General features: G+C 43.5%; 134 protein-coding genes (2 of these 134 cut by a window edge). 23 read left to right on the top strand and 111 right to left on the bottom strand.

The window, feature by feature from the left end:
- A protein-coding gene (locus tag R7070_RS05235; protein WP_005377191.1) for an AraC family transcriptional regulator crosses the window boundary here: on the bottom strand, window positions 1-267 show its 5' end (the start). The gene continues 594 nt to the left of window position 1, outside the view; only the first 267 of its 861 coding nucleotides appear in the window; the start codon lies at window positions 265-267; the stop codon falls past the left edge of the window.
- Between the two features lie 609 nt (window positions 268-876).
- A complete protein-coding gene (locus R7070_RS05230; RefSeq protein WP_154204533.1) occupies window positions 877-1290 on the bottom strand; it encodes a YscW family type III secretion system pilotin in 414 nt (137 codons plus the stop codon).
- A 388-nt stretch (window positions 1291-1678) separates the two neighbouring features.
- Between R7070_RS05230 and exsC the strand changes: the two genes are divergently transcribed.
- Both exsC and exsE2 read left to right on the top strand, forming a co-directional pair.
- Entirely contained in the window at window positions 1679-2125 is a 447-nt protein-coding gene (gene exsC / locus R7070_RS05225; RefSeq protein WP_005377174.1) for a type III secretion system regulatory chaperone ExsC, read from the top strand.
- Between the two features lie 8 nt (window positions 2126-2133).
- A complete protein-coding gene (gene exsE2 / locus R7070_RS05220; protein WP_005377171.1) occupies window positions 2134-2439 on the top strand; it encodes a T3SS regulon translocated regulator ExsE2 in 306 nt (101 codons plus the stop codon).
- A 126-nt stretch (window positions 2440-2565) separates the two neighbouring features.
- On the opposite strand, the gene R7070_RS05215 is transcribed toward exsE2, so the two are convergent.
- Window positions 2566-4086, bottom strand: coding sequence for an aldehyde dehydrogenase family protein (locus R7070_RS05215; RefSeq protein WP_005377169.1), 1521 nt, complete (start codon window positions 4084-4086; stop codon window positions 2566-2568).
- 239 nt (window positions 4087-4325) lie between these two features.
- Here R7070_RS05215 and R7070_RS05210 point away from each other — a divergent pair, with 239 nt between their 5' ends.
- A complete protein-coding gene (locus tag R7070_RS05210; RefSeq protein WP_256900149.1) occupies window positions 4326-6092 on the top strand; it encodes a sigma-54-dependent Fis family transcriptional regulator in 1767 nt (588 codons plus the stop codon).
- 61 nt (window positions 6093-6153) lie between these two features.
- Here R7070_RS05210 and R7070_RS05205 read toward each other — a convergent pair whose 3' ends face one another.
- Complete coding sequence (locus R7070_RS05205) at window positions 6154-6291, bottom strand: hypothetical protein (RefSeq protein WP_005377165.1); 138 nt, start codon at window positions 6289-6291, stop codon at window positions 6154-6156.
- A gap of 578 nt (window positions 6292-6869) precedes the next feature.
- On the opposite strand from R7070_RS05205, the gene R7070_RS05200 reads away from it, so the two are divergent.
- Window positions 6870-7073 carry a hypothetical protein gene (locus R7070_RS05200; protein ID WP_005377162.1) on the top strand — a complete coding sequence of 68 codons (204 nt, stop codon included), beginning with the start codon at window positions 6870-6872 and terminating at the stop codon, window positions 7071-7073.
- 93 nt (window positions 7074-7166) lie between these two features.
- On the opposite strand, the gene gnd is transcribed toward R7070_RS05200, so the two are convergent.
- The 3 genes from gnd to zwf are packed head-to-tail and all read right to left on the bottom strand — an operon-like array spanning window position 7167 to window position 10869.
- Window positions 7167-8615 (bottom strand): decarboxylating NADP(+)-dependent phosphogluconate dehydrogenase, encoded by a 1449-nt coding sequence (gene gnd / locus R7070_RS05195; protein WP_005377160.1) that lies wholly within the window; start codon window positions 8613-8615, stop codon window positions 7167-7169.
- 38 nt (window positions 8616-8653) lie between these two features.
- Window positions 8654-9370: a 6-phosphogluconolactonase gene (pgl, locus tag R7070_RS05190; RefSeq protein WP_017634562.1), complete on the bottom strand. Its 717-nt coding sequence runs from the start codon at window positions 9368-9370 to the stop codon at window positions 8654-8656.
- Window positions 9367-10869: a glucose-6-phosphate dehydrogenase gene (zwf, locus tag R7070_RS05185; RefSeq protein WP_017634563.1), complete on the bottom strand. Its 1503-nt coding sequence runs from the start codon at window positions 10867-10869 to the stop codon at window positions 9367-9369. Before zwf ends, pgl begins: the two co-directional genes overlap by 4 nt.
- A gap of 537 nt (window positions 10870-11406) precedes the next feature.
- On the opposite strand from zwf, the gene R7070_RS05180 reads away from it, so the two are divergent.
- Together R7070_RS05180 and R7070_RS05175 are read left to right on the top strand one after the other, a co-directional pair.
- Window positions 11407-12372 carry a helix-turn-helix domain-containing protein gene (locus R7070_RS05180; RefSeq protein WP_033906176.1) on the top strand — a complete coding sequence of 322 codons (966 nt, stop codon included), beginning with the start codon at window positions 11407-11409 and terminating at the stop codon, window positions 12370-12372.
- A gap of 99 nt (window positions 12373-12471) precedes the next feature.
- Complete coding sequence (locus tag R7070_RS05175) at window positions 12472-14607, top strand: TonB-dependent siderophore receptor (RefSeq protein WP_170890281.1); 2136 nt, start codon at window positions 12472-12474, stop codon at window positions 14605-14607.
- A gap of 91 nt (window positions 14608-14698) precedes the next feature.
- Here R7070_RS05175 and R7070_RS05170 read toward each other — a convergent pair whose 3' ends face one another.
- On the bottom strand, window positions 14699-15385 hold the full coding sequence (locus R7070_RS05170; RefSeq protein WP_167415241.1) for a response regulator: 687 nt from the start codon (window positions 15383-15385) through the stop codon (window positions 14699-14701).
- A complete protein-coding gene (locus tag R7070_RS05165) occupies window positions 15382-17001 on the bottom strand; it encodes a sensor histidine kinase (protein ID WP_170890282.1) in 1620 nt (539 codons plus the stop codon). Before R7070_RS05165 ends, R7070_RS05170 begins: the two co-directional genes overlap by 4 nt.
- 476 nt (window positions 17002-17477) lie before the next feature.
- Here R7070_RS05165 and R7070_RS05160 point away from each other — a divergent pair, with 476 nt between their 5' ends.
- From R7070_RS05160 to R7070_RS05140, 5 genes are all read left to right on the top strand, one after another.
- On the top strand, window positions 17478-17705 hold the full coding sequence (locus R7070_RS05160; protein ID WP_005377125.1) for a hypothetical protein: 228 nt from the start codon (window positions 17478-17480) through the stop codon (window positions 17703-17705).
- A gap of 130 nt (window positions 17706-17835) precedes the next feature.
- Window positions 17836-19251 (top strand): TolC family protein, encoded by a 1416-nt coding sequence (locus R7070_RS05155; RefSeq protein ID WP_104975368.1) that lies wholly within the window; start codon window positions 17836-17838, stop codon window positions 19249-19251.
- A 3-nt stretch (window positions 19252-19254) separates the two neighbouring features.
- Window positions 19255-20235: an HlyD family secretion protein gene (locus tag R7070_RS05150; RefSeq protein WP_054575051.1), complete on the top strand. Its 981-nt coding sequence runs from the start codon at window positions 19255-19257 to the stop codon at window positions 20233-20235.
- 22 nt (window positions 20236-20257) lie between these two features.
- Window positions 20258-21424 carry an ABC transporter permease gene (locus R7070_RS05145; protein ID WP_017821358.1) on the top strand — a complete coding sequence of 389 codons (1167 nt, stop codon included), beginning with the start codon at window positions 20258-20260 and terminating at the stop codon, window positions 21422-21424.
- Entirely contained in the window at window positions 21421-22572 is a 1152-nt protein-coding gene (locus R7070_RS05140; protein WP_017634568.1) for an ABC transporter permease, read from the top strand. Before R7070_RS05145 ends, R7070_RS05140 begins: the two co-directional genes overlap by 4 nt.
- 286 nt (window positions 22573-22858) lie before the next feature.
- Here the strand turns inward: R7070_RS05140 and R7070_RS05135 are convergent, their stop codons facing one another.
- From R7070_RS05135 to aspT, 6 genes are all read right to left on the bottom strand, one after another.
- Window positions 22859-23767 (bottom strand): LysR family transcriptional regulator, encoded by a 909-nt coding sequence (locus tag R7070_RS05135; RefSeq protein ID WP_017634569.1) that lies wholly within the window; start codon window positions 23765-23767, stop codon window positions 22859-22861.
- A 142-nt stretch (window positions 23768-23909) separates the two neighbouring features.
- Window positions 23910-24338, bottom strand: coding sequence for a hypothetical protein (locus R7070_RS05130; protein ID WP_025768103.1), 429 nt, complete (start codon window positions 24336-24338; stop codon window positions 23910-23912).
- A 17-nt stretch (window positions 24339-24355) separates the two neighbouring features.
- Complete coding sequence (locus R7070_RS05125) at window positions 24356-25525, bottom strand: patatin-like phospholipase family protein (RefSeq protein WP_017634571.1); 1170 nt, start codon at window positions 25523-25525, stop codon at window positions 24356-24358.
- Window positions 25526-25735: 210 nt separating this feature from the next.
- A complete protein-coding gene (gene pdxY, locus R7070_RS05120) occupies window positions 25736-26593 on the bottom strand; it encodes a pyridoxal kinase PdxY (protein ID WP_033906186.1) in 858 nt (285 codons plus the stop codon).
- Between the two features lie 125 nt (window positions 26594-26718).
- Complete coding sequence (locus tag R7070_RS05115) at window positions 26719-28314, bottom strand: bifunctional aspartate transaminase/aspartate 4-decarboxylase (protein ID WP_203345990.1); 1596 nt, start codon at window positions 28312-28314, stop codon at window positions 26719-26721.
- 95 nt (window positions 28315-28409) lie between these two features.
- Window positions 28410-30125, bottom strand: coding sequence for an aspartate-alanine antiporter (gene aspT / locus R7070_RS05110; protein WP_005377107.1), 1716 nt, complete (start codon window positions 30123-30125; stop codon window positions 28410-28412).
- Between the two features lie 426 nt (window positions 30126-30551).
- Between aspT and R7070_RS05105 the strand changes: the two genes are divergently transcribed.
- The 6 genes from R7070_RS05105 to R7070_RS05080 all read left to right on the top strand — a co-directional run bounded on the left by R7070_RS05105 (window position 30552) and on the right by R7070_RS05080 (window position 38767).
- A complete protein-coding gene (locus R7070_RS05105; RefSeq protein WP_005377106.1) occupies window positions 30552-30764 on the top strand; it encodes a DUF1656 domain-containing protein in 213 nt (70 codons plus the stop codon).
- A gap of 10 nt (window positions 30765-30774) precedes the next feature.
- Window positions 30775-31638, top strand: coding sequence for an HlyD family secretion protein (locus tag R7070_RS05100; protein WP_005377105.1), 864 nt, complete (start codon window positions 30775-30777; stop codon window positions 31636-31638).
- A gap of 13 nt (window positions 31639-31651) precedes the next feature.
- Window positions 31652-33007, top strand: coding sequence for an FUSC family protein (locus tag R7070_RS05095; RefSeq protein ID WP_256900147.1), 1356 nt, complete (start codon window positions 31652-31654; stop codon window positions 33005-33007).
- A 301-nt stretch (window positions 33008-33308) separates the two neighbouring features.
- Window positions 33309-34964: a hypothetical protein gene (locus R7070_RS05090; protein WP_005377103.1), complete on the top strand. Its 1656-nt coding sequence runs from the start codon at window positions 33309-33311 to the stop codon at window positions 34962-34964.
- Window positions 34965-35174: 210 nt separating this feature from the next.
- Window positions 35175-37214 carry a carboxylesterase family protein gene (locus R7070_RS05085; protein ID WP_318141158.1) on the top strand — a complete coding sequence of 680 codons (2040 nt, stop codon included), beginning with the start codon at window positions 35175-35177 and terminating at the stop codon, window positions 37212-37214.
- A 101-nt stretch (window positions 37215-37315) separates the two neighbouring features.
- Window positions 37316-38767, top strand: coding sequence for a phospholipase D family protein (locus R7070_RS05080; RefSeq protein WP_318141157.1), 1452 nt, complete (start codon window positions 37316-37318; stop codon window positions 38765-38767).
- Between the two features lie 57 nt (window positions 38768-38824).
- Here R7070_RS05080 and R7070_RS05075 read toward each other — a convergent pair whose 3' ends face one another.
- The 31 genes from R7070_RS05075 to R7070_RS04900 form a co-directional block, all read right to left on the bottom strand.
- On the bottom strand, window positions 38825-40537 hold the full coding sequence (locus R7070_RS05075; RefSeq protein WP_318141156.1) for an autotransporter assembly complex family protein: 1713 nt from the start codon (window positions 40535-40537) through the stop codon (window positions 38825-38827).
- Between the two features lie 287 nt (window positions 40538-40824).
- Window positions 40825-41289, bottom strand: a complete 465-nt coding sequence (locus tag R7070_RS05070) for a DUF2846 domain-containing protein (protein WP_258474765.1) — start codon at window positions 41287-41289, stop codon at window positions 40825-40827.
- Between the two features lie 169 nt (window positions 41290-41458).
- Complete coding sequence (locus tag R7070_RS05065) at window positions 41459-42085, bottom strand: LysE family translocator (RefSeq protein WP_005377098.1); 627 nt, start codon at window positions 42083-42085, stop codon at window positions 41459-41461.
- A gap of 327 nt (window positions 42086-42412) precedes the next feature.
- Window positions 42413-43039, bottom strand: coding sequence for a LysE family translocator (locus R7070_RS05060; RefSeq protein ID WP_085569984.1), 627 nt, complete (start codon window positions 43037-43039; stop codon window positions 42413-42415).
- Between the two features lie 129 nt (window positions 43040-43168).
- Window positions 43169-43522 carry a DUF1428 domain-containing protein gene (locus R7070_RS05055; RefSeq protein WP_017821465.1) on the bottom strand — a complete coding sequence of 118 codons (354 nt, stop codon included), beginning with the start codon at window positions 43520-43522 and terminating at the stop codon, window positions 43169-43171.
- Window positions 43523-43619: 97 nt separating this feature from the next.
- Window positions 43620-44225, bottom strand: a complete 606-nt coding sequence (locus R7070_RS05050) for a hypothetical protein (protein WP_085569983.1) — start codon at window positions 44223-44225, stop codon at window positions 43620-43622.
- Between the two features lie 81 nt (window positions 44226-44306).
- Complete coding sequence (locus tag R7070_RS05045) at window positions 44307-44603, bottom strand: antibiotic biosynthesis monooxygenase family protein (protein WP_025768092.1); 297 nt, start codon at window positions 44601-44603, stop codon at window positions 44307-44309.
- Window positions 44604-44746: 143 nt separating this feature from the next.
- Complete coding sequence (locus R7070_RS05040; protein ID WP_042523844.1) at window positions 44747-45034, bottom strand: putative quinol monooxygenase; 288 nt, start codon at window positions 45032-45034, stop codon at window positions 44747-44749.
- A gap of 142 nt (window positions 45035-45176) precedes the next feature.
- A complete protein-coding gene (locus tag R7070_RS05035; protein ID WP_054579575.1) occupies window positions 45177-45818 on the bottom strand; it encodes an alanine--tRNA ligase-related protein in 642 nt (213 codons plus the stop codon).
- Between the two features lie 142 nt (window positions 45819-45960).
- A complete protein-coding gene (locus R7070_RS05030; RefSeq protein WP_054579576.1) occupies window positions 45961-46506 on the bottom strand; it encodes a GNAT family N-acetyltransferase in 546 nt (181 codons plus the stop codon).
- Between the two features lie 256 nt (window positions 46507-46762).
- Window positions 46763-47323: a sugar O-acetyltransferase gene (locus R7070_RS05025; protein ID WP_005377080.1), complete on the bottom strand. Its 561-nt coding sequence runs from the start codon at window positions 47321-47323 to the stop codon at window positions 46763-46765.
- A gap of 131 nt (window positions 47324-47454) precedes the next feature.
- The gene (locus R7070_RS05020) at window positions 47455-47868 is read right to left on the bottom strand and encodes an RDD family protein (protein WP_031778951.1); all 414 of its coding nucleotides are present in this window, start codon (window positions 47866-47868) and stop codon (window positions 47455-47457) included.
- Window positions 47869-48009: 141 nt separating this feature from the next.
- On the bottom strand, window positions 48010-48618 hold the full coding sequence (locus R7070_RS05015) for a pyridoxamine 5'-phosphate oxidase family protein (RefSeq protein ID WP_005389306.1): 609 nt from the start codon (window positions 48616-48618) through the stop codon (window positions 48010-48012).
- Window positions 48619-48761: 143 nt separating this feature from the next.
- A complete protein-coding gene (locus R7070_RS05010) occupies window positions 48762-49163 on the bottom strand; it encodes a DUF2007 domain-containing protein (RefSeq protein WP_085569980.1) in 402 nt (133 codons plus the stop codon).
- Window positions 49164-49267: 104 nt separating this feature from the next.
- The gene (locus tag R7070_RS05005) at window positions 49268-49789 is read right to left on the bottom strand and encodes a GNAT family N-acetyltransferase (protein ID WP_054575061.1); all 522 of its coding nucleotides are present in this window, start codon (window positions 49787-49789) and stop codon (window positions 49268-49270) included.
- A 140-nt stretch (window positions 49790-49929) separates the two neighbouring features.
- A complete protein-coding gene (locus R7070_RS05000) occupies window positions 49930-50994 on the bottom strand; it encodes a hypothetical protein (protein ID WP_054575062.1) in 1065 nt (354 codons plus the stop codon).
- A 686-nt stretch (window positions 50995-51680) separates the two neighbouring features.
- Window positions 51681-52652: a phosphotransferase gene (locus R7070_RS04995; RefSeq protein ID WP_047102731.1), complete on the bottom strand. Its 972-nt coding sequence runs from the start codon at window positions 52650-52652 to the stop codon at window positions 51681-51683.
- Window positions 52653-54148: 1496 nt separating this feature from the next.
- Complete coding sequence (locus R7070_RS04985) at window positions 54149-54790, bottom strand: hypothetical protein (protein WP_256900141.1); 642 nt, start codon at window positions 54788-54790, stop codon at window positions 54149-54151.
- A gap of 1245 nt (window positions 54791-56035) precedes the next feature.
- A complete protein-coding gene (locus R7070_RS04980; RefSeq protein WP_033008070.1) occupies window positions 56036-56548 on the bottom strand; it encodes a hypothetical protein in 513 nt (170 codons plus the stop codon).
- Window positions 56549-57243: 695 nt separating this feature from the next.
- Window positions 57244-57651 (bottom strand): hypothetical protein, encoded by a 408-nt coding sequence (locus R7070_RS04970; protein WP_031781085.1) that lies wholly within the window; start codon window positions 57649-57651, stop codon window positions 57244-57246.
- A 634-nt stretch (window positions 57652-58285) separates the two neighbouring features.
- Window positions 58286-59245 carry a phosphotransferase gene (locus R7070_RS04965; RefSeq protein WP_042524270.1) on the bottom strand — a complete coding sequence of 320 codons (960 nt, stop codon included), beginning with the start codon at window positions 59243-59245 and terminating at the stop codon, window positions 58286-58288.
- A gap of 697 nt (window positions 59246-59942) precedes the next feature.
- On the bottom strand, window positions 59943-60350 hold the full coding sequence (locus tag R7070_RS04950; protein WP_001900222.1) for a hypothetical protein: 408 nt from the start codon (window positions 60348-60350) through the stop codon (window positions 59943-59945).
- A gap of 157 nt (window positions 60351-60507) precedes the next feature.
- Window positions 60508-60720, bottom strand: a complete 213-nt coding sequence (locus R7070_RS04945; RefSeq protein WP_045628752.1) for a hypothetical protein — start codon at window positions 60718-60720, stop codon at window positions 60508-60510.
- A 230-nt stretch (window positions 60721-60950) separates the two neighbouring features.
- Window positions 60951-61283, bottom strand: coding sequence for a hypothetical protein (locus tag R7070_RS04940; protein WP_256900139.1), 333 nt, complete (start codon window positions 61281-61283; stop codon window positions 60951-60953).
- Window positions 61284-61524: 241 nt separating this feature from the next.
- Window positions 61525-61809: a MazG nucleotide pyrophosphohydrolase domain-containing protein gene (locus tag R7070_RS04935; protein WP_017449629.1), complete on the bottom strand. Its 285-nt coding sequence runs from the start codon at window positions 61807-61809 to the stop codon at window positions 61525-61527.
- A 157-nt stretch (window positions 61810-61966) separates the two neighbouring features.
- Window positions 61967-62629: a hypothetical protein gene (locus R7070_RS04930; protein WP_256900137.1), complete on the bottom strand. Its 663-nt coding sequence runs from the start codon at window positions 62627-62629 to the stop codon at window positions 61967-61969.
- Between the two features lie 3 nt (window positions 62630-62632).
- Window positions 62633-63097, bottom strand: coding sequence for a hypothetical protein (locus R7070_RS04925; RefSeq protein WP_256900136.1), 465 nt, complete (start codon window positions 63095-63097; stop codon window positions 62633-62635).
- 187 nt (window positions 63098-63284) lie between these two features.
- Window positions 63285-63686, bottom strand: coding sequence for a DUF2007 domain-containing protein (locus R7070_RS04920; RefSeq protein ID WP_213965708.1), 402 nt, complete (start codon window positions 63684-63686; stop codon window positions 63285-63287).
- Window positions 63687-63805: 119 nt separating this feature from the next.
- Window positions 63806-64282 carry a DUF2059 domain-containing protein gene (locus R7070_RS04915; RefSeq protein WP_054579701.1) on the bottom strand — a complete coding sequence of 159 codons (477 nt, stop codon included), beginning with the start codon at window positions 64280-64282 and terminating at the stop codon, window positions 63806-63808.
- A 135-nt stretch (window positions 64283-64417) separates the two neighbouring features.
- The gene (locus R7070_RS04910; protein ID WP_021822375.1) at window positions 64418-64873 is read right to left on the bottom strand and encodes a GNAT family N-acetyltransferase; all 456 of its coding nucleotides are present in this window, start codon (window positions 64871-64873) and stop codon (window positions 64418-64420) included.
- Between the two features lie 620 nt (window positions 64874-65493).
- Window positions 65494-65982: a DUF523 domain-containing protein gene (locus R7070_RS04900; RefSeq protein WP_256900135.1), complete on the bottom strand. Its 489-nt coding sequence runs from the start codon at window positions 65980-65982 to the stop codon at window positions 65494-65496.
- Between the two features lie 201 nt (window positions 65983-66183).
- Between R7070_RS04900 and R7070_RS04895 the strand changes: the two genes are divergently transcribed.
- Complete coding sequence (locus tag R7070_RS04895; RefSeq protein WP_318141155.1) at window positions 66184-67338, top strand: hypothetical protein; 1155 nt, start codon at window positions 66184-66186, stop codon at window positions 67336-67338.
- 139 nt (window positions 67339-67477) lie between these two features.
- Here R7070_RS04895 and R7070_RS04890 read toward each other — a convergent pair whose 3' ends face one another.
- The 18 genes from R7070_RS04890 to R7070_RS04805 form a co-directional block, all read right to left on the bottom strand.
- Complete coding sequence (locus R7070_RS04890) at window positions 67478-67945, bottom strand: helix-turn-helix domain-containing protein (protein WP_256900133.1); 468 nt, start codon at window positions 67943-67945, stop codon at window positions 67478-67480.
- A gap of 238 nt (window positions 67946-68183) precedes the next feature.
- Entirely contained in the window at window positions 68184-68609 is a 426-nt protein-coding gene (locus tag R7070_RS04885) for a hypothetical protein (RefSeq protein WP_074190742.1), read from the bottom strand.
- A 140-nt stretch (window positions 68610-68749) separates the two neighbouring features.
- A complete protein-coding gene (locus tag R7070_RS04880; RefSeq protein ID WP_025768999.1) occupies window positions 68750-69103 on the bottom strand; it encodes a VOC family protein in 354 nt (117 codons plus the stop codon).
- Between the two features lie 135 nt (window positions 69104-69238).
- Window positions 69239-69652, bottom strand: coding sequence for a hypothetical protein (locus tag R7070_RS04875; protein ID WP_008081713.1), 414 nt, complete (start codon window positions 69650-69652; stop codon window positions 69239-69241).
- A gap of 142 nt (window positions 69653-69794) precedes the next feature.
- Window positions 69795-70304: a DUF4303 domain-containing protein gene (locus tag R7070_RS04870; protein ID WP_017634602.1), complete on the bottom strand. Its 510-nt coding sequence runs from the start codon at window positions 70302-70304 to the stop codon at window positions 69795-69797.
- A gap of 141 nt (window positions 70305-70445) precedes the next feature.
- Window positions 70446-70811 (bottom strand): hypothetical protein, encoded by a 366-nt coding sequence (locus tag R7070_RS04865; RefSeq protein WP_029790596.1) that lies wholly within the window; start codon window positions 70809-70811, stop codon window positions 70446-70448.
- Window positions 70812-70986: 175 nt separating this feature from the next.
- The gene (gene yqfB / locus R7070_RS04860; RefSeq protein WP_318141154.1) at window positions 70987-71301 is read right to left on the bottom strand and encodes a N(4)-acetylcytidine aminohydrolase; all 315 of its coding nucleotides are present in this window, start codon (window positions 71299-71301) and stop codon (window positions 70987-70989) included.
- 136 nt (window positions 71302-71437) lie between these two features.
- On the bottom strand, window positions 71438-71944 hold the full coding sequence (locus R7070_RS04855) for an AAA family ATPase (RefSeq protein ID WP_318141153.1): 507 nt from the start codon (window positions 71942-71944) through the stop codon (window positions 71438-71440).
- A gap of 149 nt (window positions 71945-72093) precedes the next feature.
- Window positions 72094-72438, bottom strand: coding sequence for an antibiotic biosynthesis monooxygenase (locus R7070_RS04850; protein WP_318141152.1), 345 nt, complete (start codon window positions 72436-72438; stop codon window positions 72094-72096).
- 232 nt (window positions 72439-72670) lie between these two features.
- Window positions 72671-73189, bottom strand: coding sequence for a GNAT family N-acetyltransferase (locus R7070_RS04845; protein WP_054574715.1), 519 nt, complete (start codon window positions 73187-73189; stop codon window positions 72671-72673).
- A gap of 631 nt (window positions 73190-73820) precedes the next feature.
- Complete coding sequence (locus tag R7070_RS04840; RefSeq protein WP_258478078.1) at window positions 73821-74480, bottom strand: hypothetical protein; 660 nt, start codon at window positions 74478-74480, stop codon at window positions 73821-73823.
- 159 nt (window positions 74481-74639) lie between these two features.
- Entirely contained in the window at window positions 74640-75080 is a 441-nt protein-coding gene (locus R7070_RS04835) for a hypothetical protein (RefSeq protein ID WP_318141151.1), read from the bottom strand.
- Between the two features lie 159 nt (window positions 75081-75239).
- Window positions 75240-75656, bottom strand: coding sequence for a lysozyme inhibitor LprI family protein (locus R7070_RS04830; protein ID WP_017821968.1), 417 nt, complete (start codon window positions 75654-75656; stop codon window positions 75240-75242).
- A 136-nt stretch (window positions 75657-75792) separates the two neighbouring features.
- Window positions 75793-76218 (bottom strand): N-acetyltransferase, encoded by a 426-nt coding sequence (locus R7070_RS04825; RefSeq protein WP_031776680.1) that lies wholly within the window; start codon window positions 76216-76218, stop codon window positions 75793-75795.
- 177 nt (window positions 76219-76395) lie between these two features.
- On the bottom strand, window positions 76396-77034 hold the full coding sequence (locus R7070_RS04820; RefSeq protein WP_042524094.1) for a class I SAM-dependent methyltransferase: 639 nt from the start codon (window positions 77032-77034) through the stop codon (window positions 76396-76398).
- 127 nt (window positions 77035-77161) lie between these two features.
- Complete coding sequence (locus R7070_RS04815) at window positions 77162-77572, bottom strand: cytidine deaminase (protein WP_031781297.1); 411 nt, start codon at window positions 77570-77572, stop codon at window positions 77162-77164.
- A gap of 155 nt (window positions 77573-77727) precedes the next feature.
- The gene (locus tag R7070_RS04810) at window positions 77728-78060 is read right to left on the bottom strand and encodes an energy transducer TonB (protein ID WP_318141150.1); all 333 of its coding nucleotides are present in this window, start codon (window positions 78058-78060) and stop codon (window positions 77728-77730) included.
- Window positions 78061-78205: 145 nt separating this feature from the next.
- Window positions 78206-78490 (bottom strand): MazG nucleotide pyrophosphohydrolase domain-containing protein, encoded by a 285-nt coding sequence (locus R7070_RS04805; RefSeq protein WP_025794344.1) that lies wholly within the window; start codon window positions 78488-78490, stop codon window positions 78206-78208.
- A gap of 837 nt (window positions 78491-79327) precedes the next feature.
- Between R7070_RS04805 and R7070_RS04800 the strand changes: the two genes are divergently transcribed.
- Entirely contained in the window at window positions 79328-79489 is a 162-nt protein-coding gene (locus R7070_RS04800; protein ID WP_318141149.1) for a hypothetical protein, read from the top strand.
- Window positions 79490-79717: 228 nt separating this feature from the next.
- On the opposite strand, the gene R7070_RS04790 is transcribed toward R7070_RS04800, so the two are convergent.
- From R7070_RS04790 to R7070_RS04775, 4 genes are all read right to left on the bottom strand, one after another.
- Window positions 79718-80017 carry a hypothetical protein gene (locus tag R7070_RS04790; RefSeq protein WP_158163333.1) on the bottom strand — a complete coding sequence of 100 codons (300 nt, stop codon included), beginning with the start codon at window positions 80015-80017 and terminating at the stop codon, window positions 79718-79720.
- Window positions 80018-80155: 138 nt separating this feature from the next.
- Entirely contained in the window at window positions 80156-80611 is a 456-nt protein-coding gene (locus R7070_RS04785) for an NUDIX domain-containing protein (protein WP_021485023.1), read from the bottom strand.
- A gap of 169 nt (window positions 80612-80780) precedes the next feature.
- Window positions 80781-81200 (bottom strand): hypothetical protein, encoded by a 420-nt coding sequence (locus tag R7070_RS04780; protein WP_318141148.1) that lies wholly within the window; start codon window positions 81198-81200, stop codon window positions 80781-80783.
- Between the two features lie 144 nt (window positions 81201-81344).
- Window positions 81345-81623 (bottom strand): hypothetical protein, encoded by a 279-nt coding sequence (locus R7070_RS04775; protein ID WP_020840791.1) that lies wholly within the window; start codon window positions 81621-81623, stop codon window positions 81345-81347.
- 297 nt (window positions 81624-81920) lie between these two features.
- On the opposite strand from R7070_RS04775, the gene R7070_RS04770 reads away from it, so the two are divergent.
- The gene (locus R7070_RS04770; RefSeq protein ID WP_318141147.1) at window positions 81921-82892 is read left to right on the top strand and encodes an integron integrase; all 972 of its coding nucleotides are present in this window, start codon (window positions 81921-81923) and stop codon (window positions 82890-82892) included.
- 357 nt (window positions 82893-83249) lie between these two features.
- On the opposite strand, the gene R7070_RS04765 is transcribed toward R7070_RS04770, so the two are convergent.
- The 30 genes from R7070_RS04765 to R7070_RS04620 form a co-directional block, all read right to left on the bottom strand.
- Window positions 83250-83927 (bottom strand): hypothetical protein, encoded by a 678-nt coding sequence (locus tag R7070_RS04765; RefSeq protein ID WP_318141146.1) that lies wholly within the window; start codon window positions 83925-83927, stop codon window positions 83250-83252.
- Window positions 83928-84022: 95 nt separating this feature from the next.
- The gene (locus R7070_RS04760) at window positions 84023-86722 is read right to left on the bottom strand and encodes a host specificity factor TipJ family phage tail protein (protein WP_318141145.1); all 2700 of its coding nucleotides are present in this window, start codon (window positions 86720-86722) and stop codon (window positions 84023-84025) included.
- A complete protein-coding gene (locus tag R7070_RS04755) occupies window positions 86697-87119 on the bottom strand; it encodes a hypothetical protein (protein ID WP_318141144.1) in 423 nt (140 codons plus the stop codon). The genes R7070_RS04760 and R7070_RS04755 overlap by 26 nt, the downstream gene beginning before the upstream one ends.
- A gap of 17 nt (window positions 87120-87136) precedes the next feature.
- A complete protein-coding gene (locus R7070_RS04750) occupies window positions 87137-87625 on the bottom strand; it encodes a DUF1833 family protein (protein WP_318141143.1) in 489 nt (162 codons plus the stop codon).
- Window positions 87626-87763: 138 nt separating this feature from the next.
- Window positions 87764-88123, bottom strand: a complete 360-nt coding sequence (locus R7070_RS04745; protein WP_318141142.1) for a hypothetical protein — start codon at window positions 88121-88123, stop codon at window positions 87764-87766.
- The gene (locus R7070_RS04740; RefSeq protein WP_318141141.1) at window positions 88102-90816 is read right to left on the bottom strand and encodes a hypothetical protein; all 2715 of its coding nucleotides are present in this window, start codon (window positions 90814-90816) and stop codon (window positions 88102-88104) included. The genes R7070_RS04745 and R7070_RS04740 overlap by 22 nt, the downstream gene beginning before the upstream one ends.
- Window positions 90816-91289: a hypothetical protein gene (locus tag R7070_RS04735; protein ID WP_318141140.1), complete on the bottom strand. Its 474-nt coding sequence runs from the start codon at window positions 91287-91289 to the stop codon at window positions 90816-90818. Before R7070_RS04735 ends, R7070_RS04740 begins: the two co-directional genes overlap by 1 nt.
- Window positions 91279-93465 carry a hypothetical protein gene (locus R7070_RS04730; RefSeq protein ID WP_318141139.1) on the bottom strand — a complete coding sequence of 729 codons (2187 nt, stop codon included), beginning with the start codon at window positions 93463-93465 and terminating at the stop codon, window positions 91279-91281. The genes R7070_RS04735 and R7070_RS04730 overlap by 11 nt, the downstream gene beginning before the upstream one ends.
- Window positions 93465-93608: a hypothetical protein gene (locus tag R7070_RS04725; protein ID WP_318141138.1), complete on the bottom strand. Its 144-nt coding sequence runs from the start codon at window positions 93606-93608 to the stop codon at window positions 93465-93467. The genes R7070_RS04730 and R7070_RS04725 overlap by 1 nt, the downstream gene beginning before the upstream one ends.
- Window positions 93609-93715: 107 nt before the next feature.
- On the bottom strand, window positions 93716-94066 hold the full coding sequence (locus R7070_RS04720; RefSeq protein ID WP_318141137.1) for a hypothetical protein: 351 nt from the start codon (window positions 94064-94066) through the stop codon (window positions 93716-93718).
- Window positions 94067-94082: 16 nt separating this feature from the next.
- On the bottom strand, window positions 94083-94529 hold the full coding sequence (locus tag R7070_RS04715; protein WP_318141136.1) for a hypothetical protein: 447 nt from the start codon (window positions 94527-94529) through the stop codon (window positions 94083-94085).
- Between the two features lie 15 nt (window positions 94530-94544).
- The gene (locus tag R7070_RS04710; RefSeq protein WP_065274622.1) at window positions 94545-94931 is read right to left on the bottom strand and encodes a hypothetical protein; all 387 of its coding nucleotides are present in this window, start codon (window positions 94929-94931) and stop codon (window positions 94545-94547) included.
- On the bottom strand, window positions 94928-95365 hold the full coding sequence (locus R7070_RS04705) for an HK97-gp10 family putative phage morphogenesis protein (protein ID WP_318141135.1): 438 nt from the start codon (window positions 95363-95365) through the stop codon (window positions 94928-94930). Before R7070_RS04705 ends, R7070_RS04710 begins: the two co-directional genes overlap by 4 nt.
- 18 nt (window positions 95366-95383) lie before the next feature.
- Window positions 95384-95734, bottom strand: coding sequence for a phage head closure protein (locus tag R7070_RS04700; RefSeq protein WP_318141134.1), 351 nt, complete (start codon window positions 95732-95734; stop codon window positions 95384-95386).
- A gap of 6 nt (window positions 95735-95740) precedes the next feature.
- On the bottom strand, window positions 95741-96073 hold the full coding sequence (locus R7070_RS04695; RefSeq protein WP_318141133.1) for a head-tail connector protein: 333 nt from the start codon (window positions 96071-96073) through the stop codon (window positions 95741-95743).
- Window positions 96066-96278, bottom strand: coding sequence for a hypothetical protein (locus R7070_RS04690; protein WP_318141132.1), 213 nt, complete (start codon window positions 96276-96278; stop codon window positions 96066-96068). Before R7070_RS04690 ends, R7070_RS04695 begins: the two co-directional genes overlap by 8 nt.
- 61 nt (window positions 96279-96339) lie before the next feature.
- Window positions 96340-97536, bottom strand: a complete 1197-nt coding sequence (locus tag R7070_RS04685; protein WP_318141131.1) for a phage major capsid protein — start codon at window positions 97534-97536, stop codon at window positions 96340-96342.
- A gap of 32 nt (window positions 97537-97568) precedes the next feature.
- Entirely contained in the window at window positions 97569-98183 is a 615-nt protein-coding gene (locus R7070_RS04680; RefSeq protein ID WP_276444895.1) for an HK97 family phage prohead protease, read from the bottom strand.
- Window positions 98176-99375, bottom strand: a complete 1200-nt coding sequence (locus tag R7070_RS04675) for a phage portal protein (protein WP_318141130.1) — start codon at window positions 99373-99375, stop codon at window positions 98176-98178. The genes R7070_RS04680 and R7070_RS04675 overlap by 8 nt, the downstream gene beginning before the upstream one ends.
- Window positions 99368-99529: a hypothetical protein gene (locus R7070_RS04670; protein WP_213896984.1), complete on the bottom strand. Its 162-nt coding sequence runs from the start codon at window positions 99527-99529 to the stop codon at window positions 99368-99370. The genes R7070_RS04675 and R7070_RS04670 overlap by 8 nt, the downstream gene beginning before the upstream one ends.
- Complete coding sequence (locus tag R7070_RS04665) at window positions 99526-101259, bottom strand: terminase large subunit (protein ID WP_318141129.1); 1734 nt, start codon at window positions 101257-101259, stop codon at window positions 99526-99528. The genes R7070_RS04670 and R7070_RS04665 overlap by 4 nt, the downstream gene beginning before the upstream one ends.
- Window positions 101260-101261: 2 nt before the next feature.
- Window positions 101262-101714: a phage terminase small subunit P27 family gene (locus R7070_RS04660; protein ID WP_276401669.1), complete on the bottom strand. Its 453-nt coding sequence runs from the start codon at window positions 101712-101714 to the stop codon at window positions 101262-101264.
- A 358-nt stretch (window positions 101715-102072) separates the two neighbouring features.
- Entirely contained in the window at window positions 102073-102432 is a 360-nt protein-coding gene (locus tag R7070_RS04655) for an HNH endonuclease signature motif containing protein (RefSeq protein ID WP_318141128.1), read from the bottom strand.
- A gap of 340 nt (window positions 102433-102772) precedes the next feature.
- Window positions 102773-103015, bottom strand: coding sequence for a hypothetical protein (locus R7070_RS04650; RefSeq protein ID WP_318141127.1), 243 nt, complete (start codon window positions 103013-103015; stop codon window positions 102773-102775).
- A 111-nt stretch (window positions 103016-103126) separates the two neighbouring features.
- Window positions 103127-103390: a hypothetical protein gene (locus R7070_RS04645; RefSeq protein WP_318141126.1), complete on the bottom strand. Its 264-nt coding sequence runs from the start codon at window positions 103388-103390 to the stop codon at window positions 103127-103129.
- Window positions 103391-103430: 40 nt separating this feature from the next.
- On the bottom strand, window positions 103431-103838 hold the full coding sequence (locus R7070_RS04640) for a D-Ala-D-Ala carboxypeptidase family metallohydrolase (RefSeq protein WP_411912987.1): 408 nt from the start codon (window positions 103836-103838) through the stop codon (window positions 103431-103433).
- Complete coding sequence (locus R7070_RS04635) at window positions 103771-104061, bottom strand: hypothetical protein (protein ID WP_318141124.1); 291 nt, start codon at window positions 104059-104061, stop codon at window positions 103771-103773. The genes R7070_RS04640 and R7070_RS04635 overlap by 68 nt, the downstream gene beginning before the upstream one ends.
- Before the next feature lie 70 nt (window positions 104062-104131).
- Complete coding sequence (locus tag R7070_RS04630; RefSeq protein ID WP_318141123.1) at window positions 104132-104821, bottom strand: hypothetical protein; 690 nt, start codon at window positions 104819-104821, stop codon at window positions 104132-104134.
- A 123-nt stretch (window positions 104822-104944) separates the two neighbouring features.
- On the bottom strand, window positions 104945-105403 hold the full coding sequence (locus R7070_RS04625; RefSeq protein WP_086584844.1) for a helix-turn-helix domain-containing protein: 459 nt from the start codon (window positions 105401-105403) through the stop codon (window positions 104945-104947).
- Window positions 105404-105415: 12 nt separating this feature from the next.
- A complete protein-coding gene (locus tag R7070_RS04620) occupies window positions 105416-105766 on the bottom strand; it encodes a DUF4258 domain-containing protein (protein ID WP_318141122.1) in 351 nt (116 codons plus the stop codon).
- 288 nt (window positions 105767-106054) lie between these two features.
- On the opposite strand from R7070_RS04620, the gene R7070_RS04615 reads away from it, so the two are divergent.
- Window positions 106055-106429, top strand: coding sequence for a hypothetical protein (locus R7070_RS04615; RefSeq protein WP_318141121.1), 375 nt, complete (start codon window positions 106055-106057; stop codon window positions 106427-106429).
- A gap of 71 nt (window positions 106430-106500) precedes the next feature.
- Here R7070_RS04615 and R7070_RS04610 read toward each other — a convergent pair whose 3' ends face one another.
- The 13 genes from R7070_RS04610 to R7070_RS04550 all read right to left on the bottom strand — a co-directional run bounded on the left by R7070_RS04610 (window position 106501) and on the right by R7070_RS04550 (window position 113548).
- Window positions 106501-106878, bottom strand: a complete 378-nt coding sequence (locus R7070_RS04610) for a hypothetical protein (protein ID WP_318141120.1) — start codon at window positions 106876-106878, stop codon at window positions 106501-106503.
- A gap of 739 nt (window positions 106879-107617) precedes the next feature.
- The gene (locus R7070_RS04605) at window positions 107618-108589 is read right to left on the bottom strand and encodes a DUF968 domain-containing protein (RefSeq protein ID WP_318141119.1); all 972 of its coding nucleotides are present in this window, start codon (window positions 108587-108589) and stop codon (window positions 107618-107620) included.
- Between the two features lie 10 nt (window positions 108590-108599).
- Window positions 108600-108905 carry a DUF4406 domain-containing protein gene (locus tag R7070_RS04600; protein WP_014232321.1) on the bottom strand — a complete coding sequence of 102 codons (306 nt, stop codon included), beginning with the start codon at window positions 108903-108905 and terminating at the stop codon, window positions 108600-108602.
- A gap of 10 nt (window positions 108906-108915) precedes the next feature.
- The gene (locus R7070_RS04595) at window positions 108916-109362 is read right to left on the bottom strand and encodes a hypothetical protein (RefSeq protein WP_276444921.1); all 447 of its coding nucleotides are present in this window, start codon (window positions 109360-109362) and stop codon (window positions 108916-108918) included.
- The gene (locus tag R7070_RS04590; RefSeq protein WP_318141118.1) at window positions 109362-109607 is read right to left on the bottom strand and encodes a hypothetical protein; all 246 of its coding nucleotides are present in this window, start codon (window positions 109605-109607) and stop codon (window positions 109362-109364) included. The genes R7070_RS04595 and R7070_RS04590 overlap by 1 nt, the downstream gene beginning before the upstream one ends.
- Window positions 109604-110305 carry a phage antirepressor KilAC domain-containing protein gene (locus tag R7070_RS04585; RefSeq protein ID WP_318141117.1) on the bottom strand — a complete coding sequence of 234 codons (702 nt, stop codon included), beginning with the start codon at window positions 110303-110305 and terminating at the stop codon, window positions 109604-109606. Before R7070_RS04585 ends, R7070_RS04590 begins: the two co-directional genes overlap by 4 nt.
- 166 nt (window positions 110306-110471) lie before the next feature.
- Entirely contained in the window at window positions 110472-111461 is a 990-nt protein-coding gene (locus R7070_RS04580; protein WP_318141116.1) for a helix-turn-helix domain-containing protein, read from the bottom strand.
- A complete protein-coding gene (locus R7070_RS04575) occupies window positions 111452-112081 on the bottom strand; it encodes a hypothetical protein (RefSeq protein WP_318141115.1) in 630 nt (209 codons plus the stop codon). The genes R7070_RS04580 and R7070_RS04575 overlap by 10 nt, the downstream gene beginning before the upstream one ends.
- Window positions 112078-112278 (bottom strand): hypothetical protein, encoded by a 201-nt coding sequence (locus R7070_RS04570; protein ID WP_318141114.1) that lies wholly within the window; start codon window positions 112276-112278, stop codon window positions 112078-112080. Before R7070_RS04570 ends, R7070_RS04575 begins: the two co-directional genes overlap by 4 nt.
- Window positions 112278-112451 (bottom strand): hypothetical protein, encoded by a 174-nt coding sequence (locus R7070_RS04565; protein ID WP_318141113.1) that lies wholly within the window; start codon window positions 112449-112451, stop codon window positions 112278-112280. Before R7070_RS04565 ends, R7070_RS04570 begins: the two co-directional genes overlap by 1 nt.
- 180 nt (window positions 112452-112631) lie before the next feature.
- On the bottom strand, window positions 112632-112823 hold the full coding sequence (locus R7070_RS04560) for a hypothetical protein (protein ID WP_318141112.1): 192 nt from the start codon (window positions 112821-112823) through the stop codon (window positions 112632-112634).
- Window positions 112820-113329, bottom strand: coding sequence for a phage regulatory CII family protein (locus tag R7070_RS04555; RefSeq protein ID WP_318141111.1), 510 nt, complete (start codon window positions 113327-113329; stop codon window positions 112820-112822). The genes R7070_RS04560 and R7070_RS04555 overlap by 4 nt, the downstream gene beginning before the upstream one ends.
- A 27-nt stretch (window positions 113330-113356) precedes the next feature.
- A complete protein-coding gene (locus R7070_RS04550; protein WP_169578452.1) occupies window positions 113357-113548 on the bottom strand; it encodes a Cro/CI family transcriptional regulator in 192 nt (63 codons plus the stop codon).
- Window positions 113549-113624: 76 nt separating this feature from the next.
- On the opposite strand from R7070_RS04550, the gene R7070_RS04545 reads away from it, so the two are divergent.
- Together R7070_RS04545 and R7070_RS04540 are read left to right on the top strand one after the other, a co-directional pair.
- Window positions 113625-114287: a LexA family protein gene (locus R7070_RS04545; protein WP_318141110.1), complete on the top strand. Its 663-nt coding sequence runs from the start codon at window positions 113625-113627 to the stop codon at window positions 114285-114287.
- 23 nt (window positions 114288-114310) lie between these two features.
- Window positions 114311-114840: the 5' portion of a hypothetical protein gene (locus R7070_RS04540; RefSeq protein WP_276444932.1), read on the top strand. It continues 241 nt past the right edge of the window; the window shows 530 of its 771 coding nt (coding positions 1-530); the start codon lies at window positions 114311-114313; the stop codon falls past the right edge of the window.

The raw sequence follows: 114840 nt of genomic DNA, 5'->3' as shown, positions 1-114840 counted from the left end.
GTAGGCAATGATCGACGCTTTGTATGCCCCATCTAGCGGAGAGTACTCTAACAAGTAATCTCCTTGGGATAGAAATACCCCATTTTCTGCAGCAACATCGATTGTGCAATCACCTGTTTGAACTCGAAGCTGACCATTGTGAACGACAACAATGTGAGACTGGTCTGAGTGAAATACTTCGTCAGATTTTTCATAGCAGGAAAAACTACGAATTTTTCGTGAACTCGAGTCGACCCTTTCTGAGTTTAGTTGGCCTGACACATCCATTTTCTACCCTTCATTATTTTGAGTTTCTCAGTGCAAATGTTGAGAAACTTTCAAAGCACTACTTTGATTGTTGTTATTTCTAAGTACTGCTGTATGAATAAAAGAAGCAAAGAAAAGAGCATAGAAGTTCTATCACTTACCATACCCCCCGAATAATTAGCGAATAACCCAAGCATTACCTTTACCTAAAGGTAAAAGTTTGACTTAGTAAATTTCTGCTGTCCGTCTTTATTATTTTTATCAGATAGCGTTTATCATTAGCCAAAACTTAAATATCATTTCGTTATTTAAGTTTGGTTGTTTTGTTATACATTAGAATACAATTAAATAGATTTCGGCATCGTTTCGAGAACAAAATTAAATTTCCAAAATCATAAAAATGTATGTTTTATAGCCTAAAACGCCAAGCCAACGTGTTCAAGGAGCGAGATATAATCATAAAAAATACTGTTTTTGCAACAAATATGAGTCTAAAAAACAACTGACCCGATGACTTCAAAGTCATGTAATTAATGTTTATAAAAGACAACAAATCTTTCACAACAGGAAAGATATAGTCTTTATTTTTATAAATTAGAAAATTCTAATAAAAATGTAGTACTTAAAATTTTATCTGTTTATTTTTGGAACAAGAATCAAATTTTCTTGTTTATTTCCCTCTAAAAATAAATAGTTCTTTTCTTTTTCCGCAACGAGCTCACCGTTTGAATAAAGCTTTCCAATAATCTTCATTTTTCCTTCACCAGCTTGAATTGGTGCAATTAAAAACGAATACTGCACAGGCAACTGAACGCCTTGGTAGCTCTGAGATGCCGATTTAAAACATTGATTATCAATAACTTTACATATTTCCACCTCAAGAGAAGTAATCGAAGGTGGAAAGTAGCCGTCGACAGAAACCCAACCATAGACTGATGCCTGACTCTGTGTGTCAAAGCCATCCACCCCATTGACGGACACAGTCTGACTGCACCCACTCAGTATGAATAACCCAATAAAACCAGCCCATATAGAATTGTTCATTATGACCCCATAAACGTATTTTATATAATCTAGCTCATTTGAAATTCGCACAATTCTTTATGTAAAAATATAAAAGATCAACTTATATTTATACTACAAGCGGACAATAAATCGCATTTTTCAACAACACGTAGTTAACATGGACTGTAATTTCAAAAGCAGTTTCTGCTCTCTTTCATTCCTTCCTTAATTGAAGTTCATTAGAGAAAAGTGATATTCATATATATCATTGCCATCGAGATATGCATCTGAACACACTTACTTTTATCTTTCTATTTCTCTCAACACATTTAAAAGCCAAAATATAATAACAACCGACTAATATTGATAAACATGAAGAGATACATCTAATATTTTCCTTGATAAAATTTCAAAAGGGACTATTCCTATGTCAGCACGCCAAACTATCGATGAGATTTTGCTAAAGTTTGCTCATCAAATAGGCTTGCCTGCACTGCATCTAACGGAAAATGAAGTAAGCTTAGCCTTTGATGATAATCTAAGGGTGCATATCATCTTTCATCCTGAATCGACAACTCTGCAGCTCGAAGCTGAGATTGTTGGCCTTCAAATTGTAAATTCCGATCTTTATCGTTCTTTTTTGGCCTTTAATTACCACTGGCCTGAGCACCAGTTATTTTTTAGTTTAGATAACCACCGACACGTCCTATGTTTAAACCGACTCATTAACATTAGGCGACTGGATTACGAATATTTTGAAACAGCTTTAGCAGAATTGCTGACGCACAGCGAGTCGTGGGAAGCGTTATTGTCTTCTCATGTAACTATTGATGAGGCACCACCGATGCCACAAACTTTAGACTTGAGAGTTTAGGTGTCTTTATGTCCAACGACATCCAATCCACATACACCAATTCATCGGTTCATGACGTTCAACAAGCGCAGCAAAGTGATGCAGTGCCGCAAGGAACGTTTCATGGCCGTAAAGTCACCCTACTCTCCTCATCAGAAAGCAGCATGACGCGAACAAGCTCTAAAAGAGAGCTTGGTGAATGTTTAAATCAATTTGCCAGTCTCGAATCTTGCAATCGCGTTTTGGACTTTGATCCGCAACTCAACATTGACAAGCAAAACGCCGCCGTAGAAAAGCTTATGGAACGAAAAGTGGCGATAATTCAACGTTCCTGATATCACAATATAAGCAGGTTAAACATCTAAGTTAACCTTCAGCCGACAAGCTCACGCTAATAAAAAACCCCGAAGATTCGGGGTTTTGATTCATACTGCTTTTTCTTTATTAATTACTTAGTTTCACTAGAAGAAGCCTAACGGGTCGATGCTGTAGCTAATCAGCAAGTTCTTCGTGTTCTGGTAGTGATCCAGCATCATCTTGTGCGTTTCGCGCCCGATACCCGATTTTTTGTAACCACCGAACGCTGCGTGTGCAGGGTAAGCGTGGTAACAGTTAATCCAGATCCGGCCAGCTTCAATATTACGGCCCATACGATATGCAACGTTCGCATCACGTGTCCAAACACCTGCGCCTAAGCCATATTCAGTGTCGTTTGCGATTTCCAACGCTTCAGCCTCATCTTTGAATTTGGTGATAGCGATCACTGGGCCAAAGATTTCTTCTTGGAAGATTCGCATCTTGTTGTGGCCTTCCAACATGGTTGGCTGAATGTAGTACCCCTGGTTGATAGACTCTGGCTGTTCTGACACTCCACCACCAAAGACCACTTTTGCGCCTTCTTCACGGCCGATTTCCAGGTAACTTAAAATCTTATCAAACTGTTCTTGAGAAGCCTGAGCACCAACTTGAGTATCGGTATCGAGCGGATTACCTTGTTTAATCAGCTGTGCACGTTCCGTCAGTTTCTCTACAAACTTGTCATAAATCGCTTCATGAACCAGTACGCGAGATGGACAAGTACAAACTTCACCTTGGTTGAAGAAACCAAGTAACGTACCTTCGATACACTTATCAAGATACTCATCTTCGTAATCGAAGATATCTGAGAAGTAGATGTTTGGAGATTTACCACCTAACTCAACTGTCGATGGGATCAAGTTGTCTGCTGCACATTTCAGAATGTGGTTGCCAACTTGCGTAGACCCGGTAAACGCGAGTTTCGCAATGCGGTTGCTGGTTGCTAATGCTTGACCCGCTTCAGAACCATATCCGTTTACAACGTTGATGACACCAGGAGGAAGAAGGTCACCGATTTTTTCCATCAGAACCAGAATGGATGTTGGGGTTTGCTCTGCTGGCTTCAATACCACACAGCAACCCGCCGCTAGTGCCGGTGCTAGTTTCCAAGCCGCCATCAACATTGGGAAGTTCCACGGAATAATTTGACCAACCACACCAATCGGTTCTGGGAAGTGGTAGCTTGCGGTGTGCTCATCCAGTTCTGCCGCACTGCCTTCTTGTGCGCGAATACAGCCAGCGAAGTAACGGAAGTGATCCACTACTAAAGGTAAATCTGCCGCCAAGGTTTCGCGAACTGGTTTGCCGTTTTCCCAAGTTTCTGCAACAGCAAGCTCTTCTAGATGCTGCTCAATACGGTCAGCAATTTTCAGCAAGATGTTCGAACGTTCTGTCACGCTGGTTTTGGCCCATTTTGCTCTGATGTTGTGCGCGGCATCCAGTGCTAAATTAATATCTTCCTCGCCAGAGCGAGCAACTTTACAATACGCTTGTCCGTTGATTGGTGAGATATTGTCAAAGTACTCACCACCCGTTGGTTTTACCCATTCCCCACCGATAAAGTTATCGTAATGCGATTTAAAGTTAACAATGGCATTTTCACTACCTGGCTGTGCATAGATCATAACTCTTCCTTTTGTTTCTCGTTCAATGTGTTATTGCAGTGTCGTATCGCACTGTTCACAAAGAGCATTACGCAAGTCACACGCCAACTACGCCATACTTGTTGTTAATTAAATGTAAAACTATGATTACCAAGCGATAACAAACCAAGTGAGCGATGTTTGAGCGGATGTATGGTGTGAACACCAATGTTCAAGTGTTCCAAAATGGCACACCCTCACTGTGACAAAATGGTACAGTCATGGAACTTCAACACATTAGCGATAACAATTGGCTTTCAACTTCATGGGTCAGAAGTGAACAAGCGGGTTTAAAACAGCGTCGACGCCCTGAAGATATTCGAGTAACGCCAGCGACGCTCCAAGATAGGCGTCACCAACTCAATTTTTTGCTAGAGGCAGTCACTCAATTTGCGCTCCCTTTGTTTAATCAGCTATTTGCTCATAGCGACAGTCGCTTAATTTTGACGGATTCAGATGGTGTCATCATCGGCAGTTGGGGACAGCCTAGATTTCGTGAAAAGTTAACGGAAATCTCGCTAAGCTCTGGTGCATGCTGGCAAGAAAAGGTCAAAGGCACCAACGCGATTGGTACAGCCTTGGTTGAAGCAAAGCCCGTTTCTGTTATTGGTGATCAGCACTTTATCCAACACCATCGTTTTATTAGCTGTTCGGCTAATCCTATTTTCGATCATCTTGGTAACCTCATTGGCGTATTAGATATTACGAGCGAGCAAAAGAGACATGACTTCTCAACGCAAGTACTAGTACAAAACATGGTCCAGCAAGTGGAGAATCAACTACTTAACTTGATTCCACAAGGGCATATTCGTGTGGATTTAGCGTGCGAAAAAGGTTTACTGAATAGTGGTTGGCAAGGAATTATCATTGCAAATGAAGACGGACAAGTTTTGGCTCACAATCAAGTAGCCTCTCAACTTTTTGCGCAAAAAAGTATCATTGGGCAATCCTTAGACGACATTCTATCCACTCGGGGAAATGAGCACCCTTTCGTTTTCAAAACAAAACCGCTTACCGATAAAGATAGCAAGGTCAAGTCTCGTGCTGTAGCGGCGTCCAATGATCTTCATTATGGCGACTCCGCTGTTGAGCACTGTTGGCAGCAAGCTAATCGCGTCATCGATAAAGACATCAGTTTGTTGATTCTCGGAGAGACTGGTGTTGGCAAAAACGAGTTTGTAAAAGCACTCCATAAAAACAGCCAGAGAAAAACGGGACCGTTAGTTTCCGTCAACTGCGGAGCGCTACCAAAAGATCTGCTTGAATCTGAATTGTTTGGCTACGTAGCCGGTGCCTTTACTGGCGCAAACAGCAAAGGCTATCAGGGAAAAATTCGCCAAGCGCACAAAGGGATTTTGTTTCTGGATGAAATCGCAGATTTACCCTTGGAAGCTCAAAGCCGCTTGCTCCATGTATTGCAAGATAAAACCGTGCTTCCCGTGGGTTCCAACCAAAGCATTCAAGTCGATACGCAAATCATTGCAGCCACGCATAAAGATCTGGAACATTTGGTCAGCGAAGGATTGTTCCGCCAAGATTTGTATTATCGCCTTAATGGCTTGATCATTGAGCTACCTCGCTTTGAGGAGCGTGAAGATAAACGACAACTGATTGAGAACATTCATCGGCGTCACGCCGAATCTGAACAACAGCTTTGCCCTCACCTACTTTCTCTGATGCTGTCTTACTCATGGCCAGGAAATTTGCGTGAACTCGATAGTTTAATCAAAGTATCCGCCTTAATGGCGCAAGGTGAAGAAATATTGGAACTCACACACGTCCCAGCCCACCTAAGTAAGAAACTCAGCCAAGCTCAAGAAGGAGCAGCATCCGCTGAACCAACTTCAGAACTGCGTGCAACCGTCGAAGATAAGTTGCTCAAAACATATCAAGCCAACCAGGGGAACATTAGCAAAACGTCTCGTATGCTTGGTGTGAGCCGAAATACCATTTACAGAAAGTTGAAAAGCCTTGGCATATTAAGTTAATTCTACGACCTCAGATACAAAAAGAGCACCGTTGCGGTGCTCTTTCTCTTTGAAACCTAGCTTACAGGCCGCCTTGTTGTTGTGCCTGTTTTACTAATGCCTGACGTTGAGTTTCCTTCTCAGAGATCACTTGATTGTCCTTGTGCATTTCCTGTTCCAATTCTGCTGGAATGAAAACAAAGTACTTGTTAAGAGTCATCTTAGAACCTCAATTTGCTGTGTTAATTACCTTCTTGGTCGACGTAAACAAAACCAGAAAAACATGTTTTACTGGATCCTTGTTGCTAGTTTCAAAAAATAAAGGATGTTCATATAATAAACATCCTCCATGTGGGCGCTAATTATAGGCGTAGTTTAGAGGCTTACCTAGCACTCTTTTTCACCTTTTGTGCAATCTGAGTTTCGATCGAAAAACAGATTTAATTGCCCGTAGTTACTAAGGTATTGTTAAACAGAGAAAAAAGCTTTTACTGTAACTGACGACAGGGATGAGCTTACGAGTGTAGGTTCACTTGCAATTGTGTATCGTAGAGTTCGAATACGATAATAATAGCGCTACATGCCCTTAATCTGCGTAGTTAAAAACTTTGAAGTGATAGACAACCGAAGTCATATCTGTGCAACTCAGTTTAACGATTTGTCTACCAGTTCAATATTTCACCTTTTTTGAGAAATCTTTAGCCACTTTTTTGTGTGAAACGTCCCAAAAGAGCAGACAATTAAAAGTGTGGCATATGACCACAATTGTCTATCCCCACTTAGCTTCGGGAGGCGTTTATGAAAAGTAACAAACTTGGCCATGTGATGTCTTTCAGCAGAATGTTTTCCTTCATTGCATTCTTGACGGCCACATTCGCATGGATTCTCAGCATGTACGCCCTATTCACTGTTTCTTTAGTGGCTCTTGTGGTCAGTGCAATTCTCTACCTAAAAGACAGGTTTTATCAAAACAAGAAAACGACCACTGAAAAGAGCGCCTAGGCGCTCTTGAAGTTCCGTAAAAGCAAAAACAAAAAAGGATGCCACTTGGGCATCCCTTTATATCTTTATATTTAGTCGGTTTACTTAAAACGATTACACGTCGTAAGTTGTAGACGCTGTGTCGCCGCCTGTACCAGTCCAGTTAGTGTGGAAGAATTCACCACGTGGACGGTCAATGCGCTCATAAGTGTGAGCACCGAAGTAGTCACGTTGAGCTTGAAGCAGGTTCGCTGGTAGACGAGCTGTTGTGTAACCGTCTAGGAAAGATAGCGCAGAAATCGTACATGGCATTGGGATACCAGATTCTAGAGATTTCGCTGCTACTTTACGCCATGCTGCTAGGCTGCCTTGTAGGATGTTTTTGAAGTACTCATCAGAACCGAGGAATGCGATGTCTGGGTTCGCTTCGTACGCATCACGGATGTTGCCTAGGAACGCAGAACGGATGATACAACCGCCACGCCACATTAGAGCTACGTTACCGTAGTTTAAGTCCCAACCGTTCTCGTTAGACGCTTCGCGCATTAGCATGAAGCCTTGAGCGTAAGAGATGATCTTAGAAGCTAGTAGCGCTTGACGTAGTGCATCAACCCACTCTTGCTTGTCGCCTTCAACTGGAGTGATTGTCTTACCGAATAGAGATTCAGCTTCAACACGTTGGTCTTTCAGTGCAGATAGACAACGAGAGAATACAGACTCAGAGATAAGTGTTAGTGGAATACCTAGGTCTAGTGCGTTGATACCAGTCCATTTACCAGTACCTTTTTGGCCTGCTGTGTCTAGGATCTTTTCAACGAGAGGCTCACCGTCTTCATCTTTGTAGCCAAGAATGTCAGCCGTGATTTCAACAAGGTAGCTGTCTAGCTCAGTCTTGTTCCAATCAGCGAATACTGCTTGCATCTCGTCTGCAGACATACCAAGACCGTCTTTCATGAACTGGTAAGCTTCTGTGATAAGCTGCATGTCACCGTATTCGATACCGTTGTGTACCATCTTAACGAAGTGACCAGCACCGTCGTTACCAACCCAGTCACAACATGGCTCACCAGCGTCAGTTTTCGCAGCGATACCTTGGAAGATAGGCTTAACCGCTTCCCATGCTTCAGCAGCACCGCCAGGCATGATAGATGGACCGAAGCGCGCACCTTCTTCACCACCAGATACACCAGTACCGATGAAGTGGATACCTTTTTCACGTAGTGCAGCAACACGACGGTTTGTATCTGGGTAGTTAGTGTTACCACCGTCAATAATGATGTCGCCTTTGTCTAGCAGAGGTACTAGCGCTTCGATGAACTTGTCTACAACGTCACCAGCGCGAACCATCAACATTACTTTACGCGGCGTTTCTAGCTTCTCTACTAGTTCTTCTAGAGAGTATGCACCGATGATGTTCGTGCCTTTTGCTGGACCTTCCAGGAACTCGTCTACTTTAGCAGCAGTACGGTTGTGAGCAACCACTTTAAAGCCGTGATCGTTCATGTTTAGGATAAGGTTTTGACCCATTACTGCTAGGCCAATTACACCGATATCACCTTTCATTGTTTCTCTCCAATTTTATTTCATCGACGAGCAGCGTCTTAAGCAATTTTTGCTGCCGCGTCTAAATCTAAATACCATTCCGTTAGGCCCGATTTCGCTTGAATCTTAGCCGCTGGGTATGGCAGTGCGTGTGCTGGTGAACTGTTAATTTCTTCAACAATGTCCGCTTTTCCTGCACCAAGCACTAAGTAACTAATGCGTTTCGCTGCTTCTAATACGCGTGCGGTTTTCGACACACGAAGTTGGCCCGATTCAGGATGCGACGCCACAAGAGATAGGTTCGCATCATCATAATTCGTTTGGCCAGGGAACAGAGAAGCTGTATGACCATCTGCACCAACGCCTAATAAGATCCAGTCAAACACAGGTGTGCCGTTTTCACTCGGGATCACCTCTGCCATCTCTTTTGCAAAGCGCTCGGCTTCTGCTTTAGGCTCATCTTCGCCACGGATGCGGTGAATGTTTTCCGCAGGAATATTTACTTGGCTAAACAACAACGTGTTCGCTTCACCGTAGTTGCTTTCTGCATCGTCAGGGGCAACACAACGTTCGTCACCCCACCAAAAGTGGAGGTTTTCCCATTGAATGGAGGTTGCGTAAGCCTCTGAAGCCAGTAGTTTAAACAGCATTTTAGGAGTGCTGCCGCCAGAAAGAGAGATGTGAACAGGTCTGCCCATTTCGCTAAACGCTTTCATATCGTTAGCTAGGCTTTCAACTACCTGTTCTGCTGTTTGGTAGATCTTATGGTTGATCATAGTTCACAGTAATCCGTATCTGTTAAGTTTTTACATGGGAAACGCCAAGCGCGGCCATCACGCTGTAACAAGTCATCTGACTCTTTAGGTCCCCAAGTGCCGCATGCGTACCCGAAGAGGGATTGTGGATCTTGCTTAAAATCTAAGATTGGCTGTACGTATTGCCAGCACGCTTCCACCGCATCACTACGTGCAAATAGCGTAGCATCACCATTCAAAGCATCAAGTAGAAGACGCTCGTATGCCGTTAGCATTTGCGTTTCTTGCAGGTCAGCGTAATGGAAGTTCATTTTCACTTCCTTCGCTTCAAAGCCTGCGCCTGGCTCTTTCAAGCCAAAGCTCATTTGAATGCCTTCGTCTGGTTGAATACGAATGATCAGCTTGTTTTCTGGTGCGTTTTGACCAAACACAGGATGCGGTGTTTGTTTAAAGTGGATAACCACCTCAGTAACGCGTGTTGGAAGACGCTTACCAGTACGCACGTAAAATGGCACGCCATTCCAACGCCAGTTGTTGATGTACGCTTTCAAACCGATGTAAGTCTCTGTACGAGAATCGTCTGCAACTCCCGGCTCTTCACGGTAGCCGCGTAGGCTTTGCCCACGGACTTCAGACGCCGTGTATTGGCCTAATACTAGGTCATTGCGCAGAGCGTTTTCGTCTAATGGCTTTAGGCATTGAAGCACTTTTACCACTTCATCACGCATCGAGTCTGCATTGATTTGCGCTGGTGGTTCCATACCTACCATTGCTAATACTTGTAGCAAGTGGTTTTGGAACATGTCGCGCACAGCGCCAGAGTTGTCGTAGTAACCACCACGCTCCTCTACGCCAAGGAATTCTGCGCCTGTGATTTCAACGTAATCAATGAAGTTACGGTTCCAAAGTGGCTCAAACATCGCATTAGAGAAACGAAGCACAAGTAGGTTTTGTACCGTTTCTTTACCTAAGTAATGGTCAATTCGGTAGATTTGATGCTCTTGGAAGTGCTCGTGAATTTCTTTGTCCAGAATACGCGCCGATTCAAGATCATAGCCGAATGGTTTCTCAATGATCAGGCGTTTCCAGCCATCCTCTTCACTGTTAAGACCATGTGCTGCAAGACTTGCAGGGATCACACTGTATAAACTTGGTGGGGTTGCTAAGTAAAAAAGCGTATTGCGTTGCTCGAATTGATATTCGTCCGCAAGTTGGTCTAAGCGAGAAGATAGCTTACCGTAATCTTGTGTGTCAGAAGTATTAATTGCTTGGTAGTGCAGATGGTTAATAAATGCATCAAGCGTTTCTGGCTCAGTCTTTTCCATTTCCTGAAGCGATTTTTTCAGCTTCGCGCGGTAAGACTCATCACTGTATTCAGTGCGACTTACACCCAGAATGGCAAAATTCTCTGGAAGCTGCTTGTTCGCGTAGAGGTGGTATAAAGCAGGAATGAGCTTACGGTACGTAAGGTCACCTGAAGCACCAAAAATAACGATGCTGCTGTTTTCTGGTATTACCATCATCTTTCCCTTAAAAACGAGGTACTTATTGTGTGCCCGGATACGGCTAGAGAATGAGCCAACCCTATCAATGGCACCTCAAAATAGAAAATTGGTCTTACCTATTACGTTGATAGGTAAAGTCTATGGGCCCAAAGAACCTCAAGAAGTTGCATTTCCGATTCTTGGAAACACGACGTATTGAGGTCATTTAAGTCACTTATGTCTCAAAAGTACACACTGTACTCGCTGGAGGAGAGTCCGACACGGGGCAATATTGTCTACGACTATTTGATTTACATCAACACTTGCCAGTGCAAACGTTTAAATAAGTTGCACAAAACGTCATAAGCGATTGTATTTTATTGATAAAAAAAGTTTCATCTGAACGCTCCAAAATTTAAGCAAAAACTCTAATATGGACAATAATTACTCATCCTTGCAATCCATTACAGTTTTATCGTGATCTGTGTTACTTACTTTTTATTTCATCATCCTATTGATAATGATACTCAATTAAAGATAATGAAATCACTATTAATGTGAAAGTAGAACGCCATGAAATCAAGCGCCATTAACCCACATCCCATAAACCGAATACAATCGGTGCTTGACTACATTCACACCAACTTAGACAGCACTCTGAGCGTAGATGAAATATCGAAAGCAAGTTGTTGGTCGCGCTGGCAACTGCAACGCGTATTTCAACAACACACTGGCGTATCCGTCGCTCACTACATCAGAGAGCTTAAACTTAGCCTTGCGGCTGAGCGCTTAATCCATACTTCTGACCGCTCGTTAGATATAGCGATAGAAATGGGATTTACATCTGAACACGCATTTAGCCGTGCGTTCAGGAATATGTTTTCAAAAAGCCCCCGCGAATATCGAAAAACGCAACAACTCTCCGGGTTGAGGCAACCTTTGACGCTGCGTAAGACACCAGAAGAAGAGAAAAAACATCAGCGCTTTATTGAAGTTCGAATAGAAACAAAACCGGCTTTTGAACTTGCTGGTTATCATGAACCTATTCACGGATTGTTTTCCGCTACGCCCGATTTCCAATCCAAAGTACCGTCACTTTGGTCACGTCTTTATTCATCTGAAAACCTTAACAATTCGGAAAGTAGTTACTTTGGCGTGATTGATGTGACTCAAGCGTATTCAAACAACCAACAACTTGAGTATTGGGCAGGTTATGAGTGCAGTCCAACAGCAAACGCACCAAGATCAACGAACTCTTCCAACTCGGGGTTAGACCTCTTGGCTGTTCCTGAGCAAACCTACGCCGTCATTACACACATAGGCAAAGCATCAGAGCTCGCCTCAACGCTAGAATGGTTTATTTTACATTGGCTACCCTACTCTAATTATCATGCTATCGATGGTTATGAGTTAGAGCTTTATCCAGAAGGTTATGATGTTGATAGCGAACAAGCACAAATGCAGTATTGGATTCCTGTCGAGCCAAACGACGCGCTATCTTTAAAACCTAAGAACAGAAGAATAAGTTCCAAAGATTAGTGTTTTGCACCAAATTGTTAACTTTTCCTATTTCTTTGAATATAGAATACAAATAACAATCATTATCAATAAATAGAAAAAGTAGTGGAATTTATAAATATGGAAAGTCCGATTCGATTTCATCGTTCAGCGGTTGCTATCGTCGTATCCGCATTGCTCGCTGGCCACGCCAATGCAACTGAGAGCATATCCCAACACGAAACGATTACGGTGCTAGGAGAAACATACCGAAACACCGCAACTAAAACCGTTTTAGAACCGGAGGAAACACCGCAAGCGATCACGGTAATCACTAAAGATGACATGGACCTACGCGGCGTAAACTCGGTGAGCGAAGCATTGCGTTATGCGCCTGGCGTAAATACAGAATTGCGTGGTGGTGCCGTTTCCCGACTTGACCTATTCAATATTCGTGGTTTTATTAACTACACCAACTTTTATGATGGTCTTCCTTTGCTGTACAACGGTTGGAACCTTCAACCGCAGGTCGATTCCGTTGCTCTTGAGCAAATCGAGGTTTTTAAAGGGCCAACGTCTGTTCTTTACGGCAATATTCCACCAGGAGGTATGGTCAACATTATCGCCAAGGCGCCTCAGTCAACACCCTCGCACTCTGTCTCGATTAGTACAGGGACTAACAGCCTAAAAGAACTGACGTTCGACACCACAGGACAAATTGGTGATTCTAATGTTGATTACCGTATCGTCGGCCTGGCAAAACAGCGAGATGGTCAAGCCGATACGTCTGAAGACGAACGTTATGTACTCGCCCCATCTTTCAATTGGCAAGCGACAGAAAGCACATTAGTGAACGTGAATGTTTACTATCAAAATGATCCATCAGCAGGTATCTACACGACTGTGCCTGCATCTGGCTCAGTGATTAAAAACCCACTTGGCTCGATGTCACCAAGCACCTATTTGGGGGATGAGGACTGGAACACTTACGAACGCGAAGTTCTGATGATGGGTTACAAAGTCCAACACGACTTTAACAACAATTGGCAATTTCTACAGAATGCCCGCTACATGACCGCCGATGCCTATCAGGAAAACACATATAACGGTGCACTTGAAGCGGATAACCGTACCGTTGGTCGAAATGCCTATTTAACCGATGAAAAGTCCAAATCCTTTGTGATTGACAACCAACTATCGGGCTACGTTAAAACAGGAAATTTTGAACATAACTTATTGTTCGGGCTTGATTATCAGTATCTAGATTCAGATGTAAAATACAAAGACACGCTTGGGTATTCGCTAACTCAGGACATTTTTAATCCTGACCACAACAGCATTGATCGTAATGCACTGAATTTCCAATACAAACAAAACTTGGATATCAAAACGAAGCAGATTGGCGTTTATTTCCAAGATCAAGTTCGTTACGACCAACTTGTAATGATTGCAGGTCTTCGTTGGGATAAATACGATTCAAATACAGACGCCGTTAGCGATTATCTAGGAACAGTATCCAAGAGCAAGGAAGAGTTAGACGATACCAACGTATCTTTCCGAGTCGGTGGTTTGTATGAGCTAGACTTTGGTCTCTCGCCATACCTTACTTACTCGGAAAGTTTTGAGCCAATTGCGGGTGCCGACTCTTCTGGTAAAGCATTTGAGCCATCAACCGGTCATCAATGGGAGTTAGGCTTTAAATACGCCCCATTATCTGGTGATATCTCAGGTAACTTAGCACTCTTCCATATTACGAAGAAAAACGCGATCTTGACCGATCCGAATAATCCTTATGCACCGAACTATCAAGCGGGCGAAGTGGTATCACAAGGTATTGAACTTGAGGCAAAATGGCAAGTTACAGCACAAGCTGATTTCACTCTAGGCTATACATATACCGATATGGAGATTACCGAGGACAGTTATTACAACCAAGAAGGTAAAACGCCGGTTTGGGTACCTGAGCAAACGGCTTCTCTATGGGCAAATTACTTCTTTGAAGGAAATCTTTCAGGCCTTCGTACCAGTGCTGGCGTTCGCTATGTCGGGGAAGCACAAATTGATGCACAGAATAGTCAAAAAGTACCGGACTACACCTTGTTTGATTTAGCAGCAAGTTACGATTTCTCAACCGTATCTGAATCAATGAAAGGGGCTAGCGTCACGCTTTCTGCAAGCAATCTATTCGATAAAGAATACTATTCTTGTTACGACAAAAATAACTGTTGGTTTGGCGCTGAGCGCTCTATCGAAGCGATGTTAGAATACAACTTCTAGCCTCTTAGAACGGAACAGCAGTAATTTGTAAAGCGATGGTTTCTAAAACAAGCCATCGCTTTTTATTTTGCATAGAGCATCAATATAAACGCTACCGTGTCACTTTTTTATAGCACCTTTCTGGCCTACCTACCGACCCATAGTTTAAATCAGCCTCTAGTTCACCAGTACTGATAAGAAACTCAAGATAACGTCTAGCGGTTGTTCGGCTCACTCCGATTTTTTCACCTGCCTCATCAGCGGTCAGCACACTGCCATTTGGGAACAACTCTCTGATCTTGTCTAGGGTTACACCATCAATCCCTTTTGGTAATCGGTTCGGCAAGTTGTCTTGATTGGCGTGAGACTGCAGCATTTTATCAACGAGGTTCTGATCCAAACTCTCTACGATGTCTAGTTGTTGGCGTTGGGACACATACTTTTTCAGTGCGGCATCTAAACGTGGAAACATCACTGGTTTTAACAGGTAATCGACAACGCCACCCCTCATCGCCTGTTGTAACGTATCGACATCCCTTGCGGCTGTAATCAAAATGACATCACACGTTTGGTTACTTGCACGCAGTGTATTTAGTATCTCAAGCCCTGTGCCATCGGGAAGATAGACATCCATCAATAGTAAATCTGGCTTAAGAATGTCGAGTTGCATTTCTGCTTCCATTCTCGTGGTCGCAATTCCAACCACTTCCAAACCTGTCAGTTGGCTTAAGTATTTGTGGTGCAGCTCAGCAATAGCCAGATCATCTTCAATGATCATTACGCGAGTCGCCATACTCATATTTGTTCTTCCTTGGGTAAGTACACCGTTATTCTTGTCCCATAATTTGTATTGGGTATCATCTCAACATGGCCGTGATATCGAGTAGCAAGCTGATTGACAAGGTGTAACCCAACACCTCGATTTTGACGAGATTTCGTCGAAACGCCTTTTGTAAATAATGTTTGTGGATCCACTGTTTTTGGGAGGCCACAGCCATGATCTATCACCTCAAGTATCACTTCATTTCCGTAATCGCTAACGGACACATCAATGTTTCTGCGTTCTGACGCAACATTTGATTCATCGCGAATTGAAGTTAACGTGGCATCGAAAGCGTTATCAATCAAATTACCCAAAATTGTGACAAGGTCTTCCGAATTTAGCCACTCAGGTAGGGGCTCCAGACGACTGCCTTCCTCAACCACCAGTTGTAAGCCTAACTCGCGAGCACGTTCAGTTTTTCCAAGCAACATACCTGCAATTAGCGGGTCCTTAACGGTATCTCTTAAAAACTCAATCATTGCTTGATAGTGTGCGGTTTCTTGTCCAATTAACTTTTGCACCGCATCAAGCTCACCCATTTGTACTAGCCCACTAATGGTGTTGAGCTTATTTCGATGCTCATGGGTTTGCGAACGTAACAAATCTGCATATTCCTTGGTTTGTGATAGCTGCTCGGTTAGATCATTAATTTCATCCCTTAAACGGAAACTCGATACCGCCCCCACGATTTTTCCATCAACATAAATTGGAGAGCGATTTGCAATCAGGCGCTTATGATTAAGGAATATTTCAATATCATGATCTTCCTGCCCGCTTTCTAATACTGTATATAGATCGCTATCACGCAGCGTGTCAGTCAAAGGTTTATTGAGCGCTGATTCTCTATCAATACCGAGAATCTGGCAGGCACTACGATTTATCGAGCGAAGTATCCCTTGGGCATCAATGCTTAACACGCCCTCTTTGATGGTGCTCATCGTCACTTCTAATTCGCCGTACAACCGCCCTATCTCTTCAGGCTCAAAGCCTAAAATGGCGCGCTGAAACTTTCTCGACGCATAATTGGATACAATGGCATTAGCGACGACAACTACGATGACCATTAAAATCAAAAAGGCCAAAAATGGTTCGATGCGGTCTTGCAGTCGGTCGAGCAAATAGCCAACCGAAACCACACCAATGATGTTCCCTTGCTCGTCAAAAATCGCAGCTTTACCACGAACTGAATAACCTAACGAGCCCTGTGCCGTCGAAACATAAGACAATCCCCGTTCTAGCGCTCGACGATTGTCGCCACCTCTCATTGGCTTGCCCAACCGCTCATCAACAGGGTGGATTAAGCGTACTCCCTTATGGTCGCCAATAACGATGAATGCAGCACCTATGGCTTCGGTTAATTCTCGAAAGCGAAGTTGGTATGGCTGGGGGTTTTGGGTTTCGATCATTTCACGAACAACCGCTGAGTCCGCTAAAAAACGGGCAACACCCAGTGCTTTTTCTCCCATTTCTTGCTCTTGATTGATTTTGAGATAAGTGAACCCCGCGGCGACAAGCAATAACAGCTCTATCAACCCCGATAGCGTCATAATAATGAGCATCCGCTTACGAAAGCTGATGGTTTTCCAACTCATTGATACATCCTTGTGATTCACTCTTGAGCGTAACGTTAACACTCAGTTAACAGCATGACGTTGTCGCGGTGATAAATCTGTGAGGAAGGCAAACAAACCGCAGAGTTTACGGTTAATTAATCGACGAGCTGAAACATAAAATTACAACCATTCACCAAATTTAGCATTCCTCTCTGATACTCAATTCCATACATAAATTGCCCTTAAAATCATGATCGCGATCACATCGATTTTAGCGGTTTTTGAGGCGTTTTTAGACTTTACAACGTATAATTTTTAATCAACGAAACCAATGAGAGTTTCGGTTTGAAAGCAGTGAAGCTGGAAGTCTATTAAAAGCTCAACATTGACGTCAGTGGTTTGGACACAAATAAAACAAAATACAAATACTGACTATATGACAAACACTTAGACACCATCTGAAAACTGGAAAACTATAAACAGAGGTGCATTTATAGTTAGAAGGAACACCAAACATGGAACGCGATACCTTTGGAATATGCCTGAATAAGGCGATGCTGTCAGAGAATATGTATTCAACATTTACACACGTCAGGGCTTATGAAAAAAACGGAGGCGGTACTTCTGATCTCAAAGTCCTGTTATCGTTCCCTCAAATGAGTGGAAAAGATCTATTGAATACGATGCGAGGTTCTCGTCAGCTAGAGTGGAGAGCGGAGTTTCACTGTCCATATACGAAATAAATTTGTAACATCTCCCGCGCCCAGCACAAATATAACTGGGCGCATACTACTGCCCAATTTTCCCTCCTACTTAACACGCAGTTACGAATCCTTTATATTAGAGCTAATACTCTACGACAAAGCAGCCATTATGAAAAAAACAGGAAAGGTTTGGATACTGGGCTTACTTAGCAGCTCGATTTCCCTTGCCTGTCATGCGGCACCGATCACTTTTGATACCGCATGGCAGCTATTGCTAGAAAACAACTATTCTCTCAAAGCTCAACGCTCAAACGTCGAAAACTACCAATACCAAGAGAGTGCCACCAGCAATCTCAACTTACCTCAGGTTACTATTGGCGCGAATTACACGCGTTTAGATACCGATATCACGCTTTCGGGAAAACAGATCCTAGACAGCACAGGAGCACACATTAACGTACCTCCTGCTTTTCAGCCTATTTTTGGTGCCTTAGCTAATACCACTTCGACCATAACCGAGCGCGATATTTTCTCTTCGTCTATTCGTGCGATTTGGCCAATTTTTACTGGTGGTCGAATTTCTGCGGCTCAATCAGCAGCAGAAGGCAAAACGGATGAGGCGAAAAGTCAGCTTCTAATGGAACAACAAGCGCGTTTTGAAGATTTATCGAAGTACTACTTTTCTGTCGTACTGGCAAAGGAAGTACTCGCAACGCGGCAAGCGGTTGAAGCAGGGCTAAAAAAGCATCGAGATTTTGCCATTAAGCTTGAAGAGCAAGGACAAATCGCGCACGTTGAGCGCCTGCAAGCCGAGGCTTCTTTAGATAAAGCATCTGTAGAAACACGTAAAGCAGCCAGCGATTTGAGTATCGCTCAGGCTGCATTAGGTAAATTACTCGCACAAGATGATGCCGTAGAGCCCGCTGAATCTTTGTTTATCAACGACAGTCTTCCCCCTCTTACTGCTTTTGTCGATCAAACGTTGCTTACCTATCCGGGGTTAGAACTTCTGAGCGCTAAACACAAACAAGCCTCTAGCTTAATCAAAGCAGAAAAAGGGAAATACTACCCTGAAGTTTATCTTTACGGCGACTACAGCTTGTATGAAGACGATTCTCTCGCAAGCCAAATGAAGCCTGACTGGTTAGTTGGTGTTGGTGTCAGCATTCCACTGATTGAATCATCAGGGCGAAGCGAAAAAGTCAAAGCCGCTCAAAGCGTCGTCTCGCAGGTCGACTCATTAAAGTCCCAAGCCAAACAAGACTTATCGCTGTTAGTCCAAAAGACATACTTGGAGGCTCAGCAAGCCATTGATGAAGTACAAGGGCTCGCATCTAGCATTGAACTCGCTAACGAAAATCTGCGCTTGCGTGAAAAAGCATTTACTCAGGGTCTGTCGTCTTCTCTGGATGTTGTGGATGCACAACTTTATGTCGCGAGTATAGAAACACAACGTTCAGCGGCGCGTTTCCGCTATTTAATATCTTTAACCAAGCTACTCGCATTGAGCAGTGAAATGAACAGCTTCGAACAATATCAAAATACCGCTTATATCCCTGCTTCAACATCCAAAGAGGTGAAATAAATCATGGCAGCTAAATCACTAAAACCCGTTTTACTCTCACTTTGTGCTTTGGGTGTTGCCTCTTGGGTTGGGTATCAATTTTACCAAGCCTATCAACCAGAACCGATCCGCTTACAGGGATTAATTGAAGCCCAGCAATACAGCATTTCCTCAAAAGTCCCAGGGCGTATTGATGAGGTCATGGTACGTAAAGGCGACGATGTAGAGAAAGGTCAGCTTATTTTTACCCTTCATAGTCCTGAAATTGAAGCGAAGTTAGAACAAGCAAAAGCAGGTGAAAAAGCGGCGGACGCCTTAGCTCAAGAAGCTGAGAAAGGCGCACGTGAGCAACAAATCCAAGCAGCAAAAGATCAGTGGATGAAAGCCAAAGCCGCTGCGAATTTAATGGAAAAAACCTACAATCGTGTGAATAACCTTTATAACGATGGCGTGGTTGCAGAACAAAAACGCGATGAAGCTTTAACTCAGTGGCAAGCAGCGAAATACACAGAAAGTGCTGCGTTTCAAATGTACGAAATGGCAAAAGAAGGCGCTAGAAGTGAAACCAAAGTGGCTGCGGCGGAAAAAGCGCGCATGGCATCAGGTGCCGTAGCCGAAGTAGAAGCGTACGCGAAAGATACTCAGATCTACAGCTGGTTTGACGGCGAAGTCTCTCAAGTTCTACTTCAAAGTGGTGAATTAGCACCTCAGGGCTTCCCGGTTGTTACTGTGATAGATACAGAAGATGCCTGGGCGACACTTAATGTGCGTGAAGATTACCTTCAACACTTTAAAAAAGGAGCAACCTTTGATGCCTATTTGCCTGCCTTAAATAAAAATGTTGAGTTCAAAGTAACGCATGTTGCCGTTATGGGTAACTTTGCAACGTGGAGAGCAACCGATGCTTCTCAAGGTTTTGATCTTCGTACCTTTGAAGTAGAAGCTCGTCCAGCTCAACCCGAACCTGAACTGCGTATGGGAATGAGTGTTGTCGTTGAACTTTAATCACAACCACTAGGTTAATGCTATGACGATTAAGATTTCACAGCGGCATATCTTACGACGAGACAAGTGGTTGCTTTCGTGCCTTACTTGGATACCGATTTTGCTCGCGATGATGATTTGGGGAGTGTTCTCTGCGGGCATTGCCCGGGATCTGCCAATCGGTGTGGTTGATCTACAACATTCCCAACTTTCTCGAAAGCTCATTCAATCTTTGGATGCGTCGTCGAGTCTGGCTGTTAACTATCACTACACCAGTGCAAGCGAAGCAAAAAATGCGATGATTGAAGGCGATATCTACGCTTACGCGGTCATCCCATCTAAGTTCGACCAAGACATTCTCCAGCACCGCCAACCTCAACTTTCTGTCTTTTACAACAGTCAGTACATTTTGGTAGCGAAACTGATCAACTCTGCTGTTGCGCAAGCACAAGGCTATTTCGACGCTCAGGTTGAAGTAATGGGCAACTTGGCTAAGGGTAACACCACAACGTTAGCAGCGGCTGGACAGGCTGTACCCGTGTCAACACAAATAACCGCATTATTTAACCGTAACAATAACTACGCACAATTTTTGGTAACGGCTATCGTGCCAGCCATTTGGCAAATATGTATTGTAGTAAGCACTATTTTGATTCTTGCCGCGCACTTTCGCATTTATGGTGGAAAGAATGGCTTTGCATTTTTGGGCGAAAAGCCATACGCCAGGCTCACTACCTTATTAAGTCGGTACATTCCGGTCTTTATGGCGCAAGGTGCGTTGTTCTTGTACTGGTTTTATTCCGTGCTTGATTGGCCAATGGAAGGCAGTTTTGTGGTTATGCTATTAGCACAATTGGCGACGGTTATCGCCTGTATCATTATGGGAGCGTTGTTCTTCTTCTTGTCGATGGATCCTGCACGTGCGATGAGTTTTGCTGGCGCATTTACGGCTCCAAGCTTCGCGTTCATGGGAATTACATTCCCAGTTTCTGACATGAACACGCTCGCTTATGCATGGCGTTCATTATTGCCGATTACCCATTACATTGAAGTACAAGTGAGTCAAGCAAGCTATGGAGCATCGGCCGCGCAATCTTTAAGCTCGCTATGGCCTATGATTGGTTACGTTATGCCTCTGCTCATTACCGCAGCCTTGATGGGTAAACATCGAACAGCTTCATCAACACGCCAAGCGAAGGAGGCGGTATGACATTGTGGCAACTGATTAAAGCGGAACTTAAGGCCGTTCTAACCAATCCAGTCGTTACGTTGACCGTGTTTGGTGGTGTCGTATTTTACTCGTTTTTATACCCTTTGCCTTATGCACAACAAACGCCTCGTGAACAAACAATCGCGATTGTTAATCTAGATGGTAGTCAGACGAGTTTAAAGCTGGAACGTATGGTTGATGCCACCCCACAAGTCAACGTAGTCACTCGACTTCATACGATTGCCGATGCAAAGCAAGCATTTTTACAACGAGAGATCACCGGTTTTTTAGTCATACCAGAACACTTTTACAAAGACCTAATGCTAGGTAAAAGCCCGACTCTGGCCTACGCTGCGGACGCCTCGTATTTTCTCGTGTACGGAACCGTGGTAGAAGGATTGGCCCAAGCGGGAGGCACATTAGGGGCCCAAGTGAAAGTCAGTAAAATGGTGATAGATGGTGTGCCCATGAGTATGGCTAGCCATAATTACTCTGCTATTAAGCTTAATATGAAACCGACGTTCAACCCAACCATGGGTTACATCGAATACGTAGTGCCGGCAGTATTTGTTCTGATTTTACAACAAACGTTGATCATGGCGGTTGGATTGCAAACGGGAACACAGCGTCATGGTCGTGGCTATTGGTCACAAGTATCAACGGGATCGCTGCTGCTTGCGAGAACGTTAGTATTTGTGGCAATTTATTATTTACTCGGCGCCTATTATTTTGGTTTTAGCTTCGAACGCTTAAACGTAAACCATATCGCCAATGCGGGCGAATTGCTGGCTATGTTGTTCCCGTTCTTTTTAGGTTGTTGCGGACTAGGCTTCTGGCTAGGTTACTTATTACCTCGGCGTGAACTTGTCACCTTAGTCGTCTTAGTGAGCTCTATGCCGCTCATTTTCTTGGCTGGTTTTATTTGGCCGATTGAAGCCATACCTACTCCCTTACTATGGATTGCTGATTTAAGCCCAAGCACTTGGGCGATAAAAGCTTTCTTAGCGCTAAACCAAATGGGGGCAACCTGGCAACAAGTCGCTCTACATTGGACGGCACTTTGGGCACTCACTGTGCTTTGGGGTAGCGTTGCGTACTGGATTGCTAAGCGAAGTAACAAGCCAGTTGTAACAGAGAGCTTGGGGTGACAGCTGACATTTTCTATTACTATAAAAAAAGCCGGGTAACTAAACCCGGCTGAAAATCTGCGTCCTTGCAGCGGACATATGGTAAAAACACTTTTTGCTCTGGGCTTACCCATTGAGCGAGATTAGATTAAGCCAAAAAGTATGGATTCCATACTCTCATATAGAGGGTCATATCCTTCCAATAGACATTAGTCTTCGCTAGAAAGATAACGTTTTTCAGACACAAAAAAACAAGACTCACATTGAGTCTTGTTGTTGATAGGGATGAGCAGGATACATGTCGCCGCTAAGTCATATCACGGATTATTTTCTCTCGGTATTCTGTAACGACCTTCATGATTGAATTTTTTACATCACCGACTTGCTTAGAGGGTTGGCACCATAGGCCAAAACCAAACTTAAAACCTTCCAATAATTCAGAAGCTTCCACTGGCTCTATATGATTATTAGAAAACTCCGAATGGGCAAACGTTCTGGGGAGAATCGCCCATCCTAAACCTGCTTCAACCATTTTCACTACAAGGGCCAATTGGTCGACCTCTTCATGGTTCGAACTTACGATGACTTTTTCGCCCATTCCCTCTTCAATAAGAGACCGCAGTACAAATTGTTTACTATTCCTCAAGGCTGTCAATACTCGATCTGGTGCCATAGAAGCGAGTTCACCACCTTTCTGGACGAAAGGAACAAATTCAAAATGACCTAAAAACGTCGCATCCAGACTATGTATTGCTCGACTATCATGCACATTGACAATACCGAATTGATAATCACCATTCTGTAAACCCTCTTTAATTTCGTTGCGATTACGAACAAGAAAGTTAACTCGCATCATCGGAAAATCTGCTGCTAATTGAATACGAAGCAATACAAGAAAACGGTGTGGTATAGCGCTTGAATAGGCGATACTAACATTCTCTAACCCACCGTAAGCTAGACTTAATGCGACTTTATCGAAAGTACGTGCTTGTTCGATGGTTTGCTTAGCATAGTGGTAAAGAAGATGACCATCTTCTGTCGGTTCTACCGAGCGCCCCACTCGCTCAAACAGGTTGACCGCCAGTTGGTCTTCAAGATTGGTAATCACCTGCCCTATTGTGGTTCGGTGCTTATTGAGTTTGACCGCCGCCTTACTAAACGAAAGCTGTTCATAAACGGTTACGAACGCGAGAAGTTGTTCAAAACTAAAATTCATAGGTTGTGCTTACTTTTTAGAGTTATCTAATTAAATTACCACAAGATCGTAGAATTGCTACTTGGTAACGGAAACAATCTGCGTTTGAATTCCTTCTCGACGACACAAAAAAACCTACTAGCTTCAGTAGGTTTTCTCTAACTTAGTTGTACTCAACGACACGAGCTAAATAGTTGAATTCTCCTGAGTCACCATGGTAATCGCGGTAGACATCGACACTGAAATATTTAGGTTGATCAGCGTAAATGTGGTCAACGACTTTTTGCTCAAGTGACTCCAACGTTTCACCGACCTGAGAGTACACGAACTGCTTGTTCACTTTTTCCAATTTACGTTTTTTCGCTTCTTTGTGTGACACATAGTTGTTGATCTCTTCCCACTTTCCCACGAACTCGACCGCCACGTAACTCGAGTTCTCGTCAATCATGATAAAGGCTGCACCTTCTTCTTTGATTGCAGACAGTTGCTGCATATCACTATCCACTTTTTGCTGGTCAAGATGGGCTCCACTTTGGGCGAATGCAGTCGCGGAAGCGGTAAGTATCATGAGTGTAAGAACGGCTTTTTTCATTGTATCGTTTTCCTGTATTAAGGGAGTTCAGTTACCCAAAGTTGCCCTTGGGTGGCTTTTTTGAATCCATATTCGTAAATCGTCAGCAAGTAGCGGTGATCGAACATATCTTTCGTTACTTTGGCGTACCTGAAATCTTGATCAATGTAGGTAAACTGCATCTCGATATCGTTGATTTCACTGATGTATTTCATTCGATAGAGATCACCACGAGTTTGCGCTAGCGTAAGGCTTGAGACACTTTTCGATACCAAGTCCAAACCTTTGTCTTTTAGTGGACGATACGGCGCTTTTAACGCACCATTGCGAATCACATCCAACTGAGGCGCTTTTTCTAACCCCAAAGCATCTGAGATTTGTTGATAGTTGAAGTTAGACGGATTAAAGAACACCTGCGCTGCGAGACCGCCATCTACGTGTAACTCCTCAAGTGTTTCTCCATCATGTTCAACATCGATAAATTGTGGAGGGAAAACACCAGGGATCGATGCGCTCGCAGCAAGCACCTTGTAAATAAGTTCAGATTTGTCCGCTAAATCACTGTTCGCAATCGCACCAATATTCCAAATCACCAGTTCGCCTGAATCAAAATGGGTACTGCCAATAAAGAGGCGTTTACCATTGCGGTGTTGCTGCGCCATCGCCTCGATCATGGGCTCAGGGTAAGCGTCTGCGATGAAATCATAGAGGTTCTCACCATCGGTAAACGCGTCCTTAAACAGGGTATTTAAGAAGTTCTTCTTACCCAAAATATTCTTATCATTGATGTTGAGCATGACTTCTTTCATCTTTGGCATCGCATCACCGCCAATGAAAACAAAAGGAGCGATTAGGGCACCCGCACTGACTCCAGTAATGATGGCATAATCTTTTAGCTCCCCCTTTTCCTGTAGCCCCATCAAAACGCCGGCCCCGTATGCACCGTTTACGCCACCACCCGATAAGGCCAAAATATTGAGCTGTTCACCCTCTACTTTGATCGGTGTGGTTTGATTGTGCGCTGAGTAGAGAAAATCCGGCGCTTCATTGGCCCACATTCGAAGTGGCTCATTTGGTGTCGAACTCGCGATCTCGACATCTTTATAGTTGCTTTGAGAAACACGAACATCCAGCGTATGAGGTGAACTACAAGCTACTATCAGCAGCGAAAGTGCAACCGTCACACCAGAGGAAATTAAACGATTCATAATCAGTCTCATTTAATGTTCTCTGGCGTATGACCAGAGACTCAGTTTGAAGTTAATTGGGTCAAAATGAAGTCCGTTTCGTTGTTTGGAGTTACTATAGCTAGGCACGGCTAAACCCCATAATCGCGATTGTAGGATGCTATCCATCAAAGCAATTATGCCAAGTTTCTATATGCTAACTTTACGCTTCTCCGTTAATTAGGTACTGCGCTAAGCAATTTTCACGACGTTGAACTCATGCGTCGGTTCGACAAATTCGTATTGGGCATTGATCGTCTGTAGCTCCCATGTGCCATAGCCTTTTGTGATCTCCAATACACCGTAAACGGCGTTATGTGTATGACGAAAGGCTGCGACAGGAGACATCTTCTTCACCAAACAAGAGGTGAAAATCGCAGAAATTAAATCACCGACTCCGACTGGCTGCATAGCAAATTCAACACTAGGTCGTTGGGCCAAATAGCTTGCTTTCGGCGTCGCTAAAATCATACTGAAGGCGTCATCTGTTAGTGCATGCAGGTGTTTCACCAATACCATTTTCGGTCCTAACTCTAAGGCTTTTTTACATGCAGTGACCGCATCATAAAGAGAGTTAATTTTCACACCTGTTAACTCGCTCAGTTCAAACTGGTTAGGAACAATCACATCAGCGATGGGCAACAAGCTATGGCTTATCGCTTCTTTGACACCGTCTGCCACAATGCAACCTTTGTCTGGATCACCCATAACTGGGTCACACACATACAGTGCACTATGGTTACGCGATTTGACTAAACTTACCGCTTCGGCCACCGCTCGACATTGCTCTGCGCTGCCTTGATAACCGGACAGTATCGCGCCACATTCGCCTAACTTCTCAATGTTATCTAAGCCTCTCATTAGAGAATGAATTTCATCTGCCCCAAACTTCTGTCCAGTCCAACCTTGCTGGTACTGAGTGTGATTTGAAAACTGAACCGTGTGAATTGGCCAGACTTCGAGGCCCATTCTCTGCATCGGGAAGACGGCAGAACTGTTTCCTGCGTGGCCATAAACCACATGAGATTGAATAGAAATAATGCTTTTCATAAGTCACTCTTAATTGAGAAGTTTGTTAGCTTGGCGACTAAATAAACACAATATCGCGCACTGTGCTTATTTGGTCGGAATAGCCTCGACAACGCCGAGGCTTATTCTTAATCAGGCTGGATTAATTAGCCTTGGAACTCAGCGAAGTACTCATCCAACACTTTGCGCGTTGCACGACCGATAAGCTCGTATTCGTGATGAGTAAGGTTTGCTAACGAAACTCGAACTGATGCGTGTACTACATCGAAGCCTTGGCCTGGAAGTAGGATAACGCCGGTTTCATGTGCAAGACGGAACAGGAAGTCTTTGCCCTTCTCGCTCGCTTTGAACCATTCAACGAAGGCTGGTCCGTACAATTTGCCGCCCAAAGTGTCGAGCTCAAGCAGTGTGTAGTAGTCCACACGATCTTTGTTTTCTTCAATTTCTACACCCATGTTTTTGTACAGAGTTTTGTAACGCTCGCGAATGATGCGTTTACATGCTTCTTTGTAGTTTTTCTCTGAGTCCATCAGACAATTCAATGAGAACAGCGCCATTTGAACTTGTTGAGGAAGAGACAAACCTGCTGTGTGGTTAAGCGCTACGCTGCGGCTGTCTGCTACGATACGGTCAATAAACTTAATCTCACGAGGTTCCGGAGTCAGTGTTTTGTAACGATCGTCCAACTCAAGTTGACGCGCTTCAGGAAGGCTGCGCATTGCATCGTCAAACACGTTGTTGTGTTGAATCGCAATCGAGCCTAAACGCCAGCCTGTTGCACCGAAGTACTTCGAGAACGAGTAAACACAAAGCGTGTTGTATGGCAGTTTCGCGAACAGTGAGACAAAGTCGTCCGCAAATGTGCCGTATACATCGTCAGTCACAATGAACAGGTCGCTACGTTCGTTGTTCACAAAATTTGATAGGTTATCCAGAGTCTCATCCGAGAACTTCACAGACGCTGGGTTTGCCGGGTTAACAACACAAAGCAGTTTGATGCCTGTATCTGCAAGCTTTTCGATTTCAGACATCGGCAGTTGCCATGTTGTCTCATCCAGACGTAGTTCAACGATTTCCAGTTCGTATTCACTCAGTTCTGGAATCTCTAGGTAAGGCGTAAAGATTGGAGTGATTAGCGCAACCTTGTCACCTTTCTTCAATAGACCGTTGTTGAACATAGTTTGGAAGGTGTACGTCATAGACGCCGTACCGCCTTCCGTTGCAAACAGATCGAAGTCTGTTGTCATTGGCATTGGGCCGTACATCTCTTCTGCAATGTATTGCTTCACAACGGTTTCGATGTTCGTCAACATACGTGGTGGCACTGGGTAGTTACATGCAAGGTATGCGTTAACCAGTTCATTCAAGAATGCTTGTTTCTCTAGACCCAAACGGTCTTTTGCGTAGCTCAGCGACTTTTCCAAGAACTGTACGCCTTGGTCTTGTTTATTCTTGCTTGCAAACGTATCGAAGCGTTCAACAATGCCCACACCATCTGGAATGCCACCGAAACCACCATCTAGGTATGAATAAGTGCGCTCGGCTTCCAATATTGCGAACTCACCCAAACGAATGAACGCTTTACGTGGTAGTGTCGCAAGAAAATTAGGATTACCACGACCTGCATCTAATAACGCGCGGTCAGGAACAGTTTGTGCCACTTCAATTAGTTTATCTTTTAATTCAAATGGGCTTAAATCTGCAAATTTTGAAAAATCAATTGTTGTGTTTTGCGTAGTCATAATATTTACCTGAATCTATTATTTAGTAAAATTTGGATAATACTTCCCCTACCGCCTATTTAATTAGGCGATAAGCGTGTTCGAATTTATTTAAATTACATGCCTGCGTTTAAAGTAATAATGCCGACAATAATTGGACCCCATAGGGTAAGCAGGACATTGGCGACTGCATAAGTCACAGTGAATGAGAATACTGGCGTTGCGTTACCTGTTTTTTCCATTAAAGCCGCGAATGCTGGGTTCGCACTTCGTCCACCTGTCACACAGCCAAGTGCTTCAACCGGGTTCTTAATCTTCAATACAAAATATGAGAAGAAGAACGAAATAATCTGAGGGATAATCGTTACACCCATGCCAAGGAACAACAGAGACATACCGTGTTCTTTGATGGTGTCGACCGCTTGAGGCCCAGCCTCAAGGCCAACAATGCCTACAAATGCTGCCAAACCGAAATCTCGAATAAAGTTCGCGGCACCCACAGGAAACTGAGCAACATGCGGATTGCGGCTACGCAACCAACCGACGATCAAACCTGAGATCAAACAACCTGCACCAGAACCGATAGTGACGGGAATACCAGCAATCTTAAAACTGATTAGACCAATTAATAGGCCCACCACCATGCCCATACCAAGCACGATTAAGTCAGTCACGTTTGCTGAGCCCATTCGCTGACCAATGTTTTTCTCAACGCGATTGATATCTTTTGCGGTACCTGTAAGCTGGATGACGTCGTTTTTCTTCACCACAAGATCCGGCGTCATTTCAATTGAGTTGCCTTCACGAATATAGTCTGTCACATAAATACCGCGCATAGAGCCTTGGTTCGAAGCCTCTTTAATCTCTTGCAGCGACTTACCAATCAGTTTGCGGTTGTCTGCGATCAGTTGACGGTTTTCTTCAATAACTTCATAGCCTTCTGGAAGTGCAATCTCGTTGTCAGCCAAACCATCTTGCAGCTTATGTACCGCATTACGACGACCAGTTACAACAATGACATCCCCTTCTTTCAGTGCTGTGAATTTGTCCACTTCTAGCACTTTGCCATCACGTTGAATCAATTCAATACAAGCAGCTAGAGCGTGTTGGTTTAACTGAGCTAAGGTTTTGCCTGCTAGCCCACCATCTTTGCTCACTTTAAATGCTCGTGTAACCAGCGCTGTGATAGCGTTGAACTCACCCGGCGCTAAATCACGCTTACCATTTGAATTTTTCTCTTCTAGCGCAATCGCTTCTGCTCGGATATCCCACTTCATCAGTGTTGGGAATACCCATGTCACCATCAGAATTGGACCAAGCGAACCAAAGATGTACGTAACCGCGTAGCCTACTGCGACGTTGGTCTGCATTAGGTGCTTCGCTTCTTCTGTCACACCACCAAGACGTGCGATCGCATCACCCGCTGTACCGATGATTGCCGATTGAGTCAAACCACCAGCTGCAAGGCCTGCTGCCGTACCTCTGTCTAGATCAAACATCCAAGCTGCTGCTAGTACACAAAGCAGGCCAGAAACCGTCATCACTACAGCAGAAAGTAGAATGTTGATGGTTCTAAAGTTCAATGCTTTAAAGAACTGCGCACCACCTTGATACCCTACTGCGTAAATAAAGAGCGCAAAGAAAATGCTTTTTACGCCGGGATCAATATGAACACCAAATTGCCCAATAATTACACCCATTAATAATGTTCCCGCAACACCGCCAAGAACAAATCGACCAATGGTAATTTTACCTACCATATAACCGAGAGAGAGCGTAATAAAGAGAGCAACAAATGGTGCCATGTCAAAAAGGTTAGAAATAATTTCCATGACAATTTTACTCTTACTAATAAATATAAAACTCAAATAATCTAACGAATAATCTGTCACTCATATTTGTTGGATTATTTAATTTAAAAAGCATCTCGTTTGCTTCGAAGCGAATATTAGAAACAAAACCTCACAACTCGTAATCCCATTTGAAGGATGAAACCATCACTTCGCATATTCAAACGCAAACATTGAACAATAATTGTCGAAAATTTAATAACTTAGTGGTCTGAAATGAACATCAAATAAATTGGAAAATAAATTTATTTTTATTTTCACTGTCCAAAAAGCTACTTTGTTGCGCTATTCCCTCTATATAGCGCATAACACCTTTCTCTTGATGGATTAGATCCTACAAAAGCGATTATCACTGATGCCATCACTTGCCTTATCTTTACATTCATCAAGTTAATAGAGAAAAACACCATGAACTCAATGCCACATGAACTTGTGTGGGGCGAAGTTTACTTCCCTCCCTTGTTGCTGGTTATTGCATTGGCTTACATGCTCACCATTTTGGTTGGAACCGTTGCAACAAAACTGGGACTCCACAAATACGTTGCATTTCCTGCGCTCGCTGAGCTAAGCCTAATTGTGATTTTTACTGGCGTTATTGGTCGATTCATTACCATATTTTGAGGCAAATTCCGTGATAAAACGTTATCTCATCACACTGCTATTACTGTGTTCCGCTGGCACCGTGATTTTCAGCTACTACCAATCATACTCTGACAACCCTTGGACTAGAGATGGCCAAGTTAGCGCGCACATCGTTTCTATAACTCCCCGCGTAACAGGACAAATCATCCAAGTCTACGTCGAAGACAATTCGCAAGTGAAACAAGGCGATTTGCTGTTTGAGATTGACCCAAGCATCTATAAAGCGGCGTACCACAAAGCGCTAGCAGCTCAAAAGCAAGCCATTGCATTACTAGCAAAGGCCAAAAATGAAGAGCAGCGAGCACTTAAGTTAGAAAAGCGCACACCTGGCGCTGTACCTGTACTGACATTGAATAACCTAGACAATGCGGTGGAGACAGCCGTTGCCAACGTAGAACTCGCGAAAGCCAATGTTGAAGAAGCCAAGCTAAACCTTGATTACACAAAAGTTTATGCGCCAACGAATGGTTATATCACTAATTTGAACTTACGCGTCGGCTCTCAAGTCGTCGCTAACTCCCCAGTCGTGGCCTTGATTGATGAAGACAGCTTTTGGATCGAAGGATATTTCAAAGAAACGGATTTAGTTGGCGTTGATCCACAAGATAAAGCCTACGTGACCTTAATGATGCACAATGAAGCTGTGCTGGAAGGCAAAATCAAAAGCATTGGCTACGGCATTGCGAAGCAAGATGGTAGTACTGGTAACGATCTTTTGCCCAATGTGAACCCTAACTTTCAGTGGATACGCTTAGCTCAACGCATTCCAATTAAAGTTAAATTAGATCACTTACCGAAAGATTTTCAACTACGTGTTGGTATGACGGCCTCTATCAAAATCATCAAACAATAATGCGGTGGAATGTATGTTTAATGCCTCAACCAAAGAAGCAATCAAAGCTGCGCTGTCTATCGTTATCGCGATCTGCCTTGCCTTATGGTTTCAATGGGAGAAACCGTATTGGGCAGCGATCGCAGTCGCGGTAATGGCATTAAATGAAAGCTTCGCTCACTCAATAAACAAAGGTCATAATCGCTTATTAGGAACCCTCCTTGGCATCGGTTATGCCTTTTTCCTCATCACGACGTTTTCTCAAGATCGCTTTTTGTTTCTCACCTTCTTCACCTTGTTTTTAGGTGCGTGCATTTTTATGTCGAGCGACGAAAAGTATGGTTATGTGTTCTCTATCGGTTTTGCTGTGTGCTCCATCATCGCATGTATGGGAGGATTTGATAGTCAAGCAACGTTCCACTTCGCTGTTCTTCGCATGCAAGAGACGATTCTTGGTGTGATCACGTTTTCTGTTGTGTACCGATTAGTCTGGCCAGTCAGTACAGAACAAAACTTCATTCAACGTTTTGAGACCAGCAGAGAGGCGATGCTTAACGCTATGAAATCGCCCAATGATATAGATATTGAAGCTCTTGAGACCAACAGCGCCAACATAGAAAAGTTGTTCCAACTGGTCGGCTTACCACTTACTGGCAGCTACCACTTGAAAGAACATCGTCAGCTATGGCGTGCGCGTTTAAATGAGATGGCACAAATCCAAGACCGATTGCTAGAACAAGCAGATAAATCGCAAAGTCGTGAGATCGATTGGCCAACGCTAACGCAGCAACTTCAAAGCTTTGATATTAGAAATCCAAGTACTTCGCTCATTGGTCACGTTGCTTGTGTCATGCAAAGAGAGAAAAACACAGTTTGGCATCACGAGCATCGAACGTTTATCCAGCATTTGAATGAAGACGGCAGAAAGGTATTGCAAGGTGTATCCATGTTCGTCACTTCTTTGTTGATCTGGATTTATCTGCCCGTACCCGGAGGTTTCATTTTTCCGATGCTAGCTGGCGTGTTCTCTTCAATCGTTCCTACTATGCCACCAAGCATTATTAAAGATGCATTTTTTGGTGTGATAGGCACTGGCACGGTGATTCTATTGCAATACATTTTCCTAATGCCAATGATGAACGAGCTTTGGCAGCTTGGGCTATTCTACTTCATCAACATCATCGTAATTTGGAAGATATTTTCCACACCAAAGCTGATGGTACACAGAATTCTAGGTATTAACTTATTGGTTGTCTTGACATCAGGAGCGCTCAATTTAACCCCAGCATATCGAATTGAAACGCCCTTGCTGATGCTGGTAAACATTATGATCATTTTGATGATTGCCAAGTTGTTTACTGATCTGTTTCGTGTTCGCGTTACGGTCTAAGCGTCACCTCCGTTCTTGAAACTAAAGCCCCGCATTGCTTTTGCTCTGCGGGGCTTTTTGCTTTGTTCACTACCCTATTCCTGCCTCACCCATAAAGCGAGGATAGTATCCATCAAAAGCGATTAACGGGATTTCTCTTCACCTCATAAAATCCTCTCATTGATTCACGAAATGCAATCGAAAACCATGCATTCACAACGTCAATCACAGCAAACATATCTATCTAACTGAACAAGAAGTTCAGTGACACATTAACTGTCTGAGTCTCGAAGGTTTGAGACTATTCAGAGTGGAAACTGTCATGAGTTTTTTTGAATTACGCGCCGGCAAGACGTCTTCTCTTACTGTGCTCGCGAGCGCACTAATGCTTACTACCCCCACTTTTGGCTTCGCCGCTGAAGAGACGACGACCTACAACGAAGTAATCGAGCAAGGCCGAGCGCTGTTCGACAAATACGGTATCAGTCATGATTTACCAAAACTGGCCATCAGCTCTCTAGTTCAAGGCGAGCATTTGGTAGAGCATGCCCACCGAAGTGTTAAAATCGGTGATAGCGTTCGCGATTCGTCCGTCTACTTGGTTAAGAACACCGATAACAAAGGCAACATTGATCTGCGTATCAAGTACAACCCTGAACAACTCGATGAAAATGAAAAAGTACTTGATGAGATCGAAGCTTTCACACGAACAGAATACCGCCTTCGAAACTACGCAGAGAGTTTTGATCCGTCATCAGTAAGAGCCAAAGAGGATCAGAACGGTAATGTGATCATCAGTTTTAATTACTCAAAATACGGTCTTCCTCAAGATATCGCCTACTTCCGCTTTTTAAGCGTTGATATTGAGTTGGTTAATGGTGAACCGAAACGTATGGTCATTACCAACGATAAACCGTTCACACATCACAACTACCAAGTGGATTCTTACGATCAAGAGATCCTCTTCCAGAAGTTAACATCAGGCAAAATTGCGATTGCCAGTAAAAACACCAAGATAGTTGGTTCAAAGAAAAATAACCCCCTCGAAATGATGAGCAGCGTAAAACCGGTAGCGATTTATGAAGATAAGCTTGGCGTGCAAGTACTAGACGAAAAACGCTTGAATGAGGTCTCTGATCCACGCATGCAAGAAGCCAGTGTTAAGCTAGACCGCGTTTTTCCTTTAATGGGTGATATGGTTCGTCGTCAAGGTATCGATTTGCCTCTGCCGTTTGGTGTATCGCTAGCGTATCGAAATCAAGATATGAATATTCCATTTAATGATTTCACGATTGAAGGCATCGGCCTTAATGAACTGTTTGATCCCGAAGACAGTGTCGGCATCGTCAGTGCTGAGAGCATGACGCTTCGTGGCGATGTAAACATCCTGCCATTTTGGAATGTATTTGGTTACATCGGAAAAGTTAATGTCGATGCCAATGTTGATGCCGCCTACACGGGTGAAGGTGGCCAGTACATAAAAGATAAGCTGAACGATAAACTGCCAGGATTAGGTGATAAGTTTTGCGATGGTTTATCTGCACTTTGTAGTCGCGGACGCCTAGACGTGCCGCTGCATTTGGAATATGACCTTCGTGGTATAGGTACAACCCTTTCGGTTGGCTATAAAGAATTCTTTGCTTCTGTCACTGGTACCTATTCGCAAACTCGCTTAAAGGGCTTAGATGATTGGGGCGATGGTATTGTTACTGTACAGCCGATGTTGGGTTATCAACTTGTCGATTATCGCACGCAGTTCTTTGTCGGAGCAGAATATCAAGGACTGGACGCTCGAATGGACGGGCATGTAAAAAGCGGTGATATCGAATTCGATTACGACATTGGTGTAGATCTTAATCAATGGGCGTTTTTGACTGGTTTCAATAAGCAAATCGGCAAAAACTACAACCTGACCTTTCTCTATAACAAAGGGGAAACTCGAGAGTCAGTGACCTTAAATCTTGGTTACCGTTTCTAGCTCTCAGGAAGAGCCCGCCCCTATACGATGGTAGGACTGCATCCTACAAAGGCGATTACTGAAACTGTCGCCGATGTCCTACCATTTGAGCCATCAATTCAACAAGCCATCCAACCATTCACGGATTAATGCCAAAGCGTCAGGACGTCGCTTGTTAGATGCCGTTTAACATTTTCGGTGTACGCACCAAATGACTTTTTGGACATAACAATGACTTTACTCAATCGCTCAACTTTAGCCATTACCATCACTCTTGCCTTAGCGGCTTGTGGTGATGATTCAAGTAAACCTAGCGTTCCTTACGATCCGGAGCCATTACAACCGTTACCGCCAGAGCAAATCTCTTTGGAAATTGGTGATGCGACCATTCAAGCCACTAAAGAGTCCCTTGTCATCACACCCCTTGATGCGGATGAAAAACTGGCAGCGGTAGAGGCGTTCAAAGGTATCCAATTTGCGCAAGCAGACCGCTTTCAACACAGCATTGTGGCCCCACTTGAAGGCGATATTGATGCGACTCAGTTCGGTGATGCGTGTCCGCAGTTAAAAACCACCACACAAACGCAGTCAGAAGATTGTTTGAATCTAAACATTTGGCGACCAGCCGGGACAGAAGCGTACGCAGATTTGCCAGTTTATGTCTTTATTCACGGTGGAGACTTTGAATACGGCGCGGGCTCAGAACCGCTGATTCATGGTGATATGGTGGTTGCACAAGGTGCTGACGATGGTAACCCGTTTATTGCTGTTACTTTTAACTATCGTTTGGGCTTGCTGGGCAGTGTTTGGGTCGATGGTTTGGACAACCCTGAGGGCGGTAACTTTGGCCTAGGTGATCAAAAACACGCGCTTGAATGGGTTCAACAAAACATAGAGGCATTCGGCGGCAATCCGCAGAATGTGACACTCATGGGTCAAGGTGCGGGTGCCATGTCGGTAGGAATTTTACAGCAATCAAAAGGCGATGCTGCAATCGCAGGTGAGCACTTTCAACGTGCCATCATGCAAAGCAACGCTTACGGCTTTGAATATAAAAGTTACGATGTTGCCAAGAGCCAAAGACCAGAGCAAAGCGTTGAAGATCTGACGTTACTACCACTTGAAGAGGTTATGAAGGTACAGAGCGAGATGCTTGATCCTATTCAGCGTCTCAAAAACTGGGTACTGACCGCTGCGAATATTCCGGTTATCAGTCCAACACGCGACAACAGCCCATTAGCTACGTTGATGCCATTTGCGCCTTACATCGAGCATCGCCCACCAGCGTTTCTAGTGAAAGAAGTTCCAGGCTATCACTTTACTGAACAAGCGATTGAGAGTGAATGGATCGTACCGACGGTAATTGGCTCAAACAGTGCAGAAAGCAATACTCTAGGCATGCTGCCGAGCCTGACATTTTTGATCCCAACTATTATTGAAATCTTGAGCCAAGAAGCGCCAGAAATCATTGAAAGTGGTGACGAAAACTTAATCGTCGAATACATGGTGGAGTGGCTAGAATCGGAAACGAACTTAAACCGTTTACGCACCGAATATCGTTCATTACTCAACGATTCAGCTTCGATTGAACTCGATCTTTCTGACTTATTGGAACTGCTGCCTAGCACCGCTTATGAGGCGATGACTAAGTTGTTCTTCGGTTTGGGGAACTCCGATTCAACAACGGAGTTACTTGCTCTGGCTGACTTCTTCCCCAACGATGAAAGCGAACTAAATGGTGCGACCAAAAACATGCAGCAATTCAAAACCACGTTGCATGATTTGCTCTTCACGGGTCCAAACCGTCATAAAGTTTCAACTGAAGAAGCAACAGGGGCAACGCCAAGCTTCTACTACTTTGACTACAAACCTGGATTCAACGTATGGACTTACTATACCAAAGGTGAAAATGGCGATCTCGACGTTGGCGATTTACTCAAAAGCATCAGTTGTATTGTCGGCGCTTGCAATGCATCGGAATTACCATTTGTGTTTAATAAAGCATTAAAGCTTGATGGTTCAAGTGTTCGTCCAGGTAGCAAAGACAAAGCAATGATGAACGAGCTCTCTCGTATGTGGTTTAGCGAACGTTTATTTGAGGACTTCCAATACAACAGCGCGACTGACCGAGTATTGCTGATCGATAACGATGGCGGTATTCAATCCACACAAGACTGGGACAATGCTCATCACTCAGGCATCGATCCAAAACTGCGCCAAGGTCGCCTCAACGGTCTCGAGGAACTTGGGCTGATTCTGAGTCACATGTAACGTTATCTTCAGTCACTAATAGCTCGTTACCAAATACCTAAAAGCCAGTTCACTGGCTTTTTTCATCCTTATTCCTTGAACATCATTAGGAAGGTTTACTCATGTTTCCTAACGCCCTTCGTGCCCTGCTACTCTTTATCTTCAGCGCACTATTGGTTGGCTGTGCCCAGCCCTACCCGCAAGTTGAACCGGATTTTGAAGCCAATTGGCAAACTACTCAGCATCAAGCCGAAGTTTACTTAATTCCTAACGCTCCGGAAGCCTTTGCGCGTCGCGTTGAACTGGTTAGAAATGCTCAGCAAAGCATCGATATGACTTACTTTTCTTGGGAGAGTGACACGCTTGGTTTGATGCTACTCAATGAACTCAAGCAAGCAGCAGATCGAGGCGTGCAAATTCGACTCACTCTCGATGATCTATTGGTTTTTAACGAGAAATGGCTTGCTGATCTCAGCGCTCACGACAACATTCAAATCCGTTTATTCAATCCGTTTGATTCACGTAAGTCAGGTTGGATTGGTCGCGCCGTCAACTTCTCTACTCACCAACAACGTTTGGACAATCGTCTGCACGAGAAGTACTTCAACGTCGACCATCAATGGATGATTCTAGGTGGACGCAACATTGGCGACGACTATTTTGGTTACAGCCGCAAAGCCAACTTCTTTGATATGGATGCCTTGTTCAAAGGCAGCATTATTCGAGCGTTCGACCAGAACTACCAACAACTTTGGGACAGCGAGCATGTCACGCCAATAGAAAACATCGTTAACGTTACCCCAAACTATTCCGCGTTTACTAAAGCGCTTAATAAAGGTGAGAAAGACAAAAGCATCATTCTGGCTGAAGTTGAAAAGCAGGTTAAACACCTGACCAGTCCCGACTTCATCGCTGCGCAAGTCACCCCCGTTTTCGACTCATTAAACAAGTTAGAAAACAACAAACCCTACTTTAGAAAACGTGCAGAACACCAAGTTTGGCAACAAATAACCTCTGCATCCAAAGCAGTGATATCAACGCCTTATGTGGTACCAAGTGATGGTGAATTTGCCTTTATTGATACCTTGATGGAGCAAAAAGCGGACATCACGTTAATGACGAACTCGTCTGCATCTAACGACTCTGGCTTTATTCCGGCTTATTACGAGGAGCACCGCCAAACCTTGTTGGATAAGGGCGTTCATATACTTGAGTACAAAAACCAAGCGAAAAATGATGACCATTACTTCCATGCGGATACTTATTATCACAACAAGACGGTGATACTCGATGATCGGCTGACTTATATTGGCTCATCAAACTTCGACCCAAGATCGGATTTCCTCAATGTGGAATTTGGTGTGTTGGTCCAAAGCGAAGCTTTTGCAGAACATGTCATGCACTACTTAACTCGACAACAAGATGAACTGTTTTGGCAAGTATCTCGAGATAGACAAGGCCAAACTCAGTGGCAATCAATGAATGAGATCCATACTAAGAATCCAAACTATGGTGGATGGCATAAGGCGCCTAATTGGATATTCAAGAAACTGAATGGTGAGTTCGAACTCTAAACAATCAAGACTTAAAAAGGCTCTCTATCTGCAAGGATGAGAGCCTTTTTAATGCCGCTAAAACTGCGTGCCTAGCGAAAAGTGAACGCGGAATTGGTCTCCTTGAGGAGCATCTAAACCATAAGCAAAGGCCACTTTGACGGGCACGTATTTTGAGTTCCATATCAAACTCAACCCTGTACCGCTTTTCCAATCCACCCTATCGTTGAAGGCATCACCAACATCATAAAATGCCCCAAGCCACAGTTGGCGGTAGACCTGGTATTGATATTCCAGCCCAGCAGTAAACATGTAACGAGCACCGGTTAAATCGCCATTTTCATCTCTCGGAGAGATAGACTCATAACCATAACCATAACCACGAAGATTGCCATCACCTCCCGCAAAGAAGCGTAATGATGATGGGATATCACTCAAAGTGTCAGCGACATTAATGCCAACATTGGAACGAAAGTGAAACTTGTGTTTTTCACTAATATCCCAAGACAGCACACTGTTGCCCTCAATACGCAGCAAACGAGAGTCGGAGAAAAAATTAGGGTCTGAGTATTCCAATGAGTAGACGTGACGGTGCTTTACTTCTAATTGATCGTTCTTGCGATCAAGCAGTGAAAATGTCACCCCCGGTAATAACAACTGTGATTCGTTATTCTCCGACGCTTGTCGATAACTTTCTTGCAAATAACGAACGTGCATGGTGCTTTGCCAATCACTATCTAACTGCCAGTGTTTTTCAAACGATAAATCATTAGAAAAACTCGATGTGTCTCGATAGTCGGCATGCTTAGATTCAAACTGAATCCCGTAGTAATCCGTTAGAACATTTTGGGTGAGAATTTTGTAACCAAGTAATAGGGATTGTTCCGGTTTGGAAGCGTACGCTTGTGCCTCAAAACTGTGTCCACGTGCGTTATACCAAGGCTTGGTCCAGTTTAGCGAAGCACGCAACCCCAAGTCTGTCGAATACCCTCCACCGACTTGCACAATATTGCGTGAATTCGGCTCTGCGAGCACTTCTATCGGCACTTTATAGCCATCGGATACCTCCTCGAAATCCGCTTTCACAATCACACTGCGAAACCAATCAGTACTGGAGAGATCGGCCTGATATTGACTCAATTTCACAGTGTCAAAATCGTCGCCCCACTCAAATGTTCTCATCGCTTCTATTCGAGCCGTTTCGATACCCGACGTAAGGACAGACAGCTCTCCAAATTGGTAACGAGAACCACTAGAGAAATGCAGATTCACATGAGCTTGATTCAAACTTGGAATGACTTCCAACGACGATTCGATAAAACGTCCATCCAAGTAACCTTTTTGCTGAGCCAATGAAATCAAGTTTCGCTTTAGCGTATCGTACTCAGAATGAAGCAACGGCTGCCCTTGTTTAAGTTGAGCTTGATTAATTAGTTCGATGAAATCCTGATCGTTACAGGCCTCCCCCGACACGGCAAGGTTAGATTTTGCCACCAACATCACCTCCCCAGCGTCGACCTCAAGCGTGATGAGATCATTCTCGGATCTCTGAACTCTGAGCTCGGAATGATAGTAGCCATAAGGGTTTAATGCGTTATTAACCACCTGCGTTAGTCGATTTGAGGTAATGTTTGAAACAGAGAGTTTCGTTAGTGGTGTAAGGTGATTTTCAAGATTTCTCTCTAATCTTGGCGTTAGTCCTTTGATTTTAAATTGCGCTCCGAGTACATGATGTAAAGGGATAGAAGCTAAAACTGATATACCTATTATTTGTTTAATGAGAGGAGACACACCGCTACCTAGTTTAGCAATACACTCGACAAGGTTAATGATGGAATGACATATCAGTTAATCGCGTATGTAGGATTGCTCCCTACGAAATCCTCTCGAGAATTAACGTTTCACAAGTAGATTCTTTGAACAATAAGTGGGCTCAAGCTAGGAGGTGGCAAATCATGCGGTCTGAAATAGGTATACTGTTTGCCAAAAATACAAAACCCAACGCTAAATGGATCTCATCAAGCGTTGGGTTACATTGATAATGTGTTTTTTAATCTAAAAAGCGTCTGTTAGTAAAACTAGATCGAAGAACAGTTTCCTTTTTCTGCCATGTCGACTTTTAGTACTTCTGTTTTACCTTTGCTTTCGTCTACGAGTTCTACGCCCGCACCACCAACAAATACACCCATTTTAATGTATTGATTAACGAAATAATTACGGCCCTCTTCCGTTAAGATAGTTAAGTGATTTTCAGAAAACTCAGACTCTGTACTTACTTGATGTTCTTTATTGCCTTCGACCTCATGGTAGAAGAATACACCAGGAGCGGTTTCACCAATACATTCCCCATCGACGTAAACATACTTTTTAAGTGCTGCTCCGACAAAAGCATCTTCTCGGTAAATGTAAATCCCTGCGTTCCCCTTTTGAGGTGCTTCAAATGATTTCATTTGATTTGATACTGTCGAATCAACAGTAGGAACAGAAGCACAACCTGACAAACCCAAAAGGAATGCGGAACACAGAATTACTTTATTTTTCATGTTATTAACCTAGCTACGATAAAATCGCGCCAACCATACTATAAATAAATACGTTCACTTATTGGTATTTTTGAAATTTGTGATTCAACCTATGCAATAGCACTCATTTAACGTATGGATTGAGCAAACATTAGCCATATAATAATCACGAGAATAAAATGCCCTGTATCTAACGATCACTAAATGCCACTTTACTCGCTAGACTGATAAGTAGAATACCTGAAACACCTTCAAGAGTTCTTGAATAACGCTGAGAGTGTGGACGACTAAATACCCAATTACCCACAGATGCGTACAAAACGTTACATGTCGTCGCAAGTACGCTGAACAGCAAGCCAAGTACTAATAATTGCATTGATGTTGAGCTTGCAGACGTATCAATAAATTGAGGCAGAAACGAGAGAAAGAATAGCGCTACTTTTGGATTCAAGACGCTGACGATAACCCCCTGAACAAACACATTTTTATTATTATCAACATTTTTGTTTTCAACGATTTTACTTTCTCCACGCCACATAGACAGTAATGACTGAACACCTAAATAAACTAGGTAAGCGGCCCCTAACCATTTAACAACGCTAAAAGCCAAAGATGAACTCAGAATTATTGCTGACAAACCTAAACATGCCGCTAGTGTATGAAAAAAGTAACCAACACCAAGCCCCAGAGCCGCTTTCAGCCCAGCAGATAATTTACCTTTCATTGTATTGGAAACAATATAAATTACATCAGGTCCAGGAATCATGTTGATAGCGAGACAAGCGACAACAAATAATAATAGTGAGTTTGAATCCATTCTTTTCTCCAAATTAACGTCTTGCGGGATAACATTTCATCGAACTACAAGTAATGCAACGTCCAGGTTTCAATTGGTTATATTTCGTATTAACAACACGTTACTAATACTACAGCACTGCGCGAAGAGCACAATCATGAACAGTGATACGAATTAAATTATGGGCCTTTGTTAGCCCTTTGAATGATAATATTTAGCATCATTTGGTTGTAAGCTTTTTCTAGCCAGCAGCTCTTATGGAAGTTAACAAATCGGCTACTTAGTATACTTAATAGACCGTCAAATCAGATAGATTATCTATTCTTATTTCTTCAAGCCTTTTGTGCTTCATTTTCCTGCCTCACTAAGCAGCAACTTAATACTTGCTACACCAAAAAATAACGCGAACACGCCTTCAAAAACTGCTTTGGATCTGAGATAGATTTGTCTGACCTTTTTATGCGCGAAAAGAAAAGCATAGCCAAAGAAAACCAAAGCACTAACCAGCCCCACAACAAAAATGACCGACAACAATTCCAACGGACTGGCCTTAGGAGGAACCCCTATCGAATAAAGCGCACCGAAAAACAGAATAGCCTTTGGGTTAGTTAAGTGAATTAACACTCCGGTTAAGTAGTTACCCTTCTTTGTCGTTACGCATGTTTTGGGTAACTTTAGCTGCTCGATGTTGCAGGCAGAATGTACAGACTTTAAAGCCAAATATAAAAGATAAAATGCCCCACAATATCTAAGAATTTCAAAAAGCCAAACATTGCTATAGAGTATGGTTGCGAGACCAAAAGCGGCTGAGGTTGACCAAAATAAAGACCCCGTTAAAACACCTGCAGCCAAATACCCACCAAAGCGCCGACCGTGGTTCATTGACGTGCCTGCTATCGCAAGAGTTGCAGGTCCGGGGCTAGCGATGGCAGCGATAGCTGATACGACAATCAGTGAATAATTTATCTCTTCCATTTTTACTCTAAGCCTCCAAATGGAGTTTTATCAACACTTATCGCAGAATAGTCTATTGAACGTACATCAGAAGCGTAATACTGATTAAAACACCAAGTGTCACGAATCGAGTTGAGATTCTTTGGTATTTTACTGCTCCAAAATAACATCAAATCCGCCATAAATGAGACGCTTTCCATCAAAGGGCATTGGGTTATTATCTGGACTCATTCGAGGATCACCCATGATCCGCTGCCACCCTGAGTCCCGAACTTCTTTTGAAGGCCAGACTACCCACGAAAACACAACTGTTTCGTTGCTTTCAGCGTTAACTGCCATGGGAAATGATGTGATCTCACCATCTGGGACTTCACTCCCCCACGTCTCAACAACCTTTAAGGCCCCAAACTCCCTGAACATTTCTGCTGCTATTTTTGCGTGTGCGATATACTTTTCTTTATTCGCTGTCGGTACTGCAGCGACAAACCCATCAATGTATGACATAAGTAAACTCCTTTCATTGGAGTTATAACCATAGCTCAATAAAAAGAATGCACATGATGCCAAACCATAGAAGCAGGTACGTAATACAGCTTGAGAGCTACATTCCTAGCTTGGACTTTATATGCATATTTGAAAGGTATGTGTTTGGATCAAGCTTGGTTAGCATATTTATAATCTCCAAAACACTCGAATACTCAATACGTTCTTCTTCAGCATGCCCGATCCCACCTATTGTAAAGTGAGTAAAGCGGTAATCACGATAAACGTTTTGCAGCTGGCTAGAAATATCTTTGAGTAATCTTTTACTGAGGGCGAATACAGGGTATTCACTACTTTCTGAAAGCTCTGCTGTAGAGCCAATAGATACAATATTGCATTTATCGTTAAGTGAACCTAAAGCGTTAAGTTCATTGACTAGATTAAGAAACCCAATCGGGCCAACATTCATAAACTCAATCAGTTCGTTTGTTGTCAATTCTGAAGACTCTCCCCACATGGACGCCAAATAAACTATGATGTCAAACTCTACACCTTTGAAGCACGTGTAATCTGGTTTTTTATCGGGATCAACGTCAATACAAACAGAAACTACTCCATCCTCAACTAGCTTTGATCTAGAAATCGTATAAATTTCTGTACCCTGTAAGTTCGTAGCCAAGAACCTTCCTAGCCCCTTACTACCTCCAACAATTAAAATCTGCATAACCCTATTCCTTGATTAAGGTTGTCTTTCATATTGTCCGTCAAACTGTTCATTAGGCATCACTTTAACGTTTCTATTGCCCTACTTAGTTCTATCTTCAATTTCATCGAATGGTTCAACTGAAATACGCTCTGCAATTTCACTCATCTTCTTCATTTTTTCTGGGTTACTAGTTCCCCAAAACCGCTCCCAGTCTTCACGTGTTCGCCACTTGGCAATAGTTAAAACCTTTTCCGGTACATCGTAAGAACGAAGCATAAAACTACCAAGCGCCCCATCTACTGACTGATGAATTGAATCTGTCGTCGAACGCCATATATTTTGAAACTCATCCATTTTTTCACTTGGCACACGCCATTCATACACAACTCTAAACATAACACTTCCATTAAAATTTCTAGATTTAATACGGCAAAGTATCAAGAACACTAAGCCAGGTTAATAGATGAATAAAGCAACATAGCAGAGCGTAGAGCAACCTAAAAAACAAAGCGTAAACGCTCTAAATCACTCCGATTCGATTAGTCATGCACACATTCAAAGATTTCGTATTGACGTTTAACATTGGCTGTTACTTTTCCCCAATGTGAGGCTTGAACTCTTTCCTGATGTTGCTTAAAAGAGGCTTTGTCGACGAACTCCTCATAGACATCAAAACGAAAAGGATTAGTCGAGCTTTGAGTCACAAGAAAAGTAAGGCAGCCCGGCTCTTCTAACGTGAGCCTTTTGTGAATTATTAACTCATGTTTTACTAATTCTAGATCCTTTTCCGGAACTAAAATAAAGCCTTTCAATGTAACTTTCGACATATCATCCTCCCGCCCCTATCGTGTAGCGTTTTGTTAAGAAGTAGCCAACACGCCCTCAATCTCAACCATCATATCTCAAATGTGAATCTCACCATGAATTAAATGCCACGTGTTAGGAATCTATTTCTAATGCCCTATCGACCTACGAGCATAAGGTTATCTCTACCCTTTCTTTGTCTTTACCGATGTTCTTGCGTTTTAATTGAATTTGGCCGACTTCTGATGTGCGCTTTAAGTGAGTGCCACCGCAAGGCACTTGCGCAAACCCATCCACTCTCCAATACCTTCTTTCACTCTCTTGATCGGAAAAGTCACTAATAATAACTGAATCAGAGTTAATCAAAGCTTGCACATCAGTTTCAATTTCTTTCAATAGCGGGCCAATACTTTCAGACCACTCAAAATCTATGCGACTCTTATTTTCAGAAATATGCGCACCTATCTTAACAATGCCTTCCCGACGCTGATAAAACATCTCAAGCACCACTTCAGCCGCAAAGTGTAGCTTCATTAAGGCGTATCTACGCTTCCAATCAATATTCGTAGTTACAATGTCACCAAGAGTAAAATTTGGAGAGGATTCCAATGTGTAAATAAGTCGAACACCTAGCTTTTGAGCAATCAAAACCGGAATACCATTAATCGTTCCTTTATCACTCTCTTGGCCTCCAGACTCTGCAAAGAAGATAGTCTGGTCCAATTCAACCTTATTTCCGTCTACATTGGTCACTCTTGAGTTAAGTTCTGTTTGGTAGGGATTAACCCAAAATAATTTCTCGCTCATGCTGCTATCCTTGCAGTAAGTCCTATCCTTGATAGTACATTCAGTGACCACCAAGTCAATTCAAGAAACCTCACCGTCAAATGTAAGGCTGTGTATAGAGCACGAGCAGGCTAGACCTATTAGATGCGTTTAAGGCCGGATACTAAACGCTGTCTAGGGGTTTAGCTAACAACCCGTAAATTGCGGAATCTGAGACTACTCCATTCACTTCCCAACGCTGCCTTAGGAAACCTTCCTTTATAAAACCTAACCGTTCCAAGACTTTACCTGAAGAAGTATTGTCTGGATCTATCTCAGCCTCGATTCGACGTAGATTCAGTGTTTTGAATGCGTGTTCGATTAATGCAGTTCCCGCCTCTAATACCATGCCTTTACCCCAGAAATGACGACTAACGCCAAAGCCAATTTCTGCGCGCCTAGACTCTTTCACGTGATTAAACAGCATTATCTTACCCAGAAGTTGGCCATTGCTCTTTAGGAAGATGCCTAGTGTCACTTCTGTATTGCTATTCATGGCCTGTGTACTCTTGGCTATAAATGTCCGCGCTTCTTCAATTGAAACCCAAGGGCCAGAGTTCCAATATTTCATGACCTCATGGTCTGAGAAGATGTCAAACAATTCGCTTGCATCATCTTCAACTAGCTCTCTTAGAATTAATCGTTCCGTTTCAATCTTTGTTACTAACATTTTGGGGTCAGCCTTTTGGTTTGTTATTGGTGACGAAAATCCAATAAAAGTGTGAGACACGTAATACAAATGATTTCGTATGAGACTTTTAAACAAGCTCAACGCACGACAAAAGCGCCACGTGTAACGACTCTATATTGAAGCAAATTTTAGACATTCAAGTGCGTCAACAAGTAACCGTTGAACGCATCAAAGCTTGGGGTGAGTTGATCACAAGTCCTAAACTCAGGCTCAAAATAGTCCATATACTTTATTATCACTTAGTGACGATTTCCTTCAGTACTCTGGCTGGGTTGCCACCAACAACGACATTGTCTCTAAAACTCTTTGTAACGACTGCGCCAGAGGCTACCACCACGTTGTTCCCAAGTGTTACGCCAGGGTTGATTACGGCATGGCCACCTATCCAACAATTGTCACCAATGTTTATGGGCTTTGCTAGCTCTAAACCACTGTTCCTCTCGATAGGATCTAAGGGATGAGTCGCAGTATAAATGCCAACTTGAGGCCCAAGTAAACAGTTATCACCAAACTTAACTTCCGCAACATCCAAAATCACACAACCAAAATTAGCGTAAAAATTATCTCCAACGTGAATGTTGGATCCGTAGTCGCAATTGAAAGAAGATTCAACATGAATATCGTCCCCTGTTGTGCCGAACAAGCGCTTAGTTATTTGAACTCGCTTTTGTTTATGCTCAACAGACGTGGCATTCAATTTTTCAGTTAGTAACCTAGCGCTCAACCTTAACTTTAATAACTCTTCATCACTTGGGTCATAAAGCTCACCTGCTAACATTTTCTCTTTTTCTGACATAAAACTTGGACTCCAATACCAATTTTCTTACAACGCTACATTAAGTATGTGAGTAACGCTACCTCCTAAGCGAGGCTGTTCCACCACGAAAACAAAGCCCGACTTGAACCCTAGTCCTCAGCGCTATCAATTTAGTGCACTACCACCACCGTTCTCACTAACTTATCACCGAGACGTTGCCTCTTTTTACCAAGAATGAAAATTGAGTCAATAAAACCGAAGAATGGAGTAATAACATTTCGAAAGAGCGACTGAAAAATATTGCACTTTTTACCCGTTCTTGCACTTATAACTGCAATGCCCAAAAGTTTTTTTCCCACACTTTGACCATTTGGTAAACAATCAGAAAAAAGGTAATACGATACAGTCGCAGTTACTGCTGTAGCGCGCACAAGCTCTTTTTCAATACCGATTTCTAAGCCGACCCATAAAACGAGAGTAAAAATGCTAAAGCTGACAAAAAGATCAATCATTTGTCCAACACACCTAACTCCCGGACTAGCCAAAACGTAATTTTCTAGAGTAAATTTTTCTGCATTTTTCATTTTAAAATTTGGACTAACAATTGTTTATTTGTGAACTAACGCTATTGAGACAGTAACATCCCCACTAAACCTAATCCATACTTCCGTAAAGCAAGGTCGAACCTGATTTTTCTATCTTTTCAATATATTACCACGCTTGTTCTAAAGGCTAGATTGGTAATATTTCAACATCTCTTCTTGATTAAGCGCTTTACTTTCTAACTTTTGTTGATCTTTAAAGATTTGAGCTAATGAAGGGAGAATTGAGCGATTTACTTTATAGTCATCAGACCAAAGTTTCCCTCTCATCACCGCTTTCGCACAATGAAAATACATACTCTCTATGACTATTTTGATAACAACCTTAGGATCTTTACTTCCATCGGGGCAAGCAGATATCAAGTTGGCGTCGGTGTGAATACTTGCGATTCCTTTAATACGGAGCACTTCATCAATACCATTTACCATCAATAACAACCCTACCTTGGGGTTACTAATGATATTTTTTAGACTATCGATACGATTGTTCCCCGAGCTATCAGGGAGCAACAATGTTGATTCATCTAAAACTTTTACGAAGCCAGGCTCCCCTCCTTTAGGAGAAAGATCGATATACCCTTGTGAATCAGCGGTACTTAGAACTGCAAAATGGCAGTTATTAATTAATGTAATCGCATGAACATCCAGCACAGGCAGAGCTTTATTTTTAGCTCTCGCACTTGGCTCTGCGTAAATTTCTTTTAACTGCTCTATTGTTTTAATTTCACTCATTCAATGTTATTCCTTCACTATCGTATAATGCTTTGCTTGTAAGCAAGCAGTAACTCTGACTTCTTGTATAAGCACTCGACATAACTCATCGTAAAAATACTACGAGTACAAATTATCTCTTTAATACCTTGTTATCTAAAGATTTAAAGTTTTTCACTAAACTCCCCACACTGCTTACACTTATAACCATGCTTGTAAAAAAACAGTGGAAAACCCAGTAAAATAAAAACTAAGAAAGCTAGGCGTTTACCTTTTGTAAATGCAAATAGATCTTTACTACCACATTTAGGGCAAACGTCTTTTTCTTCATCAACGTCAACTTCATTTCCCAATGATTCTGAGAAATCGCTACTAAGTATTTGTTTCGCATCTTCTGCATCACTTTCGGCCACCATCAGACGGACGCCGCCAATTGCATTTGAATAAAGCCACTGAGTATTTACCGTGTGCTCGTCAGCGATGTAACTTTCTATTCCGACACTATCTAGGCTTGCTCTCGCAATATGAGCTTCATGAGGAAAAGAAAACCTTGCTACTACAATCACATATTACTCCTTGTGGGAAAGCGCTCCCGTAAGGTATAAGAAACGCTAATTGGAAATGCCACGTGTAGTATTTCTTTTTGAACAATTTATTAGCCCACTACAGACTAATACATATACCCTAACCAATCTATATGACCAACAGCCCAAGTTTTACCGCTGATAGGTTTAACATATAAATCATCTAGTTGCTCTACAGCGACACCGTAATTTTTATGTTCGTGAACTCGCAACCAAGAACTTAGAGAGTTAAGGCGCATATAACCATTAGCCACATAAAAACGCTCCAAATCGGAGACTAAAATGATGAAGTCGACATCTTTAGTGGACGCATACTCGCTGAGTTGAGACAACATTGTTGTGCCAATACCTTGTCTTTGAACTTTGCTCTCGACACAAAAGTCACTCACACCTAATACTTTATAAATTTCATCACCAACGCGAACAACTCTGTAGTCTAATCCCATGTAACCAACTAACTGATCACCTTCGTAATTCAGAACTCTCATATGCGGGAGTTGCTTATAGTAAGAGCGAGTAACTTGGTGTTCAGGAAACGACTGGTTTCTAAGAGCTTCAATTGCATTATGCTGCGCTTTAGATAACTCGATTTCTGGGTAAATATCCATATTTGACCTTTGAGTATTAATGACCTTTTGGAGTTGAGCAACGCAATACAAAAGCCGCCGCATACCGATTTAATCACTGAGCTCAACGCCCAGTTAATGCCACGAGTTGAGAATCACTCTTAAACAGATTGTTAGGCATTTTATATCCTGTGCTGCTGCAAATACTTTATTCCATAATGCAGAGATGCCACGCCTTCTAAAGTAACTTTGTATTTACTAATAGATCCCATTAATTCATCAGTACCTAATACGATTTCAGAGTGATACCATCTTTGCTGTTCAATTTCTGGCCATAGCTTCATTTCTGCAATTGTTGCTTGCGCTTTAATTCTTTTTTCTATTAGTTCAGATTTAGATAACTCAGTAAAACCAGCATAAAAGACTTGGGGCTTTCCTCCCCTAGCGAACTCCCTGCAAACAGCCATGGGAATAAGTTCTGAAATATCATTCTTTGTCAGACCAACTTCTTCCTCTAATTCAGAGTACATATGCTTTGTAAAGAAATTTTCAAAGCTAGTATCGGCAGAATCTGAGGGCCACTTTGCAACCCCGGACGAAGTGCAGTGAATACCACCAGGAAAGACTCCTACTTTCTTTACACGTTTAACCATATAGGGGACATATTCGTCTTCCTCTCTGTAATAAATGAGAGCTGCAATTCCAACTGTGTTAGCCATAGTTTTATCATTTAAATTAGGTAAGAGCCCTCCATAGATTCCACGCTGTAAGGACCTTAGTGAAATGCCATCATCATCCTGAGATGACCAATCTAATATTAAATTGGATTTACATTGGTCAAAGTATGATGCCTTCTGTAGTGAGAAGCTTATATTATCACCTGACTCTAAAACTTCATGAAGCCTGATCGCTCCTTCGTTATCTCTAACCCTTTGGGACTCTATAAGTTGACTGAACCCAAGGTCTGAGACTTTAGACCATTCTTGGTTTGGTGGTCGAAGCATGAACTTTCGATTGTTTATTTTAATTTCTATTTTCTTACCTTCAGGGTACATGCTTATTAGTTCACTGTAAGGTATAAAATGAGAAATCGGCGTTTCTTCCGAGTAAACACCTAACAGATAGCTAGTATCGTAATTTATGAAAGGATCTTTTTTGGGAGCAATTAATGACCCTTTAGCCCTTAATACAAGGTCAAGAAGTGTAAGGGATGCACCAGCAGCACCAACAATTATTTCTATAGCCATATGTCTTCCTTTTTGCCTAACGCCGAGTTAAGGTGTGAGTAGCGCAATACCGAAGATCCAGTATTACGCCTTAATCACTATACTCAACGCATAATGAAAATGCCACGCGTTACGAATCACTCTTAAGCAATTTGTTAGTACATGCGCTACTTCTATTTATGCGCTCCAAGATATTGAAAACTAGCATGATATGAAAGGCTTTGAACACTGAAGTGAGACGGGCCGCTACAAAACTTAAACTCGGTTAAGAAACGAAAGTTGGCTAGAAGAAAAACGCACTGAACAGGCCTACTTTCACTGGCTTCAAATTAGAAAAGGATTCTTTCCTCGTACTTCAACAGCCACACCAGAAGTAATCCAGGTTCTCTCAAAAGCCACAACGAAAATGAAGAAGCGCCAAAGAAATTGGCTAAGAGTTAGAAGCCGTAAACGGTGAAATCAAAGCGAACACTCCGCATATAGTGCCACCGGAAAGAACGTGAAAGGCACTAACTGAAAGGTGTAAAAACGAGCGCCAAAACAGATAAACACCAAAACTTATGACCTTTGATGCCAAACCCTTACTAACGCCGCGTTAAGGGGTGAGCAACGCTATACCACCCAACTTAAACTATTGTGCTATATACACAAAAGCTAAACTTTGAACTGAAACCGCCAAGCGTTGAGAATCCCTCTTAAACGCCTTGTTATGTACCGCCGCAAAATAATGCACTTTCAATTTTGGACCATTGAACCATGAACGGAATAAAGTCACTTTTGGGGATGAACTTCTGTGCAGCGGTATTGTTTTTTAAGAACACCTCTTCCAAAGCCCATACATGATGGTCAGCATAAACAGCCCATGCCTTTGCTCCATCGTTAAGCTCAGGTTGTGTCATAGGTTTAATAGACAGATACCCTTTTAACAAGGCCAATGATTTATTAACATCCATGTCAAACATGTACATACAGGCTCTAGCCACCTCATAACCAGGTGGCATATTTTGTACTAGGTCCCAATCAATCACATCACTTACAGCACCGTTTAAATCAAAAAAGACGTTAAAATGATGAAAGTCGCCGTGAATTAATTGCCTGCTTGTTAAAGGAGTATATGAGTGTACGGCTTGTGAGCTCGCTAGATAGTCACGCTGTTGTTTTACTCTTCGTAGCACCGAACCTTTTGCATCAAGCGCACTGTTGATTTCAATACAGGCAACTATTTTTTGTAACCTATCGACCCAAGCACTTTTATCCCATGAGAGCTCGATTGTTGGAAAACTATTTCCAGCCATAGAAGCTAGTTGAACATGCAATTCAGCCAGTGCTTTTCCTAACTGAAAAGCATGTAACTCCGACAGCTCGCTTTTTCCAATTAGCCCCCCTTTTGCTTCAGGGAATAAAGCGTAAAAGCCATCACCTATTTTGCCAAAGGAGCAGCCATCGCGCGTCAAAACTGGGGCTATTATAGTATTCAAATTTTGGGAGAGTTTTTGTAATAATTCATGCTCAAGCTTGATTTGTGCAACATTGCGAACACGATATTTTCTAAGGTAAAAAGTCTCTGAGGATTGGATTCGAAAGACATGATTAGTCGCGCCAGCTGATTGCCGATTTAAACTAGCATCAGCATCTATTTGGTTCCAGTTTTCACTAACCTCACGAACAAAATCACTCATAGTTCAATTGACCTCATAGGTACATAACGCTGCATTAAGGGGCAGCAACGCAATACTGAAGCCGCCGCATACCACCCTAAACACTTAAACCAACGCATAGTAAAAATGCCACGCGTTGCGAATCCCTCTTGAACAGTTTGTTAACTGAGCACCTTTCAGTTTTCGCTGATCTTTCAGCCACTTTCGCCAAAGCTCGTTTTGCTAATTAATGATTAACAAAGCTAACTCAAATATGTATTTAACCAAAAAATTACCGTTTATCTTTAGTTTGAAATGCGTCTCACAACACCATACTTCGGCGATGTAAGTGCGCCGAACTAATCACGAATGCCTTATATTATTAGAAGGCTTTGTGCCGCCTTTCACATCAGTAAACTTAAGTATCAAACTGAAATTATTCGCATTAGCTCAGCTAAGGAAACCGACCGAACTCCGGTTTGCTTTAGATCCCATTGAGACCAACTAATTTGATGATGCGCGACATCAATTTCAATCTTTCTAGCTTCGCCCAATAGCTTATTTATACGACTTTCCAAAAATTCCACGTTTAACTCCTAAAGAAACATAACGCCCTGCTAAGGGGTGAGCAACGCAATACAAAAGCCGCCGCAAACCACCTTAATCGCTAAATTCAACGCATAGTAAAAATGCCACGCGTTGCGAATCCCTCTTGAGCAGTTTGTTAGTCGCGAGGCACCGAGCGCCAATTTTAAGCCAAACTAAACTTTGCGAACAACAAACTTTATGTGCTTTGATGCACTTAAGTCAGGCGTAGTCTCAAAGCGGCTGTTTAATGGAACCACTTGGAACAACCAACGCCGCAGAAAACGGACTGGCAACAGTTAAGGGGTGAAGCACGCAATACCTAAGCTTCCGCATGGCACTTCAACACCGAAACCACCGCATACCAAAAATGCCACGCGTGCTGAATCCCTCTTGAACTGTTTGTTAGCACGCTGCCCTTTAAGCTTTTGGTACACGCCAAGACATTGAAATATAGCACGAAACTTATGGCTTAAAACACTAAACCAAACGGACAGCTGCCAAACTAAAAACAGACATCAAGACGTAAGTTGACTAGAAGAAAAACATGCTTAACTGCCCTTTTTCACCGCTTTCAAATTAGCAAAGAATACGGGCTTCGAACTTGAACAACAGCGACAAAGCAACGCTTGTTTTGCCGAAAATTTCTCAGCACTAAAGAAACCACACCAGAGAAATAGCCCGAAAGTTAGCAACCGTAAACGATAAACTCAAAGCGAAAACTTCACATCTAGTGCCACCGGAGCGAACATGAAAGGCACATTTGCTCCTGTGTAAAGCTAGGAAAAGAAACCAATAAACACCAAGACTTTTGATCTCTGATGCCAGCCCAGTGCTAACGCCCTGTTAAGGTGTGAGCAACGCAATACCAATGCCGCCGCATATCACCTTAATCACTTAAACCAACGCATAGTAAAAATGCCACGCGTTGCGAATCACTCTTAAACAGTTTGTTAGGCTTTGCCGCGCCATCGCTTTTTCCAATTCTCAAAATCTATCGTATCAGTGCTTGAAGATAATGTGCAGACTGTTTCTTCGATCATATTCTCCAGATCTTGAATAACACCACCGCCTGCCATCACGTGAACAATGGAGCCTCCAGTACCAGCCCCATCAGGTTCTAGGTTTGATCTGTGAAACGAGAACCGACTTTGTGTGTAATCAGAAATGTAAGCGCGTGGCTCTTTACCGTCAAAGTGTAACGGTGGGAAAAATTCAGCAAGAGAAACCCAGTAATCTTGCAACGAATGGATTAGATCGTAACTACCTTGCCGCATGTTTGCTGTAATTCCACTGTCCCATAACTCTTGTGAGCTTTGCTCTACAGCTTTCTTTAGGTTGGGAAGATTATTGATAAAGTGACATTGATGAGGCTGATCAAGATAGCGCCTAGCATAGGATGTAGTTTGCGGAACCATATCAACTTGTTTGTTGCTCACTTTGCGTCTTGCTACCTCTAACATGGGTAAAAGAAAGCTCAGAAGCACAAGAATAGGTTCATAGTTTGCGTCAGGTTGCTTTATCCAGAAAGCGCCAATAATTAGAGCAACGATTAGCAATACTATTTCACTAGCCGTAATAAATACCTTTATCAAAGTTACCTCCATTTTCTAGAAAGAAGCCTAACGCCGCGTTAAGTGGTGAACAACGCCAAGCACCAAACTTAAACCATTGTACCTTAAACACTTAAGCTGACTTGAACTAAAATCACCAAGCGTTGTGAATCCGTCTTAAACGCCTTGTTAGGCGAAGTGTCCCACCAATGTTTAAGGTTGTTTGAAAGCAGATTACCCGAAACAAAATAAGCAACCAAACACCCACTGACTCTTTGTGATTCAAGAACCATAAAAGCCACTATATTTCAGCCGAAGTTTCGACAACCACGAAATACAGACTTTCAGCAACAAAGCTGCTTTTGAGGAGGCGAAACGAAAAGCTACGAACTTAAAGCGAGAACGAAAACCTCGATTAACTTGCCCTTTCCACACTTTGAGCCAGTGAAACTCACAACCAACCGACTATGAAAACCAATGAGGCAACCCGCAAACCTTGGCATGTTTTACGGCCAGAGAGATTCAAGAATTTGAACCGACAATCTTGAATTGCCGACTTAGAAAAACGAATACTCAAATAGAACTAAGAAGATAAGAACAAAGAACTTCCCTGCCCGTCGCCTAACGCCTTGCTAAGGTGTGAGTAACGCAATACAAAAGCTACCGCACAACGCCTTAATCATCATAAGCCACCGCAAAGTAAAAATGCCACGCGTTACGAATCACTCTTAAGCAATTTGTTAGTACATGCGCTACTTCTATTTATGCGCTCCAAGATATTGAAAAGTGGCATGATATGAAAGGCTTTGAACACTGAAGTGAGACGGGCAGCTACAAAACTTTACCGCCATTGATAGACGAGAGTTGGCTAGAAGAAAAACGCACTGAACTCCCCTACTTTTACTGACTTCAAATTAGAAAAGGATTCTTTCCTCGCACTTCAACAGCCACACAAAAAGTAATCAAGGTTCTCTCAAAAGCCACCACGAAAATGAAGAAGCACCAAAGAAATAGGCTAATAGTTAGAAGCCGTAAACGGTGAAGTCAAAGCAAACACTCCGCATATAGTGCCACCGGAAAGAACGTGAGAGGCACAACCTGAAAGGTGCAAAGACGAGCACCAAAACAGATAAACACCAAAACTTATGACCTTTGATGTAAAACCCGTACTAACGCCTTGTTAAGGTGTGAGGCACGCAATACCCAAGCTTCCGCATAACACCTTAACCACTAAACCTAACGCATAGTAAAAATGCCACGCGTGCCGAATCACTCTTGAACAATTTGTTATGCATATTTCACACAGGTGCGCCAAAACTCCAAATCTTGAGGTGTGATTTTGTCACCCCAACCATCGTTTTGTGAAAACAATGAAAACTTGAAGGGTGTTAAAACCGGCAGTTGCTCTATACCACTAGCTGAAATGACATTTTCAAGTGCAACCATTGATTGTTCGTTTTCAGCCGCTCCCCAAAAACTACCCCATAAAATATCGGTTACCCCACCGACAAGAGTCCTAAATTGACTCTCGCCGATACCGTTTTGAGCGAGGGAGAGCAGTAAACCCTCGGGAAATTCGTCACCTAGTCCACAATTTACTAAAGTGGGTCGTCTAGATTCCCAAGGCTCGAATTCGTCTGGACCATCAACGAGAAACCAATCCCATAAGTGCTCTAAAAACTCCTGATTATCATGAAGTTCTAAACCACGAAGAACACAGAAGCGCTCAAAGATAAGCAGACCAATTGCAGCTCGTGCATTGATAGACAACCTTTTACATTCGCTAGTATATGAGTTCATTATTCTCTCTAATATGCATAACGCCCTGTTAAGGGGTGAGCAACGCAATACCAATGCCACCGCATACCACCTTAAACACTAAAACCAACGCATAGTGAAAATGCCACGCGTTGCGAATCCCTCTTAAACAGTTTGTTATGTTCGTAGTTTTTGATAGGTAAAGACTATTGAAATAACAACTCCAATAGACATTGGTTTAAGTTAAATGCTATCATCCCAATCAATTGATAGGTAAAACCTATTAAATTAACTTATGTAGCACGGTAAAGGGAAACATGGGATTAAGTAGCATCGTTCACATTAGCTCTATTGGATGCGCTTGCACGGCATGCGCTCGACTTCTTTGGTTCAATGAACTGTCGCTAAAAGGAATAGAGTTGGAAACACTCATTATTCACGCTCAGTCTGCTGCAATGCTTCCGATGGCTGCAGTTTTATTAATCGCCAGTGTTAAGCCTGAGATTACGCAAACCATTCATGGATTGAACGCACACTACTTAATCTCCTCAATATCATTAACTTACGTATCAATAAGTTCGCTTCAGCTTTAACATTGCCAAGAGAACATAACGCCCTGTTAAGGGGTGAGCAACGCAATATCGAAGCCACCGCACACCACCTTAATCACTTAAACCAACGCATAGTGAAAGTGCCACGCGTTGCGAATCCCTCTTGAACAGATTGTTAGCTGTGAACTACAACACTAGCATTAAAATCAAAGGTCCCAAAACTGCAACAACCATCATCAAAAACCAGAGATAAATCATCAATGATAGGTAGAGCGAAAATATCCCTTTTGCAGCATTTTCCAGCTCGATACCTTTATTATTCTGTAAAAAGTACGCTAACTCTGCCCTAGGAATGGAGCCTGCAACTTTTCGAAACTTAAGCTTCAAAAGCATAAGACCCATTGAGGTAGGTACACTAAGCACCAACAGATACAACATGTAAGACATGAAGGTGTTTTCGGGAGATTTGTTACCTGACACTATAGCCGCAATAACAATGACTAAGAGTAGAGAGGAAAAACCTTTAAATGATGAAAAGACTGAGTCTCGCGTTTTAACATATAGCCAAAATAACGGCTTATCGATTATTTTCATTTGTTTCTCAAACAGCTAACGCCGCATTAAGGGGTGAACAACGCATTCCACCCAAACTAAACCATTGTGCCGTAAACACTAAAGCCAATTCAAACCAAAACTGCCGAGCGTTGTGAATCCCTCTTGAATGCTTTGTTAGTTGGCAAGCCTAACGCTTTGATTTGAAGTTAATTGCCGCTTTGCCAACACGAGGTTTACGTGTTTTGAAAAACTTAAATCAGGTGCAGTTTCAAAGCGCTTGTTGCTGAAACCACTTGGAACATACAACGCCGTAGAAAAGCGAACTGACAACACCAAGAAAACCTTTTGAAAAGACAGTGTAGCCGAGCAAACTTTCAGCGAATAAATCGGGTTCTGAAACAATAAGCCCAAACCGAAAAAACAACCGAAGCTCGATTCTCACAAACTCCTAAAGCTAAAATTTGAAATACGAAACCGAGCCGAAAACACACGGACATTAGCCCTAAACATTCTGCTTTAAGTACGCTTTGCCTCGTTGGCAACTAACGCCCTGTTAAGGTGTGAGCAACGTAATACCGATGCTACCGCATACCACCTTAAACACTAAAACCAACGCATAGTAAAAAATGCCACGCGTTGCGAATCACTCTTAAACAGATTGTTATGTACCGCCTCAAAACAAGGCACTTTCAATTTGGAACCACTGCTCCATAAAAGGGATAAAGTCCCTTTGAGGTATGAACTTCTGTGCCGCTGTATTATTTTTTAAAAATACTTCCTCCAAAGCCCACACATGGTGGTCGGCGTAAACAGCCCACGCCTTTGCTCCATCGTTAAGCTCTAATCGGGATAGAGGCTTGACAGACAGATAGCCTTTTAATAAAGCTAATGACCTATGAAGCTCCAAATCGAACATATACATGCATGCTCTCGCCAACTCATAACCAGGAGGCATGTTTTGCACTAAATCCCAGTCGATCACATCGCTTACTGTGCAATTAGAATCAAAAAAGACATTGAAATGATGAAAGTCGCCGTGGATTAATTGCCTGCTTGTTAACGGGGTATATGAGTGCGTAGCTTCTGAGCTAGCTAGATAATCACGCTGTTGTTTTACTCTTCGTAGCACCGAGTTATTCATATCAAATTCACTATTTGTTTCAATAGCAGCGACTATTTTTTGTAGTCTATCGACCCAAGCACTTTTATCCCAAGAAAGCTCAATTGTTGGAAAGTCGTTTCCAACCTCGGAAGCGAGTTGAACATGCAGGTCAGCAAGGGCTTTTCCCAACTGAAAAGCATGAAACTCAGACAGAGCACTTTTTTCGATTAACGTTCCTTTTGCTTCAGGAAATAGAGCATAAAACTCATCACCTATTTTACAAAAGGAGTGGTGATCGCGCGTCAAAACAGGGGCAATTATAGTATTCAAATTTTGCGATAACTTTCTCAGCAGCTCATGTTCTAACTTGATCTTAGCAACATTGCGAACACTATATTTTCTAAGATAATAAGTCTCTGAGGATTGGATACGAAAAACATGATTCGTCGCACCAGCTGATTGACGTTTTATACTAGCGCCAGCACCAATCTGACTCCAGTTTTCACCAACCTTACGAACAAAATCACTCATAATTCCAGTTACCCCTTAGGTACATAACGCCCAGTTAAGGGGTGAAGCACGCAATACCAATGTTACCGCATGGTACTTCAACACCAAAATCAACGCATACCAAAAATGCCACGCGTGCTGAATCCCACTTGAACTGTTTGTTAGCACGCTGCCCTTTAAGCCTTTGACACACGCCAAGACATTGAAATATAGCACGAAATTTATGGCTTAAAACACCAAAACGAAACGGACAGCTGCCAAACTAAAAACAAACTTCAAGACGTAAGTTGGCTTGAAGAAAAACATGCGAAACTACCCTATTTCGCAGTAATAAAATTTGCAAAGGATTCGATCATCGGACTTCAACAACCACGACAAATAGCCAAATTTAAGGCAGGAAATCAACCGCATCAAAGAAACCGCGCCAGTGAAATAGCCCGAAAGTTAGAAACCGTAAACGACAAACTCAAAGCGAAAACAACTCATATAGTGCCACCGGAGCGAACCTGAAAGGCACATTTGCTTAGGTGCAAAGCGAGGAAAAGAAACCAATAAAAACAGAAACTTTTAGCCTTTGATGTCAACCCAGTGCTAACGCTGCGTTAAGGGGTGAATGCCGCCTAAACAAACCTTCCGCAGACCACTTTCACCACCAAAACTCGCCGCATACCAAGAATGCCACGCGGCATGAATCCCTCTTGAACGCCTTGTTATGTAGCTAGTCAGCGCCACCAAAATCAAGAAAGTTTACTCCACCGGAACTATCTAAAGTCGTGTTCGTAACACTACATTTAGGTGCTGAATTTACCTCTGCATATAACAGGTAGCTTTCAAAAGAAGGAACTTCCGACACGTTAAATAAGATCTCTCCAACAGACTTTTGGAACTCTAACAAGTCGCCTAAGTCTTCTTGTAACTCGATAGCCAACTCTTTGCTGTAAGGCAACAACATGCCATAAGAAACTGACTTATAGAACTGGTCATCACTGCGCTTAATCTCACTCAATGCCCAACTAATTTCCTGAAACGAATAGACGAGCTTTTTCCCAAACTTAGCACACAGTTTAGGAGCTACATCTTTAGCGACTGACTGAACATAAGACTTTTTATTCAAAAAGTTAAGCACACCGAATCTCCTTGCTACATAACGCCCAATTAAGGGGTGAACAACGCCTACACCCAAACCTAAAGCATTGTGCCATAAGCACTAAATTTGAAGTAGAAGCAAAAATGCCAAGCGTTGTGAATCCCTCTTAAATTGCTTGTTAGTAGCGATGCTGAAACTAACTTTCCACTTTGTTTAGCAGACCATTTTCAGCTAGTGCTCTTACGGTCATGGTATGCTGATCCTGTGCTGCAGCTTGGATAAACGCTGCAATTATTGTAGCTCGGGCGTCTTCTGATACTGGAAGATGCTCTGTTGCATCTATAGCTTGCTTAAGCCAAATTTCCGCAGTGTCACCTGCTTGTCTCATAAGAGTTTCTGCTTCAACCATATTGTTTTCCTTTCGTTATTGTTTGAATTTGTGTCTTGTATTGAGATTTAGCTACTAACGCCTTGTTAAGGTGTGAGGCACGCAATACCGAAGCCTCCGCATAATACCTTAACCACTAAAATCAACGCATAGTAAAAATGCCACGCGTGCCGAATCACTCTTGAACAATTTGTTAGGCGAGAAATTATCAAGAATTATGTGGAAGGGAGAACTAGTTCTCCCTTGAGATACTAATAATCAGGAAGCATGTCATCTCCAATGCCTGCGTCAGGTTCTGAAGACGGATTAGTAGGTAGTTTAGGTTGATTAGCTGCAATATTATTATGAGCATTATTAATTACTTCCATATCTCCGTTTGGAAGACATGGATGAGTTTGATTCAAATCTCCAAACTTAGTGAGACTAAGCACGTCCATCTCACTCAGAGTGCACTCCCTTTTTTGACGTTTACATGCGACTTGGATTGTTTCGAGTATATACGCAGGCGAGTGCCCCCTTTCATGTAATGTCATCACGTTGCTCATACTTTTTAAAGTATTGAGTTCCTTTTGGGAAACTGTCATTGCTCTCTCCTCTTGTGGTGTACTCAAAGCTCAAAAATTTGAGCCTCAATTTAGAATAGGAGACTGACGCTATTAGCACAAAATATTGATGCTTTGCAGTAAACTTTATCGCCTAACGCCTTGTTAAGGGGTGAAGCACGCAACACCGATGCTACCGCATACCACCTTAATCACTTAAACCAACGCATAGTAAAAATGCCACGCGTGCTGAATCCCTCTTGAACAATTTGTTATACGCGTCCTATCGGTTGTACTTAACCTTATTCAAAACTTCTTTTAGTTCATGCGTTTTCTCAAGGTTTACATCATGAATATTGGCTAAAGCACAAACATAGTACAAGACGTCATATAACTCTTCTGCGATTGAACCTTTGAGTTCATCTAGCGTTGGTTGCCCACGTTTACCTTTGCGAATTGATTCCGATAATTCGCCAACTTCTTCGATTAGTTTCAAAAAATAGTGTTCAGATTGCTCTGGAGCATAATCGAATTCTTTTATATGACTTTGTAACTCAGATAACTTCATAACATCCTTTTTGTATCATTTTTCATAAAGCGTATAACGCCCTGTTAAGGTGTGAGCAACGCAATACCAAAGCTTCCGCAAACCACCTTCAACACCAAACGCAACGCATAGTAAATATGCCACGCGTTGCGAATCACTCTTAAACAGTTTGTTATGTTTATTTACAGCATATTATTTTATCCAGCGTACCATTCTTACTTGGGTGCTTTTCTGCACCTCTAAACATAAATCCAATAGGACAAAATAGTTGCTCACCATCAATTTTTGCATCTATTACTTTACACAAAGTAACAGGTGAGGCATTGAATACTTTATTCTCCAAATCATCGACTTTTTGTTCAAGTGCTCTTAGCTTACCCTCGACAGCCGCGCTTGGAGCAGCTTTAATAGTTTCATTAATTTCTTTTAGGCTAAAATTAATAGTTGACAATTCAGACAAGTAGCTTTTATCAAAATTTTCCACTTCGCTCTTCTTTGTAAAAAAAATTGACGCTATTAAAAACAGTATAACTCCGGAAAAACTAACAATTGCCTGAAAATTAAACTTCCTTGTTGCAGTTTTAATAGTCCATGAACTTTTAGCCAAAGCAGAAGCAGTTTCAGTAATTCCCTTTCCACCAAGGAAAATACTAATAACGAAACAACAGAAAGCTAAAATAGAGAGAACATTGTAAGCACACGTTGTTTCTCCGCTTTCAGTAGCCACAAAAGCGTACGATGCACCTTGAACCGCCAACATTGACAAATTAGCCGTAATAATAAAACCACTTAAGTTGGTCATTAACGCAGACGCCGCTCTGGTGTCATCATTCAGTGCCATATACTAGCCCCCCCAAAGCTGAATTTGACTCAAGTTGAGTTTGTCGTAAACTTTTCCAACAGCTTTGATAACATCTCCTCCAGTTAGCATAAGTTTATAGTCTGGATGACTAGAATCGTTCGTATTGGGAATTTTCCTCAACTGATTTTTCTCTTTCGATATTTTTATAGCCTCATTAAGTATTGACTCTGTATCTATATGTAACTTTTGCACAATCTTTTTATCAACTTGACTTTCAAGAGCTAAGGGAAGCGCCACCAGTTGATGTAAGTTAATAATCAAAAAATGAACAGCATCAGGTCTAAGCTCATATCCCAATCTTCTATAGTGGTTAACCAAGCCGTGAACGGTAGCAGATATATTTTTCTTGGTCTCAATGTATATTTTTTTTTGAAAGGGAGTTGAATCTCTCGCATCTTCATAAGATTCAATTATATGTTCATATACATTGTTAAACTCATTTCTCATTTACAAATTCCTTTAAAGATCATTACTTTTTTGTACCAAAGTTAAAAATAAACATAACGCCGCGTTAAGGGGTGAACAACGCAAACCACCCAACCTAAGTAATTGTGCCTTAAACACAAAAGCCAAACATTGAACCAAAACCGCCAAGCGTTGAGAATCCCTCTTGAACGCTTTGTTATACCACTACTCAAAGCTTTTCACTGAACTCCCCACACTGCTTACACTTGTAACCATGCTTGTAAAAGAACAGTGGAAAACCCAGTAAAATAAATACTAAGAAAGCTGGACGCTTACCTTTTGTAAATGCATATAGCTCTGTGCTACTACAGTTAGGGCAAACATCTTTTGCTTCATCAACGGCAACTTCTTTTTCCAGTAATTCTGAGAAGTCACTACTGAGTATTTGTTTCGCTTCCTCTGCATCACTCTCGGTCACCATCAGACGAACACCGCCCATGGCGTTTGAATAAAGCCACTGGGTATTCACCGTGTGCTCGTCAGCAATGTGACTTTCTATTCCCGCACTATCGAGGCTCGCTTTCGCAATATGAGCTTCATGAGGAAAAGAAAACCTTGCTACTACAATCACATATTACTCCTTGTGGTATAACGCCGCATTAAGGTGTGAGCGACGCTTGGCTATACTTGAGCGAAGCGAAACCGCCAAGCGTTGCGAATCACTCTTAAATGCTTTGTTAAGTGTAATTTTCACTCCGCAAGTAACTTATGTAGTTCTTGCTCCTTAGCTTTCAAGCTAGGCTGAATTTCTTGTAACTTAGAAAGGATAAAGCTTTGCAAATGATGTGATATCTGGCTTCCTTTGGTCGCAAAAGCTTGCCCAGCAGGTGATTCAAAAAATTCTACTAACCCTTTTAGCTCTTCATCTGAATACATTTCTTGATAAGCACTAGCAATATGATCTTTAATTTTTGGGTCAGAATAAATGCTCATTTGAAGATTAATGATGTCATTAAATATTATTTGAGCATCATCTTTTTTGCTATCAGGGATGTTCTTGTTAGCTTCGACCTGCTTCTCTAGCATATTTCGCATTGAATCAGACATCTGCTTCACCGATGCATCGACTTCCATCAAATCGTACAGCCTCAACGACAGCTCTTTTGGGCTTGATTCCGCAAATACAGATGTTGAAATTACCAATAATAGAAATAAGATTTTTTTCATAACTCCCTCATTACACTTAACGCCGCGTTAAGGGGCGCCGGCACGCAATACAAAAGTGACCGCATAACACCTTAGCCACTAAACCCAACGCAAATTGAAAATGCCACGCGTGCCAAGTCCCTCTTAAACGCTTTGTTATGCCGTTACTTTTTGTTTTAACTGAACTTCTACCGCTTTTGAACCGTCGGAGAGTATGAAAAAGTCTGAATCAAAACGTTGAACCACATTAAAGCCTAGTGCCTTAAAAACAGCGACATTACCTGTTTGCTCAACACACCAAACCGAGACTGAGTTAATACGCTTAAACTGTGTAACAACGAAATCGACGAGCTTTCTAGCTACACCTTTTTGGCGAAAACTTGGTGCAACTGCTAACGAGCTAAGCTGTAATTCTGAGCCAACCTGTTTAGCTTCAACTACTCCAACTAAAACCTCATCAACACGGAAGCCAAAACAACTCCACTCACTTTTGGCACTGTTTTTATTGCTAACTGCGAGCTCAGTTGGCCTGTAAACTTGACGAAGTTCGTCGAAGCAACGCTCTGACAGTTCAACCACAGATTTTTCATTTGCATCAAGCTGCTTGATCATCAATTTCACCTTAGGCATAACGCCCTGTTAAGGGGTGAGCAACGCAATACCAAAGCCGCCGCAAACCACCTTAAACACTAAAACCAACGCATAGTGAAAATGCCACGCGTTGCGAATCCCTCTTGAACAGTTTGTTAGTTGCCAGACCCAAGGCTTTGATTTGAGGTTTATTACCGCTTTGCCAACACGACCTTTACGTATTTTGTAAAACTCAAATCAGGCGCAGTTTCAAAGCGACTGCCACTGAAACCACTTGGAACCCGCAACGCCGTAGAAAACGAACTGACAACACCAAGAAGACCTTTTGGAGAAACAATGCCACAAAGCTGACTTTCAACAAGCTAATTAGCGTCTGAAACAGAAACCCCAAACCGCACAAGGAACCAAAGCACGATTTTCACAAATCCAAATAACTAAAAATTGAAATACGAAAACCTAGCCAAAAACGCGCGGACATCAGCCCTAAACATTCTGCTTTAGATACATTTTTCCTCGTTGGCAACTAACGCCCTGTTAAGGTGTGAGCAACGCAATACCGATGCTGCCGCATACCACCTTAATCACTTAAAACAACGCATAGTGAAAATGCCACGCGTTGCGAATCACTCTTAAACAGTTTGTTAGCTATGTTTTTCCAACGCCTCTCGGAGTTTAGCTATCGTATATTGACTGTAGACTTTAATACCATTGCGCTCTAACAATGCAGTGGCTACCCCTGAACCATCGATTTTAATCCCGTTGAATGTGCCATCATAAATTTTTGAACTGCCACAGGAAGGACTGCCTTCTGCAAGAATCGCGTACTTTATTTGCTGGTTTTTGCAAAGTTCCAAAGCCTTTTCTGCCCCACTTACAAATTGTTCCGTAACATCGATGCCATCATTTCCAACAACGTTTGCCAAACCATCCAGCACATCAACACCTTTACCAGTAATAATTTCAGCTGGTGCTCTAGGAATAGGTAAACCTGCTGATACTTCGGGGCAAAAAATCACTAGTTCTGTGTATGACTTTAGCCAGAGCAACTCAGGCTCTGGGATTGATAAACAGCTCGCATTGTATCTAACGTTGTTTCCAACCAAACATGAACTAACGAGAACTTTTACCACTGGAACTCCTTTATATACGAGAAATAGCTAACGCCGCATTAAGGTGTGAACAACGCGACCACGAAATTTAACCTTACTACCGTAAACACTGCACTCAATGGCGGAATGAAAAATGCCAAGCGTTGAGAATCACTCTTAAATGCTTTGTTAGCATGCTTAACTAGCGTAGAATACCGCTGTTTATTAATTCGGTCCTTAATCATGCAAGAACAGCAAGAACAGCAAGAACAGCAAGAACAGCAAGAACAGCAAGAACAGCAAGAACAGCAAGAACAGCAAGAACAGCATTTCAATACATGGGAGTTAGGTCAAGAAATAAATGGCAGAGTATTGAGTGTTATCTATGCTAAAAAAATCGACGAATTTATAATTTATAAACAAGAAAATGACCTTCAAGCATCATATAAAATAACTGAAAAAACATCACCCAATTACAAGTATGTAGTCCAAAAGTACGCCGAATATTGCAACAAAGTTAATACCTTGAAAACATTTCATGGGAAAGTGCAGAATTATAATTCTTTAAATCAAGTGTTTTCTTCATGTATGAATAATTTAGAGCAAGACCATAAGACTATAGACTCGATATTCGCAACACTAGATTCAGAATTAATAAAATCTGATGATTTTGTAAAAATAATATATGCAACAAATAGTAACTACAGTGTTTTTTTAGATAAAGATGGAATAATTCGGACAAAATATTTTATTGGTGATTTTAATAATGCCGTATCTGTAGAGCTAGCTGACTGTCAGTATAGAGCTAAGAAATTGGAATCATTAGCTAATAAACACCTGAAGAACACTGATTTGCAATTAGCCCTAGATAGAATAGCGATTGCGTTGTGCCACGCATTAAAGCTAGCATTTATGAAGCAGCAAGTGTCTTCTGACACTATTTTTCATGATGTTGAACGCAGCTTGCACTCTCAATTTACTGCGAGATTAAGGCTTCAATTTATGAGTTCAGTTATCCTTTTCACACTATTTTTTGGGGCGTCAATACTCTATGCTCTGAATAATAGTTTTAAAGACAGTATTTACGTACTTTCAATGCTTTTTGCTTTATTGGGTAGCTTTGTTTCTATAATACAGCGCCACAACTCGATAGAAGTAACCACTAATATGCACCCAGTAACAGTTGGACTTGAGTCATTTTCTCGGTTATCGATTAGCCTAGTATTTGGAGTCGTATGCGTACTATTGGCAAAATCTGAGCTGGCTTTAGCTACATTTAACACCAATAATCATGCACTTTTTATTTTTTCTTTCTTATCAGGGTTTTCAGAGCGCTTTATGCCAAACATGTTGAACAACATACACAAAGAACAAAGAGCTCGAAAGGCTCATGATTAATTTGCTTGCTAACGCCGCGTTAAGTGGTGAGCAACGCTACCACCCAACCTAAACCATTGTGCCATAAACACAAAAGCCGATTCGAACTGAAAGTGCCAAGCGTTGTGAATCCGCCTTGAACGCTTTGTTATGTGCGTTTTTACAACTTGCGATCTAAACGCTTTTCAATCTGACGCCTTTCCCATTTTGCACCAAACAAATTAAATACTTCAAAGGCATTTAGACCATGGTTTATAATTCCTATTCCCCAACCCATTGCTGGCCACCAAGCCCAAATATAGCTTGAGTCGGTTAATAAGTTTATTGCGAATAGTAAACCGATGACCAACACGTATGTCATTAGGTGCGAGTAAAAACCTTTGATTGCCCTTACTTGGTCAATAACTGTTTGCTCTTCGTCGGTGATTCTTACTTCATTTGTCATTTCCTGCTCCTGCTGAAGTTCTGAGACATTTGTTTCAAAGACAGCAGCTAAACATTTTAATGACTCTAGACCAGGCTTATGACCTCGCTCTATTCTCTGAATAGTACGAATGCTCAAGCCACTTAAGTCAGCCAATTGCTCTTGGGACCAACCGTGTTTTAGTCTGAGTTTTCTTACAACCATTACGAAAATCCTTTCTGCTGTACCGACTTAGAAACTAACAACATCCTATCAAAGAAACAACGTCACGAACGCGACACGCATATGACAATCTAAATATTTCAATAAGTTACAGAAGCACATAACGCCGCATTAAGGTGTGAGCAACGCTTTCACAAAACTTGACCATACCACCTTAAACACGAAACCTAACGATGGAATGAAAAATGCCAAGCGTTGGGAATCACTCTTAAATGCTTTGTTAGCTTTTGTACGCTACGATGTCAGCATTTTCTAGTTGATATCTTTGTAACAACACCATCGCCCTTCCAGAAACTAAGAGTAGCCCATCATTTGTTACGCTAAAATCGTCTTTACCGATGGTTCCGGATACTTGGAGCCACGAAAAACGAGGTAAAGTACACTCTGGATACAATTCTTCAAATACGTCAGAAATAGATATTTCAGCCACTTCCAGATTGTATCCTGACAACTGCGATGAACTTAAGGCCGTTGCTAAACGTTCAGTGACTAAAAAGCATGGAAATGAAGTCAATAAATCATCACCTAACCACCCATCAAACTGAAAATGCAGCTTTTCTATTATCGGTGGATGCAAATCGAAATTTGCCAAAGTATTTTCACCCAAGCTCCCAGGAACTTCTGGTTCGATCAAATATTGACTCACTTTATTCTCCCAAAGAAAGCTAACGCCGCGTTAAGGGGCAGCAACGCGCTACCACCAAACTTCAATTTACCACTATAAACACAAATACCAAGATTTGAGCCAAACTCGCCATGCGTTGACTGTCCCTCTTGAACGCTTTGTTATGTGGCTTTGCCTCGAAGACCAATTAAGTTACCGAATGGGTCTTCTACTTGGCACATGAAAAGCCCACTTTCGATTTCCATTGGACCACGATAAAGATACGCTCCGAGAGCTTCGAAGTGAGCTAAAGCAGCAGATAAGCTGTCGACAGACCAATAGATAACAGTACCATTTTTACCCGAACCAACCTTTTCATCTGCTTGGACAATTTCTAAGGAAAACCCATTTAAATCTAGTACAGTAAAATCGACGTCAGAGTGATAAATTGGAACTGCTTCAGGAAAGGCTTTCTTATACCATTGAAGCCCTTTTTCCACATCTGGAACATGAACAAGAACTGCTGATGGAATCATAATTTCTCTCCTGCCACATAACGCCTTGTTAAGGTGTGAGCAACGCAATACCGAAGCTTCCGCATGCCACCTTAAACACAAAACACAACGCATAGTAAAAATGCCACGCGTTGCGAATCACTCTTGAACAATTTGTTATGCGTTTTTTAAAAGTTCGACGAACTCTTGTTTGCGAGGCTCACCGCTAGAGATATGAACAACTACAGTATCTCTAAGTTCATAGTAAGGATGTAATGCTAAATGTTTTGCAAACCAAAAGACTTCTGACAGCGGCTCATCATCGTGCCAAGTTGTTACAACCAAATTTGCATCATTCAAATCGCTATCTCCGACGTAAGTGATATTAGCTATATCTATAGATGTATCCCAAGAACTGGCATTAACACCCCAAGCTAAAGCATATAAGCAACCACCCTCGACTAGCCAAGAACTCAATTTCGATTGCCAACTTTCAGCTACTGCTTCCTCAGCCACAATTATGCAGCGAAACTTCCCAACCTGAAGTGCGGGAATATGTGAAGCATCTTTTTTTAAGTGAAGATATTCCATATTACCTCTGAAACGCATAACGCCTTGTTAAGGTGTGAGGCGCGCAATACCGAAGCTCCCGCATAACACCTTAACCACTAAAACCAACGCATAGTAAAAATGCCACGCGTGCCGAATCACTCTTGAACAATTTGTTATACATTTATTCCGCCGCCTCTCGAAGCCAACTATCTAAGGACTCACGCGGATTTAACCTATATGCTCGTTCAACGTTTGTCTCGTCTGGCGGCATGATTTCTGCGTTGATATAAAGTTTATTTCGACAATTTAAGCTATCTAAGTAACCTTCAATATCCAAGCGCTTAAGAGTCGACTCCATCGCAGATAAAAGAACTGCCGTAGTCTCTTCACTAAAACCACATTCAGCACTCACATTGTCCAAAAGTAGTTCAACATCTGAGAAGTATTCATCGCAGAAACCAAACAACGGTGAGTCTGCATATGACCATTTTATTTCTTCTTGGTCTTCAGAGGATGAAGCTTCGGTTTGCAACAGCTCGTCAGACCAAGCCGAAAATATAGGTCGATGCCCCTCTCCAGTTGTGACCAAAGCTACGTAATAGAAGTGATGCTGCTTAAACTCAGACGACAACCTTACTATTATTGATTTGGTCGCCTTGTAGAGCATATTTTCTAGTTGTATAAGTTTCATATTGCTCCAAATGTATAACGCCCTGTTAAGGGGTGAGCAACGCAATACTGAAGTCGCCGCATACCGCCTTAAACACTAAAATCAACGCATAGTAAGAATGCCACGCGTTGCGAATCCCTCTTGAACAGTTTGTTATGTGTGTTAGTTGATGTTTCTACTGATAATTTTAGCTAGAAACGTAATTAGCCCACGCTCTTCATACCCTGCATGAGACGATATTGCATAGTTACGAAAACCAAAAAACACACCAATTAAACCACAAGCTATTCCAAGCCATTCAAACCAGTGAATTCGACGCATGAAGATCGACTCAAAAGCTTGTGAAAAAGCACTAGCGCTCATTTCTGATGCCTTGCTCTCAAGAAATGCAGGAAAGCCGAAGTAGAAGATGAGGAAAGATATAAACCCGAAGCAAATTGCAGCCCACCAAGGTAACCTAGCCGCTATATAAACTGAGTCACTGACTATCGCAGAACCGTTTGATCTTCGCCTGTAACGTCTTCCCATGATTTCCTCCGAACACATAACGCCCTGTTAAGGGGTGAGCAACGCAATACAAAAGCCGCCGCATACCACCTTAATCACTAAATTCAACGCATAGTGAAAATGCCACGCGTTGCGAATCCCTCTTGAACAGTTTGTTATATGCGTGGCTCAAGGGGTTTCATAACTTGCAGACTTGTTAGTCAACGACTTTGAAGCTAATAAAACACAAGCTCTTTTCTGCCGGATATATCTTTCGCAAAATCCATTTGAGCATGAACACAAATGGAAGATTTTCTGCTTTTGCGTGCTTTCTTTTGAGTTTATCAAAGTTCACATGCTCAACACCGACAATTTCTAGTCTACAGATTTTCCGCTCATCTTCGTGAGTAAATGCTTCAACAACCTGCCCTGGGTAATAATGGCTTTCAGATTGATCCCTAATCGTTGCAGTCTTTTTACCAGAAAGAATCTGGCGCTCAAGCCTTGTGAAAAATGTAATTTTGCTCACCATTAAACACCTGCTTCCTTACAGATTCTTCCAAGCATATAACGCCGCATTAAGGTGTGAGCAGCGTTTGGCTATACTTGAGCGAAGCGAAACTGCCAAGCGTTGCGAATCACTCTTAAATGCTTTGTTATATGCAATTTCACACGCCTAGCTTTTCAGATAGTTCTGCGAAAGCCATTTCAATACTTTTGCCTGCCGTGTCTATTTTGATTACATCGGCTTTCCAAGCTTCGTAATGGCGGTTCTGCACTTGTTTCCAGTCAGGTAACTTTAGATTTGTTACTTCACTTCTACGAGTGATAACTCTTTGTTCGTGTTCGCTGCTATCTGAGCAACTAATTTCAATATTGATGAATTTAGCCCCCACACTTTCTGCGACTTCCTGCCACTCACGTCGTGTAAGCTCGATAGGATTACAAGAGTCTGAGATACAGCTAATCCCAAGCTCTAAGTTGTCTCTGATTATACGGTAGCTTAAACGATACCCTTCACCTTCAACTTTGAAGTTACAAAGATCTCGAAGCCCTTGCTCTACTGTATCAATGCGAACATACGTAGCACCCGCTTTAGTCGCTAACAGCTTAGCAAGAGTCGATTTACCTGAAGCTGGGAGACCCGAAAATATGTATAAAATAGGATAATTCAATTGACCTCCATTCCTTGCATATAACGCTCTGTTAAGGGGTGAGCAACGCAATACCGAAGCTGCCGTATACCGCCTTAATCACTAAATTCAACACATAGTAAAAATGCCACGCGTTGCGAATCCCTCTTGAACAGTTTGTTATGTGAATTTTAGCCGTGTGCGTCGATACTATCTTTTGGGGCTTCTGAACGTATGTCCATGCCATAGTCTCTGATGACACCCGCAACTCTGAGTCTGTAGCTTTCAAAAACACCACTACGACCTTTTAATTGAGCAAATCGATGAGATTCCAGATTACGCCACTCTTGAATTGCTTTTTCGTCACGCCAAAATGACAAAGATAGAACCTTGCTGTCATTTGTTAGACTTTGGAAACGTTCGATTGAGATAAAACCATCAATATCTGATAGCTGCGGTTTTAGTTCACTTGCAATATCTAGATATTCAGAAGTTTTACCCTCTGCTACCTGTACTTCAATAATTACTGCGATCATAACTCACTAGACTACGACTAATATATTCGAGCATTTTACCGAATTGGAGATGCTGTAAATATGAGTTGTAGCAAGAAGTTAGAGATTAGATTCTGTGATTTTTCGCCATTCACATAACGCCGCGTTAAGTAGTGAGCAACGCTACCACTGAACCTAAGCTATTGTGCCATAAACACTTAAGCTGAATAGAACCAAAAATGCCACGCGTTGCGAATCTGCCTTAAACGCTTTGTTATGTAACAATATCTTCTAAGCAATAAATCCGATCAGCATACAATTTACCGCCAATTTTGTAGGCGTTTGGTACTACTGTTTTGAGAGCAAAGCCACTTTTAATGAGCACCTTCTCTGAACCCACATTACCTTCTGTAACTACTGCGCTAAATTCCTGAATCGCTTGCTCATAGAAAGCCCAATTGATTAATGCTTTCAATGATTCTGTACCAAACCCGAGACCGTGATATTGAGGAAGAATTAAATACCCAACATCTGCAACGCCATCGATAAGGTGAAAGCCAGTGACACCAATTTTTTCACCAGTTTCCCGTACAGTCATTGTAAGGCATAGCCAGTTTTTTGAAGCTTTAGACCACAGAGGAAGCCTTGAATCAAATCTTTCTTTTATTTCTAAAGGCGATGGTTCATCGAAACATAAGCTAATAACAGCAGGCTCACGATGTAAAGACTCAAATAGTTCCCAATCTTTGTCCGTAATTTGAGTCATTTTCAGTCTAGTCGTAAGTATTTCCATGCTCGACCTTTCCTTGTTACATAACGCCGCATTAAGGGGTGAACAACGCATTCCACCCAAACTAAACCATTGTGCCGTAAACACTAAAGCTGATTCAAACCAAAACTGCCAAGCGTTGTGAATCCCTCTTGAATGCATTGTTAGTTGCCAAACCCAAGGCTAAGATTTGGAGTTTATTACCGCTTTGCCAACAATGATTTTGCGTGCTTTGAAAGACTCAAATCAGGCGCGGTTTCAAAGCGCCTGTCACTGAAACCACTTGGAACAAACAACGCCGTAGAAAACGGGCTAACAACACCAAAAAGCGCCTTTGGACAAACAATGTTACAGAGCTAACTTTCAACATATAAACCGGTTTCTGAAATATAGAGTCCAACCACAAAAGAAACCAACGCACGATTTTACAAACCCAAATTACTAGAAGTTGAAATACGAAAACCGAGCCAAAAACACACGGACCTTAGCCCTAAATATTTTGTTTTAGCTGCGTTTTTCTCGTTGGCAACTAACGCCTTGTTAAGGTGTGAGGCACGCAATACCGTAGCCTCCGCATACCACCTTAAACCCTAAACCTAACGCATGGTAAAAATGCCACGCGTGCCGAATCACTCTTAAACAGATTGTTAAGCATCTATTCCGTTGCACTTTCCATTATCATGTCTAAAAGATTATCAAAAACGATTGTTACATCATTGCTCATGTAACTATAAAACTCTTCTTGCGTAGAAAATACTCTTTCCACTTGAGCTTCAGTTAAACGATGAGACATCTGTGTTGATTTACTCACACCAACAAACACCGTTGCCTTATTACCCAACTCTATTGCTACGTTCTCAATTTTTGTCGCAAGTTCTATAGGAATCCAGATTCGCTTTAAATCAAAGCACGAACGAAAATCACCGATCGAATCATATAAATCTTGTGCTAACTCTGGAGTTTGAACATAAGAAAGATCACGAGAAATGCTCTTAATCTTAACCAACTTCCCATACACTAATTCGATAGATTCAAGCGACTTAGCATTATAATCAGCAAGTTTTATTTGATACTTTATATTACCACGCTCCATTTCACTTTTAATATCCCCAATATCTTTAGCCAACTTCTTTTGTTGATCTAGTAAAGTCGTAAAGTTATTGTTCGTTGTGGTAATTTCCGCTTGTTTCTTTATTCGCGTACCAAGATATGCACCAAGACCGGTACAAATAAAAAGAATTAGATAAGCCCAACTATCAATTAATTGATAATCGACCACTTCCTTCACAATATCTACAACTTGTTGTTTATCCAAAATTTCCTCCTTTGATGCTTAACGCCGCGTTAAGTGGTGAACAACGCCTACCACCAAACCTAAACCATTGTACCTTAAACACTAAATTAAACTTAAACTGAGATCGCCAAGCGTTGTGAATCCGCCTTAAACGCCTTGTTATACGCGTTTCAACTTGGTTTAAAAGCTACCAGCTAAGAAGTCTTCTAGATAGGTCAATGAAGCTCCATCTCTAACTGATAAAAAAGCTTTGTTTTGCAAATTTAACTTAATACCAGAACTCCAATCGCCCCAACGTTCCTCGCTGATTCTACTTTTGCTGTACAAATATATTTGTTCATTGCACAAATCGAGGTAATTGAAAATCAGCTCTCTCACATCACCTTGGGCTATGTGGTCCTTACCTATCAGGATATCAACAGGAATATTTTGTATTATCTGCCGATATTGTTGGTCTATAGAATTTTCAAACTCTGTCTGCGCAATATTTTGTGTAACTTTCAACTGTTTAAGCGCGAATAAAACACCGATAGCAGTGATAACGACCGAGACCAAGCCGATCACTGCGCCTACACTCGTAGCAATATCTGCAATATCGCTCCATGGAATCTTGTCTTTCATAATCTCAACTTCTCATTAGCGTATAACGCCCTGTTAAGGTGTGAGCAACGCAATACCGAAGCCCCCGCATACCACCTTAATCACTAAATTCAACGCATAGCAAAAATGCCACGCGTTGCGAATCACTCTTGAACAGTTTGTTATGTGCGTGATTGAAACCTACTCTACACTTGGCTCCGGTAAAACTGGTGGTGTACTGTCCATATAAGTTAAAAAGTTTTCCCATAACTCGTGCGTTCTTTGCTTAGTTAACTTAGTTTTGCACGATATCGCCATAACTCCACGAATAGTTCCATCACGCCATTGCGTATAAACCGAATCACAGTGAGAGGACATATATGCTTGCCAATCCTGTTGAGCAAGCTTAATTGCTGCGATCAGTTCTGGGTCATGAGAGTTGTGCTCAAAGCTAGTGTTTAGATATTTGTCTAATTTAACTTGTGCTGACTCTAGTTCAATAGCAGTACATTGGTTTATCTCGATTGTGGTCATCGCATTATTACAGTCAATGGACTCTTCTTCAGCAAGAGCACCAAATGAAAGACTAGCTAATATGATGATTAGACACTTATTCATCGTTTTCTCCTAAAGCACATAACGCCCTGTTAAGGGGTGAGCAACGCAATTCAAAAGCCGCCGCAAACCACCTTAAACACTAAAATCAACGCATAGTGAAAATGCCATGCGTTGCGAATCCCTCTTGAACAGTTTGTTATATGCCCGAACTCATTGTGTACTCTGGGTGTCCGGTATGCTCATCCAATTGTTCGCTAACTACTTTAAACCCTTGGGACAAATAGAACTGATAACTAGCCTGATTATCCTTGTATACAGAAAGGCTTAATACTGCTCTTTGAGCTTTAGCATGACTCAATAGTTGCTTACCAATGCCTTTACCTTGAAGCTCAGGGGACACGAATATAGCAGCTAAGCTATTTTCATACAGTGCGTAAAAACCGACTACTTTCGACTCTGCTTCGTAAACGTAAGTGTCTGAAGCTGGAATGTAGAGATTGCGCATGTTCTCCACTTGAGATTCCCAGAACTCAGCTGAGATGAAATCATGAGCTTTAACTGAAGCATTAAGCCAAATCTCGAGAACTGAATCCATGTCATTTTCGTTGTACTTTCTTATCATTTTAAAGCTCTAGATAGCCGAATTTATCGGGGCAATATAACGCCTTGTTAAGGTGTGAGGCACGCAATACCGAACCCTCCGCATAACACCCTAACCACTAAACCTGACGCATAGCAAAAATGCCACGCGTGCCGAATCACTCTTGAACAATTTGTTAGCAGTTTTTTCTACACAAAATTATGCTTTTATCGCATACACCGTTATGTGGTTTGAAGTTTCACGCTCATAGACACTGACATGAAGCACTTGGAACCCTGCTTTCTCTAGTTCAACAACTAGATCACTTTCAGAGGTAACATGACGATATGGACTGCCATCCCTATAAGTTTCATAGCTAATTTCATTTTTAGAGCACAAGCTACTGACAAAAAATACCCCGTTTTCAGACAGTGAACGATAAACATGACTCAAAAATATGACTCGATCTGCACCGATAATGCAATGCAAGCAATTACCGTCAATAACAACATCATAACGTTCTGGAAGTTCAAGAGACGCTACCGTTAGGTCCGCTAAATAATAATTACCCTCGACTCCTGTTGCTCTGGCTTTTTCCTTTGCCCATTCAATTGCGGTTGGTGAAATATCTATACCTGCCACCTCAAAGCCTAACTTCTGGAAAGCTCTGCAATGATGTCCTTCACCGCAACCTAGTTCGAGCAGTTTACCTTGCACCGTTCGTTTAAATAGCTCGAGAAAACGCTCAACTAAAACTGCTTTAGACATTCGCTCGTTGCCACCCCAACCTTCCCAGCCAGCTTCGCGAGCTTCAACATACATGTCTTCATGAACTTGGTAGTTTTGTTTCATATTCATCCTTGACTGCTAACGCCCTGTTAAGGTGTGAGCAACGCAATACCGATGCTGCCGCATGCCACCTTAAACACTTAAACCACCGCATAGTAAAAATGCCACGCGTTGCGAATCACTCTTAAACAGTTTGTTATAGCGCTTTGCCGTTTACAAGTGACCAATGATGAGGCATTAATTCTCGTATAGTTTTGAAAACCAATGCATTCTCTGGAGTCGTAATTGCTGCTTTGACATCCCCACCCCAATGGACAAGGCGCTCTTGGCAAACTCCGCATGGTGACAAGATTAGAAATTCATCGTTCTCGCTCTCACGACACAAGCATAATGAGTGGGTCACTCGCTCATTGAGTTTGTGAGCCTCTAAATACGCTCCCACTTCCATGCATAGTGAAAGAGTATCGTTTTTAGTATCAGGAGCAATGCTTGTTAATATTTTTCCTGACTCTGTTCTAACAGCCGCAGCTCCACCCCAACCAGAAGGATATCGCATATTTACTAGTTCTATTGCTGCTTGATAGAGCTCTTTTTCGATATTATCCATGACCATCCATATTCAATTTTATCGAGCGCTATAACGCCTTGTTAAGGTGTGAGGCACGCAATACCGAAGCCTCCGCATACCACCTTAACTACTAAACTTGACGCATAGTAAAAATGCCACGCGTGCCGAATCACTCTTGAACAATTTGTTATGTGTCAGATTTTAAAGACTAATTTTTTTTGAGCAATAAGTTCAACATCTTTGAGTGGTTCATATTTCCATTTTGACAACGCTTCTACAGCTGCCTTTTCAAAGACGCCCTTTGGGGCGGATTCAATTACAACAATATCAGTCACATCCCCTTGCTTATTGATGTTAAACGTCATGACCACATATCCTGATAGGTTGCTTTCCACTGCAACTTTGGGATATCTCGGAAGTACAAACTCTGTTGGCTCTAGATCTAAATATTCAGATGAGAGAGTGTTTTCTATAGAACTTGAACAGCCTGTTACTAAAATCAAGATAAATAGTTTCAAAAATCTCATAATCTTTCTCTGACACATAACGCCTTGTTAAGGGGTGAAGCACGCAACACCGATGCTACCGCATACCACCTTAATCACTTCAGCCAACGCATAGTAAAAATGCCACGCGTGCTGAATCCCTCTTGAACAATTTGTTATACGCGTTCTAGCGGTTGTACTTAACCTTGTTCAAAACTTCTTTTAGTTCATGCGTTTTCTCAAGGTTTACACCGTGAATATTGGCTAAAGCACAAACATAATACAAGACGTCATATAACTCTTCTGCGATTGAACCTTTAAGTTCATCTAGCGTTGGTTGCCCACTTTTACCTTTGCGAATAGATTCCGATAATTCGCCAACTTCTTCGATTAATTTTAAAAAATAGTGTCCAGATTGCTCTGGCGCATAATCGAATTCTTTTATATGACTTTGTAACTCAGATAACTTCATAACGTCCTTTTTGTATCATTTTCCATAAAGCGTATAACGCCGCATTAAGGGGTGAACAACGCATTTCACCCGACCTAAACCATTGTGCCGTAAACACTTAAGCTAATTCAAACCAAAACTGCCTAGCGTTGTGAATCCCTCTTAAATGCTTTGTTAGTTGCCAAGCCTAAAGCTTTGATTTGAAGTTAAATGCAGCTTTGCCAACACTAACTTTACGTACGTTGAAAAAATAAAATCAGGCCAAGATCCAAAGCGCCTGTCACTGAAACCACTTGGAACAGATAGCGCCGTAGAAAGCGGACTAACAACACCAAAAGATCTTTTGAGAAGACAATATTACAAAGCTGACTTTCAACAAGTAAATCGGTTTCTGAAGCAGAAAATCCAACCACAAAAGAAACCTGAGAACGACTTTCATAAACCCGAACGATTCAAAATTGAAGTACGAAACCCCACCAAAAACACACTGACTTTAACTCTAAACATTCTGTTTAAGCTACGTTTTTCGCCTTGGCAACTAACGCCCAATTAACGTGTGAGCAGCGCATACACTGAACTTGAACACTGCGCTGTAAACACTTAACTCAACCCGAAGTGAGAGCGCCAAGCGTTGCGAATCACTGTTGAATTGTTTGTTATGTTTTACCACAAGTTACTGACTTAATTGAGAAAGAACTACTATTTCTGACTAGTTTTCTGAAGCAAACCACAAGGCTATAACCAACTTGGCCGCCAAAAGCGACTAACCCAAAACCAGTAATTCCACTTCCCTGCCCAATGAGGCAACCCAACTAAGCTTCAACAAACGCCCTATCTTTCCAACCAAAGCGCAAAACAATGGTAATTTGCCGAGGCAACTGCCAAGCTGAAATGCTGCTTGGTAATGAACCTGAAAGCGACTTTGAGCCAGTTAAACAAGAAGCCGACTGCCACGACCTGACAATGAAGCAACCCGCGAACATTGGCATGTTTTACGGGCTGAGAGATGCAAGAACTTAGACCGACAATGCGGATTTGCTGAGTCTACTAGGGACGGACTACCAGAGGGACAAAGAACTAGAGCCTAAGAGCTTTAAGTCTTTGAATTTCAACTAAACATAACGCCCTGTTAAGGGGTGAGCAACGCAATACCAAAGCCGCCGCATACCACCTTAAACACTAAAGCCAACGCATAGTAAAAATGCCACGCGTTGCGAATCCCTCTTGAACAGTTTGTTAGAGCGCAACTCACAGATTGAACAGAACTTTCAAAAGAGAATTTACCAAGGAAGAGATCCCTAGAAATAGAACTAATGGCAAACCTATCGCTATTATCAGTTTAAACTCTACAAACTGACCTACAACTGCATCACCATATCTACCACCCAGAAACTTTCTCGATTCGTCTCCAACTGTAGATTTCACTTCATCTGTGACCGTCTTACGATCTTTACCGATTAATTCTTTAAACAACATAAAGCCGAAGGGAGCGATAATAATGCCGGCGATAAGATATGACATGTATTCAATTATATCGGTCATATTCATATTTCTTCTCCTGCGCTCTAACGCCCTGTTAAGGGGTGAGCAACGCTAACCACCTTACTGAAGCATTGACACCGTAAACACTTTTACTAAATTTAGCATCAAACCGCCAAGCGTTGGGAATCCCTCTTGAACAGTTTGTTATGCCAATTTTCCGCGCTGGGCATAAGCATCATTGATCATTAGAAGCGTATGATGCATCCGCAATTTGGATTGAGCATACAACGCCTGTACTTCAGCGAGCGAGAAGAAGTTTGCGCGGCCTATTTCATGACTAAATTTTGGCTTTATTGCTTGGTTTTCCACTTCTGTAACCCAAACGTGACGTAATACTAAGTCACCGTCATCAAAACGTCCCACATAAGTGTTTAGGTAGGTATCTAAAACAACTTCTAAACCTGTTTCTTCTACAATTTCTCTAAGTGCAGCTTCTTGAGGAATTTCTGTAGATTCAACACTGCCTGATGGTATATGCCATAAACCTTTCTTAGAACCGGTTAGTTCTTGAACCAATAGCACTTCATCGTGTTGGTTAAAAATCACAGCTCCAGCAGCTTTTGCTGTAACCTCGATATGATGCTGAATTCCATATTGCATCTAGATTCGTCCTTATCGTATAAAAGTGGCATAACGCCGCGTTAAGTGGTGAGCAACGCATACCACCTTACTTAAACCATTGTGCCGTAAACACTTAAGCTGAATCAAACCGAAAATGCCGAGCGTTGGGAATCCGTCTTAAACGCTTTGTTATATTGATGACGTTAGGCTAAATTTGAGATTTTATGCCTAACGTAATCAGGGCTGATGCGACACCGACAATAATACTGACTAACGCTGTAAAAAACCTTTCAGAACGCTTCGCTAGCAGTTCATCAAAGTACAGTTCGGTTTTGGCGGTCATTGTGAAAACACAGTTACTTTTACCACCAGTATTATTGAAGTTATTAACCTTTTCTACACCGGTTGCCTTAGCATAAAGGATTGAAGCTAGTAACTTTTCTTCATGTAGTTTACCCTCTGAGTTTCTAAGTTCGCAGGCAACAAAGCCATTAGTTATCAGGCTTGCTAATGGAAAATAGTCTCGATAATCACCAAACTTTTTCTTAATAAATGGCTCTAACTCCTGAAGGGTAATTTCACGAGAATTAATGATTAACTTGAGTAATTTATGGCTGCTTAATTTCAAAATTTCCCCTAGATATGAAGAGCAATATAACGCCCTGTTAAGGGGTGAGCAATGCAATACCGAAGCCGCCGCATACCACCTTAAACACTAAAACCAACGCATAGTGAAAATGCCACGCGTTGCGAATCCCTCTTGAACAGTTTGTTAGGCGACATTTCTACGTTTAACTTCTTTCTCATACGAAGATTCGTTGTATAGCCAAATAGCCCAAAATGCGAAAAACATCCCGATCGTGTAAATTGAGTAATTAAGAGCATTATCCGATAAGAAAATCGTAATGCTTGCCGCATCAGAAGATGGATAAAGGAAAATAACATTAAAAATCATGTACAAAATGGCTGTGACGAAAGTGGTTCTGAAAAGCCAATTTAAACATCCTTTCTTTCGCGATTTTTGCCAATTATCAAATGCTTTACCATTCATTAATCCACTCCTTTTCAATTAACTGAAGCTAGATTCACGCCAAGGTACTATCACTACTCTATCGTTTATCTCATGTCGCCTAACGCTTTCTATACGGCGATTTGCCGTTTTTCTGGCAGGCTACCGCCTTCTTTCTTATCAAAAGCGCTATCAATCGTAGCACTTATATGCATGAAACAAATAGAAAAACAGTATGAATATGTGTGGTGGCGCGCGCAATTAGGCGGCGCACAGCACGCTAATTTCAAAAGTGGTGATACATTAACGGAGCTGTATAAATAAACAGGTTAATTTATCATGAAAAGTCAGTTTTTACTTAGTGTAAAAGAGCACATGCTTACTCGTCATTATGCGAATAAAACTATCGAAAGTTATCTTTTTTGGATAAAACGTTTTATCACTTTTCACCAGCTCGCCCACCCCTCAACACTAGCAGAAGATGATGTCATTCAATTTCTGAGTTACTTAGCGGTAGAAGAAAAAGTTGCGGTAAAAACGCAAGCTTTGGCGCTGAACTCAATATCATTTTTATATCGTGATTATTTTAAAACCCCACTATCACTTGATATGAGATTTCAGAAATCCTTGACCGAAAAGAAACTTCCCGTTGTGTTAACCAGGGAGGAGATCCGAAGATTCGTTCAGCATATCGACCCGAGGTATAGACTCCATATTCAGCTACTTTACGGCTCCGGGCTTCGAGTTATGGAATGTTTACGCTTAAGAGTTCAAGACATCGATTATGATTATGGTGCAGTTCGCGTTTGGCAAGGAAAAGGAGGTAAAAATCGTACAGTCACATTAGCCAAAGAACTACATGAACCACTCAAAGCTCAAGTTAATTTAGCAAGAAACTACTACTTTAAAGATAGGCACATGCCTGGTTATGCGGGCGTATATATCTCTGAAGGTTTACGACGTAAATACCCAAAAGCGGAGCTAGATTTTAACTGGCACTTTTTGTTTCCATCAACAAAGTTAAGCGCAGATCGAGACACTGGTGAACTCAGAAGGCATCATATCAATGAAAGCGCAATACAAAGAGCTGTAAAGCGCGCGGCAAGCGACGCAAGCATTGAGAAAACTGTAACTTGCCACACACTAAGACACAGTTTTGCCACGCATTTATTGGAATCTGGCGCAGACATTAGAACTGTTCAGGAACAATTAGGGCATACTGATGTAAAAACCACGCAAATCTACACTGCAGTTCATCATGTCAACCACAAAAGTGCGCCGCAATTAGTGGAATTAAAACAAACAATTTAAAATCAATATGTTACAACAGGCTGCATCACATCTACTTGCTCATCTTAAATTCTTGAATGATCACAGCAAACCCTAAATCTTCAAAATTGCATGCTTAATTTGCCCCACTACTGCCCCAAATTTGCCCCATTTTTCTATACTACTAGTCTCCTTTCATTTGGTTTCAAACATCTGTATGCCAACAGCTCCATCACACATGTGAACGTTAATGTTAGTTACTCAGCTCAGCAGGTTGGGCGGGAACTGAAGAAGATCCAATGATCTTCTTCAGCTCATTTCTGGACAGAAACTTTAGGGCTGCAATGCAGAGCATTGCCTTCAGTAAAAAACCTTGAAGCCTTATTGTTGTATGAATTATTACAGCGTGTTGAAGTTTTTGATAACTCGGTAAACAATTTCGGTGTTAGTAGCTTTGATTACCTCAAGCCTAGCACCTGCATAACCAATGACATTACTATCACTCAAATCATACTCAACTTCCGTACTGAACGCAGAGCGTGCCATATTATTATTAAATTCACGGTAGCTGATCTTCAGTTTGTCACCAACACGCCCACTGTAAATTAATGTGCGTCGGAAACTATCATTAGTTAGAAAATCTTCTTTTTTACGCGATGTTTCGATATCACCGCAGATATCTATATCTGCTGGTCGAATGATACAAAATTCCCCCGTGCCTTTATTAAGCTTTAGAGTCGCTGTAGATGCAGGAGAAGACACCAACAGGCCTGCGTAAATACTAAAACCTGAAGCTATATCCTGCGTAAAGTACTCATAATTAGCATCTTCACCAGATTTAAAAAGTTTACCCGGAACAACTTTATAGGCAGCTAGCCCTGTCTCTTTCTCGATATAAAGAACATCTCTTTTGGTTGCTATTCCTTGATCAAGTAATGGCTCACCAAGCCCTGAAGAAACTTTACTATTAAGCTCAGGGATGCTGAACGCAGTTCGCTCTGGAACGTAATTGTATTTAGGTGTACTACAGCCAGCAATAAGTAAAGGGAGAGCTAGTAACGATAATTTTTTATACATTTTATATACCTACAAAAAAACACTGCCGAACATTATACTCTCTGAATACCAGCTGCAACGCAATTCAAACTTATCCAGCTAGTATTAGAAACGAACTACTCCCACCATGTAACACCAAGGGCTGGCGGGGTGTTGTTATCGTCTTTAAATATATCGGCGACGTAGTTCGTCGCAACAAAAGGCCCATTGCCGGTGCCATCATGACGTCGAATGGTCATATAGTGAGGTTCGCCCACCGTCCACTCTAAGTCCCGATCTACGGTAATTTTAGCCACTAATTCATCGTTGCTGTTTCGAACCACTTGCCAGTCGACCACCTCACCAAACTGGCCAAAGTTCGGCAAGTCATCACACAGCTCTGCATAGTCAAGGTAGGTAGAATTGAGCGCATCCATTTCAGTGTTAAACGAATAATTTATTTTCTCACCCTTAGAACGGCGCAGCATTCGCATTCCAATACGCCAGGCGCGCGTTTCTGATGTCACGCCTTTGGTAAGCTCCAGCTCTCCCCATTTGGTGATCGCGTTCTTATCGCCTAGCCAACACTTAACGCTGCTGGTTGTCCAGTCAGTCGGATCCATGTAATACACTATTAAACCCTCGTTTTCGTCGGGGTCATACAGTGTGGTGGTGATGGTTAACCCGTCTCCGATCATGACGTCTGGCGTATAGACATGACCTGCACCGGTTTTCTCAAACAGACGCTTAGGCAGAATTTTGCCAATGTCGAAACAAAACTCGGCCATGCCAGCCTGCAAGGCGGTTTTTAGAGCGGAGTAAACGGTCCCAGCATCGACAAAGCCGCCGTCGAAATACTCCTCGTTTGGTGACCACACGTTGTCATGCATCCACAGCAATTCATCCATATCGATGTCATCATCTGACCCGCCAGAATTATGCACGATATAGCGCACGGCGGGGGCAATATCTCGTGTGGCGTACAGTTCTTCTGTCCATCCGCCCGCACCATCGGGTACCGGCAGTTTGCGGGTTTGCAATACCTTGATCTTGTTAGTCGCTGACGATGAAAGGTTGGAATCGGACCGAATCGAGATTGCCAGCGTCGTGCTGGTCGCGTAGCTGGTCGCCGTGGGCAGTTTACATTTCAGGCGCATCCACTGAAGTTTATCCAGGTACTTGGTGTCATCATACGATTTGGTTTTCCTGACCAGCATCACCTCGGGACGTATCGAGCTTGGTAGCGTGATCGGGTGAGTTTGGCCAACCTGGTCGAAACTCTTTTCTGTATAGGTGAATGGGAACACCTGCCAGGTATCGAGTTCTCCTACATCGGCATCACGGACCCAAACCTCCCAGTCCACCGTGTGGTTTTGCAACCGGCCTTTACTGTCGTATCGCCCCCACCCCGAGCTGCGTAGCATGTCAATTTCAATGTAATCGGTGGTGTATCCTTCAGGGCATCCAACATACGGCCCCAGCTGGTAGTCTGGCAGCGTGTCGCTGGTTACATCCAATGAAATCGAGTTGCTATACGTGCCGCCAATAAAGCCAGTCCAGTCTGGATCACCCACACGAATGACGGTCATCTTATAATCAGAGTCGGTGGAAACAATCTGATAAAGACCATCATCTGTGCTGGTTGTGGTGATCTTAATAGTCACACTCGGCGCGGGCGTTAGGTCGATAACATCATTACCTTCCAGGTCTTTGAAAGTTAGTTCAGTGTCTGATAACGGTACCGCTAAATAGGTGGAATCATTCGAACCCGCGCCAGATAGCTGGATTTCCTGATTGACGCTAAGGACGCTAAACCCCTTACCAACAATCTTATCTGGCAGTGGTTCCCCTGTCGTTTCATCGTTACCGCTGTCGACGATCTCAACAATGTCATCAATCAGGACTGACGTGGATGAAATACCGGTGATGGTAAACGTGGTGCCATCTGCCCAATTGAGATTTTTGTTTTTCCAGTAACTCGTCGTTTCATTATCACGGTCACCACCATTATAAACGGTGCGTGTAATACGTTCCTGAATAAGCACGGTGTCGTCACTCAGGATCAACGCCATGTCAGCATCTTCGGATCCAAATGATACCGAGGTGCTTGGGCCGATAAAATCCAAACCGCTGGTACTGTCCGTCCCGCCAACCTCTTCGGCGGTGTAGATGTTCTTATGAGCTTCATGCGTCGAGACATCTTGACCAGGTTCAAAAATCTGCCAGTTCGCGTCGTCACTCAGTCGGCTGATGGGCGTTCCGGCAATGGTCAATCCGGTTGAGGATATCTGGTAATGCCCCTCCCCTACATGCAGCATCAGGGCAAGAACCTGTTCATTGTTCTCGTTGTAATACTTATACGGGCTGCAAAGGTAACTCGGCACGGACTGGTGACGGCCAAACCACTCAGGTCGGACGCCCATTAGCTCCGCCTTATTCACCTGGACGTTAATGTCATAGATGTTTTTGCCGGTGGGCACCGTGCTGGAGTTAGAACCCAACTGGTTCATGTTGTTCATCGAGTAAGCAGAATAAGCGGCACTGAGTACCGATACCGCGATCACTACCCATTCGATTGGAGTAAGACCTTTAGGAGGAAGCACGACATCAATGGTGTCACTATCAAGTAACACTCGGTTCGCCCACTCTTTTGGATTAAATGCCTGACCATTAATCGTGGCCACAAAGCGAGGGTTCTTTAACTTATGTCCCGTTGGCCCTTTATCCCAGTCTGGGATATGGCGGTCAAGATAGGCTTTAAATGTGGTTTCGTTGATCTGGTTAATTTCCCGAACCGTCACATCAGCCGCATCAGGATAAACAATCAGTGTGGCCATCTAATGTCTTCCATTGGTAATACTTGGTAACAGGCGCGAGCATTTCAAACATGCTGCGCCGGTGGATAGTGGTTTTGTTGCTGTCGTCATAAGCGTGAATGATGCGACGGTCAGGCAGAACAAATCCGGTATGGACCCAACGGCGGCCTTTGTATTGTGCCGCCAACGCCAATGGCTGAAAATTACACTCATCAACGTAATCATGCAGGGACCAGGCTGCACGCTGGGTAACCAGAGCATCTTTATGGCTGAGCGCGGGAAACTCAGGCATTAAAATGCCATTGAATTGATCATGCAGCCAACGAACAGCTCCATAGCAATCCCAACCATCCAGATCGCGACCACCAGGCACATAAGGGACGCTCAGCGCTGTGCTGATAATTTCCTCTGTGTTCATAGAAAACCTTTTAATCGTTACGATATGGTCGCCAGCCCTGGTGCGTATTCGGTGGTAAATCGAGGACGCGGCCAGGCACTGTTACTGAGATAGCCGATACCAGCGGACGCACTGCAATTAGTGCGCGTGGTCGATGCTGTGGTGACTTTGAATTTTATTGGTTTGGAAGCAGGCGACGTCAGATCCGAGGCCATATACTTCCGTAGGGTAATAAATACATCCGCGCCGGCTTTGCGCGCAGCCTCTATCAGCTGGCGCGCTTCACCGGTGACGTTATCGATACCGAACTGCAATTCCATTTCAGCACCAGTGGCCGACTTTGGAAGGTTCACCGCCAGTCCCGCCGCTTCAAAGGTCACCAGAGTGGCGTCTTCAAGGGCGGCGATAATATCCTCAAATGCCGAAACCAGATAACGAGTGACAAAAGCGGTTGAGGTTAATTGCAGGGTAATGAATTCGTCATCATCACCCGCACTAGCGTGGTATTGTTTTAGGGCTTGAGACATAGGATAAATCTCGTTTTAAGAATGGACTGGATCGAGATAGTCATGGGCATTCGCTACGCGCCATCAGTCATCGATGGCGCGGCGAATGCTAGGTAATAGCGGAGGGAAAATAGAACCTAACCACTATAACTTTCATGGTTACTTCACTTTATAAGATGCACCACCTGACTTTGTGGCGTTGAGATGAAGCCCACCCGCAAGAACTTCGGTATTTTCCGTAACACCATCTGAGAGAGTAACTTTCTCAAGTGACAAACCTCTAATAAAATTTACTGTAGGGATTCGACCAGAAAAAGCGCCTACATTTTCAACACCAAGCAGCAGACCACTCACATTATTAATGATGTATGACAGGTTAGCCCCTTCATACTTCCCTGTGGTAAAGGTATATGACCCTCTCCAGGTAATAAGCTCGCCAGCCTCAAAAGGAACAAGGTAACCACCACTTTCCCGAATCAATTTGTGATAAAGCTTATTCAGACTAGAAGCAATACCCATAAAATCTGTTTCAGGTAAATACGGTCGATTATTCTGGCAATGCCGAAATTCGGATCAACCCAACCAATAACACAATACTTACTATCGTTACTGATGGCGGTAAATCGGTCTATTTTGTTATAGGTCGATTTCACTCCTGAATTAGTGGCCATGTCTTTAGGCCATCGCTCCGCTTGTTCGCAACCAGGGAACCAAAAAGAATCAAGCCCTCCTGCATGAATTTGTAGTCCGTAATACGTCCCGATTTCTATCTTCTCTAGCGGTTCTGCTTCAAGCGTCACGTTAACAGTTACTCCTGAACCATCAGGTAGTGCCTTGAATGTGTATGTCACAATTTCTTTAAGTACAAAGCGCTCTGTAAAACCAGTTTTCGGCACTGTGTTATGAGCATACAATGAGTTATGGACAGTTACCGAGACCGTATTGCAATTGACAATATCTTCTGAGTTTTCAGCGATATGAAGATCACCAAACTCCGTGTAAACCTCGTAACTGTCAGTTTGCGCGGACGGGTCGCCGGTGGAGCCTGAACTTGTTGCATCATGACTACCGCCTGACCAACCTATCCCATTGCCGTTACCATTTTGGGCGGCCTGCATCGACCACGAACCAATCCAATCGCTCGAACCGCCTGTTTTTAAGACAAAGCCTTGATCAAAACCACCGTCTTTAATTGGCGAAATATAGTAAGACCAAATAGCCATAAGACTATTCGGCCCGCGCTGATCAATCATCACCTTACAGCGCTCTGAGCCATGATTACATACCACCTCCACAACACCACCTTGTGTATGTCTGACCGAAAGATGGCCATTTGGTGATTTATCGTCACTATCACCTGGTGTTGTATATAAGTAATTTTTAGGGGAAATTATTGACGTATAATCTTGACTACTAGTTGAGTTCATTGCCAACTGTGAGCCTTCAATTAGTGTAGAGTCATAGGTCACCGATACAGTAATGCTAGGATCTCGCTTACTGGTTAGCACCTGCGTAAAAGTATCACCTTGAGGTTGTTCTAAATACCCATCACCTACTTCGAAATCCTGTAATTGAAAAATACTACGGCGGCCGGACTGTGAATCAGTTGCGTATGTCGTGGCGTCATATTCATCTATAAGGACGTCGTAACGATTTTTCCCCAGAATTTCAACACCACCGCCCAACCATTCCAATTTATAGAGTTTTCCTGGCTTTGCTCCGTATATTTTGCAATCTAACAAAGTATTTTTAGCGAGTATCGTTCCCTGTGTTGTTTCACCATCTCGCGCCGCCACTTCGAGCGGGGCATATAATCCCTTATTAGAACTCTCGATGGATGGCACGGCCTCTATATAATTGCTAGGGTCAATGACCCAAGAGTAGCCACTTGTAGATTCTGAATTCCATATATTCGTATCGGATAATGCTGATGTATCATACGTCAACTTTACTTTTACCGAAGGCTTCTTAGCACAAGTTATGGTTCTGGTGATGATTTGACCGGATGGAACTTCATCACCCTGAGTATCACCTAAACCATGAAGTTCAAAACGGTTGGCGTTAGAATCACTTCCGAAGTATTCAGAGTCATACTCTGCTACTATGATTTGAAATTTATCGACTGACGAAACCGCCTCCGAGTTATGGCCAAGCCATTCTACACGGTAGTATTTATTTGGTTCCGAGTTATAAACTTTAATGTCCAAAAACGCATTGAGCATAATCGGGTCTGATTCTGACGTTATTCCATCCCTAACCATCGGCGTCATCGGGAAATTAACACCCGCGTTTAAAGAGCTCACGCCATTACCGAGCTTCCCATCGATTTCATCTAACTTTCCATTGACTTCATCGAACTTCCCACTGATGTCTTCCTGTAGGTAATCATTAACAGGTGAATATACATAATTTATTGGGTCGATAATCCATGAATAACCAGCGTATCCCTCGCTGTTCCATGAAACAGACTCACCTGATATTTTTTCGGGCATGTGAGATACAAGAACTGCGATTGATTCATCACCCTGGCACCGGAAATATCGTGTAACCACACCGTTAATTGGGTTAATAGTTGAAAAGTCGCCCTGATTTAAACCTTGTAAGGCTCTTCGACCATTAGCGCTATCTGTACCATAGTTCGCTTCCTCATACTCATAAATAAGGACGTTATAACGATCTTCTGGACGCCAATTATCCGCCCCGTTACCCATCCATTCGATACGGTATAATTTGCCCTCTTTGGCACCAATGACTTTTACATCAATCAGTGTATTGAGCATTTCGGCATGAGGACCCGATGTGACTCCGTCACGCTCCCGTGCTTGCATTGGCGCATGAGACCCCTCATTACGACGATAGCCTGCATCAATCATTCTTTGTACTGGGTCATATGATGATTTGACCCAAGCGACGCCATTCCAACCATACATACCATTATTGATATCAGTATCGTTCCAGGTCTTTGCCAATGGAAAAAAACCTTCTTCAGACGCGGTTGGTGTATAGGCATCCATCAATACTTTAGTTTCAAATGCCAACGCTGAATCAACCAACGCCTGAATCGCTGCCCATTTATCATCCAGATCTTTAGCAATGGACTGAATGACCTCACCGTTATAAGTAATGGACTTTGATGAATCCTGACTCAGTTTGACTTTTAGTGCTTGCACTGCGTCGTCAAAAGAGGTTAATAAATCTGGAAAACTGGACATTAAGGTAACTCCATCATGGTGATTTCTAGTTGAGCAATGAGCTCAGCAAAGGTGTTCGGGGCCAGCATGGTGTCCAGCAGGATGCCTTCGTCCATTTGTGGCAACGGTTTAATTAATAATTCGCCGGTGTAATCCCAGTGTTTTAAGGTGTTACTGGTTGGCTTGCGGTTATCTCGCGGGTCTTTGGTGATCAGGGCTTCCACTTCCTGAAGTCGTGTACTTCGTGGAAGCTTGATGGTGATCAGAAACCAACGACCTAACAGCCAGTTTTCGAGCGCGCTTTCAAACATCTCGGCTTCTGACTCATCAATGCGCCAGGTCGCTTTCATGGTGCTAGGTCGGTTTTTTATCTGCCGGGCGCGGGTGCGACCGGTGCTGAACTCGGTCGCTATCACGCTGGGTTTCTGGTTGAGGCTATACCCAGACAACAACGGCACTGGCAACATGTCGGGATAGGTAAATTTAACTGCCATATTGCTGTGTCCTGTATCGGGTTTGCATGACCTGTGCGGTTTGCGTGGATGACGATTGAAGGAGCTTGGCAACCCTAACATCTAAGGTGACCATGTCACCGTCGCTCGATTGCTCCACCGTTCCTGCTCGACTGGCATCTTCGATCAGGTTTACGACGACATTGGCAGGGCTACTTTGGCCAGATTTCCCCGCCATCACTGACGCATACATCTGATCCAACTGCTTAGCGCTGTCATTGGTATAAACCCGCTCGCCTTTATCCAACAGCCAGGTACCCTCATTCGGGACACTGCTGATCCCGTCATGGGCCATGCCTTGTAAGTTGGTGCCTTTTATGGTGCTGACAATGCCAGCGGTGGTTGACGCAACACTCGCCATGGCGCCAATGTTCGCAGGGAACGGAAGCGCGGCCGCGTTCGCAATGCCTTGCTGGATCTTGATGATAGATTCAGCAATAGAAAACGCTTTTGACGCAGCAAACATGGCCTTAAAGATGCCTGACTGTTTACCAGCGAATGCGCCAGCCACATCGGCCATATTGCCAAACAAATCGGAATAATTGCGAAGCTGTACAATCTGAGCCGCATGGCGGGCTTTAGCTGACTTCTTCTCAATATCCGCAATGTTGTTCTGGTGCTGCTGCCATAACAGTTCACGGCTGGCAAAATACTGATCTTCCAGCTGCTGTTGCATGGCCTGGTTGTTCGCAGCTGCTTCATAAGCGGCTTGGAACTGCTCAGACAGGCGCGCCATGCGGTCGTCATAGGCGAATGACTCACGAGTAAAATCAGCCTGATCGCCAGCGGCGTTAATGGCTAAACGGCGTTGCCATTCCGTTTCCAGCTGGTCAGTGGCATTTTTAAAGGCCGTAACCGCTGGGTCTTCCTTGGCGCCGTCTGCGCTTGGTAGTGGCGTAGCATCTGGGGTGTTATAGTTGATGCTGCCAGCATAGTCCTTGGCCAGCTGTTCAAATCTTGCCTTGGTATTTTGGTACCAGGATTCAATGCCCTCTGAAGGTAACGGCTGACTGGCGAGATCACGCAATTCCCAAAGGGATTGGTTCAGGTCAAGTTTGGCTTGAGTGACCGTTGCCGCATCAAACAACTGTGGTGGTGGCATGTTAGAGAACTGACGCAAAGAGGCGGCCATATTGGCGGCTTCATCACTGAAGTTCCCCGCTAAATCCAACACCCCTTGAAGTGGCGAAATGATGACTTTAAACAGAAACTGCCCAAGCTCATGCAAGCCGGTAGTGATAGCCTGTGAAGCCACCATAAAACCAAGCTTGAATCCATCCCACGCAACGGTCATACCGTCAATGATTAGCTGAACACCACGCAATGAATCGGCCATAAAGCCAATGCCACTGACTGTGCTGTGGATACCCTCAGCCACCATGTTGTTCATGCCACCAAACTGCTGGGAATACGCCACAAACTCTTCAGCCAGAGCCGCCACTATCGGGGCGAGTTGGGTAGTAATTTCCTGCTTTAGTGCGGTCGTCGTAACGCCGACTTTATACATGGCGTCGTTAGCCATTTCGACTTTAGCGGCATCGATGCGTGACAGCGTAACGCCAAGTCTATCGGCTTCATCAGCCATGGTTCTTAAGCCATCGGATCCGCCGGCTAACATGTTCACCATGCCAACGCCTTCGGAGTCAAACAACTTAAATGCCAGGCGCACACGTTCTGACTGGCTTTCCACCTGAGTGAAAGCATCCGCCAGTGTGTACAGTTGCTGATCTGGCGTCATCTGGCCAAGCGCTTGCGCATCCAAACCCAATTGTTTTAGAGCTGGCGCCGCTTCACCACTGCCAGTGGCCGCCTCAGCAATACGGCGGGTCATACGTTGCAATGACATGTCGAGGTTTTTAGCCCCAACACCCGTTAATTCACTGGCATGACGGAACTGGGTTAATGCTTCAGTGGAAATACCAATGCGATCCGCAAACTTAGCCGTTTGGTCTATCAGGGCCGCTTGCTGGTTATACACTAATGCCAGAGAACCAGCGGCAGCAACGGCAGCACCTGCGGTGGCTTTCGCTGCTATCGACATGGTTTTACTGATCGAGTCAGACCAGTTTTTGGCTTTTTTCTGCGATTTTTGCAATTCACTGGTGAACTGGGCGCTGTTGGCATACAGCGCCACGGTAAGTTTGGCAATATCTGACATTACAAGAGCAGCCTTTCGCAGACGTTCACCTGTTGGTCAACGTTTTTATAATCAAGGATTCGGCTTTGTGGGGTGTCGTTGCCATGGCTAGAGCCAGACTGGTTCACTCCGGCCGCTTCGCGTTTTAAGGCGAAATGGGCCATCCATAGCGCCATTAACTCGCTGTCCACGCTGTGGTATAAGAGGCGAGGATCGACGATGCCCAGCACTTCACCCAGACCAAAGAAAAAGCGAAGGGCCGGATCGTCGGTTAATCTTTTTTTGCGGTGTCCTCGGCATCATCCGACAAGAAGTTAATCTGGATAAGCTTGGCAACAGCTGAGTTAATCGCCAGAGGGGTATGTGCTTCCATCAAATCGGCGGGTTTCACACTGACAGACATAGGTTGGTTGTTTTCATCCAGGACGGAATCCAGCACTAATTGGGCCGCCTGAGTGTTCAGCTGCTCCCCGTTATTATCCTCCTGATACTTTCGCACCAGCTTGTCATGCTCACTCAAACGAGCCGCTGTCAATCGACGAACGGGAAACTCACCACCTAAGATGGTGACAGTTACAGGGACCAGCTCTGCGGGCTTCAATAGTTGGCTTTTTAAATTCATGGGTTAATTATCCTTATTAGACTGGGGCCGTGTAACCACGGTCAATTGAGTTTTGTTTGCCGTTCACCACCAGGTACATAGGCTGGCCTTTGTCTAGCTCTTGATGGCTCCATCCGCCAAGAACGACAATCATGTCAGCCCAGCGACCGTTGGGAAATTCAAGACGGATTTTTACTGTGGCGTTGGTGTCCGCCTGGTCAAGAAAGGCTTGTAAATCGGCGTCAGTTGGGTCATCAAGAAAGACAAACTCTTTGTCTGGCCCTTCCGGCATATCAGCAATGTATTTGCGCTCGGTATCGATCAGGCGCTCCGCTTCAACAAAGCCAGTTGTTCGGCCAGTGACACCAACGGCGTTAGCGTCTTTAAGCAGTGTTAGTGCTGCGGTTTCATCAGCGATAGCCCCGTAAAGCATACGAGTGCCAGCGGGTAACTTGGCGTAGGTGCTAGGTTCTGCGACTGCCATGGGTGTTGTCTCCGGTTAGTGGTTAATTACAAAATCTCGGTTAAATTGGTAAGTGGATGGTTTAATTTCGTCTTCCAGCCATTGGTCAAAACCGCCATTTAACGTGGCTGACTGTATTCGGTAGGCACTGGCAGTCCCTTCGTTTAACTCCCCATTAAATTCGTGCAGCTTATCCACTATGTCGTTCGCCAATTGTTTGCCAGCGTCCGGGTCATAGTGGTACACAGTCAGGCTGTAGACGTCTTCACGGATCCCTGTTTTTCGCAAGTTTCCGGGAATAACACCGGGTGTAATGCATCGATACACCACTGCGGTATCAGATTTCTCTGGCCGTTTCAGCCAATAGCAATCCAGCCCAGTCAACGTGGTTAACCAGGCGTTTAATGCTTGTTCTAGGTTCATTTGGCTTGCTTCTTGATCGCTTTTTGAATCTCAACAGCCAACACCGTGCGAAACGTATTGACCACTCGGTGACGGTTTTCAAATAAAGACGGTCGCATGAATGGGTCTGGTTCTTGTCTTGCGGTACCATACTCCTGGGCAATGGCTTTTTGGCTGTGCTTTTTTGACGGACCCACACGAGTGGACAAAGCGTTATCTTTACCGCCATGCTTACTGTCCATCTTTTTGGTGGTGATCTTGATGCTGTCACGCATGTGCTCACCATCACCACCAACCGCGTCATAACCTGCCCCCATTGCCATGGCTAGTTGCACACCGCCCATAGCTTGACGGCTGGCTTTACGCAAGGTTCGCAAGCCGGCCTTTTCACCAATATCGGTCAGGGCTTTTTCTAACTCTTTCAAGCCAGATACATCCCATCGGTCAAGCTGCATGATGTTTACTCCTGTAAATCAAGGCTCCGGCTGAATGGGTGGCGGGGTTGATTTCGGGTTAGCGTCAGCGTCCAGGATAAGTTCCTGGCGACGCGGGTCCGAATCGTTCACCCCTGTGATTTTCATCCAACGCCCGCGCCACTGAATCCAATGACCAGGCTCGATATTTTCGCGCCATCGCAACCGCCACTGGTACGCGTTTAAGGTCTGCTCGCGGTCATTACCTGCGCTTTGTTCACTTGAACTGGTGATCAGCTCAGCCCAGGGCGTGGCCGTTTTTACCAGTTGGACCGTAGGCGCACCGCTTAAGCTTTTGCCTTCAACAGTGCTGTACAAGGTTAAGCGTTGGTTGAGTTTGCCGGCTTGCATAAGCCCTCACAAATTAATGTCTCGGTCAAAATCCAACAAAAAGCTGACGCCTAAAGGAAGTGTTTTGACGCTGCTTTCTGTCACCGCTTCTCGATGTCCAAACCAGTGGCCTATTAATAACAACACCGCCAGTTCTGTGTCCTCTCGGGCCAAAAAGGCATTTTCTGGCACTTGCTCTGGGTCTGTCGGTACTTCCTCTTGAGTCCAGTAAACTGGCCGATTGAGGTAGTTCTCAACAGATTTCTTAGCCGCTGATAGGTAGAGCGTGAGCAAGGTGTCATGGTCGGTAATGTCGTCATCGATACTGCACTGGTTTTTGACTCTAACCAGATCAAGCATCGGCTTTTACCGCTGTGCCATTTTCAATCAGACGTTGCGCTTCTTTTTCCGTGCACGGGTAAAAGTCACCAATCGTGAAAGACTGCTGTTTATCTGAGTCCCACAACGGCATCTTTAACTTTACTTGAGTATTGCCGTTTGGTTGCTCCGAAGTCTCTGTCGAATCTTTGGTGCTCTCTTCGGTCTTGGCTTTCGTGGTTGCCATGTTCAATTCCTTATTACATAAAAAAGCCCACCAAACGGTGGGCTAGATATAATGGTTAGAATTAAGCCGCTGCGTGTTCTAGCGCGGCGATGGCTGCAATATCTTCCAACAGTACATCAAAACGGTGGAAGCCAATGAAGCCCATTTGGTCAAACTCAGCGTAACGCTCTGTTAAACGGCGTAGGTTCATGTAGGTCACACGACGGAGAACTAACGACATCCAGTCACCATAGAACACCGACTTCGCACTTGCGCCCGCTGCCGCAATGCCCTGGTCAATGACGTATTGGTCACCATCAATGGTTGATGGAGCAACACCGGCAATCGCTGGCAACCATAGCGGACGACCGTTACTGTCATTCATCAACTTGAAGCCTTTGAATGTGTCATCGTTAAATGCCCAGCGTGTGTTTGGGCTGTTGCGATAAGCTGGGTCCACTTTGTGTTTCAAGTTGATCAAGTCCGCGTAAGACACACCAGAGACTGCCGCAGCTTCTTGTTTCAGTTGAACCTGTAGGTTCAAGCCATTCAGGTTGTTACCCGTGTTATCACCAGTGATGATTTGACTAGCTTCGAGACGGCCAAGACGCTGACCGATACGGCGCGCCACAAACGCATCGATATCAATCATGCTGTCTTGCAGTAGCTCATTCGAGACCAGTACGATTTTAGAGCTGCCTTTCTTCGCACCAATCTCAACCTGGCTAAAGGTTGGATCACCTTTACCCGCTTCTTGGTTTTCGGCCAGCATTTCACCGATTTCAGTGCGGCCATCGGACACCGCCCAGGGCATCGCGCGGCCATCTTGAGTATTGATAACCTGACAGACGTTCGCGATACCACCGTACACCGCCATGCTTTCAACCACGCGATTCACAAAGTTTTTTGGTACGGTAAAACCGCCGCCAGCCCCTGTTGCTGTGCCTAACGCACGAAGCTGTTCTTTGTCTTCTTGTGATAGCTCCGCAAAGCCATGGCGCAAGTAGCTGGTAAAGGCCTCAGCCTGGCGTTGCTCTGTTGGTGACTCTTTACCGTTGTTTGTGTTGTCGTCTTCACGAACAAAGCGTTCGTCTTGAGCTCGCAGCTGATCTTCACGTTCGATTTGTGAATCAAGACCATCTAGCTCTGACGTCATACCGCGCCATTGGGTGGTTTCATCGTCAGTGAACGCACGCTTTTCTTCTTTCGCCTTGTCATTCAACTCACGCATTTGACGCGCGATCGTGTCACGTTTTTTCTTCATTTCATGATATTTCATTCAACTTTCTCCGGTTTAAGTACTGAGAGGTTTTACAGGGTTTGCAACAACCGATCGCGGTACTGCTGCTCTTGATGCTGCGCCAATTGGCGCTGTTCTTCACTGTCGCCAGAACAAGCCGCGCGCGCTTCTTCAAGGGCACGGGTACTGGCTTCGGTGTCGTTGTAGGCTGGATAGGTCACAGGGCTGACATCCAACAGTTTTGAAACGCGGGTGATTGTGCGGATATATACCCCATCCTCTCCCTCATCCCATCGATAACCGTCTGAAGGCAAACGAAACGCAAAGGAGCTTTGGTTTACGTCTCCACGACCCATTGGTTCAATCACCATGTCTCGTACCGTTTGAGTATCTGGCGGGGTGATCTCGTAGCGTAAGCCAACCTCGTCAATAGTCAGCGTGAGTGTTCCGGATTGGGTCCGACCTAAAACAAAGTTACGGTCATGGTTAAACAGGGCTCGAACGTCGTCATCCAGAACGTCATCAAACGCACCTGGGGCAATCACTTCAACAAAGCCGCCAAGGTTATTGCTGCGAGTGTTGAACTTGGCCGCGTACCCGACAATACGTGGTTCCTCTCCGTCCTCACGTTTTTCAATTTTGATTTCATCACTGCGGATAAAAATCTCATTGAGGTTTTTACTCATTTGGGTTGGCCTCTTTTTGTTGAAGATCTGCGCTTAATAGATAGGTATCCAAACCATCGGCTTGGTTCATATCTTCCAGCTCTCGTACTTGGTTACGGTTCATCCAGCCATCACGAATGGCTTTCGAATAGAACTCAGCTCGTTCTTTGGCAGTGCCGCGTAACAAGCCGTTTAGGTTGAACTTGACGTAATACCCGGCTCGGCGCTCTTGTTCAGTGAACAGCTTTCGATTGAGCTCCTGCTCCCACTTCACCACCCATGGGATCATGGTGTGACGAACGAACTGAATAGCTTGCTCTGAGATGTTGGAAAAGGTGGCTTTTTCCAAGTCGTTAATCATGTGTGCCGGCACGTTGTAGATGCCGGCGACTTCTGAACGACTGAATTTTCGCGTTTCCAGAAACTGAGCATCTTCTGGCGGGATGGTGATCGACTGATACGCCAGCTCTGATGGCAAAAATAACGTTTTGTTGTCGTTACTTTGCATCTCCACTTTTGACTTTCGCCAGCGTTCGAGCAAGCGTTTCCAGCTCTTTTCCTCTAATTGCGATTTGACGGAGACAATACCGGTTGGCTTGCCCCCACTTCGGAAGAACTGGTTACCATAACCTTGGGTTTCTAGGCCAAGTGCAAAGGCTTCTCGACACTGGGCAATGGGGCTTTTCCCCACTTTGCCATCAGAACCAATCGCCTTAATGTGGATCATATCTTCAGGACTGACGGCCCTTGCCAGCGTGTCTTCAGCGGTCACCGCGTAGGTGTAACGTCCAGAATTGGTTTTGGTTAAATTGGACTCCCAAGGCCGAATTAACCCGAGTTCACGTACTTCACCCGAACGGGGGTGGCGCACGATTTCGGTGTAGTGGTTCCCCCACCCGCTGACGTGAACCATACCTGATTCACGCCAGTCGTAACTGGTTTGAAATGGGTTAGGCTCATCATGCAACAGGTAGTAAACGGGGTGATCCGTTGCTCGAGAAACGACGCCATTAGCATCACGGCGCATCACATGCAAAGGCAGCTGGCCCATAGAGCGGCCAAGCACACCAATACAGGAATAAACCGCCGATAACCCCATGGCAGATTCCACGCTAACACCAGAGCCCCCTCCCCAATCCGCTGGATCTAGTTCAGACAGGGGAACAGATGGATCTTCTGGGTTTGTTCGGGTTTCAAATAACAAATCAAGCATGGCGACCCCCTAATTTTCTTAATGCCAATAAGGCAAAAATCAACAACATGGTTCCGCCAAACATTAAGGTATCCGACAACCCGAATTTGAGATAAACCCCACTCACCAACGCGGAAAACCCCGCGAGGCCAATCAGGTTGAGTACGTATTTCACAGGTATAAATCCTCATCATCTAGATCGTCGTATGGGTCAAAGGCATCCGTTGCTAGATGCGCGCGATACACCGCCATGATTAAAGCGACCGCACCATCAATCTTTTGGTCGGGCTTGTCCTTGCGAGGAAAATGGTTTTCGTTGGCGTCCGGTTTACTGACCACGTTACTCATCATCCAGGTGAGTACAGGGTTACCGTCATGATGAACACGGCCCGACTTCAAGGCGGCCTCGAGTTCTATCATTCCTGGCGATAAGTGCGCGGTCGTTTGCGGAACCTTGACTGCTGTAATACCTGCTGCGGTAAGTTCTTGAGCGAGCTGTGTCGAACCCCACGGGTCATGTGGAACCTCTCGCACCTCAAACTCATCCGAAAAGTTCTGAATGTCTTCCCCAATTTCGTTGAAATCGACCTCAGCGCCATCCGTTGAAATCAATGCACTACCACCACTGTTCAACCATGGCGTCGCCACCCACTTCTGGTAGACCTTGCGGTTTTTGGTGTCTGGATCGAACACTGTCTCTTCTGGTAAGTAGTGCTTTGAGAAAATGTAGAAATGCAGTTGGTTACGCTCATCCTTACGTGTAAACAGCATTACCTGGCTACAGATATCGATTTTCGATGCCAAATCCAGCGACAACCAACATGAGCTGTCCTCAAAATCGACAATCGACAAACTGGTATCTTCAGCGGCCTTCCAATCCTCCATGTTGAAAAATGCACTTGAAGCCGACACCCACTGATTAAGGTGCTTGGTTTTGAAAGTGTTGGCATATCTAGGGTTGCGGATAGCACGCAACTGCTGACTTTTAAGCCAATCCTCATCCACGGAGATCCCTAAGTTGGGGTTGGCTTTGGCCAGCACTGCAGGGTCAGTCCAATCGTCACCTACATCGATGGTGTAAATGATGCCAAAGACTTCATCGTCGTCAGTGGTACCTTCTAAGATTTTGACCAAGTCATCATGCAAGTCTTTGCAAGGCCCCGCGATGTTGTAACCCGATGTGGTGATCACAAAGATGAGTGGCTGCTCGCGAGCGCCCATCCCTGTCGACATGGTGTCATAAAGTTCAGGACCATCATGCTCGTGATACTCATCGACTATCGCACAATGAGGACTGGAGCCATCACCCGGGTCACCGATAACTGGTTCGAAGATGCTGCCGTCTGGCCGTTCCATCTTCTTGGCCATGACGTCAATCATGAATGAGCGACGCAGGTTCGGTAGAGCTTCAGCCATTTTCTTAGCAGGCTTAAACACCTCCCAAGCCTGCTTCTCTGTGGTAGCGCCACAGTAAACTTCAGCGCCATACTCATTGTCAGGGGCGAACATCCAAAGCCCGTTCCCTGCCGCAATGATGCTTTTTCCGTTCTTTCGTGGGACTTCAACGTAAGCCACCCGAAAACGGCGGCGTTTGTCTTTCTTTCGCTCCCAACCATAAAGAGCCGCGTGGATAAACAACTGCCACGGTTCCAGACTGATGCGGCGTTCTTTGAGAGGCTTCTTTGCCCACTTGCCTTTGGTGTGTGGAAGCAACTGGATAAAACGACAAACCCCCTCGGCTTTGTCTTTGTTAAACCGGTACGGATAGGCTTTGCTTTTGCTCTTTTCGAGATCATCCAAATGTCGCTGACATGCCTGGATAACATACTTACAAGCTACGATCCGACCGCTGACCACGTCACGCGCGTACTTCGCGGCGGCGTTTACGTTCGGATACTTAGCCATACTTATCTCGCTGGTAAGAATTCGTCGAATTCGTTTTCGTCGCTGTCCTTGCTACCGCTCCCCCCACCAGTCATCCGTCGAATGGATAACGGGTCTAGTCCAAGTAAACTGCCAATACGAACCATACTGGCCAACGCATCCTGGCGAACATTCACGCTAGGGTTTTTCTTCTGTCCTCCCATCGGTGTATCAACGGTCAGCCCTTCTCGAGAAACTTCCAACTCAGCTTGAAGGTACAAAGAGAAGCTATTGCAATAAGCCAACAACAAAGGTCCATGGTCGATAGTCAGGATTTTTCTGTCCATCAGTACACGGCTTTGTGTCTGCCAAATTGCCAGTGCGTTGTCATCACGTAACTCTTCTGGCGGATCTATTTTTATCAATGCTTCGTGGGCAGGTGCAGATGGCAAAGTGCTTTTGCCTCCTTTGCGACCACCTCCAGCTGCTCGCGCCATACAAATACCTCTCAAAACTCAGCCGCGAAAATGTGTGATCTCGCGCGTCAAAAAAAGATCCTTATTTATTGCGTATAAAAATTTGTCTGAGGCTGCGGTCCCCATCGAAAAGGCTACAGAGATTTACCCCGCCCCCCTATACGTGAGAACGGCGATAACAAACGACCTAATATCACACTGATGCCTTTCCGCTTATGGAATCGAGGTGTTATCACCTTAGTGCCTTTTGTTACCGTCTCAGTGACTCTGACAGGGTCTGGGTAGGTACCAAACAACCAACAAAACAGCACCAAGGTTTTTAAATAAATAGGTACCCAAAACGCCAATTTGATCTGACAAACGATCACTTCTTTGCATTTTATTGTCGTGGTTTCATGCGTTCCCGTGCAGTTTTTGCCTTGTGACATGCTCGACATAACGCCTCCAGGTTGCTGTCTTCATCTGTTCCGCCATGTTCCTTAGCCTTGATATGGTCAACATCTTTGGCGGGAATGGCACGACCACCACGTAAACACTCTTGGCATAGATACTTATCACGCTTAAGAATGAAGCGGCGCTTCTTATCCCAATCAGTGCCATAACCACGCTGATGACGGTTGCGGCCTGCTTGATGAACTTCCCAACCAGTGTTGCGGTGCTTATCACAGTAACCACTCTTGTCATTAGTCAGCCCACCACAATGTGGATGACGACATGGTCTTGGAGTACGTGGAGGCATAACCAAATATCCTTTGAATACTCACTAAATACACAAAGGATATTTAAAGGGTCACCGCCGTGGACACTGCTGTTTAATGGCCGAAGCCTGGCGACGCTCGACGACGTTGCAGATCACTAGCACTACGTTGCCTTTGGCGGTGTTAGAACTGGCTTTGAGGCAGCCAGCCGCCTATCGTTCATCATCTAGCTAACTTATGCACTAATAGGTCGCCAACCTAACCTTATCCCTCCCTCTCGGGCACATGCCGGATTCATTGCTATCACATGCTGGCTTAACGGATAACAAGTGCAGCCAGTAAGAACACTCGGCAACTATCCGGAATTACCGGATAGTTGAACTAACCAGGATTAACTTGGTAGTAGTCAATGCAGTCATTGAGCTGTTCGATGTACAACATCAGGTTAGTGACGCTGCGCTCTGGGTAATAAATCCCGCCGAGGTCATTCTCATACCACTCAAGAACAGGAGCGACTGGCTTACATGGAGGAACAAACACATCACGGCTTGTTGTGCATCCGCCCACTACTAGGACCAAACCGCTGAGCATGGCGGCTTTTAGCATCTTGCTTGATATCTTCATGCTCTTGCTCCTGATGATCTATTTGCTTGGCACGTTGAAGACTCTCCCAAACCTCAATGACTTTGAGGATGAGCGCTCCAATAATCGGGACTGATGAGGCCCAGCCCATTACTAACTGCCGATGTTCTGTGAGTGCTTATAGTTGCCAGCAGCTGCATTCCAAACCCAGCGCAACCACCACGGCCACTTACGTTTGAACTCTTCAGACACTAGCGCATCAATCTGAGCAACAACACCTACCACTGTCGCGACAAAGCCAAATGCAGCTGCAGCCCAAGCGGGTGTGTCAGGTTCCATCATTCCCGAACTCGCCAGAGCGACAGACGCAAACAGCAGAGCCACCACTGCGACCGTAAACTGATACAGTTTTTTCATTTCCTTTCTCCATTAAAAAAGCGACCGTTCTGGCCGCTTGTTAGTAAGTCCACATTACGGGTAACCCTTCCCGCCAATCCAGATGAACAAAGGTTTTTGCAATCCCAATCCCCTTCGCGCCATACTTGCGAGCAATCTCTACAAGACGAAGACGATCAAAGCCGTTATTGCAAGCGATATCAAAGGCCACGCCGTTGAAGTGTTGCCCGGGCTTTTCTTTACGCGCTTCACTCGGATGCTTTTCACATCGAAAGCCAGAGCGAACGACCATAGCCTTACCAAACTCATCACGAACCTTCTGCAGCTGGTCTAATGCTGATTGGCTCACTTTGTTGCTCCCACATCCACAGGAGCAGTTCAATTTGATATCCGTTTTGGGGTTAAAGTTCTTGGTTTGAGCAAGTGCCACGAGCACCTCCTTTGGCGCGTTTCTTGTCGAAGTAGACATAAACATCAAAGATAAAACGGGCGCCTATCAGTGCTAAGCCACCCAAAGAGATTAAGTTTGCGAGGGTAATATCTGGTGTGGATGCAGCTGTTTCTGCAGCTTGTTGGGCTTTTGCTGCCACTTCATTACTGAAGAAGCTAACGCCACCGCCTCCACCGTAAGCAATTAAACGGCCTTTGAAGTCGTGCAGCTTGAGCCACACATCAGAAAAACAGAATGACATCAGCTCTCTCGACTCAAATTTCAGGCATAAAAAAACCGCCAAAAAGGCGGCTTTCAGAATTCATGTGTATTTATCCATACTGGATATTTGCATAGTAATTTGACCCGTTTTGTTTTTCAACCCCAATCCTAAAGAGTTTTTGACATAATGAGTCATACCCCAACAATATCGTTCTGATGGACTCAATATGAGATTGGATAGCATCGAAGTGGGTCTGGTAGTAACGCTTGCGCTTTTTCTTATACGTTTCGGAGTTAACCTGGTTAGCCACACAATCATGTTCCACCAGCGCATCAATAATAGCAGTACGACTTGCCACCGGCTTGTAGTGTCCCTCACCCGCCACGAACTGAACGTCAGCGCCTGCCATTTGCTCGAGCGCAAATCCACCAGCAACCAAAGGAAGAATAGCTTCGATACGTTTCACCACCTTTGCTTGCAGAGTAATACCCGTAAAACAGCACTCCATGAGCCAGTCATTCAGCAGGTGTTCAATAAAGCGATGAGTCAGGCTTTGAGAATTCCAAAGTGGCGAAGCATAGGCAAAGAACGCCCAATCAGATAAGTGAGGGTGTACGCCATTAATCTTCTCCAATGTAGAAAGCACCTTTCCGGCATCCAGTTTAGAGCCCATTTCAATATCAGCCATACCAAACCCACCGCCACCAGCGCCTTCGTTGTACTTAGCACGAATAGCCTCCGTCGCCATACCGATCGCCGCTGGCATCTGCCACTTTTCGATGTTTACACACAAACCCATGAAGTCACTCTCCTTTATTGATAGCGGCCTCATGATAGCTGTTTATTTAAACAGTGTCTTTCCTAGTCCTCCAGAAACTAAAAAGCCCCTCAGATAAGGGGCTTTGTTAAATCATTCTATTTTCTAAGCGGTTTCCAGTGCTTCAATGCGATGCCACTTACCATCTTTATCTTCTTGCAGTACAAGATCTTTTAACGCTTCTTCTGCGTCCGCATCAGCAAGTGACTCAATCATCATTGCTACGTGGCTCGTCTCGTTAATAGACTCCACATAAATAGCTCTCAATAGAATATCTTGCGCCTGAGAAATCGGTGACTCACCTTTTTCCCATCTAGCAATTGTTTGTCTATCACAGAACAACAAACTACCTAAAGCTGATTGTGAAAGGTTCATCTCTTTTCTGAGGAACTTGAATTGCTCCCTCGACAACCATGATCCCTGCTCACAGATAGCTTTTGCTATTGCTCTATGGATACCTTCAAAATCATCGAAGCTAACAAACTCTTCACCATCTTCGTATTCTACTGTGTATCCATTCTCAAGATAGACATTATCTAAGCCGCACTCGTTATAATGGTACATATTATTCGTCTCTCAAGTCATATAGACCGTAATCGTATTGGCCGACGGTTCGACGTCAACCGATTTCAAACGAAGAACAACCGTGATGGATTCTCCAGAACTTACGCCCCTGAGTTTACAGGAGTAGTCACCTTGCTTAGCCTCTTCATTCGGCCCATCAAGCATGACCGTTCTATTACTCTTCAACACATTAAATATGTCTCGAGTCGTGATCCCTCTTTGCTGCATTCTTTGTTTGGTGTGTTGGCCAATCCTCACTCTGCTCGAGTAATCATTAGCCAGTAAGTTAATCAACTGCAGAGCAGTTCTTGGCTGCAACGGAAATTCAACTACCGCTGCTGGTACACTATGTTTTTCAGACATATTTATTCCCAATATGTCGTGATAGTAGAGTTATCTCATAACACGACACGTTAATTTAAACGGATACTTCATTCGATCTACTCTCATAACCATTACCTTAATCTAGTTTTTATGTACTTACGGTAATAACCGCCGCTCCTTGTATGCTGTATCATGATGATACAAACACCAGCACATGTCAATAATGTATCACCAAGATACATTAATTTACCAATCTAAGTATGGACAGCCATTCCGAACAATATAATACTGTGCATTTATACAGTTAAACGGTAATCCCTTTTTGAAATGTACAAAACGATTCAAAGCCTGGTAGGGCACCGCATATACAGAATTGGACCTGATGGCCCATGCGGTTACAACAGCACCGAAGATAAAGTATCGGTGTTAATGGCTAATGGTGACTGGAAGACCATCCCTTTTGGCGGCTTTATGGAAGTGGCAAACGTCGTGGGTGTAAGACGACTCAAGATTATGGATATGTCTGCTTTATGCTCTGATGATGACGGGTACAAAGTTGTTTATACCATCCCGAGATACCACTACCTGGTAGGAACGTACTTAAACGGGAAGTGCTTCATTCTTCTTTATGATGGAGACGTAAAGCATTACCTAGATAAGAACGCAGACCAAGACACAAAGAACAACGTGGTTTGGCTGTGAAGGAAATTTTTCTTACTACCTAAAACAAAAAAGCCCCAGTAGAACTGAGGCTTGCATACACTCTTAAACTCTTACATACGACCGTCGTTAACGGCCATACCAACAGAAAGATACATGATAGGGGCTTTAACCAAGTACCAGTAATGGAAACCTGAATTGCTAGCACCATGTGATGGCTTATCACAAACTAACATCAAACCAAAATTCATGAGCTTCTTGTTTGCATCGATAGCAGCTTGCGGAACGTTACTGCAATCAGCAAACAATCGAACCTCATCGGTGCGAATACCTTGCTTCTGAGCAACAGCTACAAAGGTTAGAGTCTTTTTGTATTTAAGACCTAAGACTTTTGAAATCGAAGTGATTTCATCGTTGGAAAGAGTGACGAGATGTGATCCACATTTTTTAGTAGGCTGGACCAGGCCTAACACAGATTTAGAAATACCCATTAGGTAATTTCTCCCAAACAAATTTATGTATAAGTTTTGATGATTAGTCAAAACACTATATGTTGGTATTTTTGTGGTGATTAAGCACAAAATACATCCAACAGATATAAGGATATTTCAGCTCATTTAAGAATGCAACTCCTAAACACTGGATAAGTTTGATAATTTCTGTGGGTAACTTTTTTGCAGACAATAAAAAAGCCGCCAGTTTGGGATGGCGGCTTAATTATGTTGCGTAGTTAGGGTAATCAGCCCTAGCAACAAGCTCTGGTAATCAGCCAAAGCTTTTTTGATTTAATCGATTAAAAATGTCCCACATTTGGTGGGAACAACCTAAATTTACTTCAGGTCATTTGCCTGGTCAACCGCTGTATAAATCACCACCAGTTATCACTAACATGTGATAACAACCATCTCATTTTGTGCTCATTATAATGCACATAACACGCTGTAATACACATTAAGACACAACAATGAGAGAAGGTATTCTCATCACATTTTGTTTAATCTGATGCTATACAGCGCGATTAGACGGCATGAAAAATTTTCTTTTTTTAGGAATTTTTTTACATCTAAGGTTAATTGTATCAATTTAACCGGACATTTTTACTGTTAACTATCCAAATACGTCGTTGTAATTAGTATTCTATCTACAGAGCTAAGTTAGCAGATTGGACTTCCAAACATAAATACTGTAGCAGCTATCTAGCTGTTCATAGGTCATAGTTGATTTCCTTTGTTACCCCACCGCCCCAACAACCAACGCTCTATTAATAGTCTCTTTCACATGCCAGAGCTGATCGCCGTGTTGACGTTCCCAGCTGTTCACATCGCGGTGAAGCTCTTGGTGGTGATCATGACACAGAGGAATGGTGAACATATCCGAGGCCTTACTGCCCATCTTTCCTTCGCCGTGACCTATTAGGTGATGGGCGATACCTGCAGTCTTACCGCATACTCGGCAAGGTAGCTTTCGGACGAACGATAAGTACTTTTCGCTCTCCCATCGGATTGGCTTTGGCTTTCTCAAATACATCGCTGGTGGATCGGCATCGATGACCAGTTTCAGAACTGGCTTTGCTAAACGTTGTAGTTGTTCACGCTGACCTTCGAATACATACCTGGCATCTGTATCCACGTTCCCCAGTACACCCACTCGCTTACTGCCCTCTTCTCTTTTGAACTGACGATCGAGAACAGACTGCGGCAATAACGAATACACGTCATTGCGAACGGTCCACCAGCATAAATCAACATCTGTAATGCGCCTTACTTCACCATGCAGCTGGCGAGAGACAACCATCAGACCGTGGCGAACCGTATTCTTTCGAGCTATCGAAAACGCCTGGTGACTGTCATCGGCCATGTTGTCGTGATGCCAACACAAACGAATCGCTCCCTCGCCGGTTACTCGTGTTTTCAAATTATGATTGCAGTATCCTTCATCCTTCAGCTGACACTCGGAAATCGTATCAACATACTTAGCCGTACTACCGATAAGCAGTTGCACATCTTCATGAGCGAAGAACGCCACCAAAGAGAGGTCATCCGAAGACAACCCTCCAGTAGTCTTTGTAGTCAAACGTTGATTGGGAGAAACTAAACCTATCTTACCGTCCACCAGCAAACGTTGAATGGCCTCTTTATTTGGGCTTAGCGGAATGAGTGCGGCATTCAGTGTCGGGACGACATCCAAGCTGACTTTAAGCATCTTCCCTACCTTAGGCGACTTTAGACTCAAGCAATGGCTTAGTAACCAGCTGCTTACCCATCTCGACCGCTTTGTCGTATTCCAATCGAGCCCCTTTCGATAGCTGCCAACCATCCAAAAACACCACCGTGTCGCAGCAGGCTAGCATTGGAATACAAATGTGCATGTACTCTTCCCACTCAAATCCATCCGGCAGAATAGCGGGGTTCATGACAATACACCCACGGCGTTTCAACTCATCTTCCATCGCAAAGAACGCTGGCTTGTTAAACTCTGGTAATCCCGTCATTGGGCCTGCAATGTAAACCTTCTTCACAACTATCCCTTCAGTTTCTTGTTTCCAAAAATCCCATAAATGCAGCACTGCGCGTTTCTTCATTACTGCGGCTACTCCACCCTGTGGCGCGCTCAAATAATTTCTTTTCCTCTTGCGATTTCCAACGCTTTGATGGCTTTTGCGTGACCACTCGAATACCCAGTTCGTCACAAATACGCATTGTCTCTATTTGAGCTTGTTTACACTTCCCGACACCCTCTGCCATCTTGAGCGCGGTTTTAATGTTGGTAGCACGACTGACACGCTGTTGAAATGTGCCCATGCCAGTTAAATCCTCAATAGAGACCGTGATAGTGCCAGCAGTGCGTAAGCCCTTTAAAAGCTCATACAGCTTATGCGAGTACATTACCTCCAGCTTAACCAACACACCGTCATTAAAAATTGCGACACCATTTTTGTCAGAGTCCGGATCGACACCAATTACAAACTTAGTCATCAAAACCCCTCATTCGTTGATAAACCAAAAATTGACTCGTATGACTTTTGAAGGTGTTCCCACTCCTTAGAGATTGGTGTTAACGTTGCTTGAAGTCGTGTTTCCCGCCCCTTTCCGATAGGCTTCAATTGCTCAACGAAGTACTGACCACCATCATGCACGTACACTTTTTTGTATGAATAACACTTGATGAGCGCGTCTACTGCCTTACTATCTGGAAGAACGCTGATTGTTAGCTTGTTCACGCTGCCACCGCCTTTAAATGACCTGTTTCAAGAAGCTTTTTACGCAGCCAGATTTCACCCTTTCCGGTGATCAATGCTGTGTGACTTATTCTGGTTTGGGAGTTAGTTTCGTAAGTGCCCTGCTTCACCGTAAAGTAACTACGCTCGACATAGTCTTGATACGGCAAGTTGTAAGAGTCTCCTCGGCTCATGAAGATCTTTAACTCTCGTAGTACACGGAAAATAGTGACAGGCCCCAAACCAACCGTTTTGGCAAACTGACCAAGCTTCACGCCTTTATCCGCTCCCGCGATAGCATCTGCAAACTCTGCCTTTGGTGCTGCGATAGCTAATGCCTGGTTCTTTTCTTCCAGTTCCTTGGCTTGGTTAGCGGCTAACTGCAGTGCTTCAGCAAATGATTGCGGAACTTGAAGCTGAGTTTGTTTTTCTAGCTCATGCCAGCGTTTAATCACTCTCATGCGAAGATTGGCGGAGTAACCTGTTAACAAACACTCGGTATGATCTTTATCGAGCCTGTATTCCGTTTGCTTACGATTCATGGAGTCAAAATAGATATCCTGAAATTTGAGGGCATCTAAATTTAGCTCATCAAGCATCTTGGCTATGTCTACTTTTACATTGTCGTGACGCTTACCTGTCAGTTCTGCAATCTCTCGACTGCTCATCGTCATTTCTGTGTTAGTACTTAACTCAAACATTTGCCTGTCTCCCTAGGCCCTTATCCAAATCTTGTTTGTGCTGCCGGTTCTCGTGTCCGACATCCGATGTATTTCCACACCCTGCTTGCGAGCCTTGGCGATCAACTGAGTTAACTCCAAAGCAGAAATCCCTAACTCCTTGCAAAGCTCTCCAGGTACCCAAACCTTAGGCCGCGAAACCATCACGCCAACTAACTTCTCCACCATCTGAATCCACCTCCGCTAGCTGGTCTAACAATTCCCTGCGTTCGTCCGACAGACGTTTGATTTTGTTCTTACTGGCTTGGATCGCCTCTTCAGACCCGCCATAGTTCATCACGCGCAGCAGGTGCTGGTTCTCGTTGTCGATGTCCATCTCAAGCTGACGAACCTTAGATTTGATCTCGTCACCATCCGATTTGGCTTGCTGCGGTTGCTGCTCTGGCGGCAAGTTACGCCCTTTGTCTTGCTCCTTGGCCAGCCAGTTCTGAATAAACCGTCTTGCGCCTTTCTGAGTTGCTTTGCGCTTTTGGGGATTGTTCTTGCACCACAGGATCATTCGTTTCAGGTGAAGTCTGATATCAACCGCCGGATACGCTTCTGTGTATTCTTGAATATCCAGTTGGGTCACACCAAGAACCTGCCCTTTGCGACTTAGAGGAATTTCAAATAGCGCTGGTTCGGCTTCGAGCGGTTCGCTCGGAGCAAGATCTTTACTTGATGGTTCTATTGGTGGATCTATTGGTGGTTTATAGCCGGATTCCGACCTACCCCCCCCTTCAAATTGACCTACCCCCCTATGCTCTTTCGTCTGTTCGAGTTTCGAACGTTCGTCTTTCGAACAGACGAAATTCGACTGTTCAAAATCTGTCTGTTCATCTGCCTTCTTTTTCAACAGCATTACAGGCAATTGGTACTGGTTATTCGAACGGACTAATCGACCTGTATCAGCCTTTTTGAATTGGTTCTTCTTGAATAACCATCCGGCAGCTTCCAGTTTCTTAAGCGTCGATTTAACGGTAGTAGGTGAAACACCAGATTTACGAGCAATGGTATCGATAGACGGCCAACAAAGGCCGCTATCATCTGCATGGTCAGCTAGGCAAAGCATCACCAACTTATCAGAACCCTTAAAACTCGGAATGTCCCAAACGTAGCTCATTACCTTTACTGACATACATCCCCCATTTCAGATACAACTTTGTCGACGTTCTGGTGAATAGCTTCGAATTCAATTACCCAGACGTAAGGGTTTTCATCCCAATTCTGGTAGATTGAATCCCATAAGGTTGGAAAGTGATCCTGAGGAGGCACGGCCAAATCGACTTCCCCACCACCAACTCCATACCAACAGCCTTCAGCTCTAGCTTGTTCGTCAGTGATTTCTTTGACTCGCTCAATACGAACGTCAGTTACTCGAAGTGTTAAACGACTAGCCCAACGAGGCATATGAATTGATGGATTCCATTTGCTTTCACCATCATCATGAGTGGCAAAGTAAATAGGTGTTCCCGTCGGTGGGCAATAGCAGTGTTCAGAGCATCCACATTCGTCTGAATGGTTGAATATACGAAACGTCTCACGCACATAAATCAGATCATCGATGTTAATCGGGAACTTAAGCCACTTTTGATGAGGGTTATTCTCATCGGTAACATAACGTTCCTTTGTTTGGCCGTTCTCTACCACAAAATTAAATTCACCGATTCGTTTGATTGGACGACGCGTAACTGTCTTGCGGCCAGAAAGAAGCGCTTTAACCATTTCAGTATTAAAGATCATTGGGGTGACTTTCATGCTTCCACCTTCCCCACAACCAAACGCGCCTTACCTTTCCCCAACACAGCAAAGTTCTTAGCAAATAAAATCAGCATGAACCCAGTAATAGTTTGAGCATCCACGACAGCCTTGTAGCGAGAACGAGTAAGCAGCGAGAAACCGCCTGTTGTTAGCTCTTGGCCGTCTAAGTCAAAATACGCAGCAGAAAAATACATCACTTACCCCCTGCCCAGTCCGCAAACGAACTGCGTGGATTACTCTTTGCCAGAGATCGTGACTTTGGTTTTAATGCCGACTCATGCTGCTTGGCACTCGCCTTAAACTTGGCGTCCCCCATCGCAGCGCGACGGAGGTGATCAACCTGCTTTAAACGCTCACTTAATTCCATAGCCCTGCTCCTGTGTCATTCGGCTTACAGTTCGTTTACTTACCCATTTCCAATCGCCTGGTTTCATTGCTACGAAATAGACGTAGTTATCAAAAACTAAGACGGCCTTAATTCTTGCGCGATGGCGCTGTTGTGTTACTCTTTCCATTGAATCTCACCTTTGCTTGTTGATTCACGGCCCTAACAAGTTGCCGCTTGTTGGGGCTTTTCCATTTCCAGATGTGCCAAATATCTCTGGCTCTTTGCGTTGATCGCCTTTAGTGCTTCCTTCTCCAGCTGTTGCTTAACCGCAGCGTTCTGCTCCAGGGCAATAGAACTGCGATACATCTGCGCCAGCTGCTCTATCGTGTTGAGCGTTTCCATCACATTCATGACAAAACTCCCGACGACATATCGCCAAACATCATGGCCATGCTGATACCACCAAAGCGGCTCTCTGCTGCGTAACCAATCGTCATTGCCGAAGCCACCAGCGTATGAATGGATGAAGACAAACGGCTAACCCCATTGGCAGAAAGCTTGCTTACGTTAAGCTGCTCGGCCATCTCACCAAGCGCTTTAGTAGCGACCAAAAATTCGGTGTTGAGGTTTGCCTGGGAGTTGTAGTTAAACGGCATCGGTGTGCACAGCCCTACCTCTTTGCATAAGCCGTCGATCATGCTGTAGTCGCCAGACTCTTTGGTGAACGCGATAACATCATCAACAAACAACTTTGATTCAGGTTGGTTGGTGTTAAAGCGTTTCTTTAGTCGGTTGCTGTAATCCACTTCTGAGTAACCAAGCCTTAACGCAATGGCGCGCAGGCTGTGGTGGTTCTTAAAACGAATAACGCCTTCATAGAAGCGAGGGAATTTCCCCCTGCTTTGTGTGTGGGTCATTGGAGTTCTCCTTGATTTTTAATACGATTACTTACAGCTTCTTTTCCAAGCTGGAGTCTTCATTAAAAAATGGAATTCATATATGCGGCTTTCTGGAACAAACTCCCCCCACTGACTCACCGCAGAGTGAGTAGTGTCAACTGCTTCAGCAACCTTTTGCTTTGAACCGAAAAATTTAACAACTTCTTCAGTTCTGATGGGTGGAAGAATTTTACTCATGCTGACCTCAAATATTAGTTTTCTAATATTTAACAGCATAAGAAAACTTACGTCAAGTAAATGTAAGATAACTAACATGAGTATTGAAACGATTGGCGATCGAATTCGCAGAGTTCGGAAAGAACTCAAACTTACACAGAAACAGGTAGCCTCTAGCATAGGAGTTACCCCTACATCGATCGTATTTTGGGAGCGGAACGAAACCACCCCAAAAGGAAAGAACCTACTATCTCTGTGCAAAAAGCTGCGTGTAGACCCTCACTGGCTTGAAACTGGTAAAGGTGATCGTAATCAAAACAATGTAGCTCACGTCGGTGAATCACACTCTTTGCAAAAATCATTTCCGGTTATTAGTATGGTTTCCGCCGGTGCTTGGATGGAGGCTATCGAGCCTTATCCGAGGGAGAGCATTGAAGAAACGATGGATACAACTGAGAAAGTAAGTGAACAATCGTTTTGGGTTAAAGTCGTAGGTGATTCAATGACCACACCATCTGGCCTTAGCTTCCCAGATGGAATGTACATCCTTATAGATCCACAAGAGGAAGCGAGAAATAAGTCATTTGTAGTAGCAAAGCTTAAAGACGAGAACGTAGTAACTTTTAAGCAACTTATTATGGATGCAGGAAGCAACTTTTTAAAACCACTTAACCCAAGCCCTATGTATGCACCTATCCCTATCAATGGAAACTGTAAGATCATTGGCGTGGTGGTAGATGCTAAATGGAAACTTAGATAATAAATTAAAAAGGATAATGTTAGATGGCAATGAAATCATGCAAGGAGTGCGGCAACCAAGTCAGTACGAAAGCACCAACGTGCCCGACTTGTGGTGCTCCGGTTAAGAAGAAATCCTCACTAGGAGGGTGGATAGGCATACTCCTGATACTATTTTTGCTAATCCCATTCCTCAGTAGCAATAATTCATCAACTGATACTTCTTCAGCCAGCAAGACACCTTCCAGCTCCAAAACAAAGACTGATTCGCCACCTACAAGACAAACAAAACAGCAGTTCTTTGATGCCTTTTCTAAAGAAATCACAAGCATTAAAAAGCATTCCGTTGCCAAAAAAATCGATAATTCAGTTATCAAGCTAGAGGTTCTTTTATTTAGCGCCTGGGCAGATATGCTTAAAAAAGCAGACACATACACTCTTGACGAAAACGACAAGGCCACAATGGCAGAGTTCCGGAAAGTTCTATCTCGAAAACAAAAAGAGATATTCCCTAAGATGAGAGATGCATACGGTCCAATTATTAGGGAAACCCTGTGGGAACACGATATAACAGC

Source organism: Vibrio sp. 1557, assembly GCF_033340175.1.
GTDB classification, from domain to species: Bacteria; Pseudomonadota; Gammaproteobacteria; order Enterobacterales; family Vibrionaceae; genus Vibrio; species Vibrio alginolyticus.
This window is presented reverse-complemented; position numbering and strand designations above follow the sequence as displayed.

Coding starts and splice junctions, on each gene's coding strand:
- R7070_RS05230 (WP_154204533.1), bottom strand. CDS start 1,290: ATGAACAATTCTATATGGGCTGGTTTTATTGGGTTATTCATACTGAGT.
- exsC (WP_005377174.1), top strand. CDS start 1,679: ATGTCAGCACGCCAAACTATCGATGAGATTTTGCTAAAGTTTGCTCAT.
- exsE2 (WP_005377171.1), top strand. CDS start 2,134: ATGTCCAACGACATCCAATCCACATACACCAATTCATCGGTTCATGAC.
- R7070_RS05215 (WP_005377169.1), bottom strand. CDS start 4,086: ATGATCTATGCACAGCCAGGTAGTGAAAATGCCATTGTTAACTTTAAA.
- R7070_RS05210 (WP_256900149.1), top strand. CDS start 4,326: ATGGAACTTCAACACATTAGCGATAACAATTGGCTTTCAACTTCATGG.
- R7070_RS05205 (WP_005377165.1), bottom strand. CDS start 6,291: ATGACTCTTAACAAGTACTTTGTTTTCATTCCAGCAGAATTGGAACAG.
- R7070_RS05200 (WP_005377162.1), top strand. CDS start 6,870: ATGAAAAGTAACAAACTTGGCCATGTGATGTCTTTCAGCAGAATGTTT.
- gnd (WP_005377160.1), bottom strand. CDS start 8,615: ATGAAAGGTGATATCGGTGTAATTGGCCTAGCAGTAATGGGTCAAAAC.
- pgl (WP_017634562.1), bottom strand. CDS start 9,370: ATGATCAACCATAAGATCTACCAAACAGCAGAACAGGTAGTTGAAAGC.
- zwf (WP_017634563.1), bottom strand. CDS start 10,869: ATGGTAATACCAGAAAACAGCAGCATCGTTATTTTTGGTGCTTCAGGT.
- R7070_RS05180 (WP_033906176.1), top strand. CDS start 11,407: ATGAAATCAAGCGCCATTAACCCACATCCCATAAACCGAATACAATCG.
- R7070_RS05175 (WP_170890281.1), top strand. CDS start 12,472: ATGGAAAGTCCGATTCGATTTCATCGTTCAGCGGTTGCTATCGTCGTA.
- R7070_RS05170 (WP_167415241.1), bottom strand. CDS start 15,385: ATGAGTATGGCGACTCGCGTAATGATCATTGAAGATGATCTGGCTATT.
- R7070_RS05165 (WP_170890282.1), bottom strand. CDS start 17,001: ATGAGTTGGAAAACCATCAGCTTTCGTAAGCGGATGCTCATTATTATG.
- R7070_RS05160 (WP_005377125.1), top strand. CDS start 17,478: ATGGAACGCGATACCTTTGGAATATGCCTGAATAAGGCGATGCTGTCA.
- R7070_RS05155 (WP_104975368.1), top strand. CDS start 17,836: ATGAAAAAAACAGGAAAGGTTTGGATACTGGGCTTACTTAGCAGCTCG.
- R7070_RS05150 (WP_054575051.1), top strand. CDS start 19,255: ATGGCAGCTAAATCACTAAAACCCGTTTTACTCTCACTTTGTGCTTTG.
- R7070_RS05145 (WP_017821358.1), top strand. CDS start 20,258: ATGACGATTAAGATTTCACAGCGGCATATCTTACGACGAGACAAGTGG.
- R7070_RS05140 (WP_017634568.1), top strand. CDS start 21,421: ATGACATTGTGGCAACTGATTAAAGCGGAACTTAAGGCCGTTCTAACC.
- R7070_RS05135 (WP_017634569.1), bottom strand. CDS start 23,767: ATGAATTTTAGTTTTGAACAACTTCTCGCGTTCGTAACCGTTTATGAA.
- R7070_RS05130 (WP_025768103.1), bottom strand. CDS start 24,338: ATGAAAAAAGCCGTTCTTACACTCATGATACTTACCGCTTCCGCGACT.
- R7070_RS05125 (WP_017634571.1), bottom strand. CDS start 25,525: ATGAATCGTTTAATTTCCTCTGGTGTGACGGTTGCACTTTCGCTGCTG.
- pdxY (WP_033906186.1), bottom strand. CDS start 26,593: ATGAAAAGCATTATTTCTATTCAATCTCATGTGGTTTATGGCCACGCA.
- R7070_RS05115 (WP_203345990.1), bottom strand. CDS start 28,314: ATGACTACGCAAAACACAACAATTGATTTTTCAAAATTTGCAGATTTA.
- aspT (WP_005377107.1), bottom strand. CDS start 30,125: ATGGAAATTATTTCTAACCTTTTTGACATGGCACCATTTGTTGCTCTC.
- R7070_RS05105 (WP_005377106.1), top strand. CDS start 30,552: ATGAACTCAATGCCACATGAACTTGTGTGGGGCGAAGTTTACTTCCCT.
- R7070_RS05095 (WP_256900147.1), top strand. CDS start 31,652: ATGTTTAATGCCTCAACCAAAGAAGCAATCAAAGCTGCGCTGTCTATC.
- R7070_RS05090 (WP_005377103.1), top strand. CDS start 33,309: ATGAGTTTTTTTGAATTACGCGCCGGCAAGACGTCTTCTCTTACTGTG.
- R7070_RS05085 (WP_318141158.1), top strand. CDS start 35,175: ATGACTTTACTCAATCGCTCAACTTTAGCCATTACCATCACTCTTGCC.
- R7070_RS05080 (WP_318141157.1), top strand. CDS start 37,316: ATGTTTCCTAACGCCCTTCGTGCCCTGCTACTCTTTATCTTCAGCGCA.
- R7070_RS05070 (WP_258474765.1), bottom strand. CDS start 41,289: ATGAAAAATAAAGTAATTCTGTGTTCCGCATTCCTTTTGGGTTTGTCA.
- R7070_RS05065 (WP_005377098.1), bottom strand. CDS start 42,085: ATGGATTCAAACTCACTATTATTATTTGTTGTCGCTTGTCTCGCTATC.
- R7070_RS05060 (WP_085569984.1), bottom strand. CDS start 43,039: ATGGAAGAGATAAATTATTCACTGATTGTCGTATCAGCTATCGCTGCC.
- R7070_RS05055 (WP_017821465.1), bottom strand. CDS start 43,522: ATGTCATACATTGATGGGTTTGTCGCTGCAGTACCGACAGCGAATAAA.
- R7070_RS05050 (WP_085569983.1), bottom strand. CDS start 44,225: ATGCAGATTTTAATTGTTGGAGGTAGTAAGGGGCTAGGAAGGTTCTTG.
- R7070_RS05045 (WP_025768092.1), bottom strand. CDS start 44,603: ATGTTTAGAGTTGTGTATGAATGGCGTGTGCCAAGTGAAAAAATGGAT.
- R7070_RS05040 (WP_042523844.1), bottom strand. CDS start 45,034: ATGTCGAAAGTTACATTGAAAGGCTTTATTTTAGTTCCGGAAAAGGAT.
- R7070_RS05035 (WP_054579575.1), bottom strand. CDS start 45,818: ATGAGCGAGAAATTATTTTGGGTTAATCCCTACCAAACAGAACTTAAC.
- R7070_RS05030 (WP_054579576.1), bottom strand. CDS start 46,506: ATGTTAGTAACAAAGATTGAAACGGAACGATTAATTCTAAGAGAGCTA.
- R7070_RS05025 (WP_005377080.1), bottom strand. CDS start 47,323: ATGTCAGAAAAAGAGAAAATGTTAGCAGGTGAGCTTTATGACCCAAGT.
- R7070_RS05020 (WP_031778951.1), bottom strand. CDS start 47,868: ATGAAAAATGCAGAAAAATTTACTCTAGAAAATTACGTTTTGGCTAGT.
- R7070_RS05015 (WP_005389306.1), bottom strand. CDS start 48,618: ATGAGTGAAATTAAAACAATAGAGCAGTTAAAAGAAATTTACGCAGAG.
- R7070_RS05005 (WP_054575061.1), bottom strand. CDS start 49,789: ATGGATATTTACCCAGAAATCGAGTTATCTAAAGCGCAGCATAATGCA.
- R7070_RS05000 (WP_054575062.1), bottom strand. CDS start 50,994: ATGGCTATAGAAATAATTGTTGGTGCTGCTGGTGCATCCCTTACACTT.
- R7070_RS04995 (WP_047102731.1), bottom strand. CDS start 52,652: ATGAGTGATTTTGTTCGTGAGGTTAGTGAAAACTGGAACCAAATAGAT.
- R7070_RS04980 (WP_033008070.1), bottom strand. CDS start 56,548: ATGAACTCATATACTAGCGAATGTAAAAGGTTGTCTATCAATGCACGA.
- R7070_RS04970 (WP_031781085.1), bottom strand. CDS start 57,651: ATGAAAATAATCGATAAGCCGTTATTTTGGCTATATGTTAAAACGCGA.
- R7070_RS04965 (WP_042524270.1), bottom strand. CDS start 59,245: ATGAGTGATTTTGTTCGTAAGGTTGGTGAAAACTGGAGTCAGATTGGT.
- R7070_RS04945 (WP_045628752.1), bottom strand. CDS start 60,720: ATGGTTGAAGCAGAAACTCTTATGAGACAAGCAGGTGACACTGCGGAA.
- R7070_RS04940 (WP_256900139.1), bottom strand. CDS start 61,283: ATGACAGTTTCCCAAAAGGAACTCAATACTTTAAAAAGTATGAGCAAC.
- R7070_RS04935 (WP_017449629.1), bottom strand. CDS start 61,809: ATGAAGTTATCTGAGTTACAAAGTCATATAAAAGAATTCGATTATGCT.
- R7070_RS04930 (WP_256900137.1), bottom strand. CDS start 62,629: ATGGCACTGAATGATGACACCAGAGCGGCGTCTGCGTTAATGACCAAC.
- R7070_RS04925 (WP_256900136.1), bottom strand. CDS start 63,097: ATGAGAAATGAGTTTAACAATGTATATGAACATATAATTGAATCTTAT.
- R7070_RS04915 (WP_054579701.1), bottom strand. CDS start 64,282: ATGAAAAAAATCTTATTTCTATTATTGGTAATTTCAACATCTGTATTT.
- R7070_RS04910 (WP_021822375.1), bottom strand. CDS start 64,873: ATGATCAAGCAGCTTGATGCAAATGAAAAATCTGTGGTTGAACTGTCA.
- R7070_RS04895 (WP_318141155.1), top strand. CDS start 66,184: ATGCAAGAACAGCAAGAACAGCAAGAACAGCAAGAACAGCAAGAACAG.
- R7070_RS04890 (WP_256900133.1), bottom strand. CDS start 67,945: ATGGTTGTAAGAAAACTCAGACTAAAACACGGTTGGTCCCAAGAGCAA.
- R7070_RS04880 (WP_025768999.1), bottom strand. CDS start 69,103: ATGATTCCATCAGCAGTTCTTGTTCATGTTCCAGATGTGGAAAAAGGG.
- R7070_RS04875 (WP_008081713.1), bottom strand. CDS start 69,652: ATGGAATATCTTCACTTAAAAAAAGATGCTTCACATATTCCCGCACTT.
- R7070_RS04870 (WP_017634602.1), bottom strand. CDS start 70,304: ATGAAACTTATACAACTAGAAAATATGCTCTACAAGGCGACCAAATCA.
- R7070_RS04865 (WP_029790596.1), bottom strand. CDS start 70,811: ATGGGAAGACGTTACAGGCGAAGATCAAACGGTTCTGCGATAGTCAGT.
- yqfB (WP_318141154.1), bottom strand. CDS start 71,301: ATGGTGAGCAAAATTACATTTTTCACAAGGCTTGAGCGCCAGATTCTT.
- R7070_RS04850 (WP_318141152.1), bottom strand. CDS start 72,438: ATGATCGCAGTAATTATTGAAGTACAGGTAGCAGAGGGTAAAACTTCT.
- R7070_RS04845 (WP_054574715.1), bottom strand. CDS start 73,189: ATGGAAATACTTACGACTAGACTGAAAATGACTCAAATTACGGACAAA.
- R7070_RS04835 (WP_318141151.1), bottom strand. CDS start 75,080: ATGAAAGACAAGATTCCATGGAGCGATATTGCAGATATTGCTACGAGT.
- R7070_RS04830 (WP_017821968.1), bottom strand. CDS start 75,656: ATGAATAAGTGTCTAATCATCATATTAGCTAGTCTTTCATTTGGTGCT.
- R7070_RS04825 (WP_031776680.1), bottom strand. CDS start 76,218: ATGATAAGAAAGTACAACGAAAATGACATGGATTCAGTTCTCGAGATT.
- R7070_RS04820 (WP_042524094.1), bottom strand. CDS start 77,034: ATGAATATGAAACAAAACTACCAAGTTCATGAAGACATGTATGTTGAA.
- R7070_RS04815 (WP_031781297.1), bottom strand. CDS start 77,572: ATGGATAATATCGAAAAAGAGCTCTATCAAGCAGCAATAGAACTAGTA.
- R7070_RS04810 (WP_318141150.1), bottom strand. CDS start 78,060: ATGAGATTTTTGAAACTATTTATCTTGATTTTAGTAACAGGCTGTTCA.
- R7070_RS04805 (WP_025794344.1), bottom strand. CDS start 78,490: ATGAAGTTATCTGAGTTACAAAGTCATATAAAAGAATTCGATTATGCG.
- R7070_RS04800 (WP_318141149.1), top strand. CDS start 79,328: ATGGTAATTTGCCGAGGCAACTGCCAAGCTGAAATGCTGCTTGGTAAT.
- R7070_RS04790 (WP_158163333.1), bottom strand. CDS start 80,017: ATGAATATGACCGATATAATTGAATACATGTCATATCTTATCGCCGGC.
- R7070_RS04785 (WP_021485023.1), bottom strand. CDS start 80,611: ATGCAATATGGAATTCAGCATCATATCGAGGTTACAGCAAAAGCTGCT.
- R7070_RS04775 (WP_020840791.1), bottom strand. CDS start 81,623: ATGAATGGTAAAGCATTTGATAATTGGCAAAAATCGCGAAAGAAAGGA.
- R7070_RS04770 (WP_318141147.1), top strand. CDS start 81,921: ATGAAAAGTCAGTTTTTACTTAGTGTAAAAGAGCACATGCTTACTCGT.
- R7070_RS04765 (WP_318141146.1), bottom strand. CDS start 83,927: ATGTATAAAAAATTATCGTTACTAGCTCTCCCTTTACTTATTGCTGGC.
- R7070_RS04760 (WP_318141145.1), bottom strand. CDS start 86,722: ATGGCCACACTGATTGTTTATCCTGATGCGGCTGATGTGACGGTTCGG.
- R7070_RS04755 (WP_318141144.1), bottom strand. CDS start 87,119: ATGAACACAGAGGAAATTATCAGCACAGCGCTGAGCGTCCCTTATGTG.
- R7070_RS04750 (WP_318141143.1), bottom strand. CDS start 87,625: ATGTCTCAAGCCCTAAAACAATACCACGCTAGTGCGGGTGATGATGAC.
- R7070_RS04745 (WP_318141142.1), bottom strand. CDS start 88,123: ATGGGTATTGCTTCTAGTCTGAATAAGCTTTATCACAAATTGATTCGG.
- R7070_RS04740 (WP_318141141.1), bottom strand. CDS start 90,816: ATGTCCAGTTTTCCAGATTTATTAACCTCTTTTGACGACGCAGTGCAA.
- R7070_RS04735 (WP_318141140.1), bottom strand. CDS start 91,289: ATGGCAGTTAAATTTACCTATCCCGACATGTTGCCAGTGCCGTTGTTG.
- R7070_RS04730 (WP_318141139.1), bottom strand. CDS start 93,465: ATGTCAGATATTGCCAAACTTACCGTGGCGCTGTATGCCAACAGCGCC.
- R7070_RS04725 (WP_318141138.1), bottom strand. CDS start 93,608: ATGGCCCATTTCGCCTTAAAACGCGAAGCGGCCGGAGTGAACCAGTCT.
- R7070_RS04720 (WP_318141137.1), bottom strand. CDS start 94,066: ATGAATTTAAAAAGCCAACTATTGAAGCCCGCAGAGCTGGTCCCTGTA.
- R7070_RS04715 (WP_318141136.1), bottom strand. CDS start 94,529: ATGGCAGTCGCAGAACCTAGCACCTACGCCAAGTTACCCGCTGGCACT.
- R7070_RS04710 (WP_065274622.1), bottom strand. CDS start 94,931: ATGAACCTAGAACAAGCATTAAACGCCTGGTTAACCACGTTGACTGGG.
- R7070_RS04705 (WP_318141135.1), bottom strand. CDS start 95,365: ATGCAGCTTGACCGATGGGATGTATCTGGCTTGAAAGAGTTAGAAAAA.
- R7070_RS04700 (WP_318141134.1), bottom strand. CDS start 95,734: ATGCAAGCCGGCAAACTCAACCAACGCTTAACCTTGTACAGCACTGTT.
- R7070_RS04695 (WP_318141133.1), bottom strand. CDS start 96,073: ATGCTTGATCTGGTTAGAGTCAAAAACCAGTGCAGTATCGATGACGAC.
- R7070_RS04690 (WP_318141132.1), bottom strand. CDS start 96,278: ATGGCAACCACGAAAGCCAAGACCGAAGAGAGCACCAAAGATTCGACA.
- R7070_RS04685 (WP_318141131.1), bottom strand. CDS start 97,536: ATGAAATATCATGAAATGAAGAAAAAACGTGACACGATCGCGCGTCAA.
- R7070_RS04680 (WP_276444895.1), bottom strand. CDS start 98,183: ATGAGTAAAAACCTCAATGAGATTTTTATCCGCAGTGATGAAATCAAA.
- R7070_RS04675 (WP_318141130.1), bottom strand. CDS start 99,375: ATGCTTGATTTGTTATTTGAAACCCGAACAAACCCAGAAGATCCATCT.
- R7070_RS04665 (WP_318141129.1), bottom strand. CDS start 101,259: ATGGCTAAGTATCCGAACGTAAACGCCGCCGCGAAGTACGCGCGTGAC.
- R7070_RS04660 (WP_276401669.1), bottom strand. CDS start 101,714: ATGGCGCGAGCAGCTGGAGGTGGTCGCAAAGGAGGCAAAAGCACTTTG.
- R7070_RS04655 (WP_318141128.1), bottom strand. CDS start 102,432: ATGCCTCCACGTACTCCAAGACCATGTCGTCATCCACATTGTGGTGGG.
- R7070_RS04650 (WP_318141127.1), bottom strand. CDS start 103,015: ATGAAGATATCAAGCAAGATGCTAAAAGCCGCCATGCTCAGCGGTTTG.
- R7070_RS04645 (WP_318141126.1), bottom strand. CDS start 103,390: ATGAAAAAACTGTATCAGTTTACGGTCGCAGTGGTGGCTCTGCTGTTT.
- R7070_RS04640 (WP_411912987.1), bottom strand. CDS start 103,838: ATGTCTACTTCGACAAGAAACGCGCCAAAGGAGGTGCTCGTGGCACTT.
- R7070_RS04635 (WP_318141124.1), bottom strand. CDS start 104,061: ATGTCATTCTGTTTTTCTGATGTGTGGCTCAAGCTGCACGACTTCAAA.
- R7070_RS04630 (WP_318141123.1), bottom strand. CDS start 104,821: ATGGGTTTGTGTGTAAACATCGAAAAGTGGCAGATGCCAGCGGCGATC.
- R7070_RS04625 (WP_086584844.1), bottom strand. CDS start 105,403: ATGTACCATTATAACGAGTGCGGCTTAGATAATGTCTATCTTGAGAAT.
- R7070_RS04620 (WP_318141122.1), bottom strand. CDS start 105,766: ATGTCTGAAAAACATAGTGTACCAGCAGCGGTAGTTGAATTTCCGTTG.
- R7070_RS04615 (WP_318141121.1), top strand. CDS start 106,055: ATGTACAAAACGATTCAAAGCCTGGTAGGGCACCGCATATACAGAATT.
- R7070_RS04610 (WP_318141120.1), bottom strand. CDS start 106,878: ATGGGTATTTCTAAATCTGTGTTAGGCCTGGTCCAGCCTACTAAAAAA.
- R7070_RS04605 (WP_318141119.1), bottom strand. CDS start 108,589: ATGCTTAAAGTCAGCTTGGATGTCGTCCCGACACTGAATGCCGCACTC.
- R7070_RS04595 (WP_276444921.1), bottom strand. CDS start 109,362: ATGACTAAGTTTGTAATTGGTGTCGATCCGGACTCTGACAAAAATGGT.
- R7070_RS04585 (WP_318141117.1), bottom strand. CDS start 110,305: ATGTTTGAGTTAAGTACTAACACAGAAATGACGATGAGCAGTCGAGAG.
- R7070_RS04580 (WP_318141116.1), bottom strand. CDS start 111,461: ATGTCAGTAAAGGTAATGAGCTACGTTTGGGACATTCCGAGTTTTAAG.
- R7070_RS04575 (WP_318141115.1), bottom strand. CDS start 112,081: ATGAAAGTCACCCCAATGATCTTTAATACTGAAATGGTTAAAGCGCTT.
- R7070_RS04570 (WP_318141114.1), bottom strand. CDS start 112,278: ATGTATTTTTCTGCTGCGTATTTTGACTTAGACGGCCAAGAGCTAACA.
- R7070_RS04565 (WP_318141113.1), bottom strand. CDS start 112,451: ATGGAATTAAGTGAGCGTTTAAAGCAGGTTGATCACCTCCGTCGCGCT.
- R7070_RS04560 (WP_318141112.1), bottom strand. CDS start 112,823: ATGAATGTGATGGAAACGCTCAACACGATAGAGCAGCTGGCGCAGATG.
- R7070_RS04555 (WP_318141111.1), bottom strand. CDS start 113,329: ATGACCCACACACAAAGCAGGGGGAAATTCCCTCGCTTCTATGAAGGC.
- R7070_RS04550 (WP_169578452.1), bottom strand. CDS start 113,548: ATGAGTAAAATTCTTCCACCCATCAGAACTGAAGAAGTTGTTAAATTT.
- R7070_RS04545 (WP_318141110.1), top strand. CDS start 113,625: ATGAGTATTGAAACGATTGGCGATCGAATTCGCAGAGTTCGGAAAGAA.